Annotated in this window: 104 protein-coding genes and 2 pseudogenes; 46 read left to right on the top strand and 60 right to left on the bottom strand. The window is 64.9% G+C overall.

Annotated features, from left to right (window positions below; genetic code table 11):
- The first annotated feature begins 140 nt into the window (after nt 1-140).
- Nucleotides 141-845: a hypothetical protein gene (locus tag ACIP21_RS13620; protein WP_400688201.1), complete on the top strand. Its 705-nt coding sequence runs from the start codon at nt 141-143 to the stop codon at nt 843-845.
- Between the two features lie 146 nt (nt 846-991).
- On the opposite strand, the gene ACIP21_RS13615 is transcribed toward ACIP21_RS13620, so the two are convergent.
- From ACIP21_RS13615 to ACIP21_RS13570, 10 genes are all read right to left on the bottom strand, one after another.
- Complete coding sequence (locus tag ACIP21_RS13615) at nt 992-1162, bottom strand: hypothetical protein (RefSeq protein ID WP_400688702.1); 171 nt, start codon at nt 1160-1162, stop codon at nt 992-994.
- Between the two features lie 535 nt (nt 1163-1697).
- The gene (locus tag ACIP21_RS13610; RefSeq protein WP_400688199.1) at nt 1698-2000 is read right to left on the bottom strand and encodes a hypothetical protein; all 303 of its coding nucleotides are present in this window, start codon (nt 1998-2000) and stop codon (nt 1698-1700) included.
- Between the two features lie 110 nt (nt 2001-2110).
- Nucleotides 2111-2566 (bottom strand): STY4534 family ICE replication protein, encoded by a 456-nt coding sequence (locus ACIP21_RS13605; RefSeq protein ID WP_400688197.1) that lies wholly within the window; start codon nt 2564-2566, stop codon nt 2111-2113.
- A gap of 372 nt (nt 2567-2938) precedes the next feature.
- Entirely contained in the window at nt 2939-3325 is a 387-nt protein-coding gene (locus ACIP21_RS13600) for a hypothetical protein (RefSeq protein WP_400688195.1), read from the bottom strand.
- 164 nt (nt 3326-3489) lie between these two features.
- Nucleotides 3490-4548, bottom strand: coding sequence for a DNA cytosine methyltransferase (locus ACIP21_RS13595; RefSeq protein WP_400688194.1), 1059 nt, complete (start codon nt 4546-4548; stop codon nt 3490-3492).
- Between the two features lie 529 nt (nt 4549-5077).
- Nucleotides 5078-5386, bottom strand: coding sequence for a HigA family addiction module antitoxin (locus ACIP21_RS13590; protein ID WP_400688192.1), 309 nt, complete (start codon nt 5384-5386; stop codon nt 5078-5080).
- 10 nt (nt 5387-5396) lie between these two features.
- Nucleotides 5397-5675 carry a type II toxin-antitoxin system RelE/ParE family toxin gene (locus ACIP21_RS13585; protein WP_400688190.1) on the bottom strand — a complete coding sequence of 93 codons (279 nt, stop codon included), beginning with the start codon at nt 5673-5675 and terminating at the stop codon, nt 5397-5399.
- Between the two features lie 488 nt (nt 5676-6163).
- Nucleotides 6164-6601, bottom strand: a complete 438-nt coding sequence (locus ACIP21_RS13580; RefSeq protein WP_400688188.1) for a single-stranded DNA-binding protein — start codon at nt 6599-6601, stop codon at nt 6164-6166.
- Nucleotides 6598-7113, bottom strand: a complete 516-nt coding sequence (locus tag ACIP21_RS13575; RefSeq protein WP_400688186.1) for a DUF3158 family protein — start codon at nt 7111-7113, stop codon at nt 6598-6600. The genes ACIP21_RS13580 and ACIP21_RS13575 overlap by 4 nt, the downstream gene beginning before the upstream one ends.
- Nucleotides 7110-7892: a PFL_4669 family integrating conjugative element protein gene (locus ACIP21_RS13570; RefSeq protein ID WP_400688184.1), complete on the bottom strand. Its 783-nt coding sequence runs from the start codon at nt 7890-7892 to the stop codon at nt 7110-7112. Before ACIP21_RS13570 ends, ACIP21_RS13575 begins: the two co-directional genes overlap by 4 nt.
- A gap of 224 nt (nt 7893-8116) precedes the next feature.
- Here ACIP21_RS13570 and ACIP21_RS13565 point away from each other — a divergent pair, with 224 nt between their 5' ends.
- A complete protein-coding gene (locus tag ACIP21_RS13565; RefSeq protein WP_400688182.1) occupies nt 8117-8950 on the top strand; it encodes a DNA/RNA non-specific endonuclease in 834 nt (277 codons plus the stop codon).
- 66 nt (nt 8951-9016) lie between these two features.
- Here ACIP21_RS13565 and ACIP21_RS13560 read toward each other — a convergent pair whose 3' ends face one another.
- The 6 genes from ACIP21_RS13560 to ACIP21_RS13535 all read right to left on the bottom strand — a co-directional run bounded on the left by ACIP21_RS13560 (nt 9017) and on the right by ACIP21_RS13535 (nt 14612).
- Nucleotides 9017-10195 carry an STY4528 family pathogenicity island replication protein gene (locus tag ACIP21_RS13560; RefSeq protein ID WP_400688180.1) on the bottom strand — a complete coding sequence of 393 codons (1179 nt, stop codon included), beginning with the start codon at nt 10193-10195 and terminating at the stop codon, nt 9017-9019.
- A 3-nt stretch (nt 10196-10198) separates the two neighbouring features.
- The gene (locus tag ACIP21_RS13555; RefSeq protein WP_400688179.1) at nt 10199-10759 is read right to left on the bottom strand and encodes a DUF2857 domain-containing protein; all 561 of its coding nucleotides are present in this window, start codon (nt 10757-10759) and stop codon (nt 10199-10201) included.
- 21 nt (nt 10760-10780) lie between these two features.
- Complete coding sequence (locus ACIP21_RS13550) at nt 10781-12205, bottom strand: ParB family protein (RefSeq protein ID WP_400688178.1); 1425 nt, start codon at nt 12203-12205, stop codon at nt 10781-10783.
- Nucleotides 12192-13040 carry a ParA family protein gene (locus tag ACIP21_RS13545; RefSeq protein WP_400688177.1) on the bottom strand — a complete coding sequence of 283 codons (849 nt, stop codon included), beginning with the start codon at nt 13038-13040 and terminating at the stop codon, nt 12192-12194. Before ACIP21_RS13545 ends, ACIP21_RS13550 begins: the two co-directional genes overlap by 14 nt.
- Before the next feature lie 11 nt (nt 13041-13051).
- Nucleotides 13052-13270 (bottom strand): AlpA family transcriptional regulator, encoded by a 219-nt coding sequence (locus tag ACIP21_RS13540; RefSeq protein ID WP_400688176.1) that lies wholly within the window; start codon nt 13268-13270, stop codon nt 13052-13054.
- Between the two features lie 445 nt (nt 13271-13715).
- The gene (locus ACIP21_RS13535) at nt 13716-14612 is read right to left on the bottom strand and encodes a LysR family transcriptional regulator (protein ID WP_400688174.1); all 897 of its coding nucleotides are present in this window, start codon (nt 14610-14612) and stop codon (nt 13716-13718) included.
- A gap of 738 nt (nt 14613-15350) precedes the next feature.
- Between ACIP21_RS13535 and ACIP21_RS13530 the strand changes: the two genes are divergently transcribed.
- The gene (locus tag ACIP21_RS13530) at nt 15351-16055 is read left to right on the top strand and encodes a hypothetical protein (RefSeq protein WP_400688172.1); all 705 of its coding nucleotides are present in this window, start codon (nt 15351-15353) and stop codon (nt 16053-16055) included.
- A 208-nt stretch (nt 16056-16263) separates the two neighbouring features.
- Here ACIP21_RS13530 and ACIP21_RS13525 read toward each other — a convergent pair whose 3' ends face one another.
- Together ACIP21_RS13525 and ACIP21_RS13520 are read right to left on the bottom strand one after the other, a co-directional pair.
- The gene (locus ACIP21_RS13525) at nt 16264-17538 is read right to left on the bottom strand and encodes a tyrosine-type recombinase/integrase (protein WP_400688170.1); all 1275 of its coding nucleotides are present in this window, start codon (nt 17536-17538) and stop codon (nt 16264-16266) included.
- Between the two features lie 151 nt (nt 17539-17689).
- Nucleotides 17690-18604 carry a LysR family transcriptional regulator gene (locus ACIP21_RS13520; RefSeq protein WP_400688168.1) on the bottom strand — a complete coding sequence of 305 codons (915 nt, stop codon included), beginning with the start codon at nt 18602-18604 and terminating at the stop codon, nt 17690-17692.
- 206 nt (nt 18605-18810) lie between these two features.
- On the opposite strand from ACIP21_RS13520, the gene ACIP21_RS13515 reads away from it, so the two are divergent.
- From ACIP21_RS13515 to pgm, 6 genes are all read left to right on the top strand, one after another.
- Nucleotides 18811-19833, top strand: a complete 1023-nt coding sequence (locus ACIP21_RS13515) for a zinc-dependent alcohol dehydrogenase family protein (protein WP_400688166.1) — start codon at nt 18811-18813, stop codon at nt 19831-19833.
- A 434-nt stretch (nt 19834-20267) separates the two neighbouring features.
- Nucleotides 20268-21650, top strand: coding sequence for a hypothetical protein (locus ACIP21_RS13510; protein ID WP_400688164.1), 1383 nt, complete (start codon nt 20268-20270; stop codon nt 21648-21650).
- Nucleotides 21647-22900 (top strand): aminotransferase class I/II-fold pyridoxal phosphate-dependent enzyme, encoded by a 1254-nt coding sequence (locus tag ACIP21_RS13505; protein ID WP_400688162.1) that lies wholly within the window; start codon nt 21647-21649, stop codon nt 22898-22900. The genes ACIP21_RS13510 and ACIP21_RS13505 overlap by 4 nt, the downstream gene beginning before the upstream one ends.
- Before the next feature lie 100 nt (nt 22901-23000).
- Nucleotides 23001-24650, top strand: a complete 1650-nt coding sequence (locus tag ACIP21_RS13500) for a VRR-NUC domain-containing protein (protein ID WP_400688160.1) — start codon at nt 23001-23003, stop codon at nt 24648-24650.
- Complete coding sequence (locus ACIP21_RS13495) at nt 24647-26908, top strand: ATP-dependent DNA helicase (RefSeq protein ID WP_400688158.1); 2262 nt, start codon at nt 24647-24649, stop codon at nt 26906-26908. The genes ACIP21_RS13500 and ACIP21_RS13495 overlap by 4 nt, the downstream gene beginning before the upstream one ends.
- Before the next feature lie 86 nt (nt 26909-26994).
- Nucleotides 26995-28632 (top strand): phosphoglucomutase (alpha-D-glucose-1,6-bisphosphate-dependent), encoded by a 1638-nt coding sequence (gene pgm, locus ACIP21_RS13490; protein ID WP_400688156.1) that lies wholly within the window; start codon nt 26995-26997, stop codon nt 28630-28632.
- 136 nt (nt 28633-28768) lie between these two features.
- Here pgm and ACIP21_RS13485 read toward each other — a convergent pair whose 3' ends face one another.
- Nucleotides 28769-29467 (bottom strand): pirin family protein, encoded by a 699-nt coding sequence (locus tag ACIP21_RS13485; protein ID WP_400688154.1) that lies wholly within the window; start codon nt 29465-29467, stop codon nt 28769-28771.
- A gap of 186 nt (nt 29468-29653) precedes the next feature.
- On the opposite strand from ACIP21_RS13485, the gene ACIP21_RS13480 reads away from it, so the two are divergent.
- Nucleotides 29654-32158 (top strand): UvrD-helicase domain-containing protein, encoded by a 2505-nt coding sequence (locus ACIP21_RS13480; RefSeq protein WP_400688152.1) that lies wholly within the window; start codon nt 29654-29656, stop codon nt 32156-32158.
- Nucleotides 32159-32163: 5 nt separating this feature from the next.
- Here ACIP21_RS13480 and ACIP21_RS13475 read toward each other — a convergent pair whose 3' ends face one another.
- Nucleotides 32164-37026, bottom strand: a complete 4863-nt coding sequence (locus tag ACIP21_RS13475; RefSeq protein WP_400688150.1) for a dermonecrotic toxin domain-containing protein — start codon at nt 37024-37026, stop codon at nt 32164-32166.
- A 195-nt stretch (nt 37027-37221) separates the two neighbouring features.
- Between ACIP21_RS13475 and ACIP21_RS13470 the strand changes: the two genes are divergently transcribed.
- The 3 genes from ACIP21_RS13470 to ACIP21_RS13460 all read left to right on the top strand — a co-directional run bounded on the left by ACIP21_RS13470 (nt 37222) and on the right by ACIP21_RS13460 (nt 40512).
- Nucleotides 37222-38148, top strand: a complete 927-nt coding sequence (locus tag ACIP21_RS13470) for an alpha/beta fold hydrolase (RefSeq protein WP_400688148.1) — start codon at nt 37222-37224, stop codon at nt 38146-38148.
- A 64-nt stretch (nt 38149-38212) separates the two neighbouring features.
- On the top strand, nt 38213-38629 hold the full coding sequence (locus ACIP21_RS13465; protein ID WP_400688146.1) for a VOC family protein: 417 nt from the start codon (nt 38213-38215) through the stop codon (nt 38627-38629).
- A 203-nt stretch (nt 38630-38832) separates the two neighbouring features.
- On the top strand, nt 38833-40512 hold the full coding sequence (locus tag ACIP21_RS13460) for an MFS transporter (RefSeq protein WP_400688144.1): 1680 nt from the start codon (nt 38833-38835) through the stop codon (nt 40510-40512).
- Nucleotides 40513-40635: 123 nt separating this feature from the next.
- On the opposite strand, the gene ACIP21_RS13455 is transcribed toward ACIP21_RS13460, so the two are convergent.
- The 6 genes from ACIP21_RS13455 to ACIP21_RS13430 form a co-directional block, all read right to left on the bottom strand.
- Nucleotides 40636-41205: a hypothetical protein gene (locus tag ACIP21_RS13455; protein ID WP_400688142.1), complete on the bottom strand. Its 570-nt coding sequence runs from the start codon at nt 41203-41205 to the stop codon at nt 40636-40638.
- Between the two features lie 75 nt (nt 41206-41280).
- Nucleotides 41281-41667: a VOC family protein gene (locus ACIP21_RS13450; protein ID WP_400688140.1), complete on the bottom strand. Its 387-nt coding sequence runs from the start codon at nt 41665-41667 to the stop codon at nt 41281-41283.
- 108 nt (nt 41668-41775) lie between these two features.
- Nucleotides 41776-42774 (bottom strand): transketolase family protein, encoded by a 999-nt coding sequence (locus ACIP21_RS13445; protein WP_400688138.1) that lies wholly within the window; start codon nt 42772-42774, stop codon nt 41776-41778.
- Nucleotides 42771-43619, bottom strand: a complete 849-nt coding sequence (locus tag ACIP21_RS13440; protein ID WP_400688136.1) for a transketolase — start codon at nt 43617-43619, stop codon at nt 42771-42773. Before ACIP21_RS13440 ends, ACIP21_RS13445 begins: the two co-directional genes overlap by 4 nt.
- Before the next feature lie 20 nt (nt 43620-43639).
- Nucleotides 43640-44938, bottom strand: coding sequence for an MFS transporter (locus ACIP21_RS13435; RefSeq protein ID WP_400688134.1), 1299 nt, complete (start codon nt 44936-44938; stop codon nt 43640-43642).
- 75 nt (nt 44939-45013) lie between these two features.
- On the bottom strand, nt 45014-45763 hold the full coding sequence (locus ACIP21_RS13430) for an SDR family NAD(P)-dependent oxidoreductase (RefSeq protein WP_400688132.1): 750 nt from the start codon (nt 45761-45763) through the stop codon (nt 45014-45016).
- Between the two features lie 127 nt (nt 45764-45890).
- Here ACIP21_RS13430 and ACIP21_RS13425 point away from each other — a divergent pair, with 127 nt between their 5' ends.
- The gene (locus ACIP21_RS13425) at nt 45891-46811 is read left to right on the top strand and encodes a LysR substrate-binding domain-containing protein (protein WP_400688130.1); all 921 of its coding nucleotides are present in this window, start codon (nt 45891-45893) and stop codon (nt 46809-46811) included.
- A gap of 56 nt (nt 46812-46867) precedes the next feature.
- On the opposite strand, the gene ACIP21_RS13420 is transcribed toward ACIP21_RS13425, so the two are convergent.
- Entirely contained in the window at nt 46868-47749 is an 882-nt protein-coding gene (locus tag ACIP21_RS13420) for a LysR substrate-binding domain-containing protein (protein ID WP_400688128.1), read from the bottom strand.
- A gap of 111 nt (nt 47750-47860) precedes the next feature.
- On the opposite strand from ACIP21_RS13420, the gene phnD reads away from it, so the two are divergent.
- The 5 genes from phnD (at nt 47861) to ACIP21_RS13395 (ending at nt 52509) form a co-directional block, all read left to right on the top strand.
- A complete protein-coding gene (gene phnD, locus ACIP21_RS13415; RefSeq protein ID WP_400688126.1) occupies nt 47861-48727 on the top strand; it encodes a phosphonate ABC transporter substrate-binding protein in 867 nt (288 codons plus the stop codon).
- Nucleotides 48724-49518, top strand: coding sequence for a phosphonate ABC transporter ATP-binding protein (phnC, locus tag ACIP21_RS13410; RefSeq protein WP_400688124.1), 795 nt, complete (start codon nt 48724-48726; stop codon nt 49516-49518). Before phnD ends, phnC begins: the two co-directional genes overlap by 4 nt.
- 3 nt (nt 49519-49521) lie before the next feature.
- Nucleotides 49522-50340 carry a phosphonate ABC transporter, permease protein PhnE gene (phnE, locus tag ACIP21_RS13405; RefSeq protein WP_400688122.1) on the top strand — a complete coding sequence of 273 codons (819 nt, stop codon included), beginning with the start codon at nt 49522-49524 and terminating at the stop codon, nt 50338-50340.
- Nucleotides 50341-50362: 22 nt separating this feature from the next.
- Complete coding sequence (gene psrA, locus ACIP21_RS13400) at nt 50363-51445, top strand: iron-containing alcohol dehydrogenase PsrA (RefSeq protein WP_400688120.1); 1083 nt, start codon at nt 50363-50365, stop codon at nt 51443-51445.
- A 158-nt stretch (nt 51446-51603) separates the two neighbouring features.
- Nucleotides 51604-52509, top strand: coding sequence for a LysR family transcriptional regulator (locus ACIP21_RS13395; RefSeq protein WP_400688118.1), 906 nt, complete (start codon nt 51604-51606; stop codon nt 52507-52509).
- 120 nt (nt 52510-52629) lie between these two features.
- Here ACIP21_RS13395 and ACIP21_RS13390 read toward each other — a convergent pair whose 3' ends face one another.
- Entirely contained in the window at nt 52630-53046 is a 417-nt protein-coding gene (locus ACIP21_RS13390) for a RidA family protein (RefSeq protein WP_400688116.1), read from the bottom strand.
- Nucleotides 53046-54362: a flavin-containing monooxygenase gene (locus ACIP21_RS13385; protein ID WP_400688114.1), complete on the bottom strand. Its 1317-nt coding sequence runs from the start codon at nt 54360-54362 to the stop codon at nt 53046-53048. The genes ACIP21_RS13390 and ACIP21_RS13385 overlap by 1 nt, the downstream gene beginning before the upstream one ends.
- 293 nt (nt 54363-54655) lie before the next feature.
- Between ACIP21_RS13385 and ACIP21_RS13380 the strand changes: the two genes are divergently transcribed.
- Nucleotides 54656-55333 carry a DUF1028 domain-containing protein gene (locus ACIP21_RS13380; protein WP_400688112.1) on the top strand — a complete coding sequence of 226 codons (678 nt, stop codon included), beginning with the start codon at nt 54656-54658 and terminating at the stop codon, nt 55331-55333.
- Entirely contained in the window at nt 55326-56486 is a 1161-nt protein-coding gene (argE, locus tag ACIP21_RS13375) for an acetylornithine deacetylase (protein WP_400688110.1), read from the top strand. The genes ACIP21_RS13380 and argE overlap by 8 nt, the downstream gene beginning before the upstream one ends.
- A gap of 58 nt (nt 56487-56544) precedes the next feature.
- Here the strand turns inward: argE and ACIP21_RS13370 are convergent, their stop codons facing one another.
- The 3 genes from ACIP21_RS13370 to ACIP21_RS13360 form a co-directional block, all read right to left on the bottom strand.
- Nucleotides 56545-57813, bottom strand: coding sequence for a carbohydrate porin (locus ACIP21_RS13370; RefSeq protein ID WP_400688108.1), 1269 nt, complete (start codon nt 57811-57813; stop codon nt 56545-56547).
- 113 nt (nt 57814-57926) lie between these two features.
- A complete protein-coding gene (locus ACIP21_RS13365) occupies nt 57927-60344 on the bottom strand; it encodes a glucose/quinate/shikimate family membrane-bound PQQ-dependent dehydrogenase (protein WP_400688106.1) in 2418 nt (805 codons plus the stop codon).
- Nucleotides 60345-60576: 232 nt separating this feature from the next.
- On the bottom strand, nt 60577-60930 hold the full coding sequence (locus tag ACIP21_RS13360; protein ID WP_400688104.1) for a cupin: 354 nt from the start codon (nt 60928-60930) through the stop codon (nt 60577-60579).
- Between the two features lie 118 nt (nt 60931-61048).
- Between ACIP21_RS13360 and ACIP21_RS13355 the strand changes: the two genes are divergently transcribed.
- The gene (locus tag ACIP21_RS13355) at nt 61049-61948 is read left to right on the top strand and encodes a LysR family transcriptional regulator (protein ID WP_400688102.1); all 900 of its coding nucleotides are present in this window, start codon (nt 61049-61051) and stop codon (nt 61946-61948) included.
- A gap of 113 nt (nt 61949-62061) precedes the next feature.
- Nucleotides 62062-63261: an MFS transporter gene (locus ACIP21_RS13350; protein WP_400688100.1), complete on the top strand. Its 1200-nt coding sequence runs from the start codon at nt 62062-62064 to the stop codon at nt 63259-63261.
- A gap of 43 nt (nt 63262-63304) precedes the next feature.
- Here the strand turns inward: ACIP21_RS13350 and ACIP21_RS13345 are convergent, their stop codons facing one another.
- Nucleotides 63305-63916: a LysE family translocator gene (locus tag ACIP21_RS13345; RefSeq protein WP_400688098.1), complete on the bottom strand. Its 612-nt coding sequence runs from the start codon at nt 63914-63916 to the stop codon at nt 63305-63307.
- Nucleotides 63917-64018: 102 nt separating this feature from the next.
- Between ACIP21_RS13345 and ACIP21_RS13340 the strand changes: the two genes are divergently transcribed.
- Nucleotides 64019-65017, top strand: a complete 999-nt coding sequence (locus ACIP21_RS13340; RefSeq protein WP_400688096.1) for a GlxA family transcriptional regulator — start codon at nt 64019-64021, stop codon at nt 65015-65017.
- Here the strand turns inward: ACIP21_RS13340 and ACIP21_RS13335 are convergent.
- Complete coding sequence (locus ACIP21_RS13335; RefSeq protein WP_400688094.1) at nt 64984-65835, bottom strand: CAP domain-containing protein; 852 nt, start codon at nt 65833-65835, stop codon at nt 64984-64986. The genes ACIP21_RS13340 and ACIP21_RS13335 overlap by 34 nt on opposite strands.
- Nucleotides 65836-66094: 259 nt before the next feature.
- On the opposite strand from ACIP21_RS13335, the gene ACIP21_RS13330 reads away from it, so the two are divergent.
- Nucleotides 66095-68263, top strand: a complete 2169-nt coding sequence (locus tag ACIP21_RS13330; RefSeq protein ID WP_400688092.1) for a TonB-dependent receptor — start codon at nt 66095-66097, stop codon at nt 68261-68263.
- Between the two features lie 8 nt (nt 68264-68271).
- Here ACIP21_RS13330 and ACIP21_RS13325 read toward each other — a convergent pair whose 3' ends face one another.
- From ACIP21_RS13325 to ACIP21_RS13315, 3 genes are all read right to left on the bottom strand, one after another.
- Nucleotides 68272-68883, bottom strand: coding sequence for a cell wall hydrolase (locus ACIP21_RS13325; RefSeq protein ID WP_400688090.1), 612 nt, complete (start codon nt 68881-68883; stop codon nt 68272-68274).
- 34 nt (nt 68884-68917) lie between these two features.
- Nucleotides 68918-69835 carry an AEC family transporter gene (locus tag ACIP21_RS13320; RefSeq protein WP_400688088.1) on the bottom strand — a complete coding sequence of 306 codons (918 nt, stop codon included), beginning with the start codon at nt 69833-69835 and terminating at the stop codon, nt 68918-68920.
- 140 nt (nt 69836-69975) lie between these two features.
- Complete coding sequence (locus ACIP21_RS13315; RefSeq protein ID WP_400688086.1) at nt 69976-70839, bottom strand: LysR family transcriptional regulator; 864 nt, start codon at nt 70837-70839, stop codon at nt 69976-69978.
- 126 nt (nt 70840-70965) lie between these two features.
- Between ACIP21_RS13315 and sodC the strand changes: the two genes are divergently transcribed.
- Nucleotides 70966-71481 (top strand): superoxide dismutase [Cu-Zn] SodC, encoded by a 516-nt coding sequence (gene sodC / locus ACIP21_RS13310; RefSeq protein WP_400688084.1) that lies wholly within the window; start codon nt 70966-70968, stop codon nt 71479-71481.
- Between the two features lie 50 nt (nt 71482-71531).
- Here the strand turns inward: sodC and ACIP21_RS13305 are convergent, their stop codons facing one another.
- Complete coding sequence (locus ACIP21_RS13305; protein ID WP_400688082.1) at nt 71532-72452, bottom strand: LysR substrate-binding domain-containing protein; 921 nt, start codon at nt 72450-72452, stop codon at nt 71532-71534.
- A gap of 149 nt (nt 72453-72601) precedes the next feature.
- On the opposite strand from ACIP21_RS13305, the gene ACIP21_RS13300 reads away from it, so the two are divergent.
- Nucleotides 72602-72739 (top strand): hypothetical protein, encoded by a 138-nt coding sequence (locus ACIP21_RS13300; protein WP_400688080.1) that lies wholly within the window; start codon nt 72602-72604, stop codon nt 72737-72739.
- Between the two features lie 55 nt (nt 72740-72794).
- Here ACIP21_RS13300 and ACIP21_RS13295 read toward each other — a convergent pair whose 3' ends face one another.
- On the bottom strand, nt 72795-73391 hold the full coding sequence (locus ACIP21_RS13295) for an START domain-containing protein (protein WP_400688078.1): 597 nt from the start codon (nt 73389-73391) through the stop codon (nt 72795-72797).
- A 91-nt stretch (nt 73392-73482) separates the two neighbouring features.
- Complete coding sequence (locus ACIP21_RS13290; protein WP_060512301.1) at nt 73483-74319, bottom strand: bifunctional allantoicase/(S)-ureidoglycine aminohydrolase; 837 nt, start codon at nt 74317-74319, stop codon at nt 73483-73485.
- A 216-nt stretch (nt 74320-74535) separates the two neighbouring features.
- Between ACIP21_RS13290 and ACIP21_RS13285 the strand changes: the two genes are divergently transcribed.
- The gene (locus ACIP21_RS13285; protein WP_400688076.1) at nt 74536-75414 is read left to right on the top strand and encodes a hypothetical protein; all 879 of its coding nucleotides are present in this window, start codon (nt 74536-74538) and stop codon (nt 75412-75414) included.
- On the opposite strand, the gene ACIP21_RS13280 is transcribed toward ACIP21_RS13285, so the two are convergent.
- The 7 genes from ACIP21_RS13280 to ACIP21_RS13250 form a co-directional block, all read right to left on the bottom strand.
- Nucleotides 75411-76295 (bottom strand): DMT family transporter, encoded by an 885-nt coding sequence (locus ACIP21_RS13280; RefSeq protein ID WP_400688074.1) that lies wholly within the window; start codon nt 76293-76295, stop codon nt 75411-75413. The genes ACIP21_RS13285 and ACIP21_RS13280 overlap by 4 nt on opposite strands.
- A gap of 173 nt (nt 76296-76468) precedes the next feature.
- A complete protein-coding gene (locus ACIP21_RS13275) occupies nt 76469-77131 on the bottom strand; it encodes a class I SAM-dependent methyltransferase (RefSeq protein ID WP_400688072.1) in 663 nt (220 codons plus the stop codon).
- Nucleotides 77132-77157: 26 nt separating this feature from the next.
- Nucleotides 77158-77979: a phosphatase PAP2 family protein gene (locus ACIP21_RS13270; protein WP_400688070.1), complete on the bottom strand. Its 822-nt coding sequence runs from the start codon at nt 77977-77979 to the stop codon at nt 77158-77160.
- 2 nt (nt 77980-77981) lie between these two features.
- Complete coding sequence (locus ACIP21_RS13265) at nt 77982-78656, bottom strand: histidine phosphatase family protein (protein ID WP_400688068.1); 675 nt, start codon at nt 78654-78656, stop codon at nt 77982-77984.
- A gap of 117 nt (nt 78657-78773) precedes the next feature.
- Nucleotides 78774-80147, bottom strand: coding sequence for an efflux transporter outer membrane subunit (locus ACIP21_RS13260; RefSeq protein WP_400688066.1), 1374 nt, complete (start codon nt 80145-80147; stop codon nt 78774-78776).
- Complete coding sequence (locus ACIP21_RS13255) at nt 80147-83278, bottom strand: efflux RND transporter permease subunit (protein WP_400688064.1); 3132 nt, start codon at nt 83276-83278, stop codon at nt 80147-80149. Before ACIP21_RS13255 ends, ACIP21_RS13260 begins: the two co-directional genes overlap by 1 nt.
- A 10-nt stretch (nt 83279-83288) precedes the next feature.
- A complete protein-coding gene (locus tag ACIP21_RS13250; protein WP_400688062.1) occupies nt 83289-84479 on the bottom strand; it encodes an efflux RND transporter periplasmic adaptor subunit in 1191 nt (396 codons plus the stop codon).
- 151 nt (nt 84480-84630) lie between these two features.
- On the opposite strand from ACIP21_RS13250, the gene ACIP21_RS13245 reads away from it, so the two are divergent.
- From ACIP21_RS13245 to ACIP21_RS13235, 3 genes are all read left to right on the top strand, one after another.
- Entirely contained in the window at nt 84631-86025 is a 1395-nt protein-coding gene (locus tag ACIP21_RS13245; RefSeq protein WP_400688060.1) for an ATP-binding protein, read from the top strand.
- Complete coding sequence (locus ACIP21_RS13240; RefSeq protein ID WP_400688058.1) at nt 86022-86684, top strand: response regulator; 663 nt, start codon at nt 86022-86024, stop codon at nt 86682-86684. The genes ACIP21_RS13245 and ACIP21_RS13240 overlap by 4 nt, the downstream gene beginning before the upstream one ends.
- 124 nt (nt 86685-86808) lie before the next feature.
- Nucleotides 86809-87693 carry a dihydrodipicolinate synthase family protein gene (locus ACIP21_RS13235; protein ID WP_400688057.1) on the top strand — a complete coding sequence of 295 codons (885 nt, stop codon included), beginning with the start codon at nt 86809-86811 and terminating at the stop codon, nt 87691-87693.
- Between the two features lie 119 nt (nt 87694-87812).
- Here the strand turns inward: ACIP21_RS13235 and ACIP21_RS13230 are convergent, their stop codons facing one another.
- Entirely contained in the window at nt 87813-88916 is a 1104-nt protein-coding gene (locus tag ACIP21_RS13230; RefSeq protein WP_400688055.1) for an NADH:flavin oxidoreductase, read from the bottom strand.
- A 115-nt stretch (nt 88917-89031) separates the two neighbouring features.
- On the opposite strand from ACIP21_RS13230, the gene ACIP21_RS13225 reads away from it, so the two are divergent.
- Nucleotides 89032-89919, top strand: coding sequence for a LysR substrate-binding domain-containing protein (locus ACIP21_RS13225; protein WP_400688053.1), 888 nt, complete (start codon nt 89032-89034; stop codon nt 89917-89919).
- Nucleotides 89920-90035: 116 nt separating this feature from the next.
- On the opposite strand, the gene ACIP21_RS13220 is transcribed toward ACIP21_RS13225, so the two are convergent.
- Nucleotides 90036-90491: a GNAT family N-acetyltransferase gene (locus tag ACIP21_RS13220; protein ID WP_400688051.1), complete on the bottom strand. Its 456-nt coding sequence runs from the start codon at nt 90489-90491 to the stop codon at nt 90036-90038.
- A 235-nt stretch (nt 90492-90726) separates the two neighbouring features.
- Between ACIP21_RS13220 and ACIP21_RS13215 the strand changes: the two genes are divergently transcribed.
- Genes ACIP21_RS13215 through ACIP21_RS13205 form a run of 3 tightly spaced genes read left to right on the top strand, consistent with a single transcriptional unit; the run spans nt 90727 to nt 93838 of the window.
- Nucleotides 90727-92913 carry a methyl-accepting chemotaxis protein gene (locus ACIP21_RS13215; RefSeq protein WP_400688049.1) on the top strand — a complete coding sequence of 729 codons (2187 nt, stop codon included), beginning with the start codon at nt 90727-90729 and terminating at the stop codon, nt 92911-92913.
- A 35-nt stretch (nt 92914-92948) separates the two neighbouring features.
- Nucleotides 92949-93149 (top strand): DUF1289 domain-containing protein, encoded by a 201-nt coding sequence (locus tag ACIP21_RS13210; RefSeq protein WP_400688047.1) that lies wholly within the window; start codon nt 92949-92951, stop codon nt 93147-93149.
- 53 nt (nt 93150-93202) lie between these two features.
- A complete protein-coding gene (locus tag ACIP21_RS13205) occupies nt 93203-93838 on the top strand; it encodes a LysE family translocator (protein ID WP_400688045.1) in 636 nt (211 codons plus the stop codon).
- A 106-nt stretch (nt 93839-93944) separates the two neighbouring features.
- Here the strand turns inward: ACIP21_RS13205 and ACIP21_RS13200 are convergent, their stop codons facing one another.
- Complete coding sequence (locus tag ACIP21_RS13200) at nt 93945-94835, bottom strand: LysR family transcriptional regulator (RefSeq protein WP_400688043.1); 891 nt, start codon at nt 94833-94835, stop codon at nt 93945-93947.
- Nucleotides 94836-95017: 182 nt separating this feature from the next.
- Here ACIP21_RS13200 and ACIP21_RS13195 point away from each other — a divergent pair, with 182 nt between their 5' ends.
- The 4 genes from ACIP21_RS13195 to ACIP21_RS13180 all read left to right on the top strand — a co-directional run bounded on the left by ACIP21_RS13195 (nt 95018) and on the right by ACIP21_RS13180 (nt 99169).
- A complete protein-coding gene (locus ACIP21_RS13195; RefSeq protein ID WP_400688041.1) occupies nt 95018-96058 on the top strand; it encodes an Ldh family oxidoreductase in 1041 nt (346 codons plus the stop codon).
- Between the two features lie 91 nt (nt 96059-96149).
- Nucleotides 96150-97451: a CitMHS family transporter gene (locus ACIP21_RS13190; protein ID WP_400688039.1), complete on the top strand. Its 1302-nt coding sequence runs from the start codon at nt 96150-96152 to the stop codon at nt 97449-97451.
- A gap of 30 nt (nt 97452-97481) precedes the next feature.
- Complete coding sequence (locus ACIP21_RS13185) at nt 97482-98456, top strand: NAD(P)-dependent oxidoreductase (protein ID WP_400688037.1); 975 nt, start codon at nt 97482-97484, stop codon at nt 98454-98456.
- Nucleotides 98457-98470: 14 nt separating this feature from the next.
- A complete protein-coding gene (locus ACIP21_RS13180) occupies nt 98471-99169 on the top strand; it encodes an RraA family protein (RefSeq protein WP_400688035.1) in 699 nt (232 codons plus the stop codon).
- 52 nt (nt 99170-99221) lie between these two features.
- On the opposite strand, the gene ACIP21_RS13175 is transcribed toward ACIP21_RS13180, so the two are convergent.
- From ACIP21_RS13175 to ACIP21_RS13165, 3 genes are all read right to left on the bottom strand, one after another.
- Nucleotides 99222-100742 (bottom strand): NCS1 family nucleobase:cation symporter-1, encoded by a 1521-nt coding sequence (locus ACIP21_RS13175; protein WP_400688033.1) that lies wholly within the window; start codon nt 100740-100742, stop codon nt 99222-99224.
- A gap of 563 nt (nt 100743-101305) precedes the next feature.
- Entirely contained in the window at nt 101306-102010 is a 705-nt protein-coding gene (locus ACIP21_RS13170) for a CTP synthase (RefSeq protein ID WP_400688031.1), read from the bottom strand.
- Between the two features lie 108 nt (nt 102011-102118).
- Complete coding sequence (locus ACIP21_RS13165) at nt 102119-102658, bottom strand: GNAT family N-acetyltransferase (protein ID WP_400688029.1); 540 nt, start codon at nt 102656-102658, stop codon at nt 102119-102121.
- Nucleotides 102659-102826: 168 nt separating this feature from the next.
- Between ACIP21_RS13165 and ACIP21_RS13160 the strand changes: the two genes are divergently transcribed.
- Nucleotides 102827-103261: an NUDIX domain-containing protein gene (locus ACIP21_RS13160; protein ID WP_400688699.1), complete on the top strand. Its 435-nt coding sequence runs from the start codon at nt 102827-102829 to the stop codon at nt 103259-103261.
- A 212-nt stretch (nt 103262-103473) separates the two neighbouring features.
- On the opposite strand, the gene ACIP21_RS13155 is transcribed toward ACIP21_RS13160, so the two are convergent.
- Entirely contained in the window at nt 103474-104826 is a 1353-nt protein-coding gene (locus ACIP21_RS13155) for a HEAT repeat domain-containing protein (protein ID WP_400688027.1), read from the bottom strand.
- 145 nt (nt 104827-104971) lie between these two features.
- On the opposite strand from ACIP21_RS13155, the gene ACIP21_RS13150 reads away from it, so the two are divergent.
- A complete protein-coding gene (locus ACIP21_RS13150) occupies nt 104972-105610 on the top strand; it encodes a dihydrofolate reductase family protein (RefSeq protein WP_400688025.1) in 639 nt (212 codons plus the stop codon).
- Here the strand turns inward: ACIP21_RS13150 and ACIP21_RS13145 are convergent.
- Nucleotides 105595-106425, bottom strand: coding sequence for a helix-turn-helix domain-containing protein (locus ACIP21_RS13145; RefSeq protein WP_400688023.1), 831 nt, complete (start codon nt 106423-106425; stop codon nt 105595-105597). The two genes, ACIP21_RS13150 and ACIP21_RS13145, sit on opposite strands and share 16 nt — an antisense overlap.
- A 107-nt stretch (nt 106426-106532) precedes the next feature.
- Between ACIP21_RS13145 and ACIP21_RS13140 the strand changes: the two genes are divergently transcribed.
- The gene (locus ACIP21_RS13140) at nt 106533-106847 is read left to right on the top strand and encodes a DUF2834 domain-containing protein (RefSeq protein WP_400688021.1); all 315 of its coding nucleotides are present in this window, start codon (nt 106533-106535) and stop codon (nt 106845-106847) included.
- A 29-nt stretch (nt 106848-106876) separates the two neighbouring features.
- Here the strand turns inward: ACIP21_RS13140 and ACIP21_RS13135 are convergent, their stop codons facing one another.
- Nucleotides 106877-108043 (bottom strand): PLP-dependent aminotransferase family protein, encoded by a 1167-nt coding sequence (locus ACIP21_RS13135; RefSeq protein ID WP_400688019.1) that lies wholly within the window; start codon nt 108041-108043, stop codon nt 106877-106879.
- An 80-nt stretch (nt 108044-108123) separates the two neighbouring features.
- On the opposite strand from ACIP21_RS13135, the gene ACIP21_RS13130 reads away from it, so the two are divergent.
- From ACIP21_RS13130 to ACIP21_RS13120, 3 genes are all read left to right on the top strand, one after another.
- Nucleotides 108124-108570 carry a MarR family winged helix-turn-helix transcriptional regulator gene (locus tag ACIP21_RS13130; protein WP_400688017.1) on the top strand — a complete coding sequence of 149 codons (447 nt, stop codon included), beginning with the start codon at nt 108124-108126 and terminating at the stop codon, nt 108568-108570.
- 318 nt (nt 108571-108888) lie between these two features.
- Nucleotides 108889-109131, top strand: a complete 243-nt coding sequence (locus tag ACIP21_RS13125; RefSeq protein ID WP_400688015.1) for a hypothetical protein — start codon at nt 108889-108891, stop codon at nt 109129-109131.
- Nucleotides 109132-109287: 156 nt separating this feature from the next.
- Nucleotides 109288-109596 carry a DUF3077 domain-containing protein gene (locus ACIP21_RS13120; RefSeq protein ID WP_400688013.1) on the top strand — a complete coding sequence of 103 codons (309 nt, stop codon included), beginning with the start codon at nt 109288-109290 and terminating at the stop codon, nt 109594-109596.
- A gap of 64 nt (nt 109597-109660) precedes the next feature.
- Here ACIP21_RS13120 and ACIP21_RS13115 read toward each other — a convergent pair whose 3' ends face one another.
- Nucleotides 109661-110095 carry a GFA family protein gene (locus tag ACIP21_RS13115; protein ID WP_400688011.1) on the bottom strand — a complete coding sequence of 145 codons (435 nt, stop codon included), beginning with the start codon at nt 110093-110095 and terminating at the stop codon, nt 109661-109663.
- A 43-nt stretch (nt 110096-110138) separates the two neighbouring features.
- On the opposite strand from ACIP21_RS13115, the gene ACIP21_RS13110 reads away from it, so the two are divergent.
- Nucleotides 110139-111098 carry a LysR family transcriptional regulator gene (locus tag ACIP21_RS13110; RefSeq protein ID WP_400688009.1) on the top strand — a complete coding sequence of 320 codons (960 nt, stop codon included), beginning with the start codon at nt 110139-110141 and terminating at the stop codon, nt 111096-111098.
- On the opposite strand, the gene ACIP21_RS13105 is transcribed toward ACIP21_RS13110, so the two are convergent.
- The 3 genes and pseudogenes from ACIP21_RS13105 to ACIP21_RS13095 all read right to left on the bottom strand — a co-directional run.
- Nucleotides 111089-111262, bottom strand: a complete 174-nt coding sequence (locus tag ACIP21_RS13105) for a DUF2986 domain-containing protein (protein ID WP_400688007.1) — start codon at nt 111260-111262, stop codon at nt 111089-111091. The genes ACIP21_RS13110 and ACIP21_RS13105 overlap by 10 nt on opposite strands.
- A pseudogene (locus ACIP21_RS13100) lies at nt 111259-111428 on the bottom strand (sodium:dicarboxylate symporter); the annotation flags it as partial. The gene ACIP21_RS13105 and the pseudogene ACIP21_RS13100, both read right to left, overlap by 4 nt.
- 494 nt (nt 111429-111922) lie before the next feature.
- A pseudogene (locus tag ACIP21_RS13095) lies at nt 111923-112020 on the bottom strand (IS5/IS1182 family transposase); the annotation flags it as partial.

Here is a 112020-nt window from a genome sequence, read left to right as displayed (position 1 = left end):
TCCCTTTAGGATTGCTCCTACCGCGTACTGCCGGGATGAGTGAACGGTACTGTCGTTGTAAAGGCCTAGTGCAGCGGTCAACTGTAGGGGCCTTGCTAGGCGAATGGAATAACCCGAATGTGTTATCGAGTGGATGCACGATGAAATATGCGTCATTGATGGAACACGCTGGGCTTCGGTGCCTTGAGCCGTACTTCCGAAGCTATGCGGTCAAAGGCCTGAAAGCGGTGAGCGCTGGGCGAGTCAGCGCCAAGGCGACCGCTGTCGAGTACTTCGCGCAGGCGGTGTATGGCCGGGTGGGTGAGCTGGATAACACCCTGGCGGCGTTGCGTTTGGTGGTGCGGTTCCTGAACGACCTCAGGCAGCTTCCTGATCCCGACCCGGAGATCTATCGCTACCACTACGAAAATTTCATCTTTCGAGGAATCGGTGCTGTGGATCGCGCGTTTCTGCTGGTGGCTGATGCGCTGCTGCTGTCCAAACGTGCGCGCAAGACCAATCAGCTGATTGCCGAGCAGGTGCAGAATCACACGGGGGTTCACGAGGCCCTGCTGCGGGTCAAGGGCGTGATGGAGGCATACCGTAAATCACGGAACATCATGATTCATGACAGTGCCTATTCCAGTCGAGAGCTGGGAACTCTGAGCGGTATTCGGCACCTAGGTATTGAGCTCGTTGATACTGAGGCGGCACTGATAAACCGGGCCGTGTTTGGTGCAGGCTCGGACACAGTTATCCAGGCCATCGCTGAGTTGGAAGTGACGCTACACGCTCTGATGTGCGCACTTCAGCCGATTTTCGAATTTGTAGTGAAGCGGGCGAATGGGGCGGCAGCTAAATGCTAAAGAAAATCGAAAGTGTGAGTGATCAAGTTGCGGCAGGTGTGTGAGCGAACGTGCGCATGTAGTTGTTCGGAGTTTTTTATGTCGCATCTTAGTGCATCGCATGAGTGAGCCGACACTGTGTTGGTTCTGAGGTAGAGGCCAATTTCTTACCTGGACGCCCAGGATTCAACCTCCAGCGGGCCGTATCGTAGCTTCCACGATTTTAAGGTCCTGTGTAAGCCACCGCCATTGAATGACAAGACTTCCCCAGTGTAAGGGTTGGTATAGTGCTTTGTTTTTCGACGCTTCCCTTGTTGCTTGGGCCTGGCGGGCGCCAGTGGCTTCAGCTCAGGAACTAAACAGGGAGCGAAAATAGAAAAACCTTCTGAGCGTCGTAGTTGTACTCGTCGAGTAGAATGTGAAGCTTTCTTTTGAACTCGATCTCAAGCTGAAGCTTTGGATTTGTTTTCAGTGCTTGCAATTTGCGGAGCTTACGGGCTAGTTTTCGTTCAAGTCGTTGATGTTCGCCTAGGGTGGGCATGTTGAGCTCCGACGGTAAAAGATCTCCAGTGTGGCAAAGGCTTATCAGGGATCGCAAGTATTGAAATGTTTTGACACGTGTCTGGAGAGAGTGGCTTTAAATCGTCTGGCGGAGTTGCGGGGTGCCGCAGTTGTCACAAAAGTGATGTTCAATGAAGGTGGGTTGAATTTAACAAGCTCGTGCAGTCTCGCTTGTAGGTCATTGCAGACTTGTTCTGTAAAAAGGCGCGTGATCACACTGTACGATTACGGCCAATTGGCAGATTTTTGTAAGCGGGATTTCGGGATTTCGGGAAAGGAAAGAACGGCCTCCGAAGAGGCCGTGTTGGGTGATCAGTAGTCTTCAGGCAGCAGTACGGTGGTGGCACTGCGGTCTGCGTCGGTGATGATCCACACGCGGTAGTGCGGTGCTACGTCATACGCTGAGAACAAGCGATGGTGCGTGTTCAACGCTCGGTCGTTCAACTGCTTGTCCTCATTGTCTACCTCGCCCCAGTCGCCGCGGACATGGCGATGCAGCAGTGGGACGAGATCGATCTTGTCGTCCTGAAACAGACGATGGATAGCTTGAGTGAAGAGAAGCGTGCCCAGGCGGAACTTGGGCTTCGTGGTTTCGCAGAGTGTTTTCAGATCCATGCGGATTGTTTCCATGGACCGAGAACCCTGCGCTCCAACGGGAGCAGAGTTCCCGGTGGGTGGATAGAGGGATGAGGCAGAAGCCTCACTGGAATGGATGTGTGTCTGCGTCAGCCAGCCAACGCTTCGGCCTCCCCTTGAACGGTGCCGTCTTGATCGTCGGCGTTGTACGGCTCCGCCTTGTATACCGCTTGCCCGTCAACCTTGATCCAGCTGATGAACAACAGCCTCGCCTTCAGGCTGACGCCATGTTTGCCGGCGTTCTGGCCCTTCTCGTAGAGAAAGGTGTCGGCATACAGATCACCGAGCCGAAAGCCGATCAGCACCTTGCGCTTGTCCGTGACGGCCTGACTGCAACGGCGGACCAGTTGCTGGGCCTTGCTGCCCGAAACACGCACATCGAAGCGTCGGTACTCGGCGTTGTCGCTGGGACCATTCAGCGCGGCGATATTGCAGGCGAGGAAGCTGCCGCCTTTCTTGGGCGTGACTTCGCGGATGCGGTTGAGGTAGCCCAACCCAGTGATGTGCAGGTCGAAGTAGCTGGTTTCGTGGGAAGAATTGGACATGAAAGTCTCCGAACAATGAAGCGCGAAGACAGCCGCCCATTGGGGAGGTTGGCTCCCCGCATGGGTGGTTTGAACAGCAGTGGATGAAGAGGGTCAACGCGGTAGACACCGCGCCGTAGCCTTGAAGACCTAGGCTACCTGGGCATGTTGCTGGCAACGCCAGCGGACATGGACTCAGGATGCGGTCTGGCACCCAGCCTGTCCTGCTTGAATGGGTTGTGCAGCGCTACCCGATTTCAGAGACGATCGCGTGTATGTTTTTCATATGGTCATGCACCGGGAGGCGGCGAGCGATCTGATCGTTTGCGGTGTGTGCAGAGCAGAACGAAAAAGAGCCCCTGGCGGGGGCTCTGTTGGATGAAGTGACAAAGGCTACCACCCCTCATAGTTGAGCAGCAGCGTGGTGATGATCTGCCGGCGCCTGATGTCGAGCGAACACAGGTCTGCCAACCCCTCGATGCCGGCTTCGGCGAGCAACTTGCCGCCGTCGTGCGCGTTGTAGAAGCTGTACAGGGCTGCGATAAATGTGCGCTCGCCAGAGCTGAGCACACCCAATGATGCAGTGATCCGCTCAAGGTTCGGGGCCAGGTCGTCGAGGCAATCGGCACAGTCATAGCCTTCGGCTGTGCCGTCACCGAAGTAGTACATCCCGGCCAGCTTCACGCCCTGACGCCAGGTGATGAAGAAAGCCGTAGGTGCATGCTGGACGCGGACCAGTTCGTCGTGCAGGGATTGAGGTGTTTCGGTGGACTGGGACATGGAGTGCTCCTGATAAGCGGGGAAAGGTGAGGACACCGCGTCATCGACACGGCACAGCCTTGAAGTCCGGGGCTGTCTGGGCCGGTGCTGACCACGGTCAGCGACACAGGCCCACAGCCTCTGCCCATGGCGAAACGCCGTCAGCGTTCAATCCGCAGTCCCCTTCACCCCGATTGCTCCAGTGCCCGCAGCAGCCTTTGCCCAATCCAGGCCATGCACGGCACCGCCATGCTATTGCCCAAGGCCTTGTAGCGCGGCGCATCCGGGCAGCGCTCGGCCGGCTTGTTGCGCCAGGGTATCCGTGTGTAGTCCCGTTCGAAGCCCTGCAGCGCCTCGCACTCCACCGGCATCAACCGGCGCACGGCCGTCGATTGCACCAGGATCGGCGCTTCATGGTTGCAGGTCAGCGTCGGTGCGCCATCCACCCACAGTTCGGCACCGCCCTGACCATGCGCCAGGCACAGCGGCGGCATCACTGGCTGCAGGCACCCCAGATCACCGCCAGCATTGCGAGTCGTAAGGGTGCCGGCAATGTCTTCTGGTGGCGTGCGCAGCGGCGCAGAATCCCGGCGCAGGCCTTCGCGCTCAAACAGTACTTCGGCGGGATCGAACCCGGGTCGAGCGCTTGCGACAACAAACACACGCTGGCGTCGTTGGGCCACGCCGAAATATTGGGCATCGAGCACCCGCCACGCGATTGTTCGGCGGGGGCCCAGCACCACACCTGCGTGCGACCAACGCTGGCGTGGCGGGCATAGCGGATGATCTTCGCCAGCCAGGGCGGCAAGCAGGCAGCCGAACGCGTTACCTCGGTCGCTGAGCACGCCGGGTACGTTCTCCCAGACGAACACGGCGGGAGGACGTTGCTGGCAGGCGTGGATGTGATCGATGGCATCGGCAAGCTCCACATAACAAAGGGTCAGGGCACCGCGCGGGTCGGCCAGCCCTTGGCGCAGGCCCGCGAGGCTGAAGGCCTGGCAGGGCGTGCCGCCCACCAGGATGTCCGGGGCTTCCAGCTCGCCGGCGAGCATGCGAAAGGGCAGTGGCAGCAGGTCGCCAAGATTGGGCACACCCGGGTAGTGATGGGCCAGCAGGGCAGAGGCGAAGCGGTCGATGTCCGCGAACCAGGCCGCGCTCAATCCGAGCGGTTGCCACGCCACGCTGACCGCTTCGATACCGCTACAGACACTGCCGTAGCGCCACGCGGAAGGTGGGGTTTTCATAGGGAGGGAACCTTGATCGGGCGCTCGTTCCACAAGCAGGAGCGGCGCAATGGAGGAGGGTGATCAAGGTGCCGAGCGGAGGACCGTCGGCTGGGACAGCGATACCACCGTGGCGTCGTCGGCAGCGCTGGATGTCGGCATGTCCAGACTGACGCGATCGGCTCACCCAACCCGTGTCGTGGCGTGGGTTGGAACAACAGGCACACATCCGCGCACAAAAGGCGCCCAGCATTCGCCGGTGGGCCCGGCCAGGATTACAGCTGACCCGAAGGGCCTCCTGACGGCACCCAGTGTGGTGGCGTCAGGAGGCCCTTCGGATTGGCGCAGTACCGAGGATCAGCAGCCTGATTGGCGCAGGTGAGCGGCCAAAGGGTTGGTGCAGCCGCTCAGCAGCGGGCAGCCTGAAACAGCAGGAGCAGCAGCGAAGTGTGCGTATCGGCAGCTTCGTCATGTGCCGCGCGCGGAACGCGGTGGACGTCAGTGGACGTGGGGCATAACGAGAACAGCCCCGCAAGCGGGGCTGTAGAACTCAGCTGGCGGCGTGCGCCATAAGATCAGGATTGAACAGCCGGGTGATGGGCGGGTGCTCACGGTGCTCTACCTGCCACAGGTCATAAGCGGCCTGTAGGGCCAGCCACATGCGGGCATTGCCCAACCCGGCCAATTCCAGGCGGTAGGCGAGGTCTGCCGAGATACCGGCGTGACCGTTGATGACCGTGGACAGCTGCCCACGGGAATACCCCAGATGCTCAGCCAACGAACTGATAGTCATGTTGATGGCCGGCAGAATGTCCTCGCGGAGCGATTCGCCGGGATGGGGAGGATCATACATCGGCATTGAAAGCCTCCTAGTGATAATCGAGGTAATCCACCAGCTCGACATCGGTGCCGCAGAAGCGGAACACCAAGCGCCAGTTGGCGGAGACATTGACGGCCCAGTAACCAGTACGCTGGCCTTGCAGTGTATGCAGGCGTAGGCCGGGCAGTGCCATGTCGGCTGGGGTTTGCGCCTCTTCAAGATACGCCAGAAGGCGACACAAACGCTCGGTATGATCAGCCCGCACCCCCGACGCATCGCCTCGCTGGTGCAGCGCCTTCAGGCCTTTGTGCCTGAAGCTGATGATCACAGGACTAGAGTGTAAGGTGTGTCCTTACACGGTTCAAGTGGACGAAATGCCATGGGCATGGCGTGCTCCTGGTAGAAAGGAAAAGACCGACCGTCACGCCAGGGGCACTGGCGCTGCCGCAATCGCCGGATCTCGGGTCGGAGGGAAGTGGTCAACACACCTCGGTGTGTCGCAGCCTTGAAGGCCTCGGCTGCCTGGGAAGGCGCTGACCTGAGCCAGCAGTACCTGGGCCCAGAGTGCGCAAGGCAGGAAGGGCTGTCGCAGAACAAGCCGAACGCGGTGTTACCCGGATTTGCGAGCGCGAAGTGCCGAGCGGCACCGCGATGAGCCAAAAGCGTCTGCAACAGAAGCGTCCAGATGGCTCGCGTGCGGACCTCCATGGACGTGGGTGGACGTATCCCCTGGGGATAATTGCGGCAGCGCCGAACCATCCACGCTGACGCATAGCGAGCGGCAAACGGTTGGCGCAGCCGCTCGCTAGCTCAGGCTCAGCCCTCGGCCTCATCTGGTGCACTCGCCGAGGGACCGGTAGATGCTGATGCAGATGGCGATCCTGCTGCCGGTTTGGCACTCAACGAAACCGACTCCAACCGATAGGGCAAGATGCCCACGCGTCGGGCCTCAACCTTGAACGTCACGCGTGTGTTCTCCTCTTCGTCCTCCCACTCATCGCGCACGCAGCGGCCTTCCACCAACACGCGCATACCTTTCTGGTACAGCTCGCTCCAGCGCTCGGCATCGCGGTGCCACACCTCCACTGGGGCCCAGAATCCGCCGCGGTCGTCGTAGCCGTCGCGGGTCGGTACCGGGTTGTCGAAGTACACATTCAGGCGCAGTAGTCGGCGCGGCTCGTCGTTGCCGTTGTTGAAGGCGCGGTACTCCGGGGCGGAGCCGATGTTGCCCTCGCCGTAGAAGTGAGTGCTCATGGTTGGTCGTCCTCAGTCGTGAAGTGCGGTCGGGTGTATTGCCGGTGAATGGCCTCGGCATGCGCCCATTTCCTGGCGCAGGCCTCGGCTTGGCGTGCCAGGCTGTGGGTCAGGCTGATCTGCAGGTTGAGCACGATGCGTTGCTGCTCCAGTACCAACAGGTCGTCGAGCAGCACGCCTGGCGTGGTGGGATCGGCCATCAAACCTTCCCACAGCGCCACGCCCATCGAGGTGCGCGAGATGTTGCGCCAGCGCAGAAAGGTCGTCCCAGCGCCAGTCACCTGGGGACAGAGCTGTACGGGCAACCGATTGAACGGGTAGGCGCGGGCCTGCGCCAGCAATCGGCCGCTGGCCAACCCGATCAGCCCATCTCGCAGGTCAAAGCATTGGTTGGCCCAGGTTGCCAAACTCCCCTTACCTTTAAAGGGCTGTAAAGGGCCTTTTAGATAGGCACTCTGTGCCAGTGCCTGATAGTCGGCTTGTGCCAGCGGAACGAAGTAGGACGGGCTCATGGCAACTCGTCCTCATCGCTCGGCGTACCGTCGTCGGCACCGCTGTCCGCTGCGTCAGCCGTCAATGCTTCTTCGGGCTCGCCCGTGCGTAGGCGCCGGCCGCCCAGAGGGCTTCGTCGCACAATAGGTGGGGCGAAGCGCGAACGGCACGTACCGTCCAACACCTCCTGCGGTAGTTCGCCAAAGCGCTCCCGTGCCATGCGAGCCACGGCATTGTTGGCAGCGAAGTCATCACGCTGCGCGCCGGAGAACTTGTACTGCTGCGCCAGGCTGAACAAGCTGCGCAGCGCGTGGGCACCCTCGGTGAGCCAACGGTCCTGGGTTTCGCGGTCGATCAGCGCGGTGTGGTGCGCCAGGATCAACCGCCGCGCCAAGTCGTCGTAGTCGGCCAGCAGGTACACGGCCATGAAGCCGAGCTGGGCGTTGATGAACAGCGGCAGGTTGACCGGCTGCAGGTTGAGGTTTTCGCCCAGGCTCAATGCCGCAGGCACATCCGCCAAGACCTGATCAACTTGTTCACGCAGAGCCTGAAGGGTGGCCTTGGTGCTGTTCAACTTGTCTTCGATGCGCAACATCCAGGCATCGGAGTAGGGATCGTCCTGTTCGGCGCCGCGCTTCATCTTGTTCATGATCGACACGAAACCGCTGAGGCCGATGATGCCGGAGTGACCGTCGCTGCGGGCGCGGCCGTGCCAGATGCGCGAGGCGTGGTGGGTATGCAGGGTGAGTTGCATGGAACTGCGCAACGCGCCGAGGTTGAGCTGTAGATCGTTGCTCATGGGAAGCCACTCAAGTGGGAGATTGAGTGGGCAGCTTCGCGGGTGTGCGCGAAGGCTGTCAGTGAAGAAACCGCAGGAGCTTGAGGCCTGATTGCCCAGGGTGGCCGACTGGACTTCAGTGGATCGCTATAGGCTTATCCCCTGGGGATAATTTTTATGGAGAAAGTGACTGGTCGCTTCGACGATTGCGATCTAGCCTGCGACCTGCATATGCATGGTTGAGGATGCTATCAGTGAACAGAACCACATGGACTCGGGGTTGGACTTTCTTGTTGGCGTTGATGGTGGCGGGCTGTTCAACCACAGGAACGCCCCCTGCACCTGTCCGCTCATTGACGTTGATAGGGCACTGCGGAGTGGGATGTCCAATTGGAAGCTCAGGCCACATCTTGGATAGGGAGGCCTACACGCTGAGTAACAACCCCAAGACAAAATTCGCTGATTGGGTTGCGTACTGGATTACCTCGGATACGTATGCCAAGGACCGTCCACGAGACTGGGCTACAGACCCGGATCTTCCTCGTAGTGAAACGCTTGAGCCGAAGGAGTATGACGGTGCCTACAAGCAGCTGGTATTGGAGCGGGGCCATCAAGCGAATCTTGCATCCATGGGGGCGGTGCCAAATTGGGAGGCCTTGAACTACCTCTCGAACATCACCCCGCAGCGGCCTGATCTCAATCAAGGCTCCTGGAAGACGCTGGAGGATCGAGAACGGGCCTTGAGAATGAGCCCTGACAACCAAGGCGTTCATGTCGTCACAGGACCCTTGTACGAACGCCATATAGGCACACTGCCGGCTGCGAGCAAGCCACACACCATTCCTAGCGGCTACTGGAAAGTCATCTTCACCGGAAGCAGCCCGGAGCAGGGCCTCTATGCGTCATTTGTGATGGACCAGGACACACCACGCAGTGTTGATTTCTGCACCCAGCAAGTCACAGTGGCGGAAATCGAACGACGCTCGGGCTTGACGCTGTGGTCATCGCTGCCTGCTGACGTGCAGGCCAAATTGAAGCATCAGCCAGGGCAGCTGGCCCAGCGCTTGGGCTGCCCTTAGCCACTGCAATCAGACTTCTATGGCTCGCTGTGGCCTTATCCCCTGGGGATATTTTCGCCCTTCAGCTCAGGGGATATGAAGAATGGATTTCAGTTCATCGATGTAGCGAAGCGCCCTGGCGCGGCTCTCGGGATTCGGGGGTGGTTTTAGCGGCGGCGGATCGGGCGCCTTGGGCTGTGGGCCGTTGCTAGCCGGTCGGCCTTTGTCATCCTTCTTCTGGCCCGCCCAGGGCTTGAACTGCCCTTGTGCCGCCCGCTGAATGATGCCGAACAAATAGCCCTCTCGGCTGCGTACGGTCTGGCCGTGGCAGCGCGCCGCCCATTCGTCCAACACCGACTGGCGCAAGGGCTTGTCGACGCGCTCCAGCGCAAGCAGGGCGGCGGTCTGTTGCGCACTGCTGAGGGCAGTGAAATCAGGTGGAAAGCGCAGTTCGTTGCGAAGTGCAGTACGTAAGTTCTTTTTTTGATTTTGTCTTGAAGTACTTAAGCGCTTCGGATTCCGAAGAGCGCCGGATTTAGGGGCTTCCAGCGTGCCTTCGGAATCCGAAGTCGATTCAGAACCCTTCCGAAGAGAGTGATTTTCACCTTCTTCGGAATCGTGGGCGCCTTTTTGTGGATAAGTGAGCGCTGCGATGGAATCGTTTGCCGTCAGGCGCTCGATCAGCGCCTGCAATCGACTGGGCAGGACTTTGCCCTTGAGTTGCGGATCTTCCGGGAACTCCTTCAGCACCTGCACGGCCACGCGTTGCACACCTTTGTTGGCATGCTTCAGCCCGCGGCTGACCAGTCCCAGGTATTCGGGGTCCAGCTGCATGGCCTCGTAGGGCGTCAGCGGTTCATCGTGCAGCACGTAGACGTTGCCAAGCAGGTAGCCGGTCTTGAGATCGCGGCGTCGGCGCACCAGGCTCAACCAGCGCGCCAGGCGCAGCTGGGTCAGGGACTTGGCTACCGATTCGTGCGAGGCCTTGGCGCCGCAGGGTGAGCAGCTGAGGTACGGGCGCAGTTGCTCGTAGGTCGGGAAGGCGGTCTGCCCGTGGTCATTGAGCAGCAGGCGAAAAATCTGCCAGGTGTTGCGTTCCAGCGGTGTGAGGCGGTTGTCGAGGAACAATTGCCTGGGTACGGTTTCGTGCCGGTTGCCACTGTAGAGGTAGGTGTCACCGACGGTCGGGCTGACCTGTGCCGGCTGCAACGACTGTACGGCCTTGTCGAGCAGACTCGACAAAGCCTCGGAGGGGGAATGTGACATGGCTCATACCAAGCCTTGGGTGATCCAGTCGCGCAGGATGGCCCAGAGCACGGACGCAGGGTGACCCAGAGATTCGGCCAGTGTCAGGGTGAGGTCCAGCAGGGCCGTGTCATCGGAGGGATCGATCGGGTGGGTTTGCTGGTGCATCTTCCAGCGGTGCCATAACTCGGTGTCCTCGGCTTCGGTGAGCACCGGGTGCCGACCCTTACGCTTGGGCAGGCCAAGCATGTCGCGGCGCAGGGCTACCTCTTGGTGGGTAAGGCCATAGAAGTTGCTGACCATCTCGGTACTGGCGCCCAGGTGCAGCATGCGGTCCACCCTGGCGATTTCGGCGTCCACGTCGTCTGCCTGGCTGAGCAGGCGCTGCAGCACTTCGTGGTTGATGCTGACTGTGCACCACGACACACGGGCGTTGAGCAGCACGCTGACGAGGTTGGGATGCTTCAGCGCGGCCAAATCCTGGTCCTCGAAGCCCATGGACTTACAGCGCCGGAGCTGGCCGGTGCGCAGGTCGTGCAAGGCTTGGGCGATCACCGCTTGGTTCAACGGGTGCGGCATGGGCATGGCAGCCTCCCTGGCGCGGGGTTAATTAGAGGTGGAAGACGACGAACCGTTGCCGGCCTCAAGTTCATGCAGCCGGCGAACCAGGCGCAGCAAGCGAAACAGCTTGATCAGGCTGGTGTCGCTGACCCGCTCGGGTGCCAGGAGCAGCGTGCCGAATTCATGGCTGCCACTCAGCAGTTGCAGTACGCCCGCGTCCTCTGCAACGCTGCAGGTGAAGCCGATACCCTCATCGCTCGGCTCGATGACCGATTCCGGCTCGGACTCGGCGGCGATTTCAGTCGCAAATTGGGCGATCAGCACGCGCAGGCAGGGCGGTGAGTCCACCGACGCATCGACATGCCAGAGGTCGGCGACAGAGAACAGGTCTTCGCCGTCAGGTTGCTCGTCCACCTGCTCGGCGATCAGCCGGTTTATGTCTTGGACGCGGCTGCCGATAGGGGCACTTCCGGAGTCGGTAGGAGGTTGACCCGCTGGGCTTTGAATGGCCGGGTTTACTTCTTTCCTGGCTTTGGCTGGAGGCGGCGAGGGCGCGGTTGGAGGCTTAGTCGGCGTTCGGGTGAGGGCCACCTGCCGCTGTTCGGTGGCGTCGATATCCAGCGCCAGGCTGTCGTAGTTGATGTTCAACAGCTCGCTCATCTGCCCGATCAGTTCGTCCTGTACCCTGGGTAGGGAGAAGGCAGCCGCTTCGCCATCGAAGCTCTGCAGCACCTCTTGGAATAGGGTGGGGTAGTCGGTATCTGTTGCTCGGTCCGAGATATGCACGTCCCAAGCACGCTCGGCGGCTTTGCGCAGTACAGCCAGCCGCTCGACTTGATGGCGGCCCAGTCCACCGTAAAGCACAGTGGGAATTGCCGGCAGCAGAAACTGCACGGCATCGCGCATTCGGCTGATATGCGATTGCTGCACGGGATAGCCGTCGAGGCAAAGCCGACGCGCCAGTTCTGCTTGCGTGAGCGAGGTGTTCACTTCCAGCTCATAGAGCTCGCGGGCTTTTTCGATGCCAAGGGCTCGCTCAATAAAGGTCAGCCCGCCGCGCAGTTCGTTCTCCGCCAAGTGGCCGGTCAAAGCAACAATTTCCCCACGGGCAGGCCATGGCCTAAATAGACAGGCAATCCGTAGGAAGCGCTCTTCCCTTGTCTCGGTCCACAGCTCACGCAGGATGGTCAGGCGGGTATTGCCGCCGTTGCGAATGATGAAGTGCGGGTCACCCGGACGGCGCGTAATGGACGGTTGGGCATCCAGGCCGCGCTGTCGAATCGAGGCTTTGATCTCATCAAACAGGGGATTTCGCGTCACCCGCGGGTTCAGCTCATAGGGGCGCAACTGGTCCAAGACGACAACCATCGGCGTATCGACCAGTGGATCACTCAGGGCATCGGCCGGAGGCCCGGCCTGGGGGAACGCGTCAGCCAGCAGCTTGCCAGCAAGATCATCAGCAGGCGGCATCGGCGAGCCTCCCGTGTACCAGGGCGAAGCGCTCCTGCCATTGCGGGTACAGCTCGCAGGCCAAGGCGCGCATGGTGTCCAAGGCAGCCGGTGCCTGACGCCCGGAGGGGCGACGGTACTCTAACCGATGTACTGGAAGTGCGGCAGTGGCTGCACGCGGGTAGGCCTCGATGGCCGGGATGCAGGTATCGAGCACACGGATACCAGGCTCGCCGACGAGCACCTGGCGCAGCGCAGCCTGGACCGCACGGGCGTTGCTCGATACCGGATGGACACGGTTGATCAGCAGGCGCATGGGCGGCGGCTCGATACCGAGATGACGGTAGGGCGCCAGGTCCCTGAGCAACTGCAGGGTGCCCCGGCGCAGTTCGCGGGCCGCGAGGACTTCTGGCGTGACCGGCGACAGCACCAGGTCGGACGCCAGAATTGCCATCTCCAGCAGTACGCTGCGTGCGCCCTGGGTGTCGATCAACAACAGGTCGTAGTGTGGCCGGAACAGTGACAGCAGGTTCCGCAGTCGCAGGCGGCCGTCCGGAGCATGCAAGAGCAGGGTGTTCAACTGGCCTTGCGCATCATTCGACACCACCAGGTCCAAGCCCTCGATGGCGGTGCGGCAGATCAGTTGCGAGCGGCTGGATTCGTTGTAGGCCAGCAGCTCGTAACATCCACCCGGTGCCCGATGGGGCAGGGCGTAGTAGCTGGACAGGGTAGGCTGCACATCTAGGTCCAACAGCAGCACCCGCAACCCGGCATCAGCGGCCAGGCCGCCCAGGTTGGCAGCGGTGGTGGTCTTACCCACCCCGCCTTTGGTCGAGGCGATCGCGGTCACATGCATGACAGTGCCCCTCAGTCGCGCGGCGAAACGCGGTCGATCAGCCAGCGCTCGACCTCCAAGGAATCCCAGCCGACCGCACGCACGCCGAGCTTGATGGGCTTGGGGAACTTGCCCTGGGCGATCAGTGCGTAGATGTGCGCGCGTTTGAATCCAGTTTTGCGCTCCACGTCGGGGCGGCGGAGGATGCGGTGCTCGGTGTCGAGCACCAATGTTTGAATGGGCTGGGTCATCGTTGACTCTCCTGGACGTCCGTTGACGTCGATTGAGGATGTGCCCGTATTCAGCGCTTGCCGTAGCCATCACGCAGCGAACAATGCGGAGCACGCACTCACCGGATAGATGACCGCGCCGCGCTCACAAGACGTTAAGCAAAAATCCCCTACAACTTATCCCGTTGTCTTCTGGCATCGATGCGCCGCTATCCAGCGACGAATGTCCTATCCAGCGCCCCCAGCCAAATTACGGCAAGACGAGAAGCGTTTAGCTGATACCAGACTTCAAAGGCAGGTAAAGAGCAGATGCAACGTGTCTGACTCAGATGCAAAAAGTCTGAATGGCGCAGCCCGAAATCAAAGGCCGCTAAGGCAGTGCCCCGCGATCGCCTGTCGCAAAAGGTTTCATCGAGGATGCAGAGTCGGTCTGCAATAGATCCATAGTGTCTGATGCTGCGAAAAGTCAGTGCGCTGCAGCCGCTATCCGCAGCGCTCGGTGGATAAAACGCGCCATGGGCGTGTCGGGTTCGTACGTGGCGTAGAGCAGATGCGTCGAGATACGAACCGCCTCACCGGCGAGAGGCCGCAGTACGATGTCCTCGATGTCATGCGCCTTCAATTGGGCTGCACAGCTCAATCCCACGGCATATCCAGCGGCCACCAGGGAAATCAGCATCTCTTGGCTACTGGCCTGGGCCGCTATGGTGAGCGATGAGTCCGTGCCGGCCAGGAGCGATGAAACCTGCTGATGCAGCCCGCTTTGCAGCTCGGGATGGAACAGGACCAGCGGGCACGTTGCCAGCTCGGCCAGGGGGACTCGCTTGTGGACCAACAGCGGATGACGAGGTGGGAGGGCGACGACCAGTTCGGTCTGCCACAGCGCTTCACTGGACATGCCATGAGGTTCGCCGGGGGCACAGGCAAAGCCGACATCGAATAGATCGTGCCGCAGGCCTTTGAGCAGTTCGGCCAGCGGCACCTCAAACAGTTGCAGGTTTATGTCGGGTTCTTCCTCGCGGCTGCAGGCCAGCAGCGCCGCCAGGCGCTTGGGTAGGATACCGTCGGAGAGGGCAACGCGCAGTGTCGCGAGTGAACCGGCAGCGGCTGCCAAAGCGGAACTCCGCGCCTGATCGACAAGGCTGAAGATCCGTGGGGCGGATTCTGCCAGTGCTTGGCCTGCAGGCGTCAGATTCGTCCCGATGCCAGCACCACGCTCGAACAGGGTCACTCCCAGATCATGTTCCAGGTCACGAATCGTGCGGGAGAGTGGGGATTGTTCGATATGCAGGCGATCAGCCGCGCGGGTGAAGTGGCGTTCTTCGGCTACGGCGAGGAAGCATTTCAACTGGCGCAAGTTCATCGTGCGCCCTCGCTACGTGGTTGCCCTTGATGGGGGCTTGCTCCGGTTGGATTGGTGCGATCAGGGTGATCGCCACGGAAGGCTTGGACGGGCAGGTTGGCTACAAACATGGTGCTCCGACTGTGATCAGTACAGGCGGACGGCTGCCTGCGGGGCAGAGCATGGCATTGAGTAGCGGATCTCCTCAACGGCCTGACAAGAGGAGTCGGATGATGATCAGCGCATACAGCTTTCGAATAGTGTGTGATATTTGTCTGGTGAGTCTTGGAGGTAGAATGTGGCGCAACACGTGTTTATGCTGATTACAGGCTCAGGAGTCCTAAGACTGAGTAGGAAATTATTTTCAGTTTGAAGGATGTTGATGGGCTCTCCTCCAGCGTCCTACAAGAACTGATGAATCTGACTACAGGTTGGATAGATCTTCTGTGGACTGAGAATGCCTTTGGGTTAATGAAGTGGTTATTGTTGGTTGGATGTTGTAGGGCTCTGATGATCTGATTTGGTGATGTGGGTTGTGGTATTTGTAATATTTGCTAGTGCAGAGTGGCGCCTCTGCACTGGCCTGATAGTAATGCTAAGTGTTGGTGTGATGCGTTACCGGCTCAACGCTGAGAAGGCCTTCAATCCCATTACTCAAGAGCCGTTCAAAGGGTTTCGTTTACCCAGAGGGTTATTGCAGCAGTCGAAGGCGGAGGGGACTAAGGCCGCACCGGGACTGAACATCTAGTAAGGAAGTCTTTGAAGAAATTCGCCTTGTCGTTCGAAATGAGGTATCAGTACGCGTACAACTACCAACTGAGGTCACCGCCAATGGATACTGCTAACGAAAAGCCAGATTTCAACCTGGACACAGATGTCAAGTATCCGTCTGATTACGCAGGACAGAAGCTGTTTGTTCAAGCGAGTGATTGGCAAAACAATGCCATGCTCGGTTGGATGCACTTCCCCCTTGGGTTGTATGCCTGCGGCTATAAGGAAGCAGCGGACGGGCTGCTTTTTGCCATCGAGCACCGTAAGGTCAGTCTGGACAGTGTCATCTATCCGCTGGTCTTCCTCTATAGGCAGGGGCTCGAATTGCAGTTGAAGCTAATCCTGCCGCTGGCAAGGCGCTTGGCGAACAAGCCTGCTAAGGCGGATCACGACCACCGTCTGATGCCATTGTGGGCAGAGCTAAGGACCTTGCTGAACGAACTGACCCCTCACCCTGATGACAAAGAGTTGCCGGCATTGGAGGAGATCATTCAGCAGTTAGATGAGGTGGATCCTCAGTCATTCGCGTTTCGCTACCCAGCCACGAAGAAGGGTGAGGTTAGTTTGCCGAATATTCGCCATATCAACGTACGGCATCTGGGTGAAGTCATGGATAGCGCGTTCATGCTCATGGACGGGATTCATGGCGAGTTGGGGGCTATGGATCAGTACGAAGAACACGGCGAATGGTAGAGCGCCAGATCTTGCGTGGCGTTTACTAGCGGGCCTTGGATGAGGCCTTGGCAGAGACCGCGATTGAGACATAATTGCGCACATCGAGACGACGGAATGTACAATTTTTCACATCTTTTCAAGGAGATAGAGCAGGAATGATCGTCTCGTTTCCCGCTGCGCATTTATCGCTTGCGGGCGGTCCTTGCCGGGCATGTGGATATTTGGCTTATTCCGTGTGCACTAAAAGCGCAGCATTTTTTCGTAGCTGATCCAAGTAATTCGCCCATTGCTGTGCCGCCTCTCGGCGCTGTGGCAGCAGTTGGGCGCGCGCATAAACCGCGCCAAGCGCGCCCGGCATGCGGTGAGACAACGACAACTCCAATACAATCGGATCAATGCCCAAATGCTCGTGGGCGATAGTGCGGTAGGTGGCGCGGAACCCATGCGCAGTAATCGGGTAGTCCGGCCAGATCCGCTGATAGGCCTTGGCCAGGGACGTGGCGTCAATTGGGGAGCCCGGGTAGACCGGCGAGACAAAAACCCAGCCATTGCCCGCCTCATCCACCACCCGCCGTTCATGGAGTTCACGCAAGAGCACAAGGGCCTGCTCCGGCAGTGGCACGATGTGTTTGCTTTTGTCCAGATGGCGGGTTTTTCCGACGACATAACGCCAGTCGGCACTGACGAGGTCGACATCTTCCCTGCGCATTTTCACCAACTCTCCAGGGCGAACCGGCAGCATCACCAGCAGGCGCATCGCGATGCTTACGCTGCTTGGGCCAAGTTCATCCAGGCGCAGCAAAAACTCACCCAAATCGGCCGGCCGCTCGATCGCCGGATTACTAGTTACCACGTGGCGAACCTTGAGTTCTTCGGTGTTGCTGAGCGCCACATTGCGCTCCACCCAGCCTCGGCCCTCGGCAAAGCCGAGGACGGCGCGGATGATGGTGCGCACGCGCTTGGCCATGGCCAGTGTGCGTGCGCGGCGCAGGGTGGCGATGATCTCGATGATGTGGTCCAGCTTGATCTCGCTGACGGGGAGACTGCCGATCGTGGGAAGGATGTGATTGTCCAACGCGCCGCGGAAGCCTGCGAGGGATTTGCTCACGAGGTCGTGCGATTTGAAGGTCAGCCACTGTTCGGCCACGAAATTGAAAGTGCGCTCCTCGTTGAGTAACTGATCGGCGATTTTCTTGCGTTTGGCCTTTAGCGGGGCGACGTGATGGGCGACGTTCTGGCGCGCGGCTCGTGCCAGGTCTCGGGCGTCTTTCAAGCCGATATCAGGATACCGGCCAATCGCGTACACGTTCTCCTTACCATGCAGGCGATACCTCATCCGCCAGTATTTAGCAGCAGGCTTGTTCGACTTCTGCGAGGCCTGGACATGCAGGTACAGACCGGGCACCTCGCCGTCAGCGTACTTGCCGGGTTCGGCAATGGCGCGCAGGAAAGCATCGCTGAGTTTTCGCCGCAGTGCAGGCGTAGGGAGAGAAGTCGTCATGTGCGGGTACTTTTTTCGAAAATGAAAAAGATACCCAAAAATATACCCGCAGGAGCGTCGGAAATGGGTGGAATGCGACGGACGGCACTGGACCTTAATTTCAATTAAAGTACTGATTATATTGAGTTTTTTGGATCTCAGTGGACGTCAGTCACAGGCTATCGGGATCCCCGAAGAACATCTGTATCCGCGACCGCAACCAGCGCTCCGCCGGATCATTGTCCTGCGCCCCGCGCCAGGCCATGTGCAATTCGAACGTACGCACCTCCATCGGCAGATCCTCAGCCCGCAAGCCTCCCGCCGAGGTCAGCGCATCGGCGGTGTAGTCCGGCACCGTGGCGACGATATCGGTCCCGGCCAGCAAGCTCCCCAGCCCGTTGAACTGCGGCACCGCCAGCACCACGTGGCGCTTGCGGCCGATTTCTTCCAGCGTTTCGTCGATGAACCCGGACAGGTCGCCGGCGAACGACACCAGGGCGTGGGGCCGGGCGCAGAAATCGTCGAGGGTGATGCTGCCCGGCACGCTATCGGCGCGCAGCAGCTTGGGTTTGCTGCGCCGCAGCACCTTGCGCTTGGCGTTGGCCGGCAGTTCGCTGGTGTAGCTCACGCCCACGGAAATCTCGCCCGAGGCCAGCAGGGTCGGCATCAGCAGGTAGTTGACCCGGCGCACCACCAGGACGATGCCCGGGGCTTCGGCGCGGATGCGCTTGAGCAGCTGCGGCAGCAGGGCGAACTCGGCATCGTCGGACAGGCCGATGCGGAACACCGCATTGCTGGTGGCGGGGTCGAATTCGGCGGCGCGGCTGACGGCGGTGGAGATCGAGTCCAGGGCCGGCGACAGCAGGGCGAAGATTTCATGGGCCCGGGCCGAGGGCTCCATGCTGCGGCCGGTGCGCACGAACAGCGGGTCGTCGAACAGGTTGCGCAGGCGCGACAGCGCCGCGCTGATCGCCGGCTGGCCGAGGAACAGTTTCTCGGCGGCGCGGGTCACGCTACGCTCGTGCATGAGGGTTTCGAACACGATCAGCAGGTTGAGGTCTACGCGACGCAGGTCGTTTCGATTCATCGGTAAGCTTCGCCTGAAGTGGGGCAGGGGTGAATCTTAAGGCCAAAGGCTGTTACCCTGCACCGATTTCCGGGGGCCAATGCACAGGAAAGTCGGGTGCCCAATCGATGACAGGCATGTCGACTATTAATGGCCGCTGATGGTCATACGGCAAAAGCCCGGATAAAGTCCGTGGTAATACGAGATTCACAAAGGCGAGGTATGCGATGTCCCGCATGATCCGTTTCCACAAGTTCGGCGCTGCCGATGTGCTCCGTTGCGAGGAGCAGGCCGAACCGTCACCTGCCGTCGGCGAGGTGCAGATCCGCGTCGAGGCCATCGGCGTGAGCTGGTACGACGTGCTCTGGCGCCAGAACCTGGCGCCGTCCCAGGCGCGTCTGCCGGCCGGGATCGGCCACGAGATGGCCGGCGTGGTCACGGCGGTCGGCGCCGAGGTCGACGATATCGCGGTTGGCGACCGGGTGGCCAGCTTCCCGGCCACCAGCGCCAACGAACACCCGGTGTACGGCGATGTCATCGTCCTGCCGCGCACGGCCATCACCCGTTACCCGGACATCCTCACGCCGATCGAGGCCAGCGTGCACTACACGCCGCTGCTGATCGCCTATTTCGCCTACGTCGACCTGGCCCGGGCCAAGGCCGGGCAGACCGCGCTGGTCACCGATGCCAGCCACTGCGCCGGGCCGGCCTTCGTGCAACTGGGCAAGGCCCTGGGGCTGAAGGTGTTTGCCGCCACCAAGGAGCCCGAGCAGCGCGAGTACCTGCTGGGCCTGGGCGCCGACAAGGTGATCGTCACCGAAGAACAGGACCTGCTGATGCAGGTCGGCAAGTACACCGATGGCCGCGGCGTGGACATGGTCCTGGACGGCATGGGTGGGCCGCAGATGTCGCTGCTCGGCGACGTGCTCGCGCCCCGTGGCAGCCTGGTGCTGTATGGCCTGCAGGGCGGCAACCAGACGCCATTCCCGGCCTGTGCGGCGTTCCAGAAGAACATCCAGTTCTACGTGCACTGCATCGGCAACTTCACCGGCAAGCCGGAACTGGGCATCAGCCAGGACCAGGTGGCACTGCAGCGTGCCTTGCGCGACATCAACCAGTTCACCGCCGACCAGTTGCTGACCCCGCAGATCATCAAGGTGTATCCGTTTGCCGAGGTGGTCGAAGCGCATCGCTACATGGACGAATGCCCCTGTGGCGGGCGGGTGGTGCTGGATATGGCACAGGCCTGACGCGTACTGCTGGCAATCAAAAACCCGGGCTGAGTCCCGGGTTTTTTGTGCCTGTTGCACGGGCTGGCAAACAGGCTGAAAACACTTCGCAATTGCACGATTGATTTGCCCGGCGCATTGTAATCGCCGGGTTTTGCTGAATGGTTTTTTTGCCGTGATCTGTATCTTTTATTCGCCTTGTAACGCTCGATAATGGCGCAATGATGGTTAGCGCAAGGAGCGTGAAATGCTACAAGGCAAGCGTGACGGCGCGTGGCCTGGGGCCGCAGTCTGTGGGCGAACAGGGATATTCTTCTCGAAGGCCTGGCGACAATTGTTTATCACTTCAATGTTTCCCAAGGTTATGTGGGAATTTTCTTCAAACTAAATTCATTGCGCCGTTTTCGACTCCGTGACATGGGCGCAGGAAATGAATGAAGCCGTGAGGTGGTGCCGTGAGTGTTATTCACGATCAGGCGATGCACTATATCTACCAACAAGTGCTCGAACGCCTGTTGAAACATATGTCGAAGGCGCAGCGCGCCTCCTTGCAGCTGCTGATCCAGCGGTTGCTGGTAGCTGCCGGTGGCCCGGAGTACATCGGTAACTTCCGGCTGCTGGTGGTGCAGGGCAGCGACCGTCGCAGCGCCCGCCTGCTGGCGCTGCTGCGCGCCGCCCAGTTGAGCATCGCCGTGCGCGCGCCGGTGACCTTCAAGTTGCAGGTCATGGTGGCTTGCCTGCCTGCGGCCAGCAGTGCGCTGCTGGAACAGCACGAGCGCAGTTTCAACGCACTGTTCATGCAGGACGACCCACGGGTGCAGTTGCAGGTGCTCGGCGGTGGGCGAGTGATGCCTTTTCATCGACGCCCGGCCATCGAGAGCGGGCATTGGCCAGTGGCGCGCGACGCCCTGTTGCTGTTCGGCCACCTCATCGACGTACGCCCGGAGGCGGTGCTCGGCAGCCGTACGCACGTGGAACTGGCCGATGCCCTGCGCCTGGCGCTGGTGGGCCAAACCAGCGTCGATGCGCTGGTGACGGCGCTCCCGGAGGGCCATCGACGGCGCTTGCTGGCCTGGGCGCGCAGGGCGCTGCGCCTGTTCGGCGAGGCGGCTCCAGGCAGTGTGCAGGAATGCGCGGGCCGCCTGGCGCAGCGGCTGGGCAGGTTGCAGGAGATGGACGGCACGCCGTCGGGTCTCGACGGCATGGCCGACAACGATGAACCCGAGCAGGCGCCAATACGGGTCCTGGCCCTCGACGACCTGCTGCCCCAGTTGTTGAGTGAAGGCGAGCTGGACCTGGTGATGGGCTGGCGCTGCGAACCCGGGCAGGAAAGCGATCCCCTGGCGACCTTTCTCGACCCCATCGCCCTGGAGCAACTGCACGAACTGCGCTGGCGCTGTCGGGCGCCGGTCTCTCGACGGCAGGCACTGCGCCTGATTGGCCAGCCCGAATTGAACAGGGCGGCGGTGGCGCAACAGGCCCGATTCGCCAAAGCCTACGGCATCGACCAGCCCCAGCTGGTGTGCATGCTGCATAGCCCGTTTGCCAACCAGGGGCGGCGGCTCGAGGCGTTCCTGCGATGCCGCCACGCCGACATGCTGGTGGCGCTGCCCTACCTGCACCGGGCACTACAGGGCCAGCCCTGTCCCGATGCGGTCAAGGACTGGTTGGTCAACACCAGTGGCCTGCCCCTTGCGCAACTGCGGGTGATCTACGAAGGGCACCTGGACCCAGCAGTCCGGCGATTGCTGGCCCACCTTGCGCGGCGCGATGTGCAGCTGCGCTTGCTGTCCAGGGCGCCGGTGGCGCAGGCCAACTCGGCAGAGGAGACGGCTTGACCCGCAAGGTGTTCGCCTATCAGGCGGTGTACCGCTACCTGGAAGCATTGATCGACGAGGCCGGGCGGGGCGGGCAGGTGCGTCTGCCCTCGTTGCGCGCGCTGGCCAGGCGCCTGCATGTGTCATTGGCCACCGTGCAGGCTGCCTATGGCCTGTTGGAGCATGAAGGGCGGGTGCAGTCGGTGCCACGATCCGGGTATTTCGCGCGGCCTGACGGCGTTGTCGTTGGCAGCCAGGTGCCCCATGCGGACCCTGTGGCATGCGCACGGCCTGGTCTGGAACGTACCCTGCTTGCCCACGAACGACGCCTGGCGCGGCTGCGTCCCCTTCCGGAGCCCCCCGCCGGCGCAGGCTTGCGTCAGGCCTTGGCGGAACGCTACACGCGTTCCTCCAGGCAGTGCTGGCGTCCCGAGCAGGTGCACCTGGGGCCGGATCTGCAGGCATTGCTGGAAACGTTGCTGGCGGCATTGGCCCTGCGCGGCAGCACGGTGCTGGTGGCCTCGCCCTGCTGCTGGCGGCTGCTGCGCATCCTGCGCTGCGCCGGCCTGCAGGTGCGGGAAGTCGCTCTGCAGGCCCAGGGTGGGTTCGACCTGGCTCGATTGGCAACGCAACTGGCTGACCCCCTGGTACGCCTGGTGATCGTGCCCTCGTGCCTGGGCAACCCGAGCGGGAGCCTCATGGCCCGACAAGAACAGCAGCAGCTCGCTTGCCTGCTGGCCGAGCATCCGGTCTGGCTGCTGGAGAACGACCTCGACAGCGAGCTCTGCTTCAGTACCCCGCGCTGTGCACGCCTGCGCGACTGGGCCGACCCGCAGCGCTTGCTGGTGCTGGGGTCGCTGGAGGTCTCGGTGGGTGCCGAGGCGCCCTATGCCTACGTGCTGAGCGAGCATGCGGCGTTGGCCGACGCCTTCGCCGAGCGCGGCTTCCAGCTGCCGCCGTTGCGTCAGCAGGCGCTGGCGAGAATGTTCGCCAAGGGCGAGATCGATGGGCATCTGGGCCGTTTGCGTGTGGAGCTGCAAGGGCGCATGGAGCTGCTCTGCCAGCAGGTGCGGGCATGCCTGGGCGGGCAGGTCGCGTTCACCCGGCCGCAGGGTGGCCGCACGCTCTGGTTGCGCCTGCTGGAGCCGATGACGCCTGGCCAGGTCATGGCCGAGCTGTCGGACACGGACTGCTGTGTCCTCGCGGGCGAGCGGTTCGGCGTGCAAGGACATTATCGGCAGTACCTCGCCGTGCGCACCAAGGCAGAATGACACCATTCGTCGGTGGCCGGTTCATACGTCCCGGGGCGCTTGCCACGGCTGAGGGTCTGTATGTATAAACAGTGCTTCCGCCCACTGCCGAATGCGTCTCGTGATTGCCCATTCCGTCGATGACCCGTTGTATTACCTGCACAATTTCCGCCAGGTCCTGCGCTGGGTCGAACACCGCTATGCCGACCTGCTCGATACCCAGGAGCTGGCCTTTCTGCAGGCCTTTGCCACGCTGGTGGAACCGTCACAGGCGCTGATGGTGCGGATGGTCATGCGCAAGGGCGAACTGTTTCGCAGCGACCGCCTGGACTATGCCGAGATAGGTGACACCGGGCACGCCCTGGCACCGCTTCTGGCCTTGGGGTGGGTGCGCGAACCCGAGGATCTCAGCCTCGAGCAATTGTTTGCGCTGCTGCGCAAGGACGAACTGGCCGAAGGCTTCGCCGGCCTGCTCGAGCGGCCACGGGCCGCCAAGGGTGACCTGCTGGCGCAGTTGCAACCGCTGGGGCTGGGCCCCAGGCCCTTGGCCCAGTGGTTTGCCCAGGTGCCGGTGGGCATCCTGCAATGGTGCCTGCAACCGTTGTGCGATCGCATGCGCCTGCTGTTCTTTGGCAACCTCTACCAGGGTTGGTCGGACTTCGTGCTGGCCGACCTGGGCCTGCTGCGCTACGAGCAGGTGGCGTTCAGCGCCGATTCGCGTGCCCTGCGCCGGCGCGACGAAGTCGACCTGGCCATGGCCCTGCACCAGTGTGCCGAACGCCTGGAGCAGGGCGAGGCGCCGGCGTCGATCCTGGCCATGCTCGATGGCCTGCCCATCGACAACCCCTGGCTGGCGCAGCGCCATGGGCGCCTGTTGTTCGCCCTGGGCCAGCAGTGCGAGCGCCTGGGCGATTGGGACCAGGCTTTGGCGGTGTATGCGCGCAGCAACCATGCCCAGGCGCGCATCCGCCAGGTGCGGGTGTTCGAGCGCAGCGAACGCTGGCAACAGGCGCACGCACTGGCGCTGGCGCTGGCCGCTGCGCCGCTCAACCCCCTCGAGGCACAGGCCCTGCAGCGCATGCTGCCGCGCCTGGCGCGCAAGCTCGGCGGGCCGCCGCAGGCGCGCAGGCGTGCGGCCGCCCCGCAGGTGATCGAGCTGGAACTGCCGCAGGCGGCAGCGGCGCTGGGGGTCGAGGAGGCTGTGCGGCAACACCTGGTGCAAACGGGCGGGCAGGCGCATTACGTCGAGAACACGCTGTTCAACAGCCTGTTCGGCCTGTTGTGCTGGGACGCTGTGTTCGCCCCGGTCCCCGGCGCGTTCTTCAACCCTTTCCAGGCCGCGCCGCAGGACCTGCACGACGGCGATTTCCAGCAGCGCCGTGCCGCGCTGTTCGACACCTGCCTTGGCCGTCTCGACGATGGCTCGCATCGCCAGGCCATCCTGGCGTGCTACGCAGCCAAGCAGGGTCTGCAATCACCTTTCGTGTTCTGGCCCATGCTCAGCGAAGACTTGCTCGACCAGGCCCTGGCTTGCCTGCCGGCCGCACACCTGAAGCACTGCTTCCTGCGCCTGCTGCAAGACATCCGCAACAACCGCACCGGCATGCCCGACCTGATCCAGTTCTGGCCGGAGCAAGGGCGTTACCGCATGGTCGAGGTCAAGGGGCCGGGGGACCGCCTGCAGGACAACCAGCTGCGCTGGCTGGAGTTCTGCGCCGAACAGGGGTTGCCCGTGGCCGTCTGCCATGTGCGCTGGAGCGCGCCTGAGTGACCTTTCGCGTCGCTGTGCGGGCGCTGTGCGAGTTCAGCGCCAAGGTGGGTGACCTGGACCTGCGCTTCACCCCGTCGCCCACGGCCCTCGAGGGCATCGAAGGCCATCGCCGGGTGGTGGCCCGGCGCAGCGCCGGCTACCTGTCGGAGATCGCCCTGGAAGGCGAGTACCAGGGCTTGCTGGTGCGCGGTCGTGCCGATGGCTATGACCCGCAGGCCAACCGCCTGGAAGAGATCAAGACCTACCGCGGCGACCTGGCGCGCCAGCCGGCCAACCACCGCCAGCTGCACTGGGCCCAGGCCAAGGTCTACGCCTGGCTGCTGTGCCAGGCACGGCAGCTGGCGCAGATCGAGGTGGCGCTGGTGTACCTGGATGTCGACACCGACCACCAGACCCTGATCAGCGAGCAGCATGGCGCCGCGACGCTGCAGGCATTCTTCATCGACCAGTGCCAGCGCTTCCTGGCCTGGGCCCAGGCCCAGCAACAGCGCCTGGGCGAGCGCGACCTGGCGCTGCAGGCGCTGGGCTTTCCCTACCCGCAGTTTCGCCAGGGGCAGCGGCAACTGGCCGAAACCCTGTACAAGGCGGTCAGCACGGGGAGATGCCTGATGGCCCAGGCCAGCACCGGCATCGGCAAGACCCTCGGCACGCTGTTCCCGCTGCTCAAGGCCATGGTCCCGCAGCAACTCGACAAGCTCTACTTCCTCACGGCCAAGACCCCGGGCCGGGCCTTGGCCCTGGACGCCTTGCGGCAGATCACCGCGGCATCTGCGCAACCGGCCTTGCGAGCCCTGGAACTGGTAGCCCGGGACAAGGCCTGCGAGCATCCGGACAAAGCCTGCCATGGCCAGTCCTGCCCCTTGGCCCAAGGGTTCTACGACCGCCTGCCGGCCGCACGCGAGGCCGCCGCCGGCGTGCCGCTGCTGGACCGCGAAGGCCTGCGCCAGGTGGCCCTGGCGCATCAGGTCTGCCCGTACTACCTGGGCCAGGAGATGGCGCGCTGGGTGGATGTGCTGGTGGCCGACTACAACTACTATTTCGACGCCCATGCCTTGCTTTTCGGCCTGGCCCAGGTCAACCAGTGGCGGGTGGCGGTGCTGGTGGACGAGGCGCACAACCTGGTCGAGCGTGGCCGCGGCATGTACAGCGCCAGTCTCGACCAGGGTCAGTTGCTCGCGCTCCGGCAGCGCAAGCCCGTGGGCCTGGTCGGCGCCCTGGACAGGCTCAATCGCCAGTGGAATGCCCTGTACAAGGCGCAGCACGCACCTTACCAGGCCAGCGAACAGCTGCCGCAAGCCTTCTTGAAGGCCTTGCAGCAGTGCATCGGGCTGATCCAGGAGCGCCTCAACGAAACACCCACCGAAGTTGATCCCCAGGTGCTGCAGTTCTTCTACCAGGCGCTGCAGTTCAGCCGGGTCACCGACCTGTTCGATGCGGATTTCCTGTTCGATGTCAGCCTGCGCGAGGGCCCGCGCAAGCGGCGCCTGGCCACGCTGTGCCTGCGCAATGTCTCGCCGGCGCGGCTGCTCGCCCCGCGCATGCAGGCGGCGCGCAGCGTGACGCTGTTCTCCGCCACCTTGAGCCCCCGGCATTTCTACCGCGACCTGCTCGGCATGCCGGCCGACACCGCCTGGCTGGAGGTCGCGGCGCCGTTTCGCGCCGAGCAGCTGGATGTGCGCATCGCCAGCCACATCTCCACCCGCTACCGCGAACGGCAGGCCTCGCTGGCACCCATCGTCGAACTGATCGCCGCGCAGTACCAGCGCCTGCCGGGCAACTACCTGGCGTTCTTCAGCAGCTTCGACTACCAGCAGCAGGTCGCCACGCTGTTGGCCGAGCGCCACCCGGGCATCCCGCTCTGGGCCCAGGCGCCGGGCATGGACGAGGCCGCGCGCCAGGCCTTTCTCGACCGTTTCAAAGCGCACGGGCAGGGGGTGGGCTTTGCCGTGCTCGGCGGGGCGTTCGGTGAGGGCATCGACTTGCCGGGTAGCCGCCTCATCGGCGCCTTCGTCGCCACCCTGGGCCTGCCCCAGGTCAACCCGGTCAACGAGCAGTTCAAGCAGCGCCTGGGCCGGCAGTTTGGCGCCGGTTTCGACTATGCCTACCTGTACCCCGGCGTGCGCAAGGTGATCCAGGCGGCCGGGCGGGTGATTCGTGGCGATCAGGACCGTGGCGTGCTGGTGCTGATCGACGAGCGTTTCGCCGAGCCACGGGTGCAGCAGATGTTCCCCACCTGGTGGCAAGTGGCCGGCGAATAATCCTGCAGCGCACCATCGCCTGCTGCTGAAACTCCCAGTACACTGCGAGCTCCAACACCTACATCCGTAGAACTCGAGGTTTTTGCATGACGCTCAGTCCTTTGGCAGGCAAGCCGGCTCCGGCCAGCGTGCTGGTCGATATCCCCCGCCTGCTGACCGCTTACTACACCGGCCGCCCCGACGCCGCCGTGGCAGCCCAGCGCGTGGCCTTCGGCACCTCGGGGCACCGGGGCAGCTCGTTCGACCTGAGCTTCAACGAGTACCATGTGCTGGCGATCACCCAGGCCATCTGCCTGTACCGCCAGGAGAAGGGCATCGACGGCCCGCTGTTCATCGGCGCCGACACCCACGCGCTGTCCGCCCCGGCGGCCGCCAGCGCCCTGGAAGTGCTGGCCGCCAATGGCGTGCAGGTGATGCTGTCCAAGGACGACGAATACACCCCGACACCGGCGGTGTCCCACGCCATCCTCTGTTACAACCGTGGCCGCAGCCAGGGCCTGGCCGATGGCGTGGTGATCACCCCGTCGCACAACCCGCCGCAGAGTGGCGGTTTCAAGTACAACCCGCCCAATGGCGGCCCGGCCGACAGCGACGTGACCAAGTGGATCGAGGCCAAGGCCAACGAGCTGCTCGCGGCGAACCTGGCCGGGGTCAAGCGCATCGCCCACGCCCAGGCCTTGCAGGCAGGCACCACGCAGCGTCATGACTACGTGGGCCACTACGTGGCGGACCTGGAGAACGTCATCGATTTCGACGTGATCCGCGGCGCCAACCTGCGCCTGGGTGTCGACCCGCTGGGCGGGGCAGGGGTGCGCTACTGGTCGGCGATTGCCGAGCGCTACCAGCTGAACCTGGAAGTGGTGAACACCGAAGTCGACCCGACCTTCCGCTTCATGTGCGTCGACTGGGACGGGCAGATCCGCATGGACCCATCCTCGCCCTATGCCATGCAGGGCCTGATCGGCCTGCGCGAGCGCTTCGACGTGGCCTTCGCCTGCGACCCGGACCATGACCGCCACGGCATCGTCACCCCCGACGGCCTGCTGCAGCCGAACAACTACCTGGCCGTGGCCATCGACTACCTGTATCGCTACCGTCCGCAATGGCGCGAAGATGCCGCCGTCGGCAAGACCGTGGTATCCAGCGGCTTGATCGACCGCGTTACCCGGGACCTGGGCCGCAAGCTGTTCGAAGTGCCCGTGGGCTTCAAGTTTTTCGCCCAGGGCCTGTTCGAAGGTTCGCTGGGTTTCGGTGGTGAAGAGAGCGCCGGCGCCTCGTTCCTGCGCAAGGACGGCTCGGTCTGGGCCACCGACAAGGACGGCCTGATCCCGGCCTTGCTGGCCGCCGAGATGACGGCACGCACCGGCCGCAACCCGAGCCAGGCCTACGACGACCTGACCGACAAGCTCGGCAAGCCATTCTCCACCCGCGTCGAGGCCAAGGCCGATGCGCGGCAGAAGGCGGCGCTGAGCAAGCTGGCGCCGGAGCAGGTGAAGTCGACCGAGCTGGCTGGCGAGCCGATCGTGCAGATCCTCAGCCATGCGCCGGGCAACGGCCAGGCGATTGGCGGGCTGAAAGTGATGACCGCCAACGGCTGGTTCGCCGCGCGGCCTTCGGGCACCGAGGACATCTACAAGATCTACGCCGAGAGCTTTGTCGACGAGGCGCACCTCCAGCGCCTGGTGCAAGAGGCGCAGGTGCTGGTGGATGCGGCGATAGCCTGATCGACCTGAGCGGGGCTGCCTTGCAGCCCATTCGCGGGCAAGCCCGCTCCCACAGGAGCACCACAGATTTCAAGGGCTGTGGCGTTCCTGTGGGAGCGGGCTTGCCCGCGAATGGGGCGCCGGGCCGCCCCTTCATTCATGCCACATCGACGAGCACGATCTCGCTGTCCTCGATCGCGGTCACCCGCAACACCTCTTCCTGCTCGATCGCCACACCATCGCGGCCCTTGGCACGCAACCCGTTGACCTCGACCAGCCCCTTGGCCGGCACCAGGTAACCCCGGCGCCCGGCTTCGAAGCGGTACTCGGCGCTCTCACCGGCGCGCAAGGTCGCCGCGACCAGCCGCGCATCGGCGCGGATCTGCAAGCTGTCCTCATCGCCGACACGCCCACTGGCCAGGGTCACGAAGCCTTCGCCACGCTCGCCCTTGGGGAACGGGCGCACGCCCCAGGACGGTGCGTCGCCGACCTTCTGCGGCACGATCCAGATCTGGAAGATGCGCGTATCGACTTCTTCCAGGTTGTACTCGCTGTGCACGATGCCGGTACCGGCACTCATTACCTGCACGTCGCCGGCCTCGGTACGGCCCTTGTTGCCCAGGCTGTCCTGGTGGGTAATGGCACCCTCACGGACGTAGGTGATGATTTCCATGTCGCGGTGCGGGTGCGGCGGGAAACCGCTGCCGGCGGCGATCAGGTCATCGTTCCAGACCCGCAGGTTGCCCCAGTTCATGCGCGCCGGGTCGTAGTATTCGGCGAACGAGAAGTGGTGGTGGGCGTCGAGCCAGCCGTGGTTGGCATGGCCGAGGCTTTCGAAGGGTCGCAGTTGCAGCATGGTCGTGCTCCTTGAATCAGTGGAATGAAGCCATGATGCGCCAATCAAATATCGAAAATAAGCGTAAATATCGGCTGATAAAAATCTATTAAATCGATTGATGATGGCGAAGTGGATTATGCGATTCATCGCCTAATGCACTGATCTGCAAGCATTCGCTGGCGATTTTCTGCAGATGCGGCGAACATGCCTGCTGATCTGATTTTCAACGGAGTGACCGTGGCCCACGAGCAACCCCAGGCCCCCGCCGACCTGACCCCGCCCGCCCAATTGCCCTGGTTGCGCCGCTTGGCCGCCCGCCTGCTCGGCCGCGGCCTGAGCCGCCTGCAGGCGCAGCATCGCGACTCCTGGTTTCTCGGCCATGCCACCGGCCAGCGCAGTGGCCATGCCGATGGCCTGCGCGAAGGGTTCGAGCGCGGCCGGGTGGAAGGCTATGAGGCCGGCCGCCAGGTGCTGGTGATCCGTGACGTACGCCCTGACGCTGCCGCCGTGCCGGGTCAGGACGACAACCTGTTCGACGACTGGCGCCTGCCGCTGAGCACCGAGCTGAAAAAACGCTTCAAGGCCGACGTTGCCCAGCGCCTGCCGGCCGAGGCGCAACCCAGCGTGGCACAGTGGAAGCTGATCTTCAGCGACACGCCTTCCACCTGCGTGGTGGCCGGCGCCGGCGCTGGCAAGTCGACTTCGCTGGTGCTGCGCATCCTGCTGCTGCGTCATTACCTAGGCTACGAGCTGGACGCGATGACGGTGGTCACCTTCACCCGCGAATCGCGCAAGGACTTCATCCAGCGCCTGCTGCAGGTGTTCTCCCTCTGGCAGCTCGACCTGTCGCCGGCCAGGGCACGTGAACTGGTGCGCACCTTCCATTCGCGCATCCTGCCGCTGGTGCGCAGCCTGCCCGGCTTCGACCAGGTGCGGGCGTTCGAGGCCCTGGGCAACGAAATGCCCGCCGGCGGCGAGGCCCAGGCCGAGAGCAACCCGTTCGACCTGCGCCTGAACGATGCCCAGCGCCAGCAACTCAACCAGTGCTACAGCGCACTGCTGGGCGAGAGCCCGCGCTTTGCCGAGATCATCGCCACCTTGCGCCGCGAAGCGCTTCAGCTCAAGCCGCTGGACCCCGAGCACCCGGACGTGCAGAAGCGCGTGCAGGTGACGCAACTGGCCGCCCAGCGCGACGAAGAACTGTGCGACATGATCGAGGACCTGTGGTTCGCCGCGGGTGCCTGGCCGATCAAGGGCATCGAGCCGTGCCGCGATACGCTGGCGATCCGTGGCAGCCGCTTCCATGTCCACGGCCGCCTCGAGGGCCTGGACGCCTATGTGGTGCTCGGTTTCGACCCCTCGGAAAGCGCCCAGTACCAGCGCCCCGGCGCCAAGCTGGCGGTGCGTGCGGAGTGGGCAGTCAAGCGCACCCTGTTGCAGGCGTTCTGCGACAAGCCGCTGATCTGGCTCGACAACTACACCATGGCCCGGCGCCTGGCCGCCTCGCTGGCCGGCGATGCAGTGGCCGGGCCCGGGTTCGAATACAAGGTCAAGGGTGAACTGGCGCCGGCGCCGCTGCTCGACGCGTTCGTCGGCGCGGCCAGTTTCATCGAGAACCTGGGCCTGGAAGTGAACGCCGCGGTGGCGGCCATGAGCTTCCCCGGCGGCGACCCCGACGCGCTGTTCTTCGAAGCCCTGGCTCTGTACTGGCGGGCGCTGGAAGCGCACCTGCTGGAGCAGTCGCCGCCGGTGATGAGCTACAACCGCATGTTCGCCCTGTTCGGTGAAAACAATCCGGAGAACCTGCAACTGGTCCCCGACCCGCTGCTGCGGCCGCTGGCGCACCTGATGATCGACGAGTTCCAGGACGTTTCACCGCAGATCGTCAGTTGGCTGCGCGCCAGCCTCGCTGAAATTCGCCGCCGCGGCCCAGCCCTGCATACCGGGCGCAACGCCCGGCATTCCTCGCTGATGTGCGTGGGCGATGACTGGCAGTCGATCTATGGCTGGCGCGGCAGCTCGCCGAAGTACTTCATGGAGTTCACCAAGGCCTTCCCGTCGCCGGCCAATACCCGGGTGATGCTGGTCGACAACTATCGTAGCCAGCAGCAGGTGATCGACGCCGCCGAACACCTGGTCAGGGGCACCCCGGCGATTGCCGGCAAGAAAGCCCGGGCCAGTGGCCCGGCCGCCGGGTTGCCGAACTCGCCGGTCAAGGTGTTCGACCGTGACGAGGCCGCCCTGGGTGAAACGCTGATCGAGCATTACCAGCGTGGCGAGACGGTGATGATGCTGTACCGCAAGGGCAGCGACCGGGCGCTGATGAACGAGCACCTGCAGACGGTGCTGCACGCCGAAGCCGCCTTGCCGGCCGAACAGCGCCGGCTGCGCCAGCTGACCTACCACAGCGCCAAGGGCTTGCAGGCCGATGCCGTGTTCATGCTCGGCGATTGCCAATACCTGACCAGTTCGCCCTACAAGAACCAGGCCTATCGGCAGGCCGGGCTGGGCAAGGCCGGTGATGCCCAACCGTTCGACAGCGCGCAGAAGGACGAAGTGCAGCGCCTGGCCTATGTCGCGGTCACCCGCGCGGTGCAGCATTGCTACTGGCACGTGGAGGCCGCCAATGGCGAAGCGGCGGCGGCCCCCCGGGCGTCCGGCCAGGTGGATGGCCGGCAGGCCTTTTTCGAGGACCTGCGCGGCCAATAGCAGGGTTAACGGTTGTTGAAATCCTGCTCGGCGGTGATCGCCTCGAACAGCGCCTGGCGTTGCTGTTCGCGGCAGGCCATCAGGTGGTCGAACAACTCCCTGGAGCGCTGACTGTTGAGTTCCACCCGGCGTAACTGGCCGGCTGTTCCTGCATCGGGCACCCGCTCGCCGATGGCCTTGAACACGGCGTCGTCCACCGAGGTCACGGCTTCGTTTTCAGGGTCCAGGCAGTAATCCAGGTACTCCAGGCCGCGATACCACCGTTCATCGAGCCTTGCGAACCGTTCGTGGAAGTGCGCGGCAAGGTAGCGCTGCCAGATGGGCTGTCGCGCGACCCAGGCCCTGCGCTCGCTGGCCTTGGCATCCAGCGCGAGCACGGCTTCCCGGACCCTCTCCTCGACCTGGGTCGAGATCATGGCCTCATCGTGATAGAGCATGCCTTCGCTGGTTTCAGGAAATTCCAGGTGCCGGTGCAGCGCTTGGCGCAGCGCCAGGCGTATTTCGATCAGGTCCGTGCCACGGTGCAGCAGCAGGTCGTCAGCGAGGTCATCGAGGCTGTCCAGAGGCGGCAACTCCGCCGGGCCAGGCCGGGTTTCGGCCTGGAGGCGCTCGAGCTCGAGCAGCCTGTGTTGCCGCGCGAGTCGCGCAAGCTGGATGCGCTCGCCCAAGGCATTGACCATCTCTCGGCGGTACAGGCGTCGGAAATAGCCGAACAGGTAGAACGGTCGGTCTGCCTCCAGGGCAATGGTGTCGAACGTCTGCGCTTCAAGCTCCAGCGCACTGAAGCCATCGGCCCCCGCGTCTCCACAGGTGGGCGGGTAGTCTTGTGCGACCTGCTGCAGATGCTCGCGCAGTGCCTGGTCCCGGCCGGCCTGTTCGAGCAGGCGCCAGACCTGGTTGTTCATCCTTTGCCAGTTGTCTCGGGCCTGGGCAGAATTCGCCGCGCGCTCGATGACTTCGCGCAAGTGGTCATTGTCCTCGTCCTCGAACAGCGCCTGCCACAGCTGCCGTTGTTGCGCATCGGCCTGCTCGAGCCAACCGGCATCGGCGTCGTCCGACAGATCGCTGTCGATCTCGACACCGGTGGCGCGCAGCAGCCGATTGCTCTCGGCGTCGAGGTTGTTGTCATGAAAGTCCCAGAAGCCAAAGCGGCTGTCCGCGCGCAGGGCTTCGGCGTAGGGGCTTGCGAGAATACCGCCGAGGTCATCGACCTGGCTGATCGGGTTGTAGCTCAGGTTCAGGTGGCGCAACCGGGGTTCGGCTTGCTGCATCAGTGGGCTGAGGCCCGGTGGCCACGTTTGCAGGCTGCAGTTGCCCAGTTGCAGGTTCCTCAGCTGCACCAGCCCGGTCAGGTCGGGCGGGTAGTGCAGCGGGTTGTTGGTCATGCGCAGGTCGCTCAGGGTGCTCAGCCGCGCGAAACCCGACGCCAGGGTTTCGTCCAGCGCAATATGGTTGTCTTCCAGGTCGAGTGCTTCCAGCGGCAGCTGCGCAAACACGTCCAGGTCGGCGGTCTCCAGCTGCAGGGTGTTGCGGCGCAGGCTCAAACGGTGCAAGCGCGTCAGCCTGCCCAGGCTCTGGCGCATCGGGTTGGTCAAATGCCCTATGCCGTTGCCCCCCAGCTCCAGGGCTTCGAGATTCGGCGCGAACGCGAGGGCCTCGAACACGCCGCCGAAGTCCAGCTCGGGGCTTTGCACCAGGCGCAAGGTGCGCAGGCTGGGAAAACTCTGGAAGAAGTCTGCCGGGATGTGCCGGATGCCGATCCGGCGAATGCTCAACGTGGTGATGTGATCGAACCGGGCCGGCAGCGAGGGCAGCGCGTCGACCTCCAGGGCGTCGAGTGTCAGGCTGTCGGGGTCGTCCCGGCGCCAGGCCGCATTGATGCGCTGGCGTACCTGCGCGCGCCCCTCACGCTGGTTTTCAGCGCCCTCGCTCTGCCATCGACGCAGCATGCTGTCGAGGTTGTCGCGTTCCAGCGTCAGCGCGCTGATCTGTGCCCCCACATCACCGCGCTGGCGCAGCTGGCGCAGGATGGCACTGCGCTGGACGCCGTTCAGGCTAGGGTACAGGGCGCGCAAGCGGCGCCCCACCGGGTTGAACCAGTGCAACCCGCCACTGAGCGGGTAGCCAATGCGCCCGTGCGCCAGGCGCATCGGCGAGCGATAGCCAGGCCTGATCGGTTGTTGTCCGATCAGTTTGGCCGCATGGGGCCGGTCGGCAGCTGCGAGCGCGTACCGTTGCCTGGCGTCGGCCGCCGGATGCTCGGTGGCGATGGCGGCGTCCAGCACCGCGCTGTCAGGGCTGGCCAAGGCCGGGCGATACAGCCCTAGCAGCGCCCTGTCCAGGCGCGCCCGCGCCTGCAGGCTCCGGGCTTCTTCGGCAACCCGCAGGGGCACTCTGCCGCTGGCCAGGTGCGTGCGCTCGCTGGCGTCGACATGCGCCATGATCGCCTCCACGGCGCGCCGGGGCAGTCCTGGAAACTGCCTGGCCAATACCTGGGCCGGGGCCGGGAGTGGAGACTGGTGTTGCGTGTAGAACCGTTCAAGCAGCTGTGCACGGTGTTGCTGCAGGTACTGCGCGAGTTTGTCGCTCAGTGCCTGGCCTGGGTCTGTGGCGGCAATGCGCTCGGGCAATAGCCCTTGCAACGACGCTTGGTCCAGTTGCGCTGCGACCCTGGCACCCAGCGTTCCGGCATCCAGCTCGCTGCGGTTGAGTTCAATCTCCACCGGGAAGGCGCCAGGGGGAGCGTTGCCATATCGCGTGCTTGCCCCCCAGTTTTCCGGCCCGTGGTAGGCCTTGATCACATAGCGTTCAGGCCAGCCGTCGAGTTCGGTCAGGCAGGGCAGTGCGAAGTTCTTGTAGGCGTTGATCGGGGCCTGATCACGCACACGCCGCAGCAGCTCGTCAACCTGCTGGTCAGATTTCAGCCGTTCGAGCAGGTCGGCCAGCAACGCCGGTGGCCGCTGGCCCGCCAGCTGGGTATGACGCAAGCTCGCGTCCTGCTCGCCCGCGCAGGTCAGCGCTGCCTGCAGCGCCTCGTCGCCCAGGCCCTCGCTGATCGGCCCCATGCGCCTGAGCAGCTGGCCCTGGTCCCATTCCACCGGGCTTTCATGCAGGCCGCGCCATGCCCCTTCACCGTTGTCCAGCAGGGGCGGCCGGTAGGCTTGGGGATCGCGCGGGTGGGCGATGCGCCACTGGCCATGCTCATGCTGCTGCTCGAAGAGCCGGGCATCCATCCGCACGAAGTGACGGCCCTCCACCGTGAAGCGGCCCTGGTGGTCGGCCTCGACCTGTTGCGGGATCGAAGTGTCGCTCGCATAGGCCTCCAGGCTGCCGCTCCACAGGTAGGCCTTGCTCTGCTTGACGATGCTCTGCAGGCTGTCGACGAAGCCGGATGCCTTGAATACCGCCGCACCCGCGCCGACGGCGGCGACTACGCCGACGTTGAGCAACACTGACTCCAGCTGCGCCAGGGCCTGCGCGTTGTCACCTTCCTCCCAGGCGCTGACACCCTCGAAGACACTCTCCATGATCTGCGCCGCACCCAGGGTCAGCATGATCGGGTTCAGGCAGGGGACCAGCATGGCGGCGACATTGAGCAGGGTAAAACCCATGTCGAGCCAGTGTTCCAGGTTGCGCTGACGTACCCGGGCGTCCACCTCGGCGGTGGGGACCGCTATCGACCGTGCATCTGCCCTGAGCCGGACCTGGTGAGCCGATTCCAGCGCGGCCCAAGGGCGGTTTGGCCGTGGGAGCTCGCGCGCATCCAGGTGCAGCGCGTCGTGCGGGCCCAGGGCATCGGCCTGCTGCGCCTCGGGATGGCTGAACAGTGCGCGCCTGAGGTGCTCGTTCAGTTCCGCTTGCTGGGCCTGCAAGGCGAGGCCGACAAAGCGCTTGCGATAATCCTCCTGCAACAGCCGGGCGTGCAGCTGCCGGTGCGCTTCGCCAAGCGAGGCGAATGCGCTGAGCGGGTCGTCGCTCGCGGGGTCGTAGACAAACACAGGCCCTTGCTGGCCGGCTGGCTCCGACGCGATGAAGAGCATTTCATGCAGGGGAATGCCGAATGGCATCAGTTGCCAGCAATTCAGGGTGCGCCCTTTGTAGTGGGCGGGGGTGGCCATGTCGGCGGCCAGCGAATGCAAGGCGGCGGCCCCATCGAGGTCGATCAGGCCCTTGCAGCCGGCAATACGGACCTGTACCCGGAACTCATCGCGGCGGGCCTGCACGGCCAGGGCGTGGATCTGGCTGGCCTGCGGGCCCGCGAAGACGTCATCCAGGTGCTCCTGGTAGCGCTTGCCCAGGTCCAGTGCCCGACAGTGCGTGATGAAGTCGGGCAGTGACAGGTCGAGGATCGGCACGGGGTCCTGGCGACTGCGCCGCAGGTAACTGAGCCGCGTGCTGTCGTGAACACCTTCGAAATTGTGCAGCGCCGCTTCCAGCAGGCTGCGGTATTGAGGGTCGCCCTTGGCCACCACCGCCCCCGTTTCGCCGGGCGCTGGCTTGCCAGACGGCAGGCCGACCGGTTGTTCGATGGTCGTAGGCTGGTGCACGTACTGCGCCTGGCTCACCGGGATGTCCAGCTGCAGTTGCTGCTGCAGCAGCGGGGCGCAGTATTCATGGATGCCTTTGAGACGGGCCAGGGCCGTTTGCAATGCCGTGCGGCTGTCGTCGCGCACGGCGATGGCCCGTTGCAAGGCTTGCTGGTCGAGGTGGTCGGCCTGGCTGAACCAGGGGTAGGGCACGCCATCGGTATCCAGGTAGTCCTTGCGCAGGCTTTGCAGGGTCCGGCTGGCATGCTCGGGGTGCAACGCCTTGCTCCATTCGGGCAGTGTGCGAACGATCTGTGACAGGTGGAACGGGACGGATGTCATGTGGCTCTCCAGTGTCGGGAGCGGCCATCAGGCGCCGGATTGCCCGAGCCCAGGTGGTACATAGTTGCCCGGCGTGAGCGTCGGTGACGCGTATGTACCTGTCGGCGACGGACCAGCGGCCGCCGGCTGGCTGGGCCAAGGTAGGTTGCCGGCCTGACGAGAACCCGCCAGGCATCCGTCAGGGAGATAAGCGCCATGCGCACGCCATTGCACCCCAAGGATCATCTGCTGGACCTGGACGGCATCGAGATCGCCGTGCGTACCTGGGGGCCGGAGGATGGCATCCCGGTGCTGGCCCTGCATGGCTGGCTGGACAATGCCGCTTCGTTCGAGCGCCTGGCACCGCTGCTCGATGGCTGTTTCGTGGTGGCACCGGACCTGGTCGGCCATGGCCGCTCCGACCATCGCCGCCATGACAGTGGCTACTACCTGTGGGAGCACGCCGAAGACATGCTGGCGGTGACCGACAGCCTGGGCCTGGCGCAATTTCATGTGCTGGCCCATGGCATGGGCACCGGCATCGCTTCGCTGCTCGCGGCGATGACCAGCGGCATCGCCAGCATGATCTTTCTCGATGGGATCGGCGCCCCGTTTACCGTGGCCGAGGATGATCGCGTGCAGCACCTGGCGCGCGCCTACCGCCTCAAGAAAATGGTCAAGCGCAGCCAGCTGCAGGGTTTTGCCGAAGCCGACGGCAGCCGCTTCGACAACCTGGAGACCGCACTCGAGCAACGGCGCAAGCGCCTGGATGGCGAGCTGAGCGAAGACGCCGCACGGTTGCTGGCCATGCGCGACCTGCTGCAGCTGGCCGAAGGTTATTGCTGGCGCCACGACCCGCGCCTGGTGCTGCCCGAGCCCATGCCGCTGACCGAACGCGAGGCGTGCGACCTGCTGCGGGAAATCCGCTGCCCGCTGTACCTGATGTTCGGCCGGCAGGGCGCGTTCACCGGCAACGGTTTCGAACAGCGCCAGGCTGCCTTGCCGGGCCAGGCCAAGGTGTCCTGGCACCCCGGTGGGCACCATTTCCACCTGGAGGCGCCGGACCGGGCGCTGGTCGACCAGATCCTGCGCATCCTCGCCCGCCATGAGGGTGGACTGCTGCAGCGCCTGGTGAACCAGTAGCGGGCCATGGTCGGCACGCCTGGTCCTGGGCTATGGTGGCAACGTCCACCCAAGGAGACCTGCCATGCGACCGTTCACCCTCAAGCATATCGATCATCTGGTCCTGCGGGTCGGTGACCTGCCGCGCAGCGTGGCGTTCTACCGTGACCTGCTGGGGTGCACGGTCAGCCGCGAACGCCCGGACCTGGGCATGGTTCACCTGGCCACTGGTACGGCAATGATCGACCTGGTGAGCCTCGATGGCCCCCTGGGGCAGCCCGGGGGCGCCGCACCGGGCGCCCAAGGGCGCAACCTGCATCACTTCTGCCTGCGCATCGAGCCGTTCGACGAGGCAGCCCTGACGACGTACCTGGAGGCGGCCGGCGTGTCAGTCGAGCCCGCCGAAAAACGCTACGGCGCCGAAGGCGAAGGCCTGTCGCTGTATTGCTTCGACCCCGATGGCAACCAGGTCGAACTCAAGGGGCCGGTCGCTGCGGCGTGACGCCGGGCAGGCCGATAGCGAGCGCCGATGCTGGCATGTGGATATTGCGGCAAAGCCGATTATGCTTGAGTTACCTGCTGCGATCCGAGGCGGCCAGCCTCGTCGTGCTTCGCGCAAGCAATGCAAGCCCTGAGGCCTGGGTGCGACGGTGAAATAGGTGTGAGGTACTCCGGCCTGCGATCACGACAAGACGGAGGCAACCCATGGCGGTTCTCGACAGCGCATCCACGGGCAGTAGCGCGCCCCAACGGGGCATCACCAAGGAGGAGCGCAAGGTCATCTTCGCCTCCTCGCTGGGCACCGTGTTCGAATGGTACGACTTCTACCTCTACGGCTCGCTGGCGGCGATCATCGCCAAGCACTTCTTCGCCGGCGTCAATGAAACCACCTCGTTCATCTTTGCCTTGCTGGCGTTCGCCGCCGGCTTTGCCGTGCGGCCATTCGGCGCGATCGTGTTCGGCCGCCTCGGCGACATGATCGGGCGCAAGTACACCTTCCTCATCACCATCGTCATCATGGGCGTGTCCACCGCCGTGGTGGGGTTGCTGCCGAGCTACGCGACGATCGGCGTGGCGGCGCCGGTCATCCTCATCACCCTGCGCCTGCTCCAGGGCCTGGCGCTGGGCGGCGAGTATGGCGGTGCGGCGACCTACGTGGCCGAACACGCACCCAAGGGCCGGCGAGGCTTCTTCACCGCCTGGATCCAGACCACCGCGACCCTCGGCCTGTTCCTCTCGCTGCTGGTGATCCTGGCCTGTCGCACCGCCATGGGCACCGAGGCGTTCGAAGCCTGGGGCTGGCGTGTGCCGTTCCTGCTGTCGATCCTGCTGCTGGCGGTGTCGGTCTACATCCGCCTGCAGCTCAACGAGTCGCCGGTGTTCATGAAGATGAAGGCCGAGGGCAAGGCCTCGAAGGCGCCGCTGACCGAATCGTTCGCCCGCTGGGACAACCTCAAGGTGGTGATCATGTCGCTGCTGGGCGGCACCGCCGGCCAGGCGGTGGTGTGGTACACCGGGCAGTTCTATGCGTTGTTCTTCCTCTTGCAGATGCTCAAGATCGACCCGCAGACCGCCAACTTGCTGATTGCCGGCTCCTTGCTGATCGGCACGCCGTTCTTCATCTTCTTCGGCAGCCTGTCGGACCGCATCGGTCGCAAGAAGATCATCATGGCCGGCTGCATCATCGCCGCGCTGACCTATTTCCCGATCTTCAAGGCGCTGACCGAGTACGGCAACCCGGACGTGTTCGTCGCCCAGGAGCAGAACCCGGTGGTGGTGCTCGCCGACCCTGGCCAGTGCGCGTTCCAGTTCGACCCGGTGGGCAAGGCCAGGTTCGCCAGCTCCTGCGACATCGCCAAGAGCCTGCTGGCCAAGCGCGCGATCCCGTATACCAACCAGGCCGCCGAGCCTGGCAGTGTGGCGCAGATCCGTATCGGTGAACGGGTGATCCCCAGCTTCGACGGCACCCAGCTTGCCGCCGCAGACCTGAAAACCCAAAGCGATGCCTTCACGGCGACCATGGGCGCTGCGCTGAAGGAAGCGGGCTACCCGGAAAAGGCCGATCCGGCCAAGATCCACTACCCGATGGTGCTGTTGCTGCTGACCATCCTGGTGATCTACGTGACCATGGTCTATGGGCCGATCGCCGCGTGGCTGGTGGAGCTGTTCCCGGCGCGCATCCGCTATACCTCGATGTCGCTGCCGTACCACATCGGCAACGGCTGGTTCGGCGGCTTCCTGCCGACCGTGGCGTTCGCCATGGTGGCGGCGACCGGGGACATCTACTACGGGCTGTGGTACCCGATCGTGATCGCGGTGATGACGGCGGTGCTGGGGATCTTCTTCATGCCGGAGACCAAGGACCGCGACATCAATCATGCCTGACCTGATGTAGGCAGGTCCGGCCTCTTCGCGGCTGAAGCCGCTCCCACAGGTACAGCGCAGCCCCTGGGGCAGTCCCTCCTGTGGGAGCGGCTTTAGCCGCGAAGAGGCCGGCACAGGCAGACATCAATCGAAATACCCCCGCAGGGTAAAGGCATACCCGGTATCCACGCCTTTGGCCTCACCCCGGCTCCAGCGCTTCTTCATCACGAACTCGAATGCCGGCTCGTACACCCCATCGCGGATCAGCGCTCCCGCCAGCACCTCGACGTCATACCAGCCATTGTCCAGCTCGATGATCGGTCGCCCCGGCACCTGGTAGCGCGCCATCAGGTCACCCAGGGTCTTGGGGGTGAAGTGCTGCAGCACGCGCCAGGTGTAGAGCATCACCGCGCGGTGCTCGACCTGCAGCACATAGCCGTTGCGCCGGTGCTTGAGGCGGCTGCCGGGTTCGAGCAGGGCAGGCGTGTCGCCGTCGAGGGTGAAGAGGATGTGGTAGGGCAGGTTGTCGACCCCGGCCAGGGGCAGCACCACGCCCTCGGCCACTGCCTTGTCGCCGCTGTCGTTGCGGGTGAATTCGCGGGCCAGGTCGTCGGACAGGTGGTTTTCGTGTTTGAAACGGTCGAGCAGCTGGATATCGCCCAGCAGGAAATAGTCGACCAGATCGTTGAGCACTTCGCTGAATTCGTGGCGCATCTTTTTTCCTTGTTCTGGCGCACGGGATACAGCTGCAATGTAGCCAATGGCAGCAACGGCTGCCACAGGCGCGGCTCAGTGTTTCTGGGCGATCTGGATCAGGTTGCCGCAGGTGTCGTCGAACATGGCGACGGTGACCGGGCCCAGGCGCGTGGGCTCCTGGGTGAACACCACGCCGGCATTGCACAGGCGGATGTATTCGGCCTGAATATCGCGTACCCCGAACGAGGTCGCCGGGATGCCATCCGCTCTCAGCGCGGCCTTGTAGACCTTGGCCGCAGGGTGCACGTCGGGCTCCAGCAGCAGCTCGACGCCGTTGGGGTCGCTGGGCGAGGTGAGCGTCAGCCAGCGATGCTGGCCCATGGGGATGTCCTGCTTGGGCATGAAACCCAGCACGTAATGGTAGAACGCCAGGGCTTTGGCCTGGTTGTCGACGAGAATGCTGGTGACAACGATCTTCATAGGCGAACACCGTTCCTGGGGGTTTATCTACCAGTAAAGACGCTCTGGCCTGTTACACAAGCCCTCCTGCGGGAGCGGCAAAGCCCCCGCAGGTATCCCCCAGTAGTTTTACAGCCAGGCTTTGATCTGCCGCGCCACCGCCTCGGTGGAAATGCCATAGCGGTCATGCAAGGTCGGCAACGCGCCGGCATCGAGGAACGCATCCGGCAGGGCGATCTGGCGGAAGGTCGGGGTCACGCCATTGCGCAGCAGCACGCCCGCCACCGCCTCGCCCAGGCCGCCGACGATGGAGTGGTTCTCCGCCGTCACCACCAGCCGCCCCGGCTTGCGCGCCTCGGCCAGGATCGTCGCCTCGTCCAGCGGCTTGATGGTCGGCACGTGCAGCACCGACACATCCACCCCGTCCTTGTGCAACTGCTCGGCCGCCTCCAGCGCGCGCATGGTCATCAGCCCGCTGGCGATCACCAGCACGTCGCGCCCGCCGCGCACCACCTGGGCCTTGCCCAGCTGGAAGCGGTAGTCGTAGCGGTCCAGCACCAGCGGCACGTTGCCGCGCAGCAGGCGCATGTACACCGGGCCCTGGTGGGCAGCGATGGCGGGCACGGCCTGCTCGATCTCCAGCGCGTCGCACGGGTCGACCACCATCAGGTTGGGCATGGCGCGCATGATCGCCAGGTCATCGGTGGCCTGGTGGCTGGGGCCGTAGCCGGTGGTCAGGCCGGGCAGGGCGCAGACGATCTTGACGTTGAGGTTTTCCTCGGCGATGGCCATGCAGATGAAGTCGTAGGCGCGCCGCGAGGCGAATACCGCGTAGGTGGTGGCGAACGGGGTGAAGCCTTCCCGGGCCATGCCGGCGGCGGCGCTCATCAGCAATTGCTCGGCCATGCCCATCTGGTAGAAGCGGCTCGGGTGGGCCTTGGCGAAGACGTGCAGGTCGGTGTACTTGGACAGGTCGGCGCTGAGGCCGACGATGTCCTGGCGTTGCTCGGCCAGCGCGCTGAGTGCGTGGCCGAACGGTGCCGGGCGGGTCGGTTGGCCTTCGGCGGCGATCGAGGCGATCATCGCCGAGGTGGTCAGGCGTTTGGCGGTGGTGGTCTGGCTGTTCATGCGCGGCTCCCGGCGTCCAGTGCTTGCAGGGCGAGGTCCCATTCGTGCTCGTCGACCCGGATGAAGTGGGTCTTGTCGCGGTTTTCGAGGAACGGCACGCCCTTGCCCATGCGCGTGTCGCAGACAATCACCCGCGGTTGTGCGCCACTGTGGGCGCGGGCCTGGTCGAAGGCCTCGACCAGGGCGTCGAGGTCATTGCCGTCGACCCGCTGGACGAACCAGCCAAAGGCCTGCCAACGCTCGACGATGGGCTCGAAGGCGAGGATCTCGCTGGAATGGCCGTCGGCCTGCTGGTTGTTGACGTCGATGATGGCGATCAGGTTGTCCAGCTGCCAGTGGCTGGCCGACATCGCCGCCTCCCAGGTCGAACCTTCGTTCAGTTCGCCATCGGACAGCAGGTTGTAGACCCAGCTGGCCGAGCCTTTGCGCTTGAGCCCGAGGCAGGCGCCGACGGCGATGCCCAGGCCGTGGCCGAGGGAGCCGCCGGTGATTTCCATGCCGGGGGTGTAGGCCGCCATGCCAGACATCGGCAGGCGGCTGTCGTCGCAGCCGTAGGATTCCAGCTCGTCCTCGGCGATCACCCCGGCCTCGATCAGCGCGGCGTAGAGGGCGATGGCGTAGTGGCCGATCGACAGGTAGAAGCGGTCGCGCTGTTCCCATTCTGGGTTGGCCGGGTCCAGGCGCAGGGCGTGGAAGTAAGCCACGGCCAGCAGGTCGGCGGCGCCCAGGGCCTGGCCGATGTAGCCCTGGCCCTGGACCTGGCCCATGCGCAGGGCGTTGCGGCGGATGTTGTGGGCGCGCGCAGCCAGAGGCCGCGCACCCGGAGTAGCGGGTACGGTGTTCATGGGTGACTCCTTTGCGGGAATTAACGGTTGACCAGGCTCGCCGGCACGCGGAACACCAGCCCCGCGCCGAAGATCAGCACGGCGGTGATCAGGTACATGCCGATGGCGTTGTTGCCCAGGGTGCTGGTGACCCAGCCGATCAGGAACGGCGAGCAGAACCCGGCCAGGTTGGCGAAGCTGTTGACCGCGGCGATGCCAGCGGCCGCCGAGACACCGCCGAGCAGTGTGGTCGGCAGCATCCAGAACAGCGACGAGGCGGCGAGGATGCCCGAAGCGGCCAGGCACAGGCTGAGGATCGACAGGCTCAGGTGGCTGGCGAACAGCGCGGCCAAGGTCAGGCCCAGGGCGCCGGCGAGCATCGGCAGCGCCAGGTGCCAGCGCCGTTCACGGTGGCGGTCGCCGCTGCGCCCGGCCAGCAGCATGGCGGCGATCGCGCAGAGGTAGGGCAGGCTGGTCAACAGGCCGATGTGCAGCGGGTCGGCAACGCCGGCATTGCGTACCAGGGTCGGCAGCCAGAAGGTGATCGCATACTGGCCCATGACCACGCAGAAGTAGATGCCGGCCAGCAACCACAGGCGCCGGTCGCGGATGAAGTCGGCCACCGAGCCGTGCTGCACCTTGTGCTGCTCGTCCTCGGCCAGCTCCTTGCGCACCAGGGCCTTTTCCTCGTCGTTGAGCCAATGGGCCTGGTCGACGCCGTCCTTGAGGTAACTGAGCACCAGCACGCCCACCAGCACGGTCGGGATCGCTTCGAGGAGGAACATCCACTGCCAGCCGGCCCAGCCGTGCACGCCGGCGAAACGTTCCATGATCCAGCCCGACAGCGGCCCGCCGACCATGCCCGAGAGGGGGATGGCGATGAACCACAGCGCGGTCATCTTGGCCCGTCGATAGGACGGGAACCAGTAGGTCAGGTACAGCAGCAGGCCCGGTGCCAGGCCGGCTTCGGCCACGCCGAGGAAGAACCGCAGCAGGTAGAACTGCCAGGCCGTCTCGACCAGGGCGAACAGCGCCGAGATCAGGCCCCAGGTGATCATGATGCGGGCGATCCAGCGGCGTGCGCCGACCTTGTGCAGGATGATGTTGCTCGGCACTTCGCAGAGGAAGTAGCCGATGAAGAACATCCCCGCACCCAGGCCATAGACGGCTTCGGACAAGGCCAGGTCGTCCATCATCTGCAGCTTGGCGAAGCCGACGTTGACCCGGTCGAGGTAGGCACAGAGGTAGCAGAGCATGAGAAAGGGCATCAGCCGCCAGGCCGTCTTGCGATAGGCATTGCTGCGCGCGGCGGTGGCCGCGTCGAGGGCTAGGGTGGTCATGTCGATCTGATCTCTTGTTGTTATCGATTGCCCCGCCGGGGCGGGGCTCAGATGCGAAACCGGGGTGCTGCGGTGTCAGTGAATCAGCATGCCCCCGTTGACGTCCAGGGTGATGCCGGTCAGGTAGCTGGACAGGTCGCTGGCCAGGAACAGCGCGGCGTTGGCCACGTCGCGGGCCTCGCCCAGGCGGCCCAGGGGGATGCCTTCGAGGATGGCGTGGCGGCGCTCGTCCTGCATCAGGCCGCCGGTGATGTCGGTGTGGATCAGGCCGGGGGTGAGGGCGTTGACCCGCACGTTGTCCGGGCCCAGCTCGCGGGCCATGGCCTTGCCCAGGCCGAGCACGGCGGCCTTGGCGGCGCTGTAGTGGGGGCCGCCGAAGATGCCGCCGCCGCGCTGCGCCGACACCGACGACAGGCAGATGATGCTGCCCGAACGTTGCGCGCGCATGCCCGGGATCACCGCCTGGGACATCAGCAGGGTGCCGCGCAGGTTGACGTCGAGGATGCGGTCGTAGTCCTTGCCGGTGATCTCCAGGGTCTTCACCGGCTGGGTGATGCCGGCATTGTTGACCAGCACGTCGATGCGGCCGAACTGCGCCAGCACCTGGGCCACGGCGTCGCGCACCTGGGCTTCGTCGGCGACGTTGGCGGCCAGCCCGAGGTGGCCGGCGCCCAGTTGCGCGGCGGCGTCCCGGGCGGCTTGCAGGTCGAGGTCGAGGATCGCGACCTTGGCGCCGTGGGCGGCAAAGGCCTGGGCGGTGGCGCGGCCGATACCGCGGGCAGAGGCGGCACCAGTGACGATTGCGAATTTTCCTTCGAGCAGCATGGGTGTACTCCGGAGGTTTGTTGTTGTGGTCACAGCTTGGTATCCGGGTGGCGGCTGGGCAACGCCGTGCGCTTCAGCCTATGCTGAAAAAAATTCAGCACCAGCCCCATGACTCCCAAGGAATGCAATGACCCATGACCCGGGCAAGAAGCCCTTGCAGCTGCCACCGCTGAAAGCGATTCAGGCCTTCGAGCAGGCCGCGCGTTTCGGCAACGTCGCCCGCGCCGCCGAGCAGCTCCACCTGACGCCGTCGGCAGTCAGCCATCAGATTGCCAATCTGGAAGCGTTGATCGGCCGGCCCTTGTTTCTGCGCACGGCCAAAGGGGTGACCTTGACGGCGGCGGGGGAGCAGTACCTGCGCGAGGTGTCCGGCCTCTTGCAAAGCCTGGCCACGGCCACTGAACGCGCGGGCAGTGCGGTCGGTTTCGATTGCCTGCGCCTGCATTCCTCGCCCAGTTTCGGCCTGCTCTGGCTGTTGCCGCGGCTGGAGCGGTTTCGCGCCAGCCACCCGGATATCCAGATCAACCTGTCATGTTCCTACGAGGCCTTGCATTTCGGTCGGCACCAGATCGACGTGGACATCCGCCACGGTTACCCCAACTGGCCGAGCCTGGAGGTGCGCACCATCCGCCATGAGCGTGCCACGGTGCTGGCTGCGCCGGCGTTGCTGGCACGTCAGCCGATCCTGCAGCCGGCCGACTTGCTGGGGCAGAACCTGATTCTTTCGGAGTCGGCGCTGGTGCAGTGGCCGCAGTGGTTCGCCCAGCAAGGGGTATCGCTGCCGCAGGCACCGTTCGCGCTGAGCTTCGACCGCTCCTACATGAGCCTGGAGGCGGCCAGCCATGGCTACGGCTTCACCCTGGAGAGTTCGCTGCTGTCCCAGGACTATGTGGCGCAGGGTCGTTTGGTGCCGGTGTTCGGGGACGAGCAGACGAGCCCGGTCAGTGCCCATCACATGGTCTTCCCCCGCGGGCATGCGGAACTGCCTCGGGTCAGGCGCTTCCTGGAATGGATGCAGGGGCAACTGGGGCATGACTTCAGTTATTGATGGCTCGACCTCCGGCTCGCTCCTACCCGTTTGGTGCGGTCCCTGTGGGAGCGGGTTTACCCGCGAAGAGGCCCGCCTGGTTGACCGCGAAGCATCGCCAAAAAGCTATCGATCACCTGGCTGCTGCGCCTTTCTGCCAGGCAATACAGGTAAGTCTCGGTATGCACCGGATCGCCCTCGATACGGATCGCCTTCAGTTGCGGCCCCGGCACGAACTCGGCCTCGGACACCACCCCCAGCCCGATCCCCCGGGCCACTGCCTCGCGCAGCGCTTCACGGCTGCCGATCTCCATCAACATCCGCGGGCTGACTTCACGCGCCTCCAGCACCCGCTCGAACGCCGCGCGAGTGGTCGAGCCCTGTTCCCGTCGCAGCATCGCTTGCCCTTGCAGGGCGTCGAGTCGCACGCAGTCATGCTGCGCCAGTGGATGCCCGACATGGGCGAACAGGATCACCGGATGCCGCGCATACAGCACCGCATGGAACGCCGGATCCTCATGCAGCCCGGCCAGCACACCCACGTCGATCACATAGTTTTCCAGGTCCGCCAGCACCGAGGCCGAGTTGCCGATGCGGATCGACAGCTCGATCTGTGGGTAGGCATGGCGGTAAGCGTCGACCATTTCGATCACGTGGAACGGCCCCACCGCGCCCAGTTGCAGTTGCCCGCGGCTGAGCGTGCCGGAATCACGCAGCAGCCCGCTGGCCTCGGCTTCCAGGGTCAGCAACTGCTGGGCGATCGGCAGCAACTGGCGACCCACCCCGGTCAACTCGATACGCCGGCCGCGGCGGTGGAACAGTTCCAGGTTGTGCTGGCGCTCCAATGCCTGCACCTGGGTGGTCAGCGTCGGTTGGCTCAGCCCGAGTGCCCGGGCGCCTGCGCTGAAACTGCCATGGCGGGCCACGGCGAGGAAGGCGCGCAGCTTGCTGTTGGACATCCATAGATCCTTTCAATGATTTCGCCTGAAAACCCATATTGAATCGATGGCATGACGTTCACATTACCGCCCTAGGGTAGGACGTATTCCCAACCACACGCTGGAAATGCCATGACCCTGATAAGAAAACTGATCTGCGCTGCTGGTGTCGCGCTGCCCCTGCTGGCCGGTCAGGCAGCGCAGGCTGCCGAGGTGGTGCGTATCGGCCTGATTCCATCGGAAGACTCCCAGGCCATGATCGAAGGCAGCAAACAGGTGCTCGAGCAGTTGCAACAGCACCTGGGCATGCCGGTCCAGCCGTTCGTGGCCACCGACTACAACGGGGTGATCGAGGCCCTGCGTGCGGGCAAACTGGATGTGGCCTACCTCGGGCCGTTTTCCTACGTGCTGGCCAGCAAGGTCGCGGGTGCCGAGGCCTTTGCCGTGGCCGAGCCGCAGAAGACCGGCAAGAGCGCGTACCACAGCGTGATCGTGGTGCGCAGGGACAGCCCGATCCAGTCCCTGGCCGACTTCAAAGGGCATACCTTCGCCTTCGTCGACCCCAGTTCCGCCTCCGGCCACCTGTTCCCCAAGGCCGGCGTCGAAAAGGCCGGCTACCAGCCCGAAAAACTGTTCTCGCGGGTGATCTTCTCCGGCTCGCATGACGCCAGCATCCTCGCCGTGGCCAATGGCAAGGTCGACGGCGCGGCGGTGGCTGACCGGATCCTGGCGTCGGCCATTGCCGCCGGCGAAGTGGGCAAGGACGACCTGCGCATCGTCTGGAGCTCCCCGGACATCCCCGAGTCGCCCATGGCCTGGCGCCAGGACCTGGACCCGGTGCTGAAACACAAGCTGGCCGCCGCCATGGCCCAGGTGAAGAACGTGGCATGGACCGACCAGGGCATGCTCAATGGCTTCCAGCCTACCAATGACAAGGCCTACGACGTGGTGCGCGAAACCGCCCAGGTGCTCGATCTGGACTTGGGTGGCATGAAATGATCCGCATCAGCCAGCTGACCAAGCATTACGGCGACAACCCGGTGCTGCGCGGCATCGACCTGTCGATCGGGGCCGGCGAGTTCGTCGTGATATTGGGCCAGTCCGGCGCGGGCAAGTCGACCCTGCTGCGCTGCATGAACCGCCTGGCCCGCGCCGACAGCGGTGAGCTGACCGTGGCCGGGATCGACGCCATGTTGCCCCGCGAGGAGCGCGAACTGCGCCGGCGGGTGGCGATGATCTTCCAGCACCACAACGTGGTGCCGCGCCTGTCGGTGCTGAAGAACGTGCTGACCGGCCGCTTGGGCGCCATGTCGACCCTGGCCTCGGTGCTGCAACTGTTCCGCCGCGCCGATGTGGAGTTGGCGCGCCAGTGCCTGCGCCGGGTAGAACTGGCGCACAAGGCCGAGTCGCGCACCGATGCGTTGTCTGGCGGGCAGATGCAGCGCGTCGGCATCGCCCGCGCCCTGGCCCAGCAGCCCCAGGTGATCCTTGCCGACGAACCGGTGGCCAGCCTCGACCCGAAGACTGCGCGCCTGGTCATGCAGTACCTGCGCGATGCCAGCCGCGAGCTGGGCATCACCGTGGTGTGCAACCTGCATCAGGTGGACTTTGCCCGCGAGTTCGGCGACCGCATCGTCGGCCTGGCCCATGGTCGCCTGGTGTACGACGGTGATGCGTCCGGGCTGGACGACGCCGCGCTGCAACGTATCTACCCGCAGTTCGAGGCCGTGGAGCCGCAGTGCGCGCCGGTACTGGCGCACCTCGGTCCGGCCAAGCGCATGGGAGCCTGAGCCATGAAAACCCAAGACTACCGCTGGATGGTCGACACCCCCCAGAGCCTGCGCGGCTGGGCTGGCAGCGCCGCCGTGCTGCTGGCGATCATCGTGCTGCTGCACTGGAGCGCCAACGGCGCGCAATTGAGCCTCGCCGAGCTGGGCGCAGGGCTGCCACAGATCGGCGACTTCATCAGCCGTTCGCTGCCGCCTGACCTGAGCATCCTGCCCAAGCTGTTCGCACCGGCCATGGAAACGGTACAGATCGCCATCTGGGGTACGCTGCTCGGCGTGGTCTTCGCCATCCCCCTGGCGCTGCTGGCTGCGCGTAACCTGCACAGCAACCGTTGGGTCTATCTGGGCACCCGTCAGGCGCTTAACGTAATACGTAGTATCAATGAATTGATTCTGGCCCTGGTGTTCGTCTCCGCTGTCGGGCTGGGGCCGTTCCCCGGCGTACTGGCGCTGGCCGTGCATGGCGTGGGCATGCTTGGCAAGTTCTTCGCCGAGAGCATCGAGGAAATCGATCAAGGCCCGCTGGAGGCCCTGCGTGCCACAGGCGCGCGTCCGCTGCAGGTGATCGTCTTCGGCGTCGTGCCGCAGGTGGTCACGGCGTGGATCGCGGTGATCCTCTACCGCTTCGAGGTCAACCTGCGCTCGGCCACGGTGCTCGGCATGGTCGGTGCCGGTGGGCTGGGCTTTGAGCTGGTCAGTAGCCTGAAACTGTTCAAGTACCCGGAAACCGCCACCTGCATCATCGTCATCACCCTCATGGTGGTGGCCGCCGACCTGCTCTCCGGCCGCTTGCGCAGGGCCATCCAGGATAACGGCCGGCACTGAGGTGCCGGCTCGAGGACTCGACATGCCTACACAGTTTCATAACCCGGTGGCCATCCATTTCGGCGCCGGCAGCCTCGATCGCCTTGGCGAACTCACCGGTGCCGAGAGCGTGGTGCTGGTCACCTTTCCCGAGGCCCGTGCCCTTGGCCTGGTGGCGCGGGTCCAGGCCCTGCTCGGCGAGCGCCTGGTGCAGGTGATCGACAATGTGCAGCCCAACCCCGACGTGGCCTGGCTGCGTGAAGTGCACGAGCGCTTCTGGCATGACCACGGTGATTGCCCCACGGTGCTGGCGCTGGGCGGCGGCAGTGCCATCGACACGGCCAAGGCACTGGTGGTCGGTACCGCCAGCGGCCGCTTCGATGAACTGCTGGCGCTGTTGGCCAGCGGCAAGGCGTTCACCCCGGCACGCAGCAAGCGCCTGGTTGCCGTTCCGACCACGGCGGGCACCGGTAGCGAGGTCACGCCCTGGGCGACGATCTGGGACGCTGCCGCGCAACGCAAATATTCGCTGCACCTGGATTGCACCTGGCCGTCGCTGGCGATCGTCGACCCGCAACTGATGCTCAGCGGGCCGGCCGGGGTGACCCTGGCCAGCGGGCTGGATGCCCTGTCCCATGCGCTGGAGGCGATCTGGAATCGCAATGCCAACCCGATTTCGGACACCTTGGCAGAGTCGGCGATCAGCGAGGTGCTCGATTGCCTGCCTGCGCTGTGTGCCGATTTGGCGGACCTTGGGTTGCGTGAGCGGATGGCGTTGGCGGCGCTCAAGGCGGGGCTGGCATTCTCCAATACGCGCACGGCGCTGGCGCATTCGATTTCCTATACGATGACCTTGCGTCACGGCTTGCCGCACGGGATTGCCTGTTCGTTCACCCTGCCGCACGTGCTGGGCCTGGCATGGGGGCGGGATGCCGGGCGGGACCGGGTGTTGCAGCGGGTGTTCGGAGGCGACCTGGCGAGGGCGCAGGCGCGGTTGCGTGGGTTCTTGCAAGGATTGGGGGTGCGGACTGATTTCGCCGATTATGGCGTTGGCGACGCCCAAGCCAGGGCCATGGTGGAGCAGGCCTTGCTGGGTGCGCGCGGCCTTAATTTTGTCGGAGCCTGAACTGACCTCGGATGTATAGACCGCCGGTACAGGCAACAAAAAATTATGCTCAAGGCATAGGCAAATCCTTCGTCACCCAGCTGCCTGCTGAATCTGCCGGCAGGGTAAAGTGGCAGGAAAATTCCAAGGCGCCCGCAATTGGCGCCCACGAGGTGCCCGTGGCTTCCTACACCCTGCGACAACTCAAATACTTCGTCACTACCGTCGAGGCCGGCAGCGTTGCCGAGGCCTCACGCCAGCTGTACATCGCCCAGCCGTCGATCTCCACGGCGATCAAGAGCCTGGAAGAAAGCTTCGGCGTGCAGTTGTTCATCCGCCACCACGCCCAGGGCGTGTCGCTGACCCCCAGTGGCAAACGCTTCTACGCCAAGACCAAGTCGCTGCTGCAGATGGCCCACGAGTTCGAGCAGAACGCCCTGGCCGACAACGACACCGTCGCCGGGCAGATCGATATCGGTTGCTTCGAGACCGTGGCGCCGCTTTACCTGCCACGGCTGATCGCCGGTTTTCGCGAGCGCTACCCGGGCGTGGACATCCGCCTGCGCGACGGCGAGCAGCAGGAGCTGATCCAGGGTTTGACCGCCGGCACCTTCGACCTGGCGTTCCTCTACGACCATGACCTGGACGGCACCATCGAGGCCGAGCCGCTGATGCCACCGCAGAAGCCCTACGTGCTGCTGCCCGAGAAGCACCGTTTCGCCGGCCAGGCCCAGGTGTCGCTGCGCGACCTGTGCCCGGAGCCGATGATCCTGCTGGACGTGGCGCCAAGCCGGACCTACTTCGTCAGCTTGTTCAACGAGATGGGCCTGACGCCGAACATCGTCTTCAGTTCGCCGTCGATCGAGATGGTGCGCGGGATGGTGGGGCAGGGCTTTGGCTTTTCGCTGCTGGTGACCCGGCCGCATTCGGAATGTACCTACGACGGGCAGAAGCTAGTGATGATCGACATCGCCGAGCCGGTGGCGTTGTCGGGGCTGGCTGCGGCGCACCTGAAGCGGGTGCAGCTGACCAAGCCGGCGCAGTTGTTCGTCGAGTTCTGCCGCGAAGAACTGGCCAGGTTCTAAAAAGCTTCGCGGGTAAACCCGCTCCCACAAGTATCGCGCAGGATTCAAGGTTTGCGCGGTACCTGTGGGAGCGGGTTTACCCGCGAATGGGGGGCAAAGCGCCCCCGGCGATCTCAATGCTTACTGCTGATCCGGCACCACCGCAATCACGTCGATTTCCATCAGCCACTCGGCCTGGGCCAACCCGGCCACCACCAACCCGGTGGAAATCGGGAACACGCCCTTGAGCCACTTGCCGACTTCCTTGTACACCGGCTCGCGGAAGCGTGGGTCGGTGATGTAGGTGGTGGTCTTGACGATGTGCGACAAGTCCGAGCCTGCCTCTTCCAGCAACTGCTTGACGTTCTTCATCGCCTGCTCGGTCTGCGCCTGCGGGTCACCCAGGCCGACCAGCTTGCCCTCGAAGTCGGTGCCGACCTGGCCGCGCACGTAGATGGTGTTGCCGGCCCGCACCGCCTGGCACAGGTCGTTGTCCAGGGTCTGGTTGGGGTAGGTCTGCTTGGTGTTGAACATGCGGATGCGAGTATGGGTAGGCATCAGTGGGCTCCAAAGGTGCTGACGTTGCTGATCGTGGTGTCTTGCTCGTCCGCGTCGCGCTGGTCGCGGTCACGGTAGGCCAGGTAGGTGCGTTGCGTGGCGATGTGGCCGGCGACGTGCTTGGCGTCGTGCCACACCCCCCAGATGAACGACGAGCCACGGCGCGACAGCCAGGGCAGGCCGAGGAAGTACACCCCAGGCTCGCGGGCCACGCCGCGCTGGTGCTGGGGCTTGCCGTTGGCGTCGAAGGTGTCGACCTGCAGCCAGCTGAAGTCGACGCCGTAGCCGGTGGCCCAGATGATGCTGGTGACGCCGGCCTCGGCGAGGTTCAGTTGCTGCAGCGGGTTGACCATGCAGTCCGGGTCGGCCAGGCGCTTGCGCGCCTCGGGCTCTTGCGGCAGGTCCAGGCCGTTGCGTTCGATGTAGGCATCGGCGGCGTCGAGCAGGGCCAGGTAGTTTTCGTCGCCGCGGTTGATGTTCTCCACCAGGTTGTCCTGGAAGCGCGCTACGCCGTTGTCGAACGACTGGGTCAGGCCGACCAGGGTCATGCCCTGGTGGGCGAGGGCGCGGAAGTCCACGGTGTGGCCGCCACGGGCGCCGCTGACGGCGATGGTCACGTGCTCACGGCCGGGCTTGGCGATTTCCGCGTCCCACTCGCCGAGCACACCCAGCCACCAGCAGAAGTCGCGGTTGCGGTAGGCCCGTGGCGGGCGGTCGTGGGCGCCGACCGAGAGATACACCTGGCGCCCTGCGCGCATCAGTTCTTCGGCGATCTGCACGCCGGAAGAGCCGGCACCCACCACCAGCACCGCACCTTCGGGCAGTTGCTCGGGGTTGAAATAGGCCGCGGAGTGGATCTGGTGCAGGCTGGCGTCTTTCGGCGCGATGGCCGGGATCACCGGTTTCTGGAACGGGCCGGTGGCGGCGACCACGCGGTTGGCGCGGATCACGCCTTCGTTGGTTTCGATGGTGAAACCAGGGCGGTCGGCGTTGCGCAGCACTTTCTTCACTTCGATGCCGGTACGCACCGGCAGGTTGTACTTGCGTACGTACTGCTCGAAGTAGTCGGCCACCTGGTCCTTGCCGGCAAAGGCGTCGGCGTCGAGGTTGAATTCCAGCCCCGGGAAGCGATCGTGCCAGACCGGGCCGTTGGCCACCAGCGAATCCCAGCGGCCGGTGCGCCAGGCCTCGGCGATGCGCTTGCGCTCCAGCACCAGGTGCGGCACGCCGAGCTTGCTCAGGTGTTCGCTCATGGCCACGCCGGCCTGGCCGGCGCCGACCACGAGGGTGTCGATTTCGATATTGTTCAGTGTCATGTCCGAGCCCTTTGTCAGGCGGTTTTTGTCAGGTCGGTTTGGAGGACCGCCGTTGCCTGGGGCCAGACTAGGGATGCACGGAAAATCGCGAAAATAGTATTTAGCTGGGGCTTGCCGATAAAACGGCGAAGGCCCCGGGTTGCCTGGGCCTGGGCGATGTCCAGGGGGATTTTCGCGGGGCGTTTGCCGGCCTTAGTTTTTTCCTGCCCAAGGCACAGGAAAATGTTGGTTTCGAAGCCTTGGACGTTCTGCCCAGAATGCCGGGCATCGCACAGGACAACAGGAGCTCCAACATGACTTTCTCCATCATCGGTCGCTGCCAGGAAACCGGGCAGGTCGGCATCGCCATCAGTTCGTCGAGCATTGCCGTGGGTGCCCGTTGCCCATGGGTGCGGGCGGGCGTCGGCGCGGTGTCGACCCAGAACATCACCTTGCCGGCGCTCGGCCCGCAGATCCTCGATGCCCTGGAAAACGGGCAACTGCCACCTGCCGCGGCGCTGGACCGGGTACTCAGCGCCAATGGCTGGAGCGAATACCGTCAGGTGACGGTGATCGACAGCCAGGGCCAGGTGGCGTTGTTCACCGGCAAGGAGGCGCTGGGCGTGCACAACGCGGTGGCCGGTGAGCAATGCGCGGCGGCAGGCAACCTGCTGACCTCGGTTGAAGTGATCGAGGCGATGGTGCAGGCCTTCGAACAAACTGGCGGCCACTTGGCCGACCGCCTGCTGGCGGCCATGCACGCGGCCATGGCGGCGGGCGGCGAGGCGGGCCCGGTGCACTCGGCGGCGTTGAAGATCGCTGGCGAGCTGACCTGGCCGCTGGTGGACCTGCGGGTGGACTGGGCGGATGAAGACCCGATCGGTGTGCTCGATGGCCTGTGGCAGGCCTATCGCCCACAGATGCAGGACTACGTCACGCGCGCCCTGAACCCGACTGCCGCGCCCAGCTACGGGGTGCCGGGCGATGAGTGAGTTGAGCAGCCGCACGCTGTTGGAGCGGCTGATCGGCTTTGCCACGGTCAGTCGCGACTCCAACCTCGAGCTGATCGGCTTCATTCGCGATTACCTGGCCGGGCTAGGTGTGCAAAGCGAGCTGTGGCATAACCCGGAAGGCACCAAGGCCAACCTGTTCGCCACCATCGGCCCCGAGGATGTCGGCGGCGTGGTGCTGTCCGGGCACACCGATGTGGTGCCGGTGGACGGCCAGGCCTGGACCCTGCCGCCGTTTGCCCTGAGCGAGCGCGACGGGCGCCTGTATGGCCGTGGTACGGCCGACATGAAAGGCTTCATCGCCTCGGTGCTGGCAGCGGTGCCGGCGTTTCTCGCACAACCGCTGCGCCTGCCGGTGCACCTGGCGTTCTCCTACGACGAGGAAGTCGGTTGCCTGGGGGTGCGCTCGATGCTGGCCGCACTGGAGCAGCGCCCGCACAAGCCACGCCTGTGCCTGATCGGCGAGCCCACCGAGCTCAAGCCGGTGCTGGGCCACAAAGGCAAGCTGGCAATGCGTTGCGAAGTGCACGGCGCGGCCTGCCACTCGGCATATGCGCCGTATGGGGTGAACGCCATCGAGTATGCCGCGAAGCTGATCGGCAAGCTGGGTGAAATCGGTGATGGGCTGGCGCTGCCCGAGCACCACGACGCGCGTTTCGATCCGCCGTTCTCCACGGTGCAGACCGGGGTGATCAAGGGCGGGCAGGCGCTGAACATCGTGCCCGAGGAGTGCGCGTTCGATTTCGAGGTGCGCGCCTTGCCGGGGTTCGAGGCGCAGGCCGTGGCGGACCAGTTGCAGGCGTATGCCGAGGCCGAGTTGTTGCCGCGCATGCGCAAGGTCGATGCGGGCAGTGCGATTCGCTTGCAGCCGTTGAGTGCGTATCCGGGGTTGGCCACGCCAGCGGACAGCGAGGCGGCGCGATTGGTGGCGTTGCTCAGCGGCTCGGACGCGTTCGGTACGGTGGCCTTCGGTACCGAAGGCGGGCTGTTCGACCAGGCGGGCATTCCAACCGTGGTCTGCGGGCCGGGCAGCATGGACCAGGGGCACAAGCCGGATGAGTTCGTCAGCGTCGAGCAGTTGCGGGGGTGTGATGCCATGTTGCTGAGGTTGGTGGATTACCTCAGGCAGGGCTGATCGAGTTGGCTTCTTCGCGGGCTTGCCCGCGAATGGGCCGCAATGCGGCCCAGCGTTTTTAGAAGGTAGCCTTGACCTGCAGGCCAACCACCAGTGCGTTGTCGATGTCCTTGCCCGAGAACGCCCCCGGCTCGATGATGTACTGCACATCCGGACGCAGGTTCAGCCATGGCGTTGCCTGGTAGCCGTAGCTCAGTTCGATCAGCTGCTCGGCGTGGTCGATGTTGGGGAATTCCTGGCCGGCATTGAATGCGGCATCTTCCAGTACATCGCGGCTACGCGGGTTCGGCACGGCGCGGCCATAACCGAGGGCCACGGTGTCGCGCGGGCGGCCTTCGAACGGCTTGTACAGCACCACACCGGCGCCATACCACTTGGTGAACGGCGAGGCGGCCTCGCTCGATGCCGAGTACTGGCCAAAGGCATGCAGGCTGCGGCCCGGCGAGCCGGCGTCGTTCCACACTGCCTGGTCGACCAGCAGGTAGTGACCGCCACGGCCGGACACTTCCTTGTCGCTGCCGATGCGCTTCACGTCGGAGCTGTCGTAGTAGTAACCCAGCTTGTACTCACCCGGCAGTTCGCCCTGCAGCTTGTAGACAAGCTCCACCGGTACCACGGTGCCGGTGGTGTGCTTCGGCCCCAGGTGCCAGGCACGGCTGGAGTTGCCGTTGCTTTCCGGGTCGACGTTGAACGCCGCCACGCGCAGCTGCCACGACGGCGACAGGTCGTACTTCACGCGCATGCCGAGGTGGGCATTGGGGTAGTTGGTCCAGCCACTGCCACCGGACATGTTCAGCGGGTGGCCGCAGAAACCGGCGTTCATGAAGTTGCACAGGATGCCGCTGTCCAGGCCGCCGAGGTCGTTGCCCATGGCCATGTAGCCAAGCTTGACGTTGAGCGCTGGGGTGAACAGGGTGCGCTCGTAGCTCAGCTCGGTCAGGCGGGTGTACAGGCCACCGTAGTTTTCCTGGATGGGCAGGCGGTTGCCGACCAGGTCTTCCGAGGCGCTGTTGCCGCGGCGGTCGTTGATGGTCAGCTGGACCTTGCCGCCGTTGTCCAGGCCGTACAGTTTCGACAGGTCGAACTGCACGCCCAGTTTGACGTTCTGCGAGTAACGCGCCGAGCGGTGCAGGCCGCCGTGGGCGTTATAGGCGGTTTCGCCGCTGTAGTCGCCGGTGATCTTGACGCCGTCGGCTTCGAGCTGGCTGCGCAGGCCGCCCCAGTCACCTGTCATGGTGCTGCGGGTCAGCAGGTCGCCGTCGGCCAGGGCAGGGGTGCTGGCCAGGGCCAGCAGCAGGGTCGGGGTGATGCGAATAGCGGTTGGCATTGCTGTGTCTCGAATTGTTTTTTGGGTGGGCCATTCGCGGGCAAGCCCGCTCCCACAAGGGCCAATCTTGATCCTGTGGGAGCGGGCTTGCCCGCGAAGCAAGCGACGCGGTCTTACGGCAAGGCGTAAGAAATCACATAGTCGCCACGGTCAGTCGACTGGCGGGCACCGCCAGCGGTGACGACCACGTACTGCTTGCCGGTCTTCGGCGAAACGTAGGTCATCGGGCCACCCTGGCTGCCGACAGGCAGGCGGGCTTTCCAGATTTCGCTGCCGTTGCTGCTGTCGTAGGCGCGCAGGTAGAAGTCCTGGGTACCGGCGATGAAGATCAGGCCGCCCTGGGTCGACAGGGTGCCGCCGAGGGTCGGCAGGCCGATCTTGATCGGCAGGTGCATGCGGATGCCGAGTGGACCGGTGTCCTCAACGGTGCCGACCGGTACCTGCCAGGCGATCTGGCGGGTCTTCATGTCGATGGCGGTCAGGGTGCCGAACGGCGGCGCCTGGCACGGGATGCCAGCGACCGACAGGAAGCGGTTCTTGTTCACGGCATACGGGGTGCCTTTGAGCGGTACGGCGCCCATGCCGGTGTTCAGTGCTTCACCGCCGGAAGCCGCATCACCCTTGTTCTGCGACGGAATCATCTGGATCCACAGGCCCAGGCGCATGTCGTTGGCGAAGATGAAGCCGTGTACCGGGTCGGTGGAGAGGCTGCCCCAGTTCATGCCACCCAGCGAACCCGGGAAGCTCAGCGACAGGTCGGTGCCCGGCGCGGTGTACAGGCCGTCGTAGCGCATCTTCTTGAAGTCGATACGGCACAGCAGCTGGTCATACGGGGTGGCGCCCCACATGTCCGACTCGGTCAGGGTCTGCGCGCCGATCTGCGGCATGCCCACCGATTTCGGCTGGGTCGGGGAGTACGGCTCGTTGGGGATGTTGCTTGGCTTGACCGGTACTTCGTCGACCTGGGTCAGCGGCTTGCCGGTGGCGCGGTCGAGCACGTAGATCTGCCCGGCCTTGGTGCCGATCACCACCGCAGGCACGGTCTTGCCGTCGTCCTTGGTGAAGTCGATCAGGCTCGGCTGCATCGGCAGGTCGAAGTCCCACAGGTCGTTGTGAACGGTCTGGTAGACCCACTTCTCGTTACCGGTGCTGGCGTCCAGGGCCAGTACCGAAGCACCGTAGGTGTGGTCCAGCTTGTTGCGTTCAACGCCGTAGATGTCGGTGGACGACGAGCCCATCGGCAGGAACAGGGTGTTCATGGCCGGGTCGTAGGACATCGGTGCCCAGCTGTTCGGGGTGCTGCGCACGTAGCTGCTGCCATCGGCAGGCGCCTTGCGGTCTTCCGGGTTGCCTGGGTCGAAGGCCCAGCGCATTTCACCGGTGATCACGTCGAAACCACGGATCACGCCACCTGGCATGTCGGTCTGGACGTTGTCGGCGACACGGCCGCCAACCACCACGGTGGTGCCGGCCATCAGCGGCGCGGACGACAGCTGGTAGTAGGAGTCCGGGACATCACCCAGGCCGGCCATCAGGTTGACCTGGCCGTTGGTGCCGAAGCCCTGGCACAGCTGGCCGTTGTCGGCGTCGACGGCGATCAGGCGGCCATCGATGGTGTTGGTCAGCAGGCGACGCTGGCAGTTGGCACCGGCCGGGACGCTGCCGCCGGTGATCGGCGAACTGTTCGGCTGGGTCGGCTGGGCGATCGCGGCGGTGGCGTCGAAGTACGCCAGGCCACGGCAACGCTGCCAGACCTTGGACTGGGCGTTGATCGCGTTCTTCCACAGCTCTTTGCCGGTGTCGGCATCGAGGGCGATGATGTTGTTGTGCGGGGTGCAGATGAACACCTTGTTGCCGATCTGCAGCGGGGTCATCTGGTCTTCGGCACCGTTGCCGTCGCTGATGGCGACGTCACCGGTGTGGTAGGTCCAGGCCACCTTGAGCTTGTCGACGTTGTCGCGGTTGATCTGGTCCAGCGCGGCGAAGCGGCTGCCACCTTCGGTATTACCGTAGTGGGCCCAGTCCTTCTGCTCCTTGCCGGCTTCCACCGGGGTCATGCCCGGGCCCTTGCCGGTAGGCGCGACGCTCGGGTGGGCAACGAACATGTTGCCGGCGGCGATCGCCAGCACCACCGCCATCACCGCGGCCAGGCCGTAGGCGCCACGGCCTGCGGCAGCGCCGTTGGCACGCGCGAGCATCGGGTAGACCAGCGCCACCACCATGCCGATCGCGCCGAACATGAACAGGCGCGAGAACAGGGGCCAGAACACCAGGCCGGCGTCGATCAGCGCCCAGACGGCAGTGCCGACCAGGAACGCGGCATAGACCCAGGCACCGACGGTCTTGCGACGGGCGATGAGGATACCGGCGATGGCCATGGCCAGGCCGCCGATCAGGAAGTACCAGGAACCGCCCAGGCCGGCCAGCTTGATGCCGCCAGCAGCCAGGAGGAGGCCGAGCAGGGCGATGATCACGCCCAAGCCGACCAGGATGATTTTTGTGGCGCCGGAGGCGCGCGGTGTTTCGTTCATGCCAGGGATCTCAGCAGGTGGAATGGGCGCAGTTTAAGCCCTTAGCAAGCTAATTAACAAGTTAGTACAAAATATTCTGAGGCTGATTGTCGCAGGGTTGAACTTGCCAGGGAGTGCTTAAAAGCCTAGATCACGCTGGGAAAATTGCAGTAAACGTGGTGTTTATCTTTCGTTGAGTATTTTTGCCGATGTTAGACCTTTGTCGTAATCCATCATCATCTGTCCATGGCGGTCAACCGGTGGGCCAGGGGCTTTCCCCGCGATAGAACACCGCCAGCCAGATGGTGGACGTGCCCGGGGCAGTCCACTCCACGCGATGCCGACAGTGCGCCGGAATGTCCAGGCAGTCCCCGGGCGCCAGCAAACGGGTGTAGTCCTCATGCTCCAGGCGCAGGCCCGCACTGCCGCTGATCAGCATGATCCACTCGCCTTCGGCCTGGTCATACCAGAAACCCGGTGGGCTGGCCTGGCCGCTGGAGACGATGCGCTCGATGCGCAGGCCGGGGCGTTGCAACAGGTCGTCCACCCATTCGGCGGCGGTGGGGTCACAGGGCGGGAGGGCGTTGAGCAGGTTGGCGGGTGTCATCGTGAGGCTCGCTGTGGGGGAGGTGCTTCCACTATGGACCGGATCGCTCTGCAGCGCGCTTCTTGACCGGCTTCGTGGATTGTAGGAGTGTTCCGATTTTTATGGATCGGGTGACCCCATGGACAAGCTCCTGGCGATGAAGATGTTCAGCGCCACCGTCGACGCCCAGGGCTTTTCCGCAGCGGCGCGCAAGCTGGGCGTGGCCACGTCCTCGGTGACGCGCCTGGTCGATGCGCTGGAGTCGGCGCTCGGCACCACGCTGCTCAACCGCTCCACGCGCCAGGTCAGCCTGACCGAAGCTGGCGCTCGCTATTACGCCCGGGCACGGGAAATCTTCGAAGCGTTGGACGAGGCCGACGCCAGTGTCGCCGACCGTGGCGAGGAACCGGTCGGCGTGTTGCGCCTGTGCCTGCCGGTGGAGTTCGGCCGGCGGGTGATCGCGCCGCACCTCGGGCCGTTCCTGGCCCGGCATCCGGCATTGGAGCTGGACATCGACATGAGCGACCGGCTGGATGACCTGCTCGATGGCCGCTACGATCTGTCGATCCGCCTCGGCGACCCGTCGCCCAACGATGAACTGGTGTGCCGGCCGCTGGGCCGCTTCCAGCGCTGGCTGGTGGCCAGCCCGGATTACCTTGCCGGTGGCGATACGCTGGAGCACCCCAACCAGTTGTTGCAGCACGCCTGCCTGCGTTTTCGCTACGGCCAGAAGGCAAGGGCCTGGCGCCTGCGGCGTGACGACGAGGTGCTGGAGCTGGAAGTCGGCGGCCCGCTGCGCAGTGCCAACGCCGACCTGCTGCGTGAGGCCGCGCTGGCCGGCAGCGGCATCGCCTTGCTGGCCGACTGGCTGGTGCGCGAGGACGTGGCAGCGGGGCGCCTGCAGCGGGTGTTCGGCGACTGGCAGGTCAGCCCCGGCGCTGCCAATGACAGCATCAACGCCTTGTACCTGCCCAACCACCGGGGTTCGCGTCGGGTCAACGCATTCATCGTCTTTTGCGAAAGCCTGCTGAACCCCTGAGCGCCCGCCGTTGCGCCTGGCGCAAAGCCCTGTTGCGGGCGGGCCGGATTCTCTCGCCCGCGGCGCCCCGGTAAGGTGCCCGGCATATTCCACCCAATGCCGAGGAACCTCGCATGAATCCTTCACTTGCCGCCGCGCAGCCTGCCCATGCCGGCCTGAGCCGGACCCTGGTCGCGCTGCTGGCGTTCTGCTGCGGCGCGATCGTCGCCAACATCTACTACGCCCAGCCCATCGTCGGCCTGATCGCCCCGGACCTGGGCCTGTCCACCGAGCACGCCAGCCTGATCGTGTCGCTGACCCAGCTGGGCTACGCGCTCGGCCTGCTGTTGCTGGTTCCCCTCGCCGACCGGGTCGAGAACCGCCGGCTGATGATCGTCACGGCGGTGCTGGCCTGTGCCGCATTGCTGCTGGCAGGCACCAGCAGCAGCGGCCAGGGCCGGTTGTTCCTGGGCTATGCGCTGCTGATCGGCTTCAGTTCGGTGGCCGTGCAGATGCTGATCCCGCTGGCGGCGCACCTGGCGCCCGAGCATCAGCGTGGCCGCGTGGTGGGCAACATCATGGGCGGCCTGCTGCTGGGTATCCTGCTGGCCCGCCCGCTGTCCAGCCTGGTGGCCGACCACTTCGGCTGGCGCAGCGTGTTCATCGGCGCTGCGCTGCTGATGCTGGCGATCATCCTGTTGCTGGCGCTGACCCTGCCGCGCCGGGTGCCGGAGCATACGGCCAGCTATGCCGGGCTGATGGCGTCGATGGTCGCCCTGCTGCGCCGCTATCCGCTGCTGCGCCAGCGTTCGCTGTACCAGGCGCTGATGTTCGCGGCGTTCAGCCTGTACTGGACCGCGGTGCCCCTGGCCCTGGCCGGCGAACATGGGTTGTCGCAGAGCCAGATCGCCCTGTTCGCCCTGGTGGGCGCGGTCGGTGCCATCGCCGCACCCCTGGCTGGGCGCCTGGCCGATGCCGGCCATGCCCGTGCCGGTTCCCTGCTGGCGCTGGTGCTGGCGCCGGTGGCGTTGTTGATGGGGCTGACCTCGCCGGGCTACAGCGTGATCGGCCTGGGGCTGACCGGGGTGCTGCTGGACTTTGCGGTGCAGATGAACATGGTGATTGGCCAGCGTGAGGTCTATGCCCTCGATCCGGCCAGCCGCGGGCGCTTGAATGCGCTGTACATGACCAGCATCTTCCTTGGCGGGGCGCTGGGCTCGGCGGTGGCCAGCACGGTATTCGCCCAGCATGGCTGGCAGGGTGTGGCGGTGGTGGGGGCGGGCCTGCCTGGCCTGGCCCTGGTCGTCTTCCTGCTGGTTTCGCGGCGGGCTTGAACGCGGGGCCGCTTTGCGGCCCTCTCGCGGCACGAGACCGCGCCTACCGGCCCAGCGGCAGCGCCACGCCGATCACGGCAAACAAGCTGCCGCAGCAGCGGTTGAAGCCTTTGCCACCCTTGGCCAGCCAGGGCCGGATACGAAACGCCAGGCGCGCCAGCAGGTATTCGACCAGGCACTCCACGCTGGCGAAGGTCGCGGCCATGATCACGAATTGCAGCAGCAGCCCGCGCTGGGGGTCGATGAACTGGGGCAGAAAGGCCCCGTAGAAAAGCAGCACCTTGGGGTTGGCCATGGCCGACAGCAAGCCCTGGCGGAACATCCCGGCGTTGCCCAGGCGCGCCGCCCGCTCGGTTACTTCCAGGTGCAGTGCCGGGCTGCGCCAGAGCTGGATCCCCAGCCATACCAGGTAGGCCCCGCCGACCCACTTGAGCACCGTCAGCACCGACGCCGAGGTTTGCAGCAAGGCAGTCAGGCCGAACATCGCCAGGGCGATGAGTGCGCTGAAGCCAAACACCCCGCCAACGATGGTGAACAGCGTGCGGCGCGCGCCATACAGCGCGCCGTGGGTCAGGGCGAGCAGGCTGTTGGGGCCGGGGGTCAGCGACAGGCCGATGCTTGCCAGCAGATAGATGAGCCAGGTGTCGAATGCCATGCAAGGTGCCTCCAGGGTTCACGAGCGGCCAGTCTAAGGGACACTGCTGCCTGCGAAGGGTATGATCTGGACGTTTGATGGTGTTTTCTGGACGCAGTTGCCATGACCCCCGATATCCGCCTGCTGATCTTGCCGTTGCCCGATTTCGCCTTGTTGCCCTTCGGCGCTTTTCTCGACAAGCTGCGCTTCAGCGCCGACGACGAGGACTACAGCCAGCAGCGCTATTGCAGCTGGACCCTCGCCGGATTGACCGCAGAGCCGGTGCCCTCGAGCAGCGGTGCGGTGCTGCAGGTGGAGGCCGTCGCCGGGCAGCTGGAACTGGCCAGCTTCGACTACCTGGTCCTGTTCGGCAGCCGCAATGCCGGCGCCACTGCTGCACTGGCACCCGCCTACGAGAGCCTGCTCAAGCGTGCGGCCAGGGCCGGCGTGAAACTGGTCGCCATCGACAACGCCGCCTTCCTGCTGGCGGCCTGTGGCCTGCTGGACGGGTACAAGGCCGTGGTGCACTGGCGCCATGAAGCCGAGTTCCGTGTGTCGTTTCCACATCTGGTGCTGGTACGCGAACAGTTGTACTGCATCGACCGGGCGCGCATCACCTGTGCCGGTGGCACCGCCGCCATCGACCTGGCCGTGGCGCTGCTGTCATCGGCCTGTGGCCGGGCGCGGGCCCTCAAGGGCCTGGCGGACATGCTGGTGGACGAGTCGCGTGACAGCCGCCATGCCTTGCGTTCGCTGGAGACCGGGGCAGGGCAGGGGCGCCAGGTGCAGCGTGCGCTGGCGCTGATGCGTCATCACCTGGGCGCGAAGCTGACCTTGGAACAGTTGGCCGCCGAGCTGGGTATCAGCCGCCGCCAGCTCGATCGCCAGTTCCAGGCCAGCCACGGCATGAGCGCCAAGGCCTGGTGGCTGGAGATGCGCCTGCAACAGGCGCGCTGGCGGCTGGTCAACTCAAGCCACAGCCTGGCGCAGATTGCCGATGAAGTGGGGTTGGGCGATGCCAGCTACCTGGGGAAGTGCGTAAAGCGCAGGTTTGCCTGCACGGCGCTGGCACTGCGTGGCTCGAAGCCTTACTCGGGCGTGCCGAACAACCCGGTCCAGTAGATGCCCGCATCGCTTTTCGGGTCCACCGCATAGGCGGCGCCCAGCTCCCGGTAGTCCGGGTTCATCAGGGTCGCGCAATGCCCGGGGCTTTCCAGCCAGCCATCGACCACCTTCTGCGCGGTGTCGCGCCCGGCGGCGATGTTCTCGCCGATCTGCCGGTAGAGGTAGCCGGCCAGTTCCGCGCGGTCACCCGGCGTGCGCCCTTCCTTGTCGATGTGGTCGAAGAAGTTCTGGTTGGCCATGGCCCGTGTGTGGTTGGCCGCCACGCCTGCCAGCGCCGCGCTCCAGGTCAGCGCCGGGGCGGCGGCGAAGGGCTGGCCACCGCACTGGCGTGGCGCCTTGCGTGCGGCATTGATGGCCTGCAGGACCTTCTGCCCCTCGGCCTGCCAGTCCCCCAGCCGCCCGCTGAGCAGGGGCCGGGCGAGCACGATGCGCCAGTCACGGCCTTCCTGGCTGACGCCGATGTCGACGAACTGCGGGTCGAGCACCACCTGGCAGAAGCTTTCCTCGATGGCGTGCATGGCCGTCCTGGCGTCGCGCGGCCCGGACAGGCTGATGGCCTGGACATTGACCATGGGGTAGGCGGCGCGGCTCATGGCCTGCTGCAGGTCGCGGGTGCCTTCCGGCGACAGTGCCAGGCGGGTGTCGCTGTGCAACGGCGGCAGCTCCAGCGAGGCCTCGCCGCCGCAGCGCTGAGCCTGGCTGCGGTAGACGTTGATCGTATCGATCAGCTGCGCCTCTTCGCCGGTGACGGCCAGGGCCCCGGTCGAGAAGACCAGGCCCAGCGACAAGGCGGCAACGGATGACAGGACGCGCATGTGGATCTCCCTGTGACTGGCAGCGTCTTGGTTTGCGCTGCTCATCCTACACAAGCCCAACGCTTTTGGCCCGGACTCGTGCGATGCAAGTGAAGCGCCCGCAAAGGCTGCGGGCGGCAAAAGAGGCAGTAGACCACTGGTCGCCCGGAAAGTGCAGTCACTTGGTAATCATTCGCAGTGTCGACTAGAAACAATACACAAACGCTAATGATTCCTCGTTTGCCAGGGAGGCTGACCCTTAGCCCGTCGGGAGCAATTCATGGCACGATTCCGTCCGTATCAGTCGACCTTCTTCGCCGTTTGCTGTTCCGTTGCGCTGTCCTCCCAGGCAGCCGACGGCAGCATCGAACTGGACCCCACCGCCATCGACGCCGAGTCCGCCCGCCCCAGAGGTGAGCCACCGGAGCCTTTCGCCGGTGGCCAGGTGGCCCGGGGAGGGCAGATGGGCATCCTGGGCAACCAGGACATGATGGACGTGCCGTTCACCATGACCAGCTACACCTCGCAGCTGATCGAGGAGCAGCAGGCCGAAGACATCGGCGACGTGCTGCTCAACGACCCCTCGGTGCGCCAGTCCTTTGGCTTTGGCAACCAGTCCCAGGTCTTCGTCATCCGCGGCTTGCCGCTCAACGGCGACGACGTGGCGTTCAACGGCCTGTACGGTGTGCTGCCACGGCAGATGATCTCCACCGATGCGCTGGAGCGGGTCGAGGTGCTCAAGGGGCCCAACGCCTTCCTCAACGGCGCCAGCCCCACCGGTACCGGCCTTGGCGGCAACGTCAACCTGCAGCCCAAGCGCGCAGGCGATGTGCCGACTCGCCGCTACACCCAGGACATCAGCACCGACGGCCGAATCGGCGAACACCTGGACCTCGGCCAGCGTTTCGGCGAGGACAACCGCTTTGGCGTGCGCCTGAACCTGTCCCAGCGCGAAGGCGAAACCGCCGTGGACGACCAGGACCAGCGCAGCAAGCTGTTCATCGTCGGCCTCGATTACCGCGGCGAGCAGTTGCGCCTGTCCGCCGACATCGGCTACCAGAAGCAACGGGTCAACCATATGCGCAACACCGTGCGCCTGGGCAGCGGCCTGACCGACATTCCGCGCGCGCCGGACGCCGACCACAACTATGGCCAGGACTGGTCCTGGACGGAAACCGAAGACACCTTCGGCATGCTCCGCGGCGACTACGATTTCAACGACAACTGGAGCGGCTACCTGGCGGGCGGCGTCAAGCATACCCACGAAAACGGCTTCTACGGCACGCCGATCCTGACCGACGCGGCGACCGGCGATGCCACCATCGCCGGTTCGCAGATACCCCACAACGAAGACAACACCACCTTCATGGGCGGCATCAACGGGCGCTTTCGCACCGGCCCGGTCAGCCACCAGCTGAACATCGGTGCGGCCAGCATCTGGACGCAGCAGGAGAACGCCTTCGTCTTTTACAACGCCCAGGACACCAACATCTATCGCACCGACCCGCTGCCCAAGCCCACCACGCCGACTTTCACCGGTGGCAAGCTGGGCGACCCGGGGGTGACGGGCAAGACCCGCAACCGCAGCATTGCGCTGTCCGACACCGTCGGCCTGTTCGATGACAGCCTGCTGCTGACCATCGGTGTGCGCCGCCAGCAACTGCGGGTCGAGGGATACGCCTACGACGGCGAAGGCCCGGACCTTGGGCGTAATGCCTTTTATGACGAATCGGTCACCACCCCGGTGTATGGCATCGTCTACAAGGTCAACCCGTCGATCTCGCTGTACGCCAACCGCATCGAAGGCCTGGCCCAGGGGGCGACAGCGTCCGGGCAGGGCATCATCAACGTCGGCGAGGTGTTCCCACCGGCCAAGACCAAGCAGGTGGAAGCGGGGATCAAGCTCGACTACCAGAGCTTTGGCGCCAACCTGGCGGTGTTTCGCATCGAGCGCCCCACCGACGGCTTCGTCCAGGGCAACGTGTTCGTGCAGGACGGCGAGCAGGTCAACAAGGGCATCGAGTTGAGTGTGTTCGGCGAGCCGCTGCCGGGTTTGCGCCTGATGGCGGGCGGAACGCGCATGGACACCGAGCTCAAGAACACCCTCAACGGCGCTGACGACGGCAACCACGCGGTGGGCGTACCGACGTTCCAGCTCAATGCCAGCGTCGATTGGGATGTCCCTGGCCTCGAAGGCGTGGCGCTCAATGCGCGCATGCTCAGGACCGGCGGGCAGTACGCCAACCCGTCCAATACCCTGAGCCTGCCGACCTGGAACCGCTTCGATGTGGGTGCGCGCTATCGCTTCAAGGTGCAGGACAAGAGCGTCACGCTGCGCATGAATGTGGAGAACCTGACCGACAAGAACTACTGGGCGTCGGCCAATGGCGGCTACCTGACCCAGGGCGACCCACGCCTGGTGAAATTCTCCGGCACGCTCGATTTCTGAAGCCGGTATCAGCGCGCCAAGGCCTGGTTAGGCTTGTAGAAAAGGAAATGCCGGGTCTCGGCGGTTTTGCGGTAAACCTTGGCCCAGTCCGGATGTACATTGCGATCGTGGAAGTACAAGGCCCCACCGGTGCTGTCTTTCAGTTGCTGATTGAGGGCCTTGCGCGCGATCTCCTTGGCGACGTCGTAGCGCCCGGCTTCCTCGACCTGATCGGAACGCCCGTCACACCACCAGGAAAACTGGCAGGCCTTGCTCTCGACACCCTGCTTGACCACGCCGCAGATGGTGTCGGGGAATCCGTCCTTGCCCAACCGGTTGATGACCACGCTGGCGACCGCGCTCATGTCCTTCTCATCGGCGCCCTTGGCTTCCCAGTAGATGGTGCGCGCCAGGCAGGTGATGCTGTCGTCCATCGGCGCCTGGCCTGCCGGGTCCACGGCCTGCACTTCGCCAGGGGTGATGGTTTCGCTTTTTTTCGGCGGTGGCGCGTCCTCGACGACTTTCTGTTCCAGCACCTGCGCCTTGTCTTCGGCCACCGCGGCCTTGGCGCTGTCAGCTGCCTGGGCGGGCCCGGCAAGCAGGACCGTGACAACAGCAATCATCGTGCAGTAGAGGCGCATGCTCGTGCTTCCGAAGGAGGGGCTGAGTCACAGTCTAGCCAAGCGAAAGCATTAGTACCAAAGGCAACGTCACGGCCGCAGCCGCGGTCTGCAGCGCGATGATGGTGGCCATCAGCGCTGCGTTGCCACCCATCTGCCGCGCCATCACATAGGACGACGACGCCGTCGGCAGCGCCTGGAACAGCACCGCCACCACCGCCGCCTGGCCACCCAGGCCAAGCAGGCGACACAAGCCCCAGGTGGTCAGCGGCATGACCAGGAACTTGAACGCCGACGCCGCCACCAGCGGCCGTACCTGCTGGCCGAGGTTGGCGCCACCGAGCGCGGCGCCCACGCACAGCAGGCCCAGGGGCAGGGCGGCCTGGCCCAGGGCCTTGACCGTGGGTTCCAGGCCGGCGGGCAAGCCCACGCCGGTGACCCGCAGCAGCAGGCCGCCGAAGCAGCCGACGATCAGCGGGTTGAGGAAGATCGCCCGCAGCACCGTGGCCGGGGAACTGTGGCGGGCGCTGAAACGGGCGAATACCAGTACGCAGAGCAGGTTGACCAGGGGCACGATGGCCGCGTTGGCCACGGCGGCCAGGGCAATCCCGGCGCTGCCGTAGAGGCCGGCGGCGAGGGTGGCGCCAATGTAGTTGTTGAAGCGCACGCCGCCCTGGAACACCGAGGTGAAGTCGGCGCCGTCGTGGCTGGCCGCGCCCTGGTACAGCACCAGCAGCAGCGCGCCGAGCACGGTCGAGAGCATCAGCACACCGACCATGCCCAGCACCGGCACGCCCTCCAGGTTGGCGGTGGCCAACCCATGGAGGAACAGCGAAGGCAGCAACACGTAATAGCTCAGGCGCTCGGCGCCCGGCCAGAAGCTTTCGGCGAGAAAACCGCGCACGCGCAGGCCGGTGCCCAGGGCGATCAGCAGAATGATGGGCAGCAGAGTGGTCAGTAGCAGATCGAGCATGGCAGGACGTTCCGTTTTCGGGTACGGCTCAGGTTAGCGTGGCTGACCGATGGGTAAAAACGTTGATTTCTGCACTGACCGTTGAGAAAAACTGCAGGGTTGGCGGTGGCGTCGCTTGACCCGTTGCCCCAGCAGGCGCCTCAGATTTCCAATGCGGTCTTGAGCACCGCACTCAGGTGCCGGCGCTGGCTCTTCTCATGCTCCAGCAGGCCCACCCGACGCACCAGCTGGGGTTCGCCGAAAGGCAGGCAGGTCGCGGCTGGCAGGCGCTGCAGGTCCTCATCCGCCATGGGAACGATCGCCACCCCGAGGCCCATCACCGCCATGCGCGCCAAGGCTTCCTGGCTGTCCAGCTCCATCTGCTCGCTCACCTGCAAATGCAGGCGGCGCAGTTCCTGTTCGATCTGCCGGCCAGCCCAGGCACGCTTGTCGAAGCGCAGGAACGGCTGGCTGGCGAGCAGCTGCGCCAGGCTGCGGTCGGCCAGTTCGGGGCTGGCGATGGCCCAGAAGCGGTCTTCGAACAGGGGCGTGAAGTCCAGGTTTTGCGGGTAGGGGCTGACAGGCTCGGTGGTGATCGCCGCGTCGAGTTCGCCATCCTCGACCCGCCGCGCCAGCTCCGCCGACATGCCCGAGGCCACGCTGATGTGCAACTGCGGATGATGGGCCTTGATCCACACCAGCGCCTGGGGCAGGCGCCGTGCCAGCACCGTGTGGATCGCGCCCAGGCGCAAGCGGCCGCGCAGGCCGGGGCCGCTGGCCAGGGTGTCGGCCAGTTCGTCGTAGGCGTTCAAGATGTTCTCGGCACGTGCCACGGCCAGCTGGCCGGCGTCTGTCAGTACCACCTGGCGACGGCTGCGGTCGAACAAGGCGACCTGCAGTTCGTCTTCCAGGGTCTTGATGTGCAGGCTTACCGCTGAAGGCGTCAGGCTGAGCAGGTCGGCGGCGCGGGCGAAGGTACCGTGGCGGGCGATGGTCACCAAGGTGCGCAGGGCTTTGAGGGACACGCAGGCAGGCTCCGGGCTGGGGGAAGTGTTTCAGTCTGTGGCCGGATGGAATGGCTGGCAAGCTGCGCAGTCTGACCTGTTACGTGGGTACGACACCCAACTCAGCCAATGCCAAGGAGATACCCCATGAAGACACTGCTGTTCACCGCGCTACTGGCCAGCGCCGGCCTGGCCCAGGCCGCTCAGACGGTGGAACTGAAAATGGCCGGGCCGGACGGTCCGGGCAAATCGATCGGCACCGTCACTATCGAACAGAACACCTACGGCACCCTGCTGACGCCGGACCTCAAGGGCCTGCCGCCTGGTGTGCACGGCTTCCACCTGCACCAGAATCCTTCCTGCGCGCCCGCCGAGGAGAACGGCAAACCGGTGCCGGCAGGTGCAGCGGGCGGTCACTGGGACCCGGATGCCCGCAAAGCGCACAAGGGCCCGTATGATGACAGCGGCCATCGTGGCGACTTGCCCGCCCTCTACGTCGGTGCCGATGGCAATGCCACCTACCCGGTGCTGGCGCCGCGCCTGAAAGCCACGGACTTCAAGGGGCATGCCCTGATGGTGCACGCCGGTGGCGACAACCATAGCGACCATCCCGAGAAACTGGGCGGCGGCGGTGCCCGTGTGGCCTGTGGCGTGGTGCAGTGAAAAACGTTCAATGGCCAGGCCCGAAGCGCTCGTAGCCGGTGGGCAGCGGCTCAGCTGCGCAGCCAGTCGACCAGCCCCAGCACGGTAGCCGTGGTGTCCCGCCCGTGGGGCACCACCAGGTAATAGGCTTCCCGCGGCCTCACCACCAGGTCGGTCAATCTCACCAGCTCGCCGGAAGCAAGCAGGTGATCGAGCATACGCCCCCAGCCCAGCGCCACCCCATGCCCATGCAACGCCGCCTGGATGGTGTCGGTGTAGAGATGGCAACGCAGGCTGTAGCGCAGCTTCGGCGGGTGCTCGCCCAGTTCGCGGAACCAGGTCGGCCAGGTCATCCAGCCTTCGGTGGTGGCGTCGGCGTCGAGCAGGTCGGTGTCATACAGCGCTTCCAGCGAGTCGGGCGCGCCATTGCGCGCCAGCCACGCGGGTGAGCACACCGGGAAGATTTCTTCCTCGAACAGTTGCACGGCGTGGCCATCCGTCCAGCGTCCATCGCCATAGCGCACCAGCAGGTCGACATCCTGATTGCGCAGGTCGCCGGTGAACATCTGCGTGGCCAGCCGCAGGCGTACCTGGGGCATGGCTTCGCGCAGCCTGCCCAGGCGTGGCATCACCCGCAACTGGGAAAACGTGGCGGTGGTGCTGAGGATCAATTCCTGCTCACTGTTGCCCTCGCCGAGGCGGTCGAACACCGCCGCAACCTTTTGCAACGACTCCGACAGCACCGAGAACAAGGCCTGGCCTTCGCTGGTCAGGCGGATGCCGCGGTGCAGGCGCTGGAACAACTGGACCCTGAGGTTTTCTTCGAGTTGCCTGACCTGCTTGCTCACGGCCGCCTGGGTCACGCCCAGTTCGCGGGCGGCCAGGGTGAAGCTGCCGTGGCGAGCCACGGCTTCGAATTCGAGGAGCGCGGTCATGGAAGGAATGATGCGCCGGTAGCCTTTGTGCGTGTTGCCATTTTCTTGTGTTTTCATGGGGCGTCCTGGCAAGGCGTGATGCGCTGGTCCGCATCGCGCGGGCACAGTAGCAAAAAAAATGCCGTGCGGTATCCCGGTATCGCATCAGGGGGTGAGTCGAGGCATAGGATCTGTCGGGCAAACGACCTCACCCTAAGGAAACCGATATGAAAATGATTGCCTTGATTGCACTGCTGGCGACCGCCGGCCTGGCCCAGGCCGCCCCGAATGACTGGCCGAACTGTCCGGAAGGCACATACCCGACCCAGGCGGGTTTCTGCCAGCCGGATTGGGACTTTGACTGATATTCAGACTGTCTTGCCCAAGGCCTTTGCGCGCTGAACCGGCGCGCAAAGGCCCTCAAGGCTGACGTTCTGCCACCGCCCTCAGGGTGCGCAATGTCACCACCGGTGCATCCACCACGAAACGGTTGGCCAGCCAGCCCGGCACATCCCCGGCCGGGTCGGCCTGCATCTGGTAGGTCACTTCCGTTTCCCGCTCGCCGAGCGGCTTCATGATCCACTCGCCGCTCAGGTGCTGCACCCGAATCAGCCCGTTTTCCTCAGGCACCTTGCCTGGGTCGGCACGCAGGTGCCGCACCAGGCTGCCATCGTCGCGTCGCTCGGTGGTGACCTTGAGCACGATGTCGCGTGGCAGCGTCGGCCACGGCAGGTCGGTGGTCAGGTACACCCAGGTGGTGTCGCCGTCGACCGAAAGCAGGCGCATCTGCGCGCAGGCATACAGCCATTTGCATGCCACCCGCAGGTTCTCCTGCAGGTCGGTCAGCGTGCGCACGCTGGCCTTCATGGTGCTGACACCGCGAAACTGCTGGTAGGGCGAGCCGGGTGCGGCGGCCAGGTACACGCGGATACCTTCCCGGTCGTAGGCGATTTTCCAGTCGTCGGCGATGGCGCAGGTGGATAGCAGCAGCAAGGCCAGCAGCAGGCAGCGGTTCATGCTGAGCACCGCGCGAGGAGGAGGGAATGTCGAGTATGCGCGGCAAACGAAAAACCCGCCAGGTTGGCGGGTTTTTCACTTCAGCCTGAACTCAACGCTGCGGGTTGAGGGTCAGGTGCACGTGACGGTTCACGTCCTTGTACAGCAGGTAGCTGAACTTGCCAGGGCCGCCGGCGTAGCAGGCCTGCGGGCAGAAGGCGCGCAGCCACATGAAGTCGCCGGCCTCCACTTCCACCCAGTCCTGGTTCAGGCGGTACACGGCCTTGCCTTCGAGCACGTACAGGCCATGTTCCATCACGTGGGTTTCGGCGAACGGAATCACGCCGCCCGGCTGGAAGGTGACGATGTTGACGTGCATGTCGTGGCGCATGTCGGCCATGTCGACGAAGCGGGTGGTGACCCAGCGGCCTTCGGTGCCCGGCATCTCGATGACGGTGGCGTTGTCGCGGTGGGTGACGAACGACTCAGGCACAGCCAGGCCTTCGACTTTCTGGTAGTGCTTGCGCAGCCAGTGGAAGGTAACGTTGGCCTTGCTGTTGTTGCGCAGGCTCCACTCGGCGCCCGGGGCCAGGAAGGCATAGCCGCCCGGGGTCAGGGTGTGGTGCTTGCCTTCGACGGTGATGTCCAGCTCGCCTTCGACGATGAACACCACGGCTTCGGCGTTGGCGTCCAGTTCAGGGCGCTCGCTGCCGCCTTCCGGGGCGACTTCGACGATGTACTGGGAGAAGGTTTCGGCGAAGCCGGTCAGCGGGCGGGCGATGACCCACATGCGCATCTTGTCCCAGAACGGCAGGTGGCTGGTGACGATGTCACGCATCACGCCTTTGGGGATCACGGCATAGGCTTCGGTGAACATGGCACGGTCAGTCAGCAGCTCGGTTTGAGCCGGGTGCCCACCGTGGGGGGCGAAGTAGGAGTGATTCGACATGAACGGTCTCGACTTGTTGTTCTCTCCCCGTGCCTTGGACCACACCGGCCGGTGCGTGCAGGGGATGCACGAACAGCATAGGGGCCTGGCCGTGGCATCCACAAATTAAATGTTGAAATACTCGACATTCACTTACTGAATGCCAATGTCGGGCTGCGACAAATTTTTCACATCCTCTTGCTAGGATTCCGGCCAATCCCGAGGAGCCCAGAATCCATGTCCATCCTGCGTCAGCGCAGCACCCGTATCGCCTTGACTACCGCCGCCGGCCTGGTGGCCGCCACCCTGGGCTTTTTCGCCTGGCAAACCTACTACCCGGTGCAGGCTGCCGCGGGCTGGGAGGTAGAGGTGCTGCACCGCGACGTGGACAAGGCGGCCTCGCTGTTGCAACAGGCCGACGGCAGTCTGCTGGTCAGCCGTGAGCTGGACGATGGCCACGGCAGCATCCTCAAGATCACCACCCACGGTGACCGCGTGGTGATGCTCGACAACCTGTCCAAGCCCGACGGCATGGTCGCCGCCGAGGGTGGCTGGGTGTTCAGCCAGGAAGGCGGCCAGGCGCCTGTGACCTTGTTCCGCGATGGGCAGTTCGTCCCGCTTTTCGAAGGCTTCAGCGTGCAGGGGCTGTGGAACGACGGCGATCGGCTGTACGCCATCGAAGACCGCAAGGGCAATGGCCGCCTCATGCGCTACGACTGGCAGAGCGGCCAGCTCGACGTGCTGCGCTCGGGCCTGAGCGAAACCGAAGGCTTGACCCGCTGCCACGATGGCCGCCTGCTGTACACCGAAAAGGCCAGCGGCCTCGTGCGGGCGTTGGCCGACGACGGCCAGGACCCGATCGTGGTCCAGGGTCTGCGTAACCCCACCTTCCTGATGTGCGACCAGCGCGGCCTGTGGATCAGCGAAGACAACACCCACCGCGCGCGCCTGCTGCGGGTCGATGCCGAGGGCACCCAGCACGTGGTGCTGACCTTCCTCAAGGCGCCGCAGTCGATCGTCGCGGATGGCAAGGGCGGCTACCTGCTGGCCGAAGGCGGGCGCAACCGCGTGCTGCACCTGACCCCGCCGGCCGCCGAGGCCACCGCCCGGCGTTAACTCGGCAGGCGCCTGCCGCGCCCCGGCAGCAGGCCCAGCACCAGCATGCAGCCGAGCAGGATGACCATGCCGCCCACAGCTTGCAACAGGCTCAAAGGTTCAGCGAGGAACAGTGCGCCGACTACCACCGCCACCAGGGTCACGACGAACTCGACGCTGATGGCCCGGGTGGCGCCGATGCGCGCCACCAGGCCGAAGTACAGCACGTAGGTGGTGGCGCTCATCACGCAGCCGCTGACCACCAGGTACATCCAGTCGGCGGCCTCGGGCAGGGTCGGCACCGGCACTACCAGCAGCAGTGGCAAGGTCAGCAGGCCACCGGCCAGAAACGCGCCGCCAGTCACGGTCCACGGGTCCTGCCCGCGCAGGTGCAGGCTGGCGTAGTTGCTGCCGAAGGCCGCGCAGACGCAGCCGAACAGCGAGGCGCCGCAGCCGTGGATGAAGTCCTCGGTCACCGGCTGTGCCGGAAAACCTACCAGCATGACCATGCCCAGCAGGCCGAGCAGCAAGCCTGCCAGGCCTTGCGGGGTGATCTTCTCCAGGCCCCAGACCCGGCCGATGATCATCGAGAACAGCGGAATGGTGGCGACGAAGATGGCCGCCATGGCTGTGCCGATGCGCGGGGTGGCGTAGGACAGGCCGATCAGTTGCCCGGCCACGGTGGTGGCGCCGACCACGATCAGGGGCTTGAGCAGCGCCCGCAAGCGCAGGGCGCGGCCGAGCAGGGCGGCGAGGATGGCCAATGTGCCGCCTGCAATCAGGGCGCGGAAGCTGACCGCGCCGACCCAGCCGAAGGCGTGCACCACCTTGAGCACCACCAGGAAGGAAAAGCCCCAGGCGATGGCCAGGAACAGATAGGCGGCGAGGTCGCGCGGTTGCATGGGGACTGGGTCCGTCCAGGGAAGGGGAACGCAGGCTAGCGGGTTGGCAGCTGGGAATTCAAGAGGGATGTTGTCTGTGCCGGCCCCTTCGCGGGTGAACCCGCTCCCACAGGTGTCCTAGGGCAATGATATCCCTGTGGGAGCGGGTTTACCCGCGAAGAGGCCAGTACAGGTTACTGAGCCACCAGTAACAACGACTGCGGCACCGGACTCTGCGGATGCTGTGGCTCCTGCAGGCTGAGCAACCGCAGTCCCGCCATGTCCAGCGCATTCAACCAACTGGCCAAGGTGCGGAAATACCACGGCATCGGCCGCCAGTTTCCGGCAAACCCGGCAAACGACTCCTCGCGCCAGCCATCCTGGTAGTCCCCGCCCGCCACGCTCCACGGGTGCAAGGTCTGGATCACCAGCACGCCGCCCGGCACCAGCAACCCCTTCATCACCGCCAGCAAGGGAATGATGTCCTGCTGCAACAGGGCGAAGTTGGCGCAGATCAGGTCGTAGCCCCTGCCGATGTCCACCTCGCCCTCCGCCAGTTGTGCATAGCTGGCCTGGTACACCGGCTTCGACCCCGCCAACCGCGCCGCCTCGACCAGCGCGGCATCGCCATCGACCCCGACGGCCTCGATGCCCCGGTCGGACAGCGCCCGCAACAGCCAGCCCTCGCCACAGCCCAGGTCGAGCACCCGCTCTGGCTGATGGCCAAGGACCGCCAGCAGGATCGCCTGGTCAGTGACCTGCCGGCGGCTTTCGATGGCGCCGCCGCGCACGGCGTCGATCCAGGCCTGGGCGTTGTGTTGCCAGCTGTTCAACAGGGCATTTTCCGGGTTGGGCATCGGCGGGGTCCTGAGTGAAGGGCTGTTCAAGCATAGGCACCGGCGCGCGGCTTGTCTGCACGCTCAGGCGCTGGCGCCTGCAGGGCCTGACGCCCGTAGCAGCCCAGGGCGCTGGCGAAACAGCTGAACCAGACGAAGATCCCGGCCCAGAAGGTGTGCGACATGAAGTGCCAGCCCTGCAGCACGCGGGTGGTGCCATAGACGAAGCCGATCAGCAGCACCGCCACCAGCAGCTTGCGTGCATGCCGCCAGCGGTGGCGCAGGGCGACGAAATACAGCGCCAGCAGGGTGAAGCCGCTGGACGCGTGGCCGCCCGGCCAGCAGCGGCCGTCGCCGGCTGCGCTGAACCAGCGAAAATTCTCGAACCATTCCACGCGGGCCTGGCTGCCGCCGTACAGCGTGGTTTCCACCGGGCAGTACACACTGGTGTGGCTTTTCAGGTAGTGGATCACTGTGGTGCTCAGGGCGAACGCGACAACCACGTAGTAAAGGTCGCGGCGATGGCGGGTGGTGAACTGCAGCACCGGGCTGATCCGGGCGGCATTCAGCCCCCGGGTGATGAACCCGTTCGGGTAGCGGCCCAGCAACGGCCAGAGGAGCGACAGCAGCGAGCCGATGATGGCCGCTTCGCCAGTCCAGTTCGGCAGGATGCGCGGCCACTTGTGGGTGAGCTTCTCGAATACTGGGTCATGCAGCAGCGGGAACTGCCCGTTGACCGGATCGAGCAGCAGGTTGCTGATCCAGCGGTCCAGTTCGGTGAGGTCGAACGCCAGGAAGGTGATGACCGCCAGCAGCAACGGCAACACCAGGTGGTTGCGGTAGAACGCCGAGGGTGATGGAGCGGACATGCTTATTTTCCTGCCTGGCTGATCAGCGTTCGCCATTGGTTGGCGTTGAGTTGCCCCAGCAACCGGGGCTTGCCGTTGCTGTCTGTGCGGATGAACAGCGCGCTGGCGTAGCCCGGGTCGCGGTCGCCGCCGGCCACGCCCAGTTGCCGTTCCAGGTGGTCGATGCAGCCGCTGTGGGTGACCAGCACCAGGTTATGGCCTTGGCGCTTGTGCGCCAGGGCGGCCTCGGCGAAGGTGTCGTCGCAACGGGCAAGCCAGTCCTGGGTCTCGATGGCCTTGCCGAAGAGGAACGAGGCGGTCTGCTGGGTGCGCACTTCGGGGCTGGCCAGGGTGTCGCTGCCGGCCAGGCCCAGGCGGCGCATGCCGCTGCCCACGGCGGCGGCGGCCCGGCTGCCTTCGACGGTGATCCCGGTTGGGTCGTCGAGGCAGGCATGCCTGGAGCGGTCGCAGCGTTCGGCATGGCGCACCAGGACGATGACTTCGTCGTTGTCCCAGGCGCTGTAGACGCCGTGGTCGTGCATGTGCTGCACGCTGCCGAGGTCGGCCACTGCTGCGCCGCGGGCTTGCCAAAGGACGAGCCCCGCCAGGGCAAGCAATGCCCCTGCCATCCAGGCCAGGGGGCGACGGCGCGTGAGGCGCGGGGTGCGCACAGAGGTCGCGAGGGTGTGTTCCAGCATGCAGCCACTCCGAAGTCCAGGGACGACGGGTGGGCCGCGACGGCGGGCCACCCGAGGATGGAGCGCACCTTAGCCGCGGGGTTGTGCTGCGCGGGTGAAGCCGATGTGAAAAAAGGGTTACCCCTGCCAGCCGCCGCCGAGGGTCTTGTACAGCGTCACCCGGTTGACCTGCTCGGCCAGTTGCAGGCTGATCAGCGCCTGCTGGGCCGTATACAGCGAGCGTTGGGCGTCGAGCACGTCGAGGAAGCTGTCGGAACCTTGCCTGTACAGTGCCAGCGACAGGGTGTAGCTGGTGTTGGTGGCCTCGGTCAGGTTGCGTTGGGCATCGAGCCGTTCGTTGATGTGGGCGCGCACCGAGAGGGCGTCGGCCACTTCGCTGAAGGCCGTCTGCAGGGTCTTCTCGTAGCTGGCCACGTCAATGTCGCGGGTTACCTTGGCGGCATCCAGGCTGGCGCGGTTGCTGCCGGCGTTGAAGATCGGCAGGTTGATCGACGGGGCGAAGCTCCAGGCGCCGCTGCCGCCCTCGAACAACCCGGCCAGCTCGCTGCTCGCGCTGCCGCCGCTGGCGGTGAGGGTGACACTGGGGAAGAACGCTGCCCGCGCCGCGCCGATGTCGGCGTTCGCAGCCTTGAGGGTGTGTTCGGCAGCCAGCACGTCCGGGCGGCGTTGCAGCAGGGTCGACGGCAAGCCGGCCGGCACGCCGACCAGCAAGGTGGTGTCGAGCGGGTCCAGGCCGGGCAGCAGCGTGTCGTCCAGGCGCTGGCCGACCAGCAGTTCCAAGGCATTGCGGTCCTGCTCGACCTGGCTTTGGTAATTGGCCGCGTCGGCGCGGGCCGATTCGACCGTGCTGCGCGCCTGGGCCAGGCTGACCCCGGACTCGCCGCCCAGGCCATGGCTCTGCTGCACCAGGGCGTAGGTCTTCTGCTGGCTGGCGTAGGTGTCGTTGGCCAGCTTGAGCAGTTGCTGGTCGGCGGCCAGGGTCATCCAGGCGCTGGCCACTTCGGCCACCAGGCTGAGCTGCGTGCTGCGGCGGGTCTGCTCCAGCGCCAGGTATTTCTCCAGGGCGGCATCCTTGAGGTTGCCCAGGCGGCCGAACAGGTCCACTTCATAGTTGCTGATCCCGAGGCCCACGCTGTACTGGCTGCTGACCGCCGTGCTGGCGTTGGACAGCGCCCGCTGGCGGGTGCCATCGGCGCTGGCCGACACCGCCGGGAACAGCTCGGCACGCTGGATGCGGTACTGCGCCCGCTGGTACTCGACGTTCAGCGCCGCGACCCGCAGGTCGCGGTTGTTGGCCAGGGCCTGGGCGACGGTATCGCGCAGGCGGGTGTCGACGAACAGCGCTTGCCAGCCGATGTCGGCGTTGCTGGCGCTGCTGGTGGTGGTGCTCGGCCACTGCTCGGCCACCGGCGCCGCCGGGCGCTGGTAGTCGGGGGCCAGGTTGACGCAGCCGGTCAGGGCCAGCGCCAGTACCAAAGGGGTCAGTCGCATCAGGCTTCTCCTGCAACGTGGTCGGCAGTGGCGGCACGGCGGCCAGCCAGGCGCTGCACCAGCACATAGAACAAGGGGATGAAGAACAGGCCGAGCACGGTGGCGGCGAGCATGCCGCCGAGCACACCGGTGCCGATGGCCTGGCGCCCGCCGGCACCGGCACCGCTGCTCAAGGCCAGTGGCAGCACGCCGAGGATGAACGCCAGCGAGGTCATCAGCACCGGGCGCAGGCGGATGCGCACGGCCTCCAGGGTGGCGCCGAGCAGATCCTGGCCGCGTTCGTAGCCTTCCTTGGCGAACTCGACGATGAGGATCGCGTTCTTCGCCGCCAGGCCCACCGTGGTCAGCAGGCCGACCTGGAAGTACACGTCGTTGGCCAGCCCGCGCAGCCCGGTCAGCAGCAGCGCACCGAGGATGCCCACCGGCACCACCAGCATCACCGCGAACGGCACCGACCAGCTTTCGTACAGGGCCGCCAGGCACAGGAACACGAACAGGATCGAAATCGCGTACAGCAGCGGGGCCTGGTTGCCGGCCAGGCGTTCCTGGTACGACTGCCCGGTCCAGGCGTAGCCGATACCCTCGGGCAACTGGCCCATGATCTGCTCGACCGCGGCCATGGCATCGCCGGAGCTGACGCCCGCCGCCGGCTCGCCGACCAGCTCGTAGGCACCGAAGCCGTTGAAGCGCTCCAGCAGCGGCGAGGCGGTGCTCCACGAGGTGCTGGTGAACGCCGACAGCGGCACCATGGCATCGCTGTCGTTGCGCACGTACCAGGCGCCGATGTCCTCGGCCTGCATGCGCTTGTCGGCTTCACCCTGCAGGTAGACTTTCTTCACCCGCCCGGCGTCGATGAAGTCGTTGACGTAGCTGCCGCCCATCACCGTGCTCAGGGTGGCGTTGATGTCGCTGGCCGAGACGCCCATGGCCCCGGCCTTGCGGTCGTCGATGGCGACGTTCAGCTGTGGGGTGTCTTCCAGGCCCTGGGCGCGGACGTTGGCCAGGCGCGGATCCTTGGCCGCCAGGGCGATGAACTGGTCACGGGCCTTGAGCAGTTCGGCGTGGCCGAGGCCGGCCAGGTCCTGCAGCTGCACATCGAAGCCGGAACTCTGGCCCAGGCCCTGGATGGCCGGTGGGGCGATGACGAACACGTTGGCGTCGAGGATCGACGACAGTGCCATGTTCGCCCTGCGCGCCACGGCCGCCGCGCCGTGCTCCTCGCCCTGGCGTTGGCTCCAGTCCTTGAGCTTGATGAAGCCGCGCCCGGCGTTCTGCGCATTGCCGCCGTTGCCCAGGCCGCGCACGGTGAGGATCGAGTCGACCTCCGGCTGCTGCAGCATGTAGTCCTGCACCTGGCGGCTGACCGCCTGCAGGCGCTCGTCGGTGCCGCCGACCGGCAAGGTCATCTGCATCATCAGCATGCCCTGGTCTTCCTCGGGCAGGAACGCCGTCGGCAGCTTGTGGAACATCAGCGCCACGCCACCGAGCAGCAGCGCATACACCAGCAGCGCCCGCAGGGGCCGGGCCAGTACGTTGCCGACACTGCGCTGATAGCGCCCGCTGGTGCGTTCGAAGGTGCGGTTGAACCAGCCGAAGAAGCCCCGGCGCGGTTCGCCAGGGTGCGCCCCCGGCTTGAGCAGCGTGGCGCACAGGGCCGGGGTCAGGGTCATGGCCACCAGCACCGACAGCGCCATGGCCGCCACCAGGGTCACCGAGAACTGCCGGTAGATCACCCCGGTGGAGCCGCCGAAGAAGGCCATCGGAATGAACACCGCCGACAGCACCACGGCGATGCCGACCAGCGCGCCGCTGATCTCGCCCATCGACTGGCGCGTCGCCTCGCGCGGCGCCAGGCCTTTTTCGGCCATGATCCGCTCGACGTTCTCCACCACCACGATGGCATCGTCCACCAGCAAGCCGATGGCCAGCACCATGCCGAACATGGTCAGGGTGTTGATCGAGTAACCGAGCAAGGCCAGCACGCCGAACGTACCGAGTAGTACGACCGGTACGGCGATCGCGGGGATCAGCGTGGCGCGCAGGTTCTGCATGAACAGGTACATGATCAGCACCACCAGGGCGATGGCCTCGAACAGGGTCTTGACCACTTCCTCGATGGAGATCTTCACGAACGGCGCGGTGTTGTAGGCCACCTCGCTGCGCAGCTGCAGCTTGCTCGGGAAGAACTGTTCGAGCTCCGCGAGCTTGGCCTGCACCGCTTCGGACACGTCGAGGGCATTGGCACCGGTGGCCAGGCTCACCGCGAGGCCTCCCGAAGGCCGGCCATTGTGCTCGGCAACCACGTCGTAGCTTTCGCTGCCTAGCTCCACCCGGGCCACGTCGGCCAGGGTGACCACGGCGCCGGCGCTGTTGTGCTTGAGCACCAGTTGGCGAAACTGCGCGGCGGTCTGCAGCTTGCTGCGGGCATTGATGGTGGCGTTGAGCTGCTGGCCGGCGCGGGCGGGCAGGGCGCCGAGCTGGCCGGCCGAGGTGTCGACGTTCTGCGCTTGCAGGGCGCTGCTGACGTCAGAGGGCATCAGCGCGTACTGCTTGAGCTTGTCCGGGTCGAGCCAGATGCGCATGGCGTAGCTCGAACCCAGGGTGGTCACCTGGCCGACGCCGCTGACACGGCTGATCTGGTCGTACAGGGTGCTGGAGATGAAGTCGCTGATGTCGGTGGCGCTGACGTCGGGGTTGTCCGACACCAGGGAGACGATGATCAGGAAGTCGCTGGCCGAGTTGTGGATCTCGATGCCTTGCTGCTGCACCGTGTCGGGCAGGCGCGCCTTGGCCTGCTCCAGCTTGGTCTGCACCAGCATCTGCGCGGTGTTGACGTCGGTGCCGGCGGCGAAGGTCAGGTTCACCTTGGCGCTGCCGGACGAACTGCTGCTCGATGACATGTAGGTGAGGCCGTCGAGGCCGGTCATCTGCTGTTCGATGACCTGGGTCACCGAGTCTTCCATGGTCTTGGCCGAAGCGCCGGTGTAGGTGGCGCTGAGGCTGATCTGCGGCGGCGCGATGGTGGGGTACTGGGCCAGCGGCAGCTGGAAGATGGCCAGGCCGCCGCCGAGCATCACCAGGATGGCGATGACCCAGGCGAAGATCGGCCGGTCGATGAAGAAACGTGCCATGTAATACGCCTCAGTGACTGTCGTTGATGGCGGTGAGGGCCTTGTCCTGGCCCTGGATCTGCACCTGCTGGCCGACGCGGACCTTCTGCAGGCCCTGGACGATCACCTGGTCGCCCGCAGCCAGGCCCTGGCTGACCCACCAGCGGTTGTCCACGGCGCGGGCCAGGGTCAGCTCGCGCTGCTGCACCTTGCCGTCGACCACCACCATTGCCGTGGCCCCGCCGCGCTCGTCGCGGCTCACGGCCTGTTGCGGCACCAGGATGGCGTCGTGCTGGACGCCTTCCTGCAACGTCGCTTTCAGGTACATCCCGGGCATCAGCAGGCCGTCCGGGTTGGGCACCACGGCGCGGAAGGTGACGCTGCCAGTGCTCTCGTCGACGCTGACGCCGTTGAAGGTCAGGGTGCCGGCATGGGCGTAGGTGCTGCCGTCTTCCAGCTCCAGGGTGATACGCGTGGCGTCCTGTTGCTCGCTCCTGGCCAGCTTGCCTTCGGCCAGTTCGCGCTTGAAACGCAGCAGGGTGCTGCTGGGCTGGGTGAAGTCGACGTAGATCGGGTCCAGCTGCTGCACGGTGGTCAGCGCCGTGGTCTGCTCGGCGGTCACCAGCGCGCCGGGGGTTACCGAGGAGGTCGCGGTGCGGCCAGCGATGGGCGCGGTGATGCGGGTGTAGTCCAGGTTGATCTGGGCGCTGTGCTGGGCGGCCAGGGCCGATTGCAGGCTGGCACGGGCTTCGAGCAGGGCGGCCTGGGCGCTCTCGTTGCTTTCGGCGCTGATGGCGTCGATCTTCACCAGCTGCGCGTCGCGCTTGGCCTTGAGCTCAGCGGCCTTGAGCGTGGCGCGGGCCGAGCTGACGGTGGCCTGGGCCTGGGCCAACGCGGCCTGGTAAGTCTGCGGGTCGATCTGGTACAGCGCCTGGCCGGCCTCGACCGTGTCGCCCTCGTTGAACAGGCGCTTGTGGATGATGCCGCCGACCTGCGGGCGGATCTCGGCCACCAGGTGTGCGGTGGCGCGGCCGGGCAGGGTGGTGGTCAGTGCCTGGGCAGCGGCGGCCACCTCATACACCGCCACTTGCTGCACGGGCGCTTGTGCGGCGGCGGTCTCGGCCTCACGGCAACCGCCGATCGCCAGCAGGCCGGCGCCGAGCAGCAGGGCGCGGGCCAGGGGCGAACGGGCAAACATCAACGAGTGGAACAAAGTAGGCATCGCAGGCTCCGAGCCGGTGGATTTCGATGCCCGCAGCCTGTTCGGCAATTGTGCAGCCAATGTGCAGAAAGCATGGAGTTTGCCCGGCATGCCTTGCAGGCCCTTGGCCTGCGCGCTTCAATGGCGGCATGTCCAGTGTGCCGGCGGTGCCATGAGAGTCAGCCTTTCCCGCAAGTTCTTCCTCGCCATGCTCGCGGTGTGCGCGTTCGCCGTGCTGGGCATGGTGTTCGCCGCCTACGTCAGCCTGAAGTACGGCTTTCTCGGCTACCTCAACCAGCAGGCCGAGGAGCGCATGGAGCGCATCGTCCCGCGGGTCGAGCAGGCCTATGCGCGCAACGGCAGCTGGGACTTCATCCGCCGCGACAAGGACCAGTGGTTCGAGCTGCTGCGCCCGGACGACGCCCAGCCGGACAAGACCTTCGACCCCAGCCTGCTGACCGTCTCCGACCTTACCGGCGCGTTCGTGCGCTTTGCCCTGCTCGATGCCGACCGCCAGCCGATCATTGGCTACCAGGCCGCCAGCCGCGACATGCTGCTGCGGCCGATCCACCACCAGGGCCAGGTGGTCGGCTGGATGGCCCTGGCGCCGTTGCAGTCGGTGACCAGCGTCGGCGACCGGCGCTTCCAGCTCAACCAGCTGCGCTCCAGCCTGCTGATCGGCCTGGCCTGCCTGCTGGCCACGGCGGTGATCGCCTGGTGGCTGAGCCGTGCGCTGCTGCGGCCGATCCGCGAGGTGGCCAGCGCTACCCACCGCCTGGCGGCCGGCGACTACGCCGTCCAGCTGCCGGTGCGCTCGGCCGACGAGGCCGGGCAACTGGCCGGCGACTTCAACCGCATGGCCGCGACCCTGGCCAGCAACGAACGCATGCGCCGGGACTTCATGGCCGACATCTCCCATGAACTGCGCACGCCGCTGGCGGTGATGCGCGCCGAGCTCGAAGCGATGGAAGACGGCATCCGCCCGCTCGACGGCAATGCCCTGCGTTCGCTGCAGGGCGAGGTGGGCGCCCTGAGCAAGCTGGTCGACGACCTGTTCGACCTGTCCCTGGCGGAAGTCGGCGGCCCCACCTACCGCCGCGAGCGCATTGACCTGCGGGTGCTGCTGCCGGTGGTGGCCGAGGCCTTCGGCGCCAGCTTCGCCGAACGCGGCCTGGCGCTGCGCGTGGAACTGCCGGCGCAGCCGCTGTGGGTGCTGGGCGACGAATCGCGCCTGGGCCAACTGCTGCACAATCTGCTGGAAAACAGCCGCCGCTACACCGATGCTGGCGGCCATACCGTGTTGCGCGCCTTGCAGGACGGTGACCAGGTGCGCGTGCAATGCGAAGACACCGCGCCCGGCGTGGACAGCGCCTCGCTGGCGCGGTTGTTCGAACGCTTCTATCGCGCCGAGCGCTCGCGCAACCGCGCCAGCGGCGGCACCGGGCTGGGCCTGGCGATCTGCCGGGGCATTGCCGAGGTGCACGGCGGCAAGCTCACCGCCAAGGCTTCGGCGCTGGGTGGGTTGTTGCTGGAACTGGCCTTGCCGGCCGCAGGAGAAAACGCATGAGCCAGATTCTGCTGGTGGAAGACGAACCCAAGCTCGCCGCACTGGTGGGCGACTACCTGCGCGTGGGCGGCCATGCGGTCGACCACCTGGCCGATGGCCTCGAGGTGATCCCGGCCATCCGCCAGGGCCATTACGACCTGATCCTGCTCGACCTGATGCTGCCCGGCCGCGACGGCCTGGACATCTGCCGCGAGCTGCGCGGCTTCAGCCAGATGCCACTGATCATGATGACCGCCCGGGTCGACGAGATCGACCGCCTGCTGGGCCTGGAGCTGGGCGCCGACGACTACATATGCAAGCCGTTCTCGCCCCGCGAGCTGGTGGCCAGGGTCAAGGCCGTGCTGCGCCGCAGCGGCGCGCAGGCGCCAAGCCTGGGGCTGGAACTCGACGCCCGCGCCTTCCAGGCCCGCTACAAGGGGGTGGCGATGGAGCTGACGCCGGTCGAGTTCCGCATGCTCGCCGCGTTGGCGGCGCGCCCTGGCCAGGTGCTGTCGCGCGACCAGCTGATGAACCACATCTACCAGGACCACCGGGTGGTCGCCGACCGCACCGTCGACAGCCATGTGAAGAACCTGCGGCGCAAGCTCACGGCCATCACTCCGGGGCATGACCCGCTGCGTTCGGTGTACGGGGTAGGCTACAGCCTGGAGTTCGAGTAATCGTTCGCACGCGCTGCGAGCATGACTTTTGGTGATCAGTAATGGGCCGTAAATGTCGCTGTGTGCGCGGCGCCGCGCTCATTACCCTTTCCTTGTGACAGCACGACAACAAGGAACCGACAAGATGACTGCTTTCCCATTCGCTGGCGTGAACCTCGCCATCACCACCCCCTTCGACGCCCAAGGCAAGATCGACTTCGCCCGCTTCGAACACCTGCTCGAGGTGTACATCGCCGCCGGTGTGCAAGGCTTCGTGCTCAGCTCTGGCACCGGCATGCACGTGTACCTGAGCAAGGACGAGTCCAAGGAGCTCATCGCCTTCGGCGCCAAGGTCATTGCTGGCCGCGCCCGGATCATCGCCCAGGCCTCGGCGCTGCTGGTCGACGAGGTGGTAGAGCGTACCCGCCACGCCAGGGACTGCGGCGCCGACGGGGTGATGGTGCTGCCACCGTTCTTCGAAGGCCCGACCGATGACCAGGGCATCATCGACTTCTACACCAGCGTTGCCGCAGCCGGCCTGCCGGTGATCGGCTACAACGTGCCCCAGGCCGTAGGCGTGGAAATCACCCCGGCGCTGTTTCGGCAACTGAGTCAGATTCCCAACTTCGTCTCGGTCAAGGACAGCAGTGGCGACCTGGCCGCCCAGGCTTCGCTGATGCGCACCGGCCTGCCAACGATGAACGGTGCCGACCCGCTGGTGCCTTACGCGCTGTATGCCGGGGCTGCCGGGTTGATCTGGGGTGGGGCGAACCTGGCGCCGAAGACCTGCGTGGCGTTGGTCAAGGCGGCCAGCGAACACCGCTGGGACGACGCCCGCGAGATCTGGAAAGCGCTGGAACCGGTGATGTCGCTGATCTGGCAGGGTGATTACGTGCAGTCGGTGTACGCCGGCGCCGAGATAATGGGGTATGGCGCCGGCCACCCGCGTCGCCCGCTGGCGCGGCTGGCGGCCGACAAGGTCGACGCCCTGCGTGTGGCCTTGGCGCCATTGAGCGAAGAGATGCGTTGATCGCACTGGCCTCTTCGCGGCTGAAGCCGCTCCCACAGGTATTGCACAAGCCATGAAACCTGTGGGAGCGGCTTTAGCCGCGAAGAAGCCAGCCCAGGCAAAGCAATTTTCAGCACCCGTCAAAGTGCCAGTTCACTGGCCTTGATATCTGCAATAGGCCCCAGCACTTCACCATCGAACGCCTTGATTGGCAGTTTCCCGACCAGCCGATTCGGATAATCCGGATTGGCCAGCGCCGCCTTGCCCAGCGCAATCACATCCGCACCCTCGGCCAATGCCTGCTGCGCGCGAGCGCTGTCATGCAGCCCACCATTGGCAATCAGCGCCAGTTTCGGCGCATACCGCCGCGCCAGCGCCACCAGGCTCTCCCCGCCCTCCTGGAATGCCGGTTGCCAGGCCTCGAACTCTGTCACATGGACAAAGTCCACGCCCGAATCCTCCAGCGTGCCGAAGATCACCTCGGCATCCACCTCCGCATTCGCCCACTTGTGCCCGAAATCATTGACCTTGCCCTGAGAGATCCGCACGCCCAGCGGCACGGCGTCGCCCACCTGCGCCCTGACCGCCTTGATCACCTCGAGCGTCAGCCCAAGCCGGTTCAGCGTGCTGCCGCCCCAGCGGTCGCTGCGCTGGTTGCTGTAGTCGGTGAGGAACTGGTCGAGCAGGTAACCATTGGCCCCGTGGATCTCGATGCCATCGAAGCCGGCCTGGCCGACCGCCAGTCGCGCTGCCTGGGCAAACCCGGCGATGGCGTCGGCGATGGCTTCATCGTCCATGGCCTTGGGCAGGTGATAGTGGCCTTCGCCGTAGTAGAAGCGCATCTGTTCACCCTTGGGGCGAATCGCCGAAGGCGCGACGGATTGCTGGCTGAAACGGTTGCCCTGGCTCAGCGCCCCGGCATGCATCAGCTGGGCGAACATGGCGCCCTGATGGGCCTGTACGGCCTCGGTGACGGTCCGCAACGCCTGCGCCTGGGCCGCGTCGGTGATGCCGGGCTGGCACCGGTAGCCTTGGGCATATTGCTGGTCGGTGTACAGGCCCTCGCTGATCACCAGGCCGAACCCGCCCTGGGCAAAGCGCGCGTAGTACTGCGCCATTGCCACGCTGGCGTGCCCGGTTTCGCTGGCGCTGACACGGGTCATGGGCGCAACGGCCAGGCGGTTGCGCAGGTGTAGGCCATTAATATCGTAGGGGGTTAATATCCCGCGGGTAGAATCAGTCACGGAGCGCCTCCTTCAGGGTCGCTTGTCGAGTCATGTGAGCCCTAGGTTAGGGCTGTACAGGGTGTCGACCAAGCCTCCGTGGTGTGATGCTGGTTTAACAGAAAAGGATAAGATCGTGCTGGTAGCCGATTTGCGTATCTTCCTCGCCGTGGCCGCCGCAGGCAGCCTGTCGGCGGCGGGGCGCCAGCAGGGCCTGGCACCGATGCAGGTGTCCCGGCGCATTGCCGCGCTGGAAGAGGAACTGGGGGTACGGCTGTTCCATCGCACCACCCGTTCGGTGGCGCTGACAGCCGAAGGCGAGGCGCTGCTGCCCTATGCGCAGACCATGGCCGAGGCGGAAGACAGCGTCCTGGGCGAACTGCGCCCGGCGTCGAAGCAGGTGACGGGCGTGCTGCGATTGACGGCGCCGAGCGTGTTCGGCCAGTCGATCGTGCTGGCGCTGTTGCCGCGCCTGCTGGAGCAGCACCCGGATTTGCGTGTGGACCTGGAGGTGTCGGACCGGGTGGTGGATATCGTTGGCCAAGGCCTGGACCTGGCCTTGCGCGTGGCGCCACTGGCCGACTCCGAGCTGGTGGCCCGGCGCATCACCGACAATCCTCGGGTGATCTGTGCATCGCCTGCCTACCTGCAACGGCATGGCCGGCCGACATGCGTGGCTGAGCTCGAGGCGCATCAGTGCATCGTCCTGCAGGCGGTGCCGCGCTGGCCTTTGCTGGTCGATGGCGTGCTGCACCGGCAACGGGTGAGCGGGCGGGTGAGCGCCAGCAGTGTCGACGCGGTAAGGGCGGCGGCGGTGCAAGGCTTGGGGATTGCCATGCTGGCGTATTGGGATGTCTATCAGCAGTTGCGCGAGGGAACGCTGGTGGCGATCGAGTTGGCCGATGCCGGGATGGAGCAACTGGCGGTGTGGGCGGTGATGCCGACGCGGCGGTTCGTGCCGGCGCGGGTGCGGGTGTTTCTGGAGATGCTGGAGGCTGAACTGAGCTCTCTGGATCAGCAGTGACGCTGCCTGCGCCGGCCTCTTCGCGGCTGAAGCCGCTCCTGCAGAGACCGCGCAACCTTGAAGTCAGCGGAAAACCTGTGGGAGCGGCTTCAGCCGCGAAGAGGCCGGCACAGGCATCACAAGGTCTTGCTCATGAACACCCGGGCAAATCCTTGCTCTTGGGCCCGGTGCGTCTCCACATAGCCAAGCCCACGATAGATCTCGATATTGTCGGTCATCCGCTCATGGGTGTAGAGCCGCACCGCGCGGCACCCGACCTGCCGCGAACGAGACTCGCACAACTGCATCAGGGCCTTGCCAATCCCTTGACCCTTGCACGCCGGCAGTACCGCGACATTGGCCAGCAGCATCTGCTCACCTTGCTGCACCATCACCACGACACCCACTATTTCGACGCCATCCACTGCGACATGCACCTCGGCCTCGTCCAGCACCTGGCGATAGTCGTCGAGCATCGGCGCCGGAGGCTTGCCGATGCGAGCGATGTAGGGCGAGTAGGCCGCCTGGATCAACGCAGTGATGGCGTCGACGTCACAGGCCTCTGCGCGGCGGAAGGTAAGTGCTGTGTGCAAGAGGGCGCCTCCGAAATGTCTGCATGAGCTTACTGTGTGCGCCCACGGCGGGCCAACAGAATTGCCCTGGCGGCGCCGTCAGGTCGCTGCGCGTGAACCCATGGGTGCCCTGTGCTGGAGCGCACCGGCGCGGGCGCACAAGGCTGGTGCGTTTTGCCGCGTCGAATGGCGGTTTCGGCCAGATAGTTAGCTTGCACACGAATTGGCGTACAACTTGCTGTCACTTTGCCATCTGATGTCGCGTATGGTGAAGATAATGACGCTTTCAAGCAGTTCCATGCAGTTGTCATCGAATGAGAAGGGCTGGCTGCCCTGGTTCGGTAAAACCGGCAAGTTCAACATGGGCTGGGCTTGCCGCCTCAACCGGGCGAGCTACCCGGTGATCGAGCAGACGTTCGAAGCCATCGCCCAGACCCGCGTGCAATTGCTGCACAACTGGGCGCGTGAGCACTGGGACCATCTGGGCGAACTGGCCGAGCAGCTTGCACCGGGCTTCAGTCAGCTCGACACCATGCTGCTGCGGGACAAGCTGGCCCAGGCCGAGGACTTTTCCGAGCTGTTTGTCGTCGATGCTGGCGGCAACGTCATCGCCTCGACCTGGCCCCAGCGCGGTACCTTGGCTGCCGAGCAGTCGGCCGCCCTGGCCCAGGGCCTCAAGGCACCGTTCCTGCACGGCCCGTATAGCGACCCGCTGACCCTGCGCATCGGCCCTTCCTCGTCGCGCTTCCACGATGAAGTGACCCTGATGTTCTACCTGCCGCTGAAAGCCGCTGGCAAGGTGGTCGGCTGCCTGTGCGGGCGCGTGCCCAACGATGTGCTGGGCGACCTGATCCAGCGCGAGGCCGGGCATATCTACGCCGAGTCGGGCGACAACTACCTGTTCATGGCGCAGTCGCGCTTCGACCCGGCCATCCAGCCAGGCACGGCGCTGTCGCGCTCGCGCTTCGAGGATGCCACCTTCAGCCACGGCGAAAACCTCAAGAGCGGCGTGCACACGCCCTGGGCCACCGTGCAGGTGCAGCGCCACACCGAGCTGGAGCTGCGCTTCACCGACCCCTCGACACGCGAATTGCACCCGGGCGTGCGCGAAACCATCCGCCGCGGCGCCAACCTGTTCGTCACCTACCCGGGCTATTCCGACTACCGCCATGTGCCGGTGGTGGGCAAGGGCGTGACCTTCCAGTTGCCGGGCTCGCCCGACCGCTGGGGCATGATGTGCGAGGCGGACCTTGAAGAGGTGTACCGCCGCCGCTCGCTGAGCTACGGGCTGATGAAACCCTTTGTCGCGACCATGGCCGGGCTGTTCGGTTGCAATTACCTGATGCAGCACTACGCCGGCTTGCCCCAGGGCTTGAACGATGCCCTCGAGGCGCTGAGCATGGTCGCCGCCACGCTGCTGTTCGGCGTGCTCGGCCCACGTAAGCTGGCTGCACGCTTGAGCGGCATGAGCGGGGTGCTGCGAACCATCGCCGAGGGCGAGGGCAACCTGCGCCAACGCCTGGACACCAGCACCCTGGCCAACGACGAGAGCGGCGACATGGCGCGCTGGATCAACAGCTTCATCGACCGCCTCGACGCGGTGGTCGGCCAGGTGGTCAAGGCCAGCCGCACGGTCGGGGCCACCAACCAGATGATGCTCGGCCGCAGCCAGGACGCCAGCGTCACCTCGACCGACGTGGCCGATGCCGTGCACCAGATGATGATCATCATGGAGGAGCAACTGGGCGAACTGCAGCAAGCCTCGGTCAGCGCCGAGCAGATGAAGCAGGCCATGGACGAAGTGGTGAGCCGTGCCCGCGAGCAGTACCTGGCGGTGCAGGCCGGCACCCAGTCGATCCGCGACGTGGTGGCGCGCTCGTCATCCAGCGTGCAGCGGCTCGACAGCCGCATGGCCGAGATCGGCAACATCACCGGGCTGATCAGCGACATCACCAACCAGACCAACCTGCTGGCGCTCAATGCCGCCATCGAAGCGGCCCGTGCCGGCGAGCATGGCCGGGGGTTCGCCGTGGTGGCCGACGAGGTGCGCAGCCTGGCGGCGCGCACCGCCCGGGCCGCCGACGACATTCGGCACATGGTCGAAAGCCTGCAGGGCGAAACCCAGCAGGCCGTGAGCTTCATGGAGGAGGGCGTGCACAACGTCGACAACAGCCTGCGCCTGGCCGAGGATGCCTCGTCCGAGAATGTGCAACTGCACCAGGCAGTGGAGGGCATGTTCAGCATCATCCAGCAGCTCAACCGGCGCAGCCTGGAATATGGCAAGACCATCGAGCAGGTCAACCAGTCGTCCAGCGAGATGCGCCAGACGGCAGTGGTGCTGCAGAGCAGTGCGCAGAAGGTGAAGGTGGATGCCGGCAAGTTGCAGAAGCTGGTCGGGCAGTTCGAGGTCAGTGGTGATGGCGAGCGTACCGCAGCGGCTTGATGGGGTATCATCCGCGCCCGCAAATGGAGCCCGCCATGGCCAAAGACATCGAAAACCCCTGCGTCTCGCTCTGCCAGCTCAACAGCGAGCTGTGCGTGAGCTGTGGCCGCACCCGCGAGGAAATCCGCAAATGGCGCGGCATGAAGCGCCCGGAGAAAATGGCCGCCGTACAGCGCGCGGCCACGCGGATGAAGGCCATCAACAAGAAGAACGCCAAGCGCCAGGGCAACGACTGAAGGCCCTGCGCTTGTGTAAGATGCAGGCTTCGCCCCGTTCTTGAGCCTGCCGCATGGAAACTCACTCGCTTCTCGCCTTCACCCTGGTCGCGGCCATCGCCATTGCCAGCCCGGGGCCTGCCACCTTGATGGCGATCAACAACAGCCTCAACCATGGCCAGCGCAGCACGATCTGGTCGTCGCTGGGCAACGGCACGGGGCTTTTCTGCCTGTCGGCGGCGGCCATGCTGGGGCTTGGGGCACTGCTGGCCAGTTCCGAGATGCTGTTCAACGCGGTCAAGCTGATCGGTGCTGGCTACCTGTTCTACCTCGGCGCCCGGCAGTTGCTGAGCAAAGGTCCGATGCTGGTGGACAGCGCCGCGCAGAAGGTCGCTCGGCCGACCCCGTTGAAACTGTACAAGTCGGCATTCCTGACAGCAGTGACCAACCCCAAGGCGACGATGTTCTTCACCGCGCTGTTTCCGCAGTTCATCGACCAGGGCGCGGCGCTGTTGCCGCAGTTCCTGACCCTGACCGGGATCTTCGTGGCGTTGTCGCTGGCGTCGTTGAGCCTGTATGCGGCGCTGGCCACGCGGGCCAAGGGTGTGCTGACCCGGCCGGCCCTGTCGCGCTGGGTAGGCCGGGTGGTGGGGACCACCTTCATCGGTTTTGGCGCTGCCATCCTGACCATGCGCCGGCAGGTCAACTGATTGGGGCCGCTTTGCGGCCCTTCGCGGGCAAGCCCGCTCCCACAGGGATAGCACCGGTTACAAGAGCAGTGCAGTACCTGTGGGAGCGGGCTTGCCCGCGAAGGGCTCAGCGTCCGGGGAAGTCGGTGCGGATGATGTTCAGCAGGCACAAGGTAGCCGGCGACAGCCAGGCTTCTTCCCGGTAGATCACCCCGAACGTGCGCGGCATGCAGGTCCCCGGTATCGGCACCTCGCGCAAGCGCCCGCCCGGACGGTCAGGCCCGAGGTTGCGCCGCGACAGCAGGCTCAGCAGCTGGTTCTCGGCAATCAGCTGCGGCAACAACAGGATGAAGTTGGTCTCTACCTGCACCTGGGGCGGCGGTTGCCCGGCATCCTTGAGCAGGCCTTCCAGCCAGCGGCGGGTCGAGACCTGGGTCGAGGCCAGCACCCAGCGATGCCCGATCAGGGCGTCGAGGGTCATGGGGCCATCGAAGATCGGGTGCTCGGGGCTGGCGACGATGACCACGTCGTCATCGAGGATCGGGTGGTTGGCGAAGCCCGGCTGGCCGATGTCCAGCGGCGCCAGCATCAGGTCGATGTGCCCGGCCAGCAGGCTGTCGCGCAGCATGTCGTTCATGCCGATCTTCACGTCCATGGTCACGTTGGGGGCGCTTTTCAGGAAGCGTGAGGTCAGTGAGGGCAGCAGCAGTTCGGCCATGGTGGTCGAGACGCCCAGGCGCACATGGCCGGTGATACCCCGGGAAAAGTCGATGATCTGGCGTTTGGACTCGTCCATGCTGCGCCGCAGGATCTTCGCCCGCTCCAGCAGCAGCGCGCCGATGGGCGTGAGCACGATGCGCCGACCGGTACGCTCGAACAGTTCGGCGCCCAGTTCGTCCTCCAGCCGGCGGATGCATTTGGAGAGCGCCGACTGGGTGCGGCACAGCGCTTCGGAGGCGCGGCCGAGGTGGCCGAGCTCGGCGATGGTCTCGAAATAGCTGAGGTCGCGGTAATCCATCTTTCCACTCCTTGACGAACGCAGGTCGCTGGCCACTGTGCCTGAACCTATTCCTCGGATTCAACGATCGAGGAAAATTAGCACTTGGACGCCCGCCGTCTGACTGGCCAAGAATGTTGGCAAGCAGGGCGTGCGGCGCATGCCTTGGCCTTTCTGCCACCGTGTACTGCCAGGTGTGACCGATGCCCGAACCTACGTTAGTTTCCTGTCAAGCATTGCTTGGCGAAGTCAGTGCGATCTTCGCCCGCTATCTGCCCCTCGACGATGCGCAGCATGTCGCCGCCTGCCTGGTCGATGCCGACGCCCGCGGCGTGGCCTCCCACGGCATCGGGCGCATCCCGGTGTACACCCGGCGGCTGCGCGAGGGCCTGGTCAATCCGCACCCGCAGTTGCGCATCGAACAGGGCGAACTGGCCACGGCACACCTGCACGGCGACAACGGCATGGGCTATGTGGTCGCGCGCCGGGCCATGGCCGAGGCCATCGAGCGCGCCCGGCGCTTCGGCATCGGCATGGTGGTGGCGTCCCATAGCAACCATTTCGGCATGGCTGCGAGCTACCTGCAGCAGGCGCTGGATGCCAACCTGGCCGCACTGGTGCTGACCAACGCGCCACCGTTGATGCCGGTGTGGGGCGCACGCGAAGCTTTCCTCGGCACCAGCCCGTTCGCCTATGCCGCGCCTGGCGCCACGCCGATCCTGCTGGACATGGCCACCTCGGTGGTGGCCTTCGGCAAGATCCGTCGCGCCGCCCGCCGGGGCGAGCCGATCCCCGCCGACTGGGCGCTGGACGCCCATGGCCAGCCAACCACCGATGCCAACGCGGCCCTCGACGGCGTGGTGCTGCCCATGGCCGGGCCCAAGGGCTCGGGCCTGGGGCTGATGATGGAGTCGGCGGCGGGGGTGATGTCCGGTTCCGCGTTCGGCGGCCAGGTGCGTAACCAGAACAGCGACTTCAGCCAGCCACAAAACGTCGGCCACAGCTTCATCGTGTTCCGCCCCGACTGCGCGATGCCGTTCGAGGCGTACCGCCAGCGTGCCGATGCGTTGGTCGCCCGGGCCAAGGCGCTGCCACGGGCCGAAGGCTTCGACGCCATCTACATGCCCGGAGAGCGCGAGGCGCTGGCCGCTGCGCATGCCCACGCCACGGGCGTGCACATCAGCGCCCAGGACCTGGCCATGCTGCAGGAAGAGGCCCGCCTGGCCACTGCATTCGCCGCTTGAAGCTGCACCGCAAGACCTCGCCAGAAAGGCGGAACCCATAACAACAATAACCGGCATCCGTACTGCGGATGTGTTTTGGAGGAAGCGCTCCATGCTGACCTTACTGGGTGGTTCGATGGTCGCCACGTTCATGGCCCTGATCATGACGCGGCGCATGTCTGCACTGGTGGCCCTGGTGGTGGTGCCGATCGCCTTCGGCCTGTTGGCCAATGGCGGGCATATCGGCCCGATGATGCTCGATGGCTTGCTGAAACTGGGGCCGACCGCGGCCTTGCTGATGTTCAGCATCTTCTACTTCAGCCTGATGACCGACGCCGGGGTGTTCGACCCGGTGGTGCGCGGGGTGGTGCGGGTGGCCCAGGGCGACCCACTGAAGATCTATCTGGGCACCGCGGTGATGGGCATCACCGTGGCCCTGGATGGCGACGGCACCACCACCTACATGATCTGCGTATCGGCGCTGCTGCCGATCTACAAGCGCCTGGGCCTGTCGCTGCAGTACATGGCGACGCTGCTGGTGATGTCCATCGGCATCATGAACATCCTGCCTTGGGGCGGCCCGACCGCCCGCGCCGCGTCGGCCCTGCACCTGGAAGTGGCCGACGTGTTCGTGCCACTGATCCCGGTGATGGTCGCGGGCTTTGCCTACAACCTGGTGGTGGCGCTGGTGTTCGGCCTGCGCGAACGCAAACGGGTCGGGGTATTGAGCGCCGAGCAGTTCCGCGAGATGAAGCGCGACATCGCCCAGGTTCCGGAGTACCGCCGCCCACGCATGCTGTGGCTGAACGTGACCCTCACCGTGCTGTTGCTGGTGGCGCTGATCATCGGTGTGCTGCCGCTGCCGATCCTGTTCATCGCCGCCACCGCCCTGGCGCTGATGATCAACTACCCGAGCCTGGCCGAGCAGAAGGAGCGCCTGAGCGCCCATGCCTACAACGTGGTCTCGGTGGTGGGGTTGATCCTCGCCGCCGGGGTGTTCACCGGCATCCTGTTCGGCACCGGCATGGTCGATGCCATGGCCCAGGACCTGCTCAAGGTCACCCCGGACTGGCTCGGGCCGTTCCTCGCACCGGCCACTGCGCTGTTCAGTGGCGTGGCCACCTATGCGGTGACCAACGACGCCTTCTACTTCGGCATGTTGCCGATCCTCGCCCAGACCGCCCAGGAATACGGGATCGGCGCGGCGGAAATGGCCCGTGCTTCAGTGATCGGCCAGCCGATGCACCTGCTCAGCCCGCTGGTAGCGTCAACCTACGTGCTGGTCGCGCTGCTGGACCTGAACTACGGCGACAACCAGCGCCGCTGCATGCCCTGGGTGCTCGGGCTGATGCTGGTGATGCTGGCCAGCGCCATGCTGTTCGGCGTGCTGCCACTCAAAGCTTCGCTGGCCTGAAGGCCGGCCTTGAACGACAAGGAAACCATCATGACCCCTACCATTCTGGTCACGGCCCCCACCTTGGCGGCGGCAGGCCTGGACCTGTTGACCACCCGTGGTTGCCGCGTGCTGTTCACCGAGCCGGGGCAAGGCGCCGTCGACATCGAAGCGCTGATGACGCGCGAACCGGTCGATGCCGTGATCTCGCGGACCCTGGACCTGACCGCCGCCGCGCTCAAGGCCTGCCCGACGCTCAAGGTCGTGTGCAAGCACGGCGTCGGCGTCAGCAACATCGACGTCGACATCGCCACGGCGCTGGGAATCCCGGTGCTGGTGACCCCGGGCGCCAACGCCCAGTCGGTGGCGGAAATGACCCTGGCGCTGATGTTCGCCGCCGCCCGCCGCGTGCCGTGGATGGACCGGCAACTGCGCCAGGGCCAGTGGTCCCGCGCCCAGGACGGTCTGCAACTGAGCGGCCGCACCCTCGGCCTGGTCGGCTACGGCCAGGTGGCGCGGCGCGTGGCCGCCGCTGCCCGGGCGATCGGCATGGCAGTGGTGGTGTACGACCCGCTGCTGCCCGCCGATGCCGCGCTGGACGGCGTCGAACGGGTTGAACGCCTCGACCAGTTGCTGCCCCTGAGCCACGTGCTGAGCCTGCACATCCCGCTCACCGTGCAGACTCGCCAACTCATCGGTGCCGCGCAGCTGGCGGCGTTGCCGGCCGACGCGCTGCTGATCAACACCGCACGCGGTGAGGTGGTCGACGAAGCCGCACTGATCGCCGCGTTGCAGGCACGCCAACTGTTCGCCGCCGGGCTCGACACCATGGCCATCGAGCCATTGCAGGCCGACAGCCCGCTGCTGCAACTGGACAACGTAGTGCTCACCCCCCACGTCGGCGGTTCCACGCCCGCCGCCCTGGCCGCGATGGCCCAGGGCGCTGCCCGCCAGGTGCTCGACTACCTCGATGGCAAGCCCGCCACTGCGGCGAGCTGCGTCAACCCACAGGTTCTCAACCGTTGAATCGGAGATCTCCCATGAATGCTTCCGTTACCCCGCAATGGCCGGTCGGCTACCGCATCAACCCACGTGTCGAAGCGCTGCCGCAGGCGCTGATCGAGCAGTTCCGCGCCATCCCGGTGGCGGTCGCCGGCGACTGCATGGGCCGCTGCATCGGTGCCCGTGGCCTGCACGCCTACCATGGCGACCTGTCGCTGAAGCTCTGCGGCCCGGCCTTCACCCTGCGTGTGCGCCCCGGCGACAACCTGATGGTGCACAAGGCGCTGATGATGGTGCAGCCCGGCGACGTGCTGGTGATCGACGGCGCTGGCGATGTCAGCCAGGCCGTGATCGGCGGGCTGGTACGCACCACGGCGCTGCGCGTGCGCCTGGGCGGGATCGTCATCGACGGCGCGGTGCGTGACCTCGAAGAGCTGGCCGAAGGCGTGGTGCCGGTGTTCGCGGCCGGGCACACCCACCGCGGCCCGAGCAAGGATGGGCCAGGGGAAATCAACGTGCCGATTGCCTGCGCCGGCTTGTGCGTGCTGCCGGGCGACCTGGTGCTGGGCGACGCCGACGGCGTGATCGCCATCCCGGCGGCGGAGGTGGCGGCGTTGCTGCCCAGGGCGTTGGCGCACCTGGAGCGGGAGGAGGGGATTCGCACCACCAACCGGTTGGGGACGGCGGACCCGGAGCGGTTCGATGCGTTGTTGCGGGGCAAGGGGTTGCCGGTTTGAAGCCCGTTGCATCCGGCTGCGCGGCAGCCGGATGCAACGGTTTCAGTACCGGTCAGTGGTGCGCGCTGTCCACGGCGATGCTTTCGCCACACACCTCGACGTACCTCGCGCTGCGGTTGGCGATGGCATAGTGGATCAACCCACCCAGGCCGGCGCCGAAGAACCACGAGAACTGCGACAAGGTATCGAACGCCGGCACCAGCGCCAGCACGATGGCGATCAGCGAGGCCGGGATGAACGCCGCCACGGCGCGCAGGTTGACCCCGCCACGATAGAAGTAGGCGGCCTCTGGGCTTTCGCTGTACAGCTGTGGCAGGTTCACCCGGCTGCGGCGCACCAGGTAGTAGTCGGTGACGATGATCCCGTACAGCGGGCCGAGCAGGGCGCCGAGGCCGCCGAGGAAATACACGATCACCGACGGGCTGTTGTACAGGTGCCAGGGCAGGATCAGCACGGCAATGGTGGCGCTGAGCAAGCCCGCGCGACGGAAGTTCAGCACCTTTGGCGCCAGGTTGGTGAGCACGAAAGCCGGGGCGACGAAGTTGGCCATGATGTTCACCGCCACGGTGACCAGCAGGAAGGCCAGGCAGGCCAGCACCAGGCCGGCGGTGTTGGGGATGGCGGCGACGATTTCGCTCGGGCTCTGCACCAGCTTGCCGTCGATGCTGAACTGCGCGCCGGCGAGCACCACGGCGATCAGCGCGAAGCCGAGCATGTTCACCGGCAGGCCCCAGAAGTTGCCCACGCTGATGGTTCGGCGATCCGGGCAGTTACGTGTGAAGTCGCAGAAGTTGAGGATCATGGTGCCGTACAGCGAAACCCACAACGCGGCGGCGCCCAGCACCTTCAGCCACATGCCGGAGCCGGTCGGGGCGTTGCCGCTGGACCAGGCGATCGACAGGCCGCTGCGCCAGTACATCCAGCCCGCCAGGCTGCTGAAGGCGACCAGGATAATGGGCCCGGCGAGGGATTCGAAGCGGCGCACCATCTCCATGCCGTAGGCGAAGATCGCCACCTGCACGCACCAGATGGCGAGGAAGGTGACCCAGCCCAGGGTCGACAGCCCGAGGATCGAATTCTGGTCGTAGGCCTTGAGTTCTGGCGCGATGGCGGTGAGCAGCACGCGCAGCACCACCGAGGCGAGGTAGGTCTGGATGCCGAACCAGGCGATGGCGATCACCGCGCGGATCAGCGCCGGGATCTGTGCGCCGTGGATGCCGAAGCTGATCCGGCACATGACCGGGTAGGGCAGGCCGGTCTTCTGGCCCATGTAGCCGGACAGGTTCATCAGGCCGTAGATCACCAGCGCACCGAGGGCGAAGGCGGCGAGGATCTGCGCGCCGCTCATCCCCAGGGCGAACAGGCCGATGGCGAAGGAGTAGTTGGCGATGTTGTGGACATCGTTGGTCCACAGCGCGAACAGGCTGTAGCGGCCCCAGGTGCGGTTGGCCGCGCGGGTGGGGGCGAGGTCGGAGCTGTAAAGGCGAGGGCTCAACGCCGGCTCGGTGGACCCGGCCGTTTCGGCGGGAGGTACATCGAGCGGGGTGACACCGGAACGTGTAATCGACGCCATCGGGACTCCATGATGGTTGTGTACTTTTGTTTTTGTTATTTGTATACAAACAAGAATCGTACCAATCCATTTTGAGGGGGGCAGTCGATGGGCTTCCTTTATCTGGATAATCCTCACAGGTGGACTCAATCCGTGCGGCATCCGGTCACAGGAGTTTTAACGCTGATTTAATTGACTTTTTCTGGCTCCTTACTTTCTGGTCTGGTACTTCCATAGTGGGAATTTTGTGCACATATCCAGCGCACACTTGTTACCACTCGTGTCAACCGGTCGACCGAGTGCTCAGTTGAAGTTTCTGTAGAGGCGAAGGGTGCACCGGCAGCTTTCGACCCATAGCTGCCGTTGAGCCCGACCACCATCCATTGTGGGAGCGGGTTTACCCGCGAACACCGGCACAGCCGGTGCCATCCACCGCGGCGCCTTCTTCGCGGCGGTTCGACGTCTCGATAAACCCGCTCCCACAGGGTGCGCGTAGCGCTCACGATATCGTTTCTTTTTCAACGGCTGCTTCGGGTCGAAAGCTGCCTCCCAGGCAGTCCTGCCCGGCCTTGCTGTCGCAACAACTAACGCGTGTCACAAGCTTGCAGCCAGCCGCGCACCAGGGGCGGCACCTGCCCGTTCAGTGCGGCGCGCTCAGGCTGGAACAGCGTGGCGACGAAGAAACCATCGCCCTGCAACTCCACAGCCCGGACTTCAGCGCCTTCGTCCCAACCTGTGGCACGCAGTTGCCCATCGAGCAGGGCGGCGGCGAACTGAGGGTTGAGGCCGTAATTGCATCGATAGCCTTCTTCCACAAGCGCCGTGCCGTACGCCTGGGCAATGCGCGAGCTATCCAATAGCCGGATCGACTGCCGCTTCTCAACCAGCGCGCAACTCAGCGGCGCGATGATCGCACGGCCACCCTGGGACGGTAATTCACCATGCTCGGCATCCGCCCAGCCGAGTACGTTCTGCGCGTATTCCAGCAGCGCATGCTGAAAGCCGCCGCAAGTACCCAGAAATGGGATTGCCTGTTCGCGAGCGAAACGGATAGCGGCCAGTACCGCGTTGGTATCTGTGTAGGGGCTACCCGGCACGCACCATAGGCCGTCGAAATCAGACAGGCGTTTTTCGGCGAGCGCCTGCGTCGGCAGCCAATGGTATTCGGCCTCGATGCCGAGGGCGTCGAAGGCCAGCGGCAGGGCCGCTTCGATGGCGCGGTGAGCGGTGACTGCGGTGGTATCGCGGTCGCCGATCAGGCCGACACGCAGCTTGCTTGTGGGGTTCATCGCCATTCCTTTGACTTAGAGAGCAGGGCCACTATAAGTCGCGCTCGGACGATTGGGGAATAGTTGTCAGTAGTGGTGTCCCATTCGAGGTGCCCGCCCGGAACCGTTTCAAGCCTGGCTGATGGTCTCGGCAATGGCGCCGAACAGCAACAGGTCGACGAATTCGCCTTCCTTGAAAAACGCCTGCCGCTTGCGGCCTTCAGGCGCCAGGCCGGCGTTCTCCAGCACTCGTGTCGATGCCTTGTTGAACGCGAAGCAGGCACTCTCCACACGGTGCAGGTTCAACACCTCGAAACCATGGCGGACCAGCGCCCGGGCAGCTTCGCTCATGTAGCCACAGCCACGGTAAGGAGCGCCCATCCAGTAACCCAGGTGGCCGCTGCGATGGCGCGGGTTCAGCTTGAGGTTGATCACGCCTGCCAGGGTGCCATCGAGCAATTCGATGGCGAATACAGGATTGGCCTTGGCGCCATCACTGGCAATGGCTTGGCTGATGTAGGCCTGCGCGTGTTCCAGGGTATAAGGCGAGGGGAAATTGGCGGTCTGAGCGGCGATGATCGGGTCGTTGCCCAACTCGGCCAGGCGCTGCGCCATGTCGGTACGTAGCGGGCACAGTTGCAGTCGCGTGGTGCGGATACAGTGCGGCATGGCGCGATTCCTGATGATGGATGGCCATCTTGCAGGGATGCGGTTGCAAGGCCATGAACCTTGCATTTGAGATCGGAGGGCGCAGGCGTAGAATCGCGTCCCCGAAAAAACGCCAGGCCAAGCGAAAAGGACTTTCTCCAGCCCATGAGTATTGAACAGGAAATCACAATGCGCCCTGACAAAGCCTGCCCGGTGCTGATGTCTTCGACCTCACCGCCCAAACTGCTGCTTTTCCGCCATCCGCTCGCCGGGGTGCAATTGGTCAAGGGCAGCATTGAATCGGGCGAATCAGCGCGCGCAGCGGCCTTGCGCGAGCTGATGGAGGAATCGGGCATCGTTGATGCTTCGGTCGAAGCGGACCTTGGCTGCTGGGACGCGGGCCCTGACGGGCAGGTCTGGTCGTTCCACTTGTGCCGGGTCGAGCGAGCCTTGCCAGTGCAGTGGTCGCATCAGACGCTGGATGACCACGGTCACCGTTTCGTGTTTTTCTGGGCGTCGCTGGACGATTTGCCCTTTGCCGAGTGCCATCCCGTCTTTCAGCGTGCCCTGACATTCTTGCGTGAAGCGCTTAAAGCAACTCAGAAAGAAAATGAACATGCGTGAAAGGAAGTCAATGGCGAGGAGGTTCATGCCATCGAGCGGTACTTTGTCGTCCATGTGCAGGGCAAAGCGATCTCGCATGCGGGCTGGTCCGCGGATGAGATCCAGGTCATGGCTGAGCACCGCTGGTGGTCGGTGCAGGCCCTTCGGGCCACACGCGAGACGGTATGGCCAGAAGGGCTGATCGAAATGCTGCGCGAGGCCGGGTAACTCGATCAGGCAGCGACTCGCGCCACGGTGGCGTGACCGAGCAGACCCTGCGTTGCCAGGTGCTGAAGCTGCTCTTTCAATGCCACTTGCTCTGCCTTCGATGTAAACGAGTCGATGATCCGGTATTGGCGATCGCACCACTGCGCAATCACGTGCAGCCATTCAGCCTGCCGGGCGGGTTCGCGGCCCAGTCGTTTGAGCAAGTACCCAACCTGTTGCCAAGGGGCCAGAAGTTCGAGTTGCTTCAGGCGGCGTGCCATCGGGAGGTCATGCCACAGGCGGTCGAGCCTGGCGCTCACAGGCTCGGTGATGGCGCTCCAGGGCAGCTTGCCGAGCCGGGTGATCAGCACGTTGAACACTTTGTCGGAAGCGTCATCGAGGGCGTCGATCAAGGCAGCTGTCGGCCGTTCGCCGGGCAGGTACAAGGCCGAGAGCCGAACGGATGGATAGGCCGAACCCAGTGCCGCCGCCCACCAGGCATCCGGGAGCACGCTGCCAAGGTCGCGGGCCAGCCCCAGCACAGCCAGCCAGTCGGCTTTCTTGACCGGCATCGGTCGCCCCAGCTGCGTAGCCAGCATCACCGCTGGGTCAACTCCGTAGCGCGGCGCCTCCCACTGCGCCAGGCTGCGGACCGCGCCTGAGCCATTGAGCAATGCTTGCTGCAGCAAGGGCTTTGGGTCTTCGAGTACCGGTATGAGGGCACGCAGGATGCAGATACGGACCCTGGCAATCGAATGTGGCAGGGCGTCCAGCAACAGGGCATGGGTTTGTGCTGTGGCCAGCGTTTCGCAGGCCTCGATCGCCGCCATGCGCACGTTTAGCTCGCGGTGGGACAGGCCGTCGCGCAGGAGAGGTTCCGGCGACGCCGTTGACTCCAGCAGCAGGGCGAACAGGTAGCAGGCGGCTTTGCTCTGCTGCGCGAGGAAGCTGGCCTCTACTGCTTCCCGGGCGCTGGGGGACTGCAACGCTGCGCGCACGCTCGCCAGGATAGCGCTGTGGTCGGCCCGACGCTGCGTGGCCAGTGCCAGCAGAGGATTCAAGGCAAAAAGCAGGGACGTGACGTGTGCGCTCGCCAGGTAGCGCTGCACGGCTGATGTGGCTGCCTCGCGAACCTGGGGGACCCAGTCGTTCAGGCGTATGACCAACGCAGCCAGCGCTTCAGGGGAGGGGCTTTCAGCCAGCTCCCTTACCGCCACTTCGCGAATGAAGCCATTCTCATGCCGGCTCAGGTCCACCCAGGCACCGTTTTGCGCGGTGCGTGCAATCAGTTGAAGCCAGTAACTATCCTCCCAATTGCGCAAACGGCTTATGGCGGGGTGCCTGGCCTGGAACCATTCGAGCCAGTTCTGCGTAGTCATGATTTGGACCATCCTTGGAAACAGGGGCATGATTCTAGGGACTGTGCGGCGATTCTAAAAGGTCGTTGAGCCTTGCCAGCAGTGCTTCGGCGATGCGCACCTATGCTTACAGGCCATCGCCACAATTTGCGAGTGAGGAGCCACGATGACCAAGGTATTCGTGAACATCGGCCTGACCCTCGACGGCTACATGGCACCGGACGGCATGGACCTCGCGCACTGGAGCGACCCCACGTACAAGCAGTGGGGCGCCAAGTGGGGCTCGCTGATGAGCTGGATCCTCAAGCAGCAGTACTTCCGCGAAAACCTGATGTTCGCCCAGGGCGGCGAGACCGGCCCGGTCAACGATGCACTGCGCCACACCCTGGAGCGCACCGGCGCCGCGATCATGGGCAAGCGCATGTTCGAGCAGGGCGAATGCAGCTGGCCGCAAGAGGCGCCGTTTCACTGCCCGGTGTACGTGCTTACCCACGAGCAGCGCGAACCCTGGGTGCGGCCGGGCGGGACGACATTCCATTTCGTCGATGACGGGCCGCAAAGCGCCCTGGCGAAAGCTCGCCTGTCGGCAGGCGATCGCGACATCCGCATCTCGGGTGGTGCGGATGTAATCCAGCAGTATCTGGCCATGGGGGTTATCGAAGAGCTGGAAATCGCCCTGGCGCCGGTACTGTTCGGCAGTGGGCGACGGCTGTTCGAAAACCTGGGTGAGCCGGCGGCGCAGTTTCGTATCGATACGGTGCTCAATACACCGGACGCTACCCATTTGCGCTATGTGAGGGCGTGACACGCGGCGCTGTCGTGCTTCTCGAACGCAGTCCTCATGCGTTGCCAGGTTGTTTCGTCGGCAGGTATCAGGTGCTCGATGCGTAATGACTGCACGGTGATGTCCAGGGGCATGCCGAATGTAGTGAACGTGGAGAGGAACCTGAGTTCGCCTTCCGAGGTGTTTACGCGGGTCAGCAACACGGGGCCTGAATGGGTGGTATGCAAGGATTCGCCCGGTGCTGACAGGTTGCGCAGTCGTTCAGCCAGGGCCGGGTTGCTGCCGGCCTCCCGCGCCGCGCGTTGCCAGGCGACGGCGCGGATTTCTTGCGCATTGGCCAGGCGATCACCCAGGCCGCCGGGGCGCAGCAGTGTGTCGAGCAGATTGAGCCTTGCCGTTGCCTCCTGGGCCACGCCTGCCATGGCCAGCAGCAAGCCCGTACTCACGTTGGCAGCCACGACCTCCCATTGGCTGTCGATCACGATCGCCGGTGCCGGGTTGTTCGCCTGCAGAATGTGCCCGATGGCGGTGTGCATCATTTTCATGCCGGGCGCATCCAGTGATGAGGCTGCGTAGCGGGGGGCATAGCCGGCAGCGAGAAACACTTCATTGCACTGCTCCAGCGCAGCGCCCAACGCCGAAAGAAGGGCATGCAGGGTACTCGGGCTGGCCTTGGCTCGCCCGGTTTCCACGCAGCTCAGGTGGCGCTGGGAAACCCCTGCCAACAGCGAGAGGTCGAGTTGGCTGAAGCCGGCCTGCTGGCGTAGCTGTCGTATATGCTGGCCAGCCGAAGTGCCCGGCGCGGGATGCCTGGGGTGGAACGGGTGATGATGCATGTGTCGCCTCTGAGCTTCCTTGTTCACGGCGTTCATGACCTCAGAGGTCATTGAACCAGGGCAACCCTATCACTAGCGTGCCAGCAAACCCTACTCAGGAGAGGATGATGGCACTTCGTTTCTGCGCCCTGGCAACGTTGGTAGTTTTCTCGCTCTACACCGGCTGGGCAATGCTGATCGCCGAGCAGTCGCTTTTGGCTTTCGGGCTTGAACTGCTTGCCCGGCCCGACACCGCCCAGGTACTCATCGACTTGTATCTGATGGCAGGGCTCGCCTGCCTCTGGATGGTCATGGACAACCGTTCCAGAGGGCGTTCAGCGCTTGTCGTGCTGCCCTATCTGCTGGTGACGGTCGGGTTCGTATCCGTGGGGCCGCTGTTGTACGTGGTCATCCGGGGCATTGCCAAGGAGGGCCGGGCATGAGCGCGGCGTTGCCCTCCTGAGGTGCGTTTTCAAGCCGCTTGCAGCGCCTGCGCCTGGCGTACCACTGCGGCCAACCGCTTCAAGCCTTCGTCCAACTGCTCGGGCCCGACATGGCTGAAGTTCAGCCGCAGGTGCCCGTGGTGCAGGTCCGGCTCGGGGAAGAACGGCTCGCCCGGCATGAATGCCACATTGGCCGCCAGCGCCGGCTCCAGCAGGGTGCGGGTGTCCAGCGGTTGCTTGAGCTTCAGCCAGAAGAACAACCCGCCTTCGGGCATGCGCCAGTCGGCCAGGTCGGCAAAATGCGTGTGCAGGGCGGCCTGGAAGGCATCCCGACGAACCCGGTAATAGCTGCGCAGCTCATCGAGGTGATGTTGCAGCTTCTCCGTACCCAGCCACTGCATCACCTGCCACTGTCCCACGCGGCTGGTGTGCAGGTCGGCCGACTGCTTGAGCCGCAGCAGGTGCGGGAACAGGTCTGGGCTGGCAATCAGGTAGCCCACTCGCAAGCCGGGCAGCAGGGTCTTGGACACGGTGCCGGTGTAGATCCAGCTGGCCGTGTTCAAGCGGCCGACGATGGGCGTGGCGAGGCCGCCGTCGAAGCTCAGTTCGCGGTAGGGTTCATCCTCGATCAGGGTAACGCCGAACTCATCCAGCAAGGCCGCAACCGCGTCCCGTTTGGCTTCGCTGTAGCGCAGGCCCGACGGATTCTGGAAAGTCGGGATCAGGTAGATGAAGGCAGGCTGGTGCTGCTCCAGCAGCGTGCGCAGCGCTTGCAGGTTCGGGCCGTCCTGCTCCATCCGCACCGCCAGGCAATCGGCCCCGAAAAACTGGAATGCCTGCAGCGCCGCGAGGTAGGTGGGGGCCTCAAGCAGTACCTGGGTGCCTTTGTCGATGTAGAGCTTGGCGCTCAGGTCGAGGGCTTGCTGTGAACCGCTGAGGACCAGCACCTGGCTGGCCTGGCAGGGGATGCCCAGGGCCCGGGCCTCGTGGGCCAGCGCCTCGCGCAGCTCGGGCTCGCCCTCGCTCGTGCCGTACTGCCCCATGCCGACCGGCATGTCGGCCCAGTTGACGGCGGGCAACATGGCCTCGGCGGGCAGGCCCCCTGCGAAGGACATCATGCCTGGGCGCTGGGCAGCGGCCAGGATTTCACGGATCAGGGAACTCTTCAGGCGCGTAGTACGTTCAGAAAAAGCCATGAATCACCTCTGGCGAAGCGGGAGCGATATAAGTCAAACTGCTTGACCTAAAGTAGTGGGGCTTCCGAGAGTATGTCAACATGATTGACCTAAAAAATGCAGACACTCAACAGCAAGCCATGGAGGCGTTCTTCTTCGGCTACCAGGCGTTCACCGCCAAGGCTGACGAGATGCTCGAACGCCGTGGCTTGAGCCGGGTGCACCAGCGCATCGTGTTTTTCGTGGCCCGCTATCCGAGCCTGAGCGTCAAGGAATTGCTGACGTTGCTGGGGGTCACGAAACAGGCGCTCAACATCCCCCTGCGGCAACTATCGGAAATGCGCCTGGTGAGCAGCGTCGCCTCGGAAACCGACAAGCGCCTGCGCCTGCTGGAGCTGACCGAGGAGGGCGCCCGCCTGGAGCAGCAGTTGCGCCGCGAGCAGGTGAAACTGCTGGAGCGGGCATTCACCGAGGCGGGGGAGGCGGCCGTGAATGGGTGGATGGCGGTGAACCTGGCATTGGGTGAGGCGCCGGCACCTCAGGCTTGAGTGAGTGTGGAAGGGGGCCGAATAATCAGATTTTGGCCCTTTCCTGTAGGACGTTTCCCAAAGATACTCTTGCCGCCTGTTTTACGTTGCACGTGTTCGGCACCAGTTCTAGTCTCGGCCTGCCGCTGCCAATTCAGCGGCCGGTTTTGACAGACCGTCGATTGTTGTCCGTGTGCAAACGCTTATGGCGACTGTACGTGCGGGCACCCTCGTGTGCGCCGAGTGCCAACGATCTCGGTCTGTCAACCCGCGTACAGTTGCCACCCATTTGTTTGACAGCAGGTCGGAGTGCAGCTCAACCATTGTTGGAGATTGAGTATGCTCAAGATAGTCCCCGATCCACCCCACGACATTCATTCCCTCGAAGACACCCTGATCCAGGCCACGGACTATGCACTGTGCGCATCGACGGTCGTGCATCAGGCGCTAATGCTGCAGCCCAAGTCACCGGCGTCGATCCTGATGATGGCCTCGATACATGAGATGGAGGCGCTGCGCGCCTTGCTCGAGCAGGCATTGATCCAGGTGCAGATACCTGCAGAGCCTCGGACTTTGCATTAAAGCTTGAGTGATGGGTTGCCGGAACTGGCCTCTTCGCGGGTAAACCCGCTCCCACAGGAATCTCCGCAGGCCCTAAGGCATGCGCCATATCTGTGGGAGCGGGCTTGCCCGCGAAAGGGCCGGAACAGGCGAAGCAAATGTCAGGGAGATTGAACAATGACCACAGACGACACCAAGCTTACCGTAGGCAAAACCACCTTCTACCAAGGCGAAAACCAGACCCACCCGCTGTTCCGCATCGAGGCAGGTATCTCCTGCCAGTACGCCCGCGAACAAGCCTCGGAACTGATGGGCTATGCCCGCGACCTGAGCCTGGATGGACTGATGGAGGACAAACCCCAGCTGATCTGGGCATCACACTATCTCTGCGCCATGGCCAAGGCGCTGCTGGATGACGCCGAACTTGGAATGATGCACCAGGCAGGGCCCGCCTCTTCGCGGGGCAAGCCCGCTCCTGCAGGATAACCACAGACCTCGGATACTGCGCGGACCTGTGGGAGCGGGCTTGCCCGCGAAGAGGGCGGCCCCGTCAGCCAAACAACGCTTTGCCAAAAGCCTCGGCCGTTGGCGTCTCTTCCCACTGCGCAACCCCTTGCGGCAACACCACCCAAGGCTGCCTGCGCCGCGTCCAGATATGCGCCACTGGCACCCACGCCTGCGCACCGTCCAGCACCCCAGCCCGTACTACCCTCATGCCTGGCGCCGCAGTGGTCTCGTTGAACAAGCGGGTATGGCACACCCCGCACAGCGATTGCGTCGATGTCTGCCCCTGATGCTCATGCATGTAGGTGACCACCTCACCCGTCACCCTCACGGCCGCGGCCCCACACAACAGGTGCAAGCCAAATGCACTGCCGCTCCAGCGCTGGCAGTTGAGACAATGGCAGGCATACAGCGGCGGCAGTTGCTGTGCCTCGATGTCGATAGCCACTTGCCCGCATCGGCACTGACCGGTGAATCCCATGCTCTGACTCCTTACAATGTCGCCCGGAAAGGTTCGGGGGTGCATGATCGCTGTTCGCAGGCCTCGGCAGAAGCGCAAAAAGGGAGCAACCGTTGGGCAAGAATGTATGAGCGGGCTGGAATGGGAAAGCCAGCGGGTATTCCTCGCGGTGCTGCGCTCGGGCAGCCTGAGTGGCGCGGCGAAATTGCTGGGCATTGCCCAGGCCACCGCGCGGCGGCGCCTGGACCACCTCGAACAGGTGTTGGGATTGAGCCTGTTCACGCGCTCGCCCTCGGGACTGACCCCCACCAGTGGCGCGCAGCGGCTGATCGAGCATGTCGAGTCCATGGACCTCGCCGCGCAGGCGTTCAACCGCATGGCCAGCGCCGAGACGGCGCCGGACCAGGGCACGGTGCGGGTAACGTGCGGCGAGTTGTTGGGCGTGGAGGTATTGCCCGGGCTGCTGCGCGACTTCCATCACGGCCATCCGGGGCTGAAGCTTGAACTGAGCATCGGCGACGCCTTGGAAGACATCGCCCGCTTGCAATCGGACATCGCCGTACGCCTGCTGCGGCCGGTGGAAGCCGATATCACCGTGCGCCGCGTGGGTAGCTTGCGTGTGGGTGTTCACGCCAGCGCAGCATGCCTGCGCCGCCACGGCACCCCGGCCAGCCTGCAGGCGCTGCGCCAGGGGCCGTTGATCGGCCCGGACCGGCGTTCGGCCGATCTGCGCAGGTTCGTCCAGAGCGGGCTGTGCGAGGTCGATCAGCACTTTGCCATTGCCTCCGACAACCACCTCGCACAACTGGCCGCGCTCAAGGCCGGCCTGGGCTTCGGCCTGTGCCCGACGCGCATGGCCAGGGACCTCGGGCTGGTCCGGGTGTTGCCAGACCGCATCGGCTTCGAGGTCGATGTGTGGCTGGCCATGCACAGCGACCTGCGTCGGGTAGGGCGCATTGCCCGGGTGTTCGAGGTATTGGGCGAGGCCTTGCAGGAGTATCTGAACGAGGGCGATCAGCCCTGATCGGCCGCTGCTTCAGTGCTTGCAGCAGCATTCGCCTCGGCTTCGAGCTTTGCCCGGTCGGCCTTGCTGATGTACTTGGGCTTGTTGCTCTTGGGCGCCAGCTTGGCATTGACCCTTTTCTGGTTGGCCTTGAGCAGCTGGATGATCTTCTTCTGGCGGTTCATGTTCCATCTCGGGTTGTAGCGTTGAGCGCGCATTGTACCTCGGGAACTTCATCCTGCGGGCCTTCCCAGCGCGCGATCCCCCGCCGTGCCAGCGCATTGCCCAGCACGTTCAAGGCCGTGGTCGGCACCTCTATCAGGCGGTACACCCGGCGATGAAGACAATGCCGTGTTCATCAGCTGTGGCATCACTTCGGGGTGCCCGTTGTGTTCAAGGACGCACGCTTTGACTGCACGCCGCGGCAGGGTGTCGAGAACGCCTGGATGTGCGGGCCTGAGTTGTCGAACTTCGAAGAAGAGGAGACGCTGGCGGATCTGGCCCAGTAGACGGTCATGAGCCAAGACACTGCCGTGATTGGTTAATAGCTGGATAGTCCGATTTAGAGCGCGTGGGTAAGTTTTAGTGTTCTAAGGGGTTGTTGAAAATACTCTCTATGGTAAAAATTCCGACAATTGTTTGGGGAATTTCCTTCGATCATTCAGGTTGCACATCTTGAACAAATGAACAAGTATGAATGGGTCGCACTGACGCGACACTCAAAGGAGTAACTGAAATGAAAGAAGTTAAAATGGAGTCCCGTAAGCTGGCCAATCTGGCTCATCTGGTCAAAAAGGCATAATTAGCCTTTAACGCTGATCACTAAGCGTAGAGCCGGCCTGCGCTTAGGCTCTGTACGAAAAGAGATGTCGCAAACACCGCATGGAGCAAGCCAGTGAGACCATGGCGGCATAACTTTTCGCGAGCTTGTCGAAGCGGGTCA

Source organism: Pseudomonas sp. NPDC089401 (genome assembly GCF_044749485.1).
Taxonomy (GTDB): Bacteria; Pseudomonadota; Gammaproteobacteria; order Pseudomonadales; family Pseudomonadaceae; genus Aquipseudomonas.
This window is presented reverse-complemented; position numbering and strand designations above follow the sequence as displayed.

Coding starts and splice junctions, on each gene's coding strand:
- ACIP21_RS13430 (WP_400688132.1), bottom strand. CDS start 45,763: ATGCTGCTCGAAGGAAAATTCGCAATCGTCACTGGTGCCGCCTCTGCC.
- ACIP21_RS13210 (WP_400688047.1), top strand. CDS start 92,949: ATGGCCAAAGACATCGAAAACCCCTGCGTCTCGCTCTGCCAGCTCAAC.
- ACIP21_RS13170 (WP_400688031.1), bottom strand. CDS start 102,010: ATGAACCCCACAAGCAAGCTGCGTGTCGGCCTGATCGGCGACCGCGAT.
- ACIP21_RS13605 (WP_400688197.1), bottom strand. CDS start 2,566: ATGTCCAATTCTTCCCACGAAACCAGCTACTTCGACCTGCACATCACT.
- ACIP21_RS13460 (WP_400688144.1), top strand. CDS start 38,833: ATGGCGGTTCTCGACAGCGCATCCACGGGCAGTAGCGCGCCCCAACGG.
- ACIP21_RS13150 (WP_400688025.1), top strand. CDS start 104,972: ATGACCAAGGTATTCGTGAACATCGGCCTGACCCTCGACGGCTACATG.
- ACIP21_RS13160 (WP_400688699.1), top strand. CDS start 102,827: ATGCGCCCTGACAAAGCCTGCCCGGTGCTGATGTCTTCGACCTCACCG.
- ACIP21_RS13435 (WP_400688134.1), bottom strand. CDS start 44,938: ATGACCACCCTAGCCCTCGACGCGGCCACCGCCGCGCGCAGCAATGCC.
- ACIP21_RS13360 (WP_400688104.1), bottom strand. CDS start 60,930: ATGACACCCGCCAACCTGCTCAACGCCCTCCCGCCCTGTGACCCCACC.
- ACIP21_RS13515 (WP_400688166.1), top strand. CDS start 18,811: ATGTCCCGCATGATCCGTTTCCACAAGTTCGGCGCTGCCGATGTGCTC.
- ACIP21_RS13275 (WP_400688072.1), bottom strand. CDS start 77,131: ATGCCCAACCCGGAAAATGCCCTGTTGAACAGCTGGCAACACAACGCC.
- argE (WP_400688110.1), top strand. CDS start 55,326: ATGAGTGAGTTGAGCAGCCGCACGCTGTTGGAGCGGCTGATCGGCTTT.
- phnD (WP_400688126.1), top strand. CDS start 47,861: ATGACCCTGATAAGAAAACTGATCTGCGCTGCTGGTGTCGCGCTGCCC.
- ACIP21_RS13365 (WP_400688106.1), bottom strand. CDS start 60,344: ATGAACGAAACACCGCGCGCCTCCGGCGCCACAAAAATCATCCTGGTC.
- ACIP21_RS13370 (WP_400688108.1), bottom strand. CDS start 57,813: ATGCCAACCGCTATTCGCATCACCCCGACCCTGCTGCTGGCCCTGGCC.
- ACIP21_RS13130 (WP_400688017.1), top strand. CDS start 108,124: ATGATTGACCTAAAAAATGCAGACACTCAACAGCAAGCCATGGAGGCG.
- ACIP21_RS13560 (WP_400688180.1), bottom strand. CDS start 10,195: ATGTCACATTCCCCCTCCGAGGCTTTGTCGAGTCTGCTCGACAAGGCC.
- ACIP21_RS13290 (WP_060512301.1), bottom strand. CDS start 74,319: ATGTCGAATCACTCCTACTTCGCCCCCCACGGTGGGCACCCGGCTCAA.
- ACIP21_RS13480 (WP_400688152.1), top strand. CDS start 29,654: ATGCCTGCTGATCTGATTTTCAACGGAGTGACCGTGGCCCACGAGCAA.
- ACIP21_RS13600 (WP_400688195.1), bottom strand. CDS start 3,325: ATGTCCCAGTCCACCGAAACACCTCAATCCCTGCACGACGAACTGGTC.
- ACIP21_RS13175 (WP_400688033.1), bottom strand. CDS start 100,742: ATGGCGTCGATTACACGTTCCGGTGTCACCCCGCTCGATGTACCTCCC.
- ACIP21_RS13535 (WP_400688174.1), bottom strand. CDS start 14,612: ATGAACTTGCGCCAGTTGAAATGCTTCCTCGCCGTAGCCGAAGAACGC.
- ACIP21_RS13525 (WP_400688170.1), bottom strand. CDS start 17,538: ATGACGACTTCTCTCCCTACGCCTGCACTGCGGCGAAAACTCAGCGAT.
- ACIP21_RS13305 (WP_400688082.1), bottom strand. CDS start 72,452: ATGAAAACACAAGAAAATGGCAACACGCACAAAGGCTACCGGCGCATC.
- ACIP21_RS13390 (WP_400688116.1), bottom strand. CDS start 53,046: ATGCCTACCCATACTCGCATCCGCATGTTCAACACCAAGCAGACCTAC.
- ACIP21_RS13455 (WP_400688142.1), bottom strand. CDS start 41,205: ATGCGCCACGAATTCAGCGAAGTGCTCAACGATCTGGTCGACTATTTC.
- ACIP21_RS13445 (WP_400688138.1), bottom strand. CDS start 42,774: ATGAACAGCCAGACCACCACCGCCAAACGCCTGACCACCTCGGCGATG.
- ACIP21_RS13155 (WP_400688027.1), bottom strand. CDS start 104,826: ATGACTACGCAGAACTGGCTCGAATGGTTCCAGGCCAGGCACCCCGCC.
- ACIP21_RS13120 (WP_400688013.1), top strand. CDS start 109,288: ATGACCACAGACGACACCAAGCTTACCGTAGGCAAAACCACCTTCTAC.
- ACIP21_RS13115 (WP_400688011.1), bottom strand. CDS start 110,095: ATGGGATTCACCGGTCAGTGCCGATGCGGGCAAGTGGCTATCGACATC.
- ACIP21_RS13280 (WP_400688074.1), bottom strand. CDS start 76,295: ATGCAACCGCGCGACCTCGCCGCCTATCTGTTCCTGGCCATCGCCTGG.
- ACIP21_RS13110 (WP_400688009.1), top strand. CDS start 110,139: ATGATCGCTGTTCGCAGGCCTCGGCAGAAGCGCAAAAAGGGAGCAACC.
- ACIP21_RS13145 (WP_400688023.1), bottom strand. CDS start 106,425: ATGCATCATCACCCGTTCCACCCCAGGCATCCCGCGCCGGGCACTTCG.
- ACIP21_RS13545 (WP_400688177.1), bottom strand. CDS start 13,040: ATGCATGTGACCGCGATCGCCTCGACCAAAGGCGGGGTGGGTAAGACC.
- ACIP21_RS13540 (WP_400688176.1), bottom strand. CDS start 13,270: ATGACCCAGCCCATTCAAACATTGGTGCTCGACACCGAGCACCGCATC.
- ACIP21_RS13295 (WP_400688078.1), bottom strand. CDS start 73,391: ATGAACCGCTGCCTGCTGCTGGCCTTGCTGCTGCTATCCACCTGCGCC.
- ACIP21_RS13285 (WP_400688076.1), top strand. CDS start 74,536: ATGTCCATCCTGCGTCAGCGCAGCACCCGTATCGCCTTGACTACCGCC.
- ACIP21_RS13485 (WP_400688154.1), bottom strand. CDS start 29,467: ATGCTGCAACTGCGACCCTTCGAAAGCCTCGGCCATGCCAACCACGGC.
- ACIP21_RS13240 (WP_400688058.1), top strand. CDS start 86,022: ATGAGCCAGATTCTGCTGGTGGAAGACGAACCCAAGCTCGCCGCACTG.
- ACIP21_RS13265 (WP_400688068.1), bottom strand. CDS start 78,656: ATGCTGGAACACACCCTCGCGACCTCTGTGCGCACCCCGCGCCTCACG.
- ACIP21_RS13245 (WP_400688060.1), top strand. CDS start 84,631: ATGAGAGTCAGCCTTTCCCGCAAGTTCTTCCTCGCCATGCTCGCGGTG.
- ACIP21_RS13195 (WP_400688041.1), top strand. CDS start 95,018: ATGCCCGAACCTACGTTAGTTTCCTGTCAAGCATTGCTTGGCGAAGTC.
- ACIP21_RS13590 (WP_400688192.1), bottom strand. CDS start 5,386: ATGCCGATGTATGATCCTCCCCATCCCGGCGAATCGCTCCGCGAGGAC.
- ACIP21_RS13425 (WP_400688130.1), top strand. CDS start 45,891: ATGACCCATGACCCGGGCAAGAAGCCCTTGCAGCTGCCACCGCTGAAA.
- ACIP21_RS13575 (WP_400688186.1), bottom strand. CDS start 7,113: ATGAGCCCGTCCTACTTCGTTCCGCTGGCACAAGCCGACTATCAGGCA.
- ACIP21_RS13470 (WP_400688148.1), top strand. CDS start 37,222: ATGCGCACGCCATTGCACCCCAAGGATCATCTGCTGGACCTGGACGGC.
- sodC (WP_400688084.1), top strand. CDS start 70,966: ATGAAGACACTGCTGTTCACCGCGCTACTGGCCAGCGCCGGCCTGGCC.
- ACIP21_RS13450 (WP_400688140.1), bottom strand. CDS start 41,667: ATGAAGATCGTTGTCACCAGCATTCTCGTCGACAACCAGGCCAAAGCC.
- psrA (WP_400688120.1), top strand. CDS start 50,363: ATGCCTACACAGTTTCATAACCCGGTGGCCATCCATTTCGGCGCCGGC.
- ACIP21_RS13610 (WP_400688199.1), bottom strand. CDS start 2,000: ATGGATCTGAAAACACTCTGCGAAACCACGAAGCCCAAGTTCCGCCTG.
- ACIP21_RS13190 (WP_400688039.1), top strand. CDS start 96,150: ATGCTGACCTTACTGGGTGGTTCGATGGTCGCCACGTTCATGGCCCTG.
- ACIP21_RS13185 (WP_400688037.1), top strand. CDS start 97,482: ATGACCCCTACCATTCTGGTCACGGCCCCCACCTTGGCGGCGGCAGGC.
- ACIP21_RS13440 (WP_400688136.1), bottom strand. CDS start 43,619: ATGAACACCGTACCCGCTACTCCGGGTGCGCGGCCTCTGGCTGCGCGC.
- ACIP21_RS13380 (WP_400688112.1), top strand. CDS start 54,656: ATGACTTTCTCCATCATCGGTCGCTGCCAGGAAACCGGGCAGGTCGGC.
- ACIP21_RS13520 (WP_400688168.1), bottom strand. CDS start 18,604: ATGAATCGAAACGACCTGCGTCGCGTAGACCTCAACCTGCTGATCGTG.
- ACIP21_RS13320 (WP_400688088.1), bottom strand. CDS start 69,835: ATGCTCGATCTGCTACTGACCACTCTGCTGCCCATCATTCTGCTGATC.
- ACIP21_RS13550 (WP_400688178.1), bottom strand. CDS start 12,205: ATGCCGCCTGCTGATGATCTTGCTGGCAAGCTGCTGGCTGACGCGTTC.
- ACIP21_RS13475 (WP_400688150.1), bottom strand. CDS start 37,026: ATGACATCCGTCCCGTTCCACCTGTCACAGATCGTTCGCACACTGCCC.
- ACIP21_RS13250 (WP_400688062.1), bottom strand. CDS start 84,479: ATGCCTACTTTGTTCCACTCGTTGATGTTTGCCCGTTCGCCCCTGGCC.
- ACIP21_RS13325 (WP_400688090.1), bottom strand. CDS start 68,883: ATGCGCCTCTACTGCACGATGATTGCTGTTGTCACGGTCCTGCTTGCC.
- ACIP21_RS13200 (WP_400688043.1), bottom strand. CDS start 94,835: ATGGATTACCGCGACCTCAGCTATTTCGAGACCATCGCCGAGCTCGGC.
- ACIP21_RS13620 (WP_400688201.1), top strand. CDS start 141: ATGAAATATGCGTCATTGATGGAACACGCTGGGCTTCGGTGCCTTGAG.
- ACIP21_RS13330 (WP_400688092.1), top strand. CDS start 66,095: ATGGCACGATTCCGTCCGTATCAGTCGACCTTCTTCGCCGTTTGCTGT.
- ACIP21_RS13140 (WP_400688021.1), top strand. CDS start 106,533: ATGGCACTTCGTTTCTGCGCCCTGGCAACGTTGGTAGTTTTCTCGCTC.
- ACIP21_RS13180 (WP_400688035.1), top strand. CDS start 98,471: ATGAATGCTTCCGTTACCCCGCAATGGCCGGTCGGCTACCGCATCAAC.
- ACIP21_RS13300 (WP_400688080.1), top strand. CDS start 72,602: ATGAAAATGATTGCCTTGATTGCACTGCTGGCGACCGCCGGCCTGGCC.
- ACIP21_RS13580 (WP_400688188.1), bottom strand. CDS start 6,601: ATGAGCACTCACTTCTACGGCGAGGGCAACATCGGCTCCGCCCCGGAG.
- ACIP21_RS13335 (WP_400688094.1), bottom strand. CDS start 65,835: ATGCGCGTCCTGTCATCCGTTGCCGCCTTGTCGCTGGGCCTGGTCTTC.
- ACIP21_RS13135 (WP_400688019.1), bottom strand. CDS start 108,043: ATGGCTTTTTCTGAACGTACTACGCGCCTGAAGAGTTCCCTGATCCGT.
- ACIP21_RS13165 (WP_400688029.1), bottom strand. CDS start 102,658: ATGCCGCACTGTATCCGCACCACGCGACTGCAACTGTGCCCGCTACGT.
- ACIP21_RS13565 (WP_400688182.1), top strand. CDS start 8,117: ATGCTATCAGTGAACAGAACCACATGGACTCGGGGTTGGACTTTCTTG.
- ACIP21_RS13570 (WP_400688184.1), bottom strand. CDS start 7,892: ATGAGCAACGATCTACAGCTCAACCTCGGCGCGTTGCGCAGTTCCATG.
- pgm (WP_400688156.1), top strand. CDS start 26,995: ATGACGCTCAGTCCTTTGGCAGGCAAGCCGGCTCCGGCCAGCGTGCTG.
- ACIP21_RS13125 (WP_400688015.1), top strand. CDS start 108,889: ATGCTCAAGATAGTCCCCGATCCACCCCACGACATTCATTCCCTCGAA.
- ACIP21_RS13595 (WP_400688194.1), bottom strand. CDS start 4,548: ATGAAAACCCCACCTTCCGCGTGGCGCTACGGCAGTGTCTGTAGCGGT.
- phnC (WP_400688124.1), top strand. CDS start 48,724: ATGATCCGCATCAGCCAGCTGACCAAGCATTACGGCGACAACCCGGTG.
- phnE (WP_400688122.1), top strand. CDS start 49,522: ATGAAAACCCAAGACTACCGCTGGATGGTCGACACCCCCCAGAGCCTG.
- ACIP21_RS13255 (WP_400688064.1), bottom strand. CDS start 83,278: ATGGCACGTTTCTTCATCGACCGGCCGATCTTCGCCTGGGTCATCGCC.
- ACIP21_RS13215 (WP_400688049.1), top strand. CDS start 90,727: ATGTCGCGTATGGTGAAGATAATGACGCTTTCAAGCAGTTCCATGCAG.
- ACIP21_RS13345 (WP_400688098.1), bottom strand. CDS start 63,916: ATGGCATTCGACACCTGGCTCATCTATCTGCTGGCAAGCATCGGCCTG.
- ACIP21_RS13465 (WP_400688146.1), top strand. CDS start 38,213: ATGCGACCGTTCACCCTCAAGCATATCGATCATCTGGTCCTGCGGGTC.
- ACIP21_RS13205 (WP_400688045.1), top strand. CDS start 93,203: ATGGAAACTCACTCGCTTCTCGCCTTCACCCTGGTCGCGGCCATCGCC.
- ACIP21_RS13355 (WP_400688102.1), top strand. CDS start 61,049: ATGGACAAGCTCCTGGCGATGAAGATGTTCAGCGCCACCGTCGACGCC.
- ACIP21_RS13270 (WP_400688070.1), bottom strand. CDS start 77,979: ATGTCCGCTCCATCACCCTCGGCGTTCTACCGCAACCACCTGGTGTTG.
- ACIP21_RS13340 (WP_400688096.1), top strand. CDS start 64,019: ATGACCCCCGATATCCGCCTGCTGATCTTGCCGTTGCCCGATTTCGCC.
- ACIP21_RS13350 (WP_400688100.1), top strand. CDS start 62,062: ATGAATCCTTCACTTGCCGCCGCGCAGCCTGCCCATGCCGGCCTGAGC.
- ACIP21_RS13105 (WP_400688007.1), bottom strand. CDS start 111,262: ATGAACCGCCAGAAGAAGATCATCCAGCTGCTCAAGGCCAACCAGAAA.
- ACIP21_RS13260 (WP_400688066.1), bottom strand. CDS start 80,147: ATGCGACTGACCCCTTTGGTACTGGCGCTGGCCCTGACCGGCTGCGTC.
- ACIP21_RS13420 (WP_400688128.1), bottom strand. CDS start 47,749: ATGTCCAACAGCAAGCTGCGCGCCTTCCTCGCCGTGGCCCGCCATGGC.
- ACIP21_RS13385 (WP_400688114.1), bottom strand. CDS start 54,362: ATGACACTGAACAATATCGAAATCGACACCCTCGTGGTCGGCGCCGGC.
- ACIP21_RS13235 (WP_400688057.1), top strand. CDS start 86,809: ATGACTGCTTTCCCATTCGCTGGCGTGAACCTCGCCATCACCACCCCC.
- ACIP21_RS13555 (WP_400688179.1), bottom strand. CDS start 10,759: ATGCCCATGCCGCACCCGTTGAACCAAGCGGTGATCGCCCAAGCCTTG.